At 73.7% G+C, this 115343-nt stretch carries 66 protein-coding genes and 1 pseudogene (2 of these 67 running past the window's edge); 40 read left to right on the top strand and 27 right to left on the bottom strand.

The window, feature by feature from the left end; translation table 11 throughout:
- Positions 1-579 carry the 3' portion of an ABC transporter permease subunit gene (locus AB0K14_RS06580; protein ID WP_360465047.1) on the top strand. Its footprint begins 195 nt before the window's first position, so only the last 579 of its 774 coding nucleotides appear in the window; the start codon falls outside the window, past its left edge; the stop codon is at positions 577-579.
- The gene (locus AB0K14_RS06575; protein ID WP_360465044.1) at positions 540-1070 is read left to right on the top strand and encodes a hypothetical protein; all 531 of its coding nucleotides are present in this window, start codon (positions 540-542) and stop codon (positions 1068-1070) included. Before AB0K14_RS06580 ends, AB0K14_RS06575 begins: the two co-directional genes overlap by 40 nt.
- On the opposite strand, the gene AB0K14_RS06570 is transcribed toward AB0K14_RS06575, so the two are convergent.
- From AB0K14_RS06570 to AB0K14_RS06550, 5 genes and pseudogenes are all read right to left on the bottom strand, one after another.
- Positions 1067-3892: a BTAD domain-containing putative transcriptional regulator gene (locus AB0K14_RS06570; protein ID WP_360465041.1), complete on the bottom strand. Its 2826-nt coding sequence runs from the start codon at positions 3890-3892 to the stop codon at positions 1067-1069. The two genes, AB0K14_RS06575 and AB0K14_RS06570, sit on opposite strands and share 4 nt — an antisense overlap.
- 173 nt (positions 3893-4065) lie before the next feature.
- Entirely contained in the window at positions 4066-4785 is a 720-nt protein-coding gene (locus AB0K14_RS06565; RefSeq protein WP_360465039.1) for a PQQ-binding-like beta-propeller repeat protein, read from the bottom strand.
- Positions 4786-4985: 200 nt separating this feature from the next.
- Positions 4986-5684, bottom strand: a pseudogene (locus AB0K14_RS06560) (PQQ-binding-like beta-propeller repeat protein); the annotation flags it as partial.
- Between the two features lie 208 nt (positions 5685-5892).
- Entirely contained in the window at positions 5893-6123 is a 231-nt protein-coding gene (locus AB0K14_RS06555; protein ID WP_360465036.1) for a hypothetical protein, read from the bottom strand.
- 264 nt (positions 6124-6387) lie between these two features.
- Complete coding sequence (locus AB0K14_RS06550) at positions 6388-6837, bottom strand: MarR family transcriptional regulator (protein WP_360465033.1); 450 nt, start codon at positions 6835-6837, stop codon at positions 6388-6390.
- A 55-nt stretch (positions 6838-6892) separates the two neighbouring features.
- Between AB0K14_RS06550 and AB0K14_RS06545 the strand changes: the two genes are divergently transcribed.
- The 3 genes from AB0K14_RS06545 (at position 6893) to AB0K14_RS06535 (ending at position 9127) form a co-directional block, all read left to right on the top strand.
- Positions 6893-7969 carry a bifunctional NAD(P)H-dependent oxidoreductase/GNAT family N-acetyltransferase gene (locus AB0K14_RS06545; protein ID WP_360465030.1) on the top strand — a complete coding sequence of 359 codons (1077 nt, stop codon included), beginning with the start codon at positions 6893-6895 and terminating at the stop codon, positions 7967-7969.
- Positions 7970-8069: 100 nt separating this feature from the next.
- Positions 8070-8435 carry a metalloregulator ArsR/SmtB family transcription factor gene (locus tag AB0K14_RS06540; RefSeq protein ID WP_360465027.1) on the top strand — a complete coding sequence of 122 codons (366 nt, stop codon included), beginning with the start codon at positions 8070-8072 and terminating at the stop codon, positions 8433-8435.
- Complete coding sequence (locus tag AB0K14_RS06535; RefSeq protein WP_360465024.1) at positions 8432-9127, top strand: cation transporter; 696 nt, start codon at positions 8432-8434, stop codon at positions 9125-9127. Before AB0K14_RS06540 ends, AB0K14_RS06535 begins: the two co-directional genes overlap by 4 nt.
- A 70-nt stretch (positions 9128-9197) precedes the next feature.
- Here AB0K14_RS06535 and AB0K14_RS06530 read toward each other — a convergent pair whose 3' ends face one another.
- The 4 genes from AB0K14_RS06530 to AB0K14_RS06515 all read right to left on the bottom strand — a co-directional run bounded on the left by AB0K14_RS06530 (position 9198) and on the right by AB0K14_RS06515 (position 13863).
- A complete protein-coding gene (locus AB0K14_RS06530; protein ID WP_360465022.1) occupies positions 9198-10478 on the bottom strand; it encodes an MFS transporter in 1281 nt (426 codons plus the stop codon).
- Between the two features lie 72 nt (positions 10479-10550).
- On the bottom strand, positions 10551-11729 hold the full coding sequence (locus AB0K14_RS06525) for a hypothetical protein (protein ID WP_360465019.1): 1179 nt from the start codon (positions 11727-11729) through the stop codon (positions 10551-10553).
- 76 nt (positions 11730-11805) lie between these two features.
- The gene (locus AB0K14_RS06520) at positions 11806-12426 is read right to left on the bottom strand and encodes a cysteine dioxygenase family protein (RefSeq protein ID WP_360465016.1); all 621 of its coding nucleotides are present in this window, start codon (positions 12424-12426) and stop codon (positions 11806-11808) included.
- 75 nt (positions 12427-12501) lie between these two features.
- A complete protein-coding gene (locus tag AB0K14_RS06515) occupies positions 12502-13863 on the bottom strand; it encodes an AarF/UbiB family protein (RefSeq protein WP_364337595.1) in 1362 nt (453 codons plus the stop codon).
- Positions 13864-14150: 287 nt separating this feature from the next.
- Between AB0K14_RS06515 and AB0K14_RS06510 the strand changes: the two genes are divergently transcribed.
- Complete coding sequence (locus tag AB0K14_RS06510) at positions 14151-15347, top strand: HEAT repeat domain-containing protein (RefSeq protein WP_360465010.1); 1197 nt, start codon at positions 14151-14153, stop codon at positions 15345-15347.
- Positions 15348-15413: 66 nt separating this feature from the next.
- Here AB0K14_RS06510 and AB0K14_RS06505 read toward each other — a convergent pair whose 3' ends face one another.
- Positions 15414-15857: an SRPBCC domain-containing protein gene (locus AB0K14_RS06505; protein ID WP_360448229.1), complete on the bottom strand. Its 444-nt coding sequence runs from the start codon at positions 15855-15857 to the stop codon at positions 15414-15416.
- Positions 15858-16124: 267 nt separating this feature from the next.
- Between AB0K14_RS06505 and AB0K14_RS06500 the strand changes: the two genes are divergently transcribed.
- Complete coding sequence (locus AB0K14_RS06500) at positions 16125-16775, top strand: winged helix-turn-helix transcriptional regulator (protein ID WP_360448226.1); 651 nt, start codon at positions 16125-16127, stop codon at positions 16773-16775.
- Here AB0K14_RS06500 and AB0K14_RS06495 read toward each other — a convergent pair.
- The 4 genes from AB0K14_RS06495 to AB0K14_RS06480 all read right to left on the bottom strand — a co-directional run bounded on the left by AB0K14_RS06495 (position 16772) and on the right by AB0K14_RS06480 (position 25439).
- Positions 16772-19480: an SDR family NAD(P)-dependent oxidoreductase gene (locus AB0K14_RS06495; protein ID WP_360448224.1), complete on the bottom strand. Its 2709-nt coding sequence runs from the start codon at positions 19478-19480 to the stop codon at positions 16772-16774. The two genes, AB0K14_RS06500 and AB0K14_RS06495, sit on opposite strands and share 4 nt — an antisense overlap.
- Positions 19477-20469, bottom strand: coding sequence for an enediyne biosynthesis protein UnbU (locus AB0K14_RS06490; RefSeq protein ID WP_360448221.1), 993 nt, complete (start codon positions 20467-20469; stop codon positions 19477-19479). The genes AB0K14_RS06495 and AB0K14_RS06490 overlap by 4 nt, the downstream gene beginning before the upstream one ends.
- Positions 20466-22358, bottom strand: a complete 1893-nt coding sequence (locus AB0K14_RS06485; protein WP_360448218.1) for a VCBS repeat-containing protein — start codon at positions 22356-22358, stop codon at positions 20466-20468. The genes AB0K14_RS06490 and AB0K14_RS06485 overlap by 4 nt, the downstream gene beginning before the upstream one ends.
- A 1191-nt stretch (positions 22359-23549) precedes the next feature.
- Entirely contained in the window at positions 23550-25439 is a 1890-nt protein-coding gene (locus AB0K14_RS06480) for a hypothetical protein (protein ID WP_360448215.1), read from the bottom strand.
- A gap of 207 nt (positions 25440-25646) precedes the next feature.
- On the opposite strand from AB0K14_RS06480, the gene AB0K14_RS06475 reads away from it, so the two are divergent.
- Positions 25647-27986, top strand: coding sequence for a SpoIIE family protein phosphatase (locus AB0K14_RS06475; RefSeq protein WP_360448213.1), 2340 nt, complete (start codon positions 25647-25649; stop codon positions 27984-27986).
- 77 nt (positions 27987-28063) lie between these two features.
- Here the strand turns inward: AB0K14_RS06475 and AB0K14_RS06470 are convergent, their stop codons facing one another.
- The 3 genes from AB0K14_RS06470 to AB0K14_RS06460 all read right to left on the bottom strand — a co-directional run bounded on the left by AB0K14_RS06470 (position 28064) and on the right by AB0K14_RS06460 (position 31156).
- Entirely contained in the window at positions 28064-29257 is a 1194-nt protein-coding gene (locus tag AB0K14_RS06470; protein ID WP_360448211.1) for an amidohydrolase, read from the bottom strand.
- Between the two features lie 41 nt (positions 29258-29298).
- The gene (locus tag AB0K14_RS06465) at positions 29299-29751 is read right to left on the bottom strand and encodes a VOC family protein (protein ID WP_360448209.1); all 453 of its coding nucleotides are present in this window, start codon (positions 29749-29751) and stop codon (positions 29299-29301) included.
- A gap of 61 nt (positions 29752-29812) precedes the next feature.
- A complete protein-coding gene (locus tag AB0K14_RS06460) occupies positions 29813-31156 on the bottom strand; it encodes an alpha/beta hydrolase (RefSeq protein WP_360448207.1) in 1344 nt (447 codons plus the stop codon).
- Positions 31157-31490: 334 nt separating this feature from the next.
- Here AB0K14_RS06460 and AB0K14_RS06455 point away from each other — a divergent pair, with 334 nt between their 5' ends.
- Positions 31491-32876, top strand: a complete 1386-nt coding sequence (locus AB0K14_RS06455) for a CBM35 domain-containing protein (RefSeq protein ID WP_360448204.1) — start codon at positions 31491-31493, stop codon at positions 32874-32876.
- Positions 32877-32958: 82 nt separating this feature from the next.
- On the opposite strand, the gene AB0K14_RS06450 is transcribed toward AB0K14_RS06455, so the two are convergent.
- Positions 32959-36093: a toll/interleukin-1 receptor domain-containing protein gene (locus AB0K14_RS06450; protein WP_360448201.1), complete on the bottom strand. Its 3135-nt coding sequence runs from the start codon at positions 36091-36093 to the stop codon at positions 32959-32961.
- A 483-nt stretch (positions 36094-36576) separates the two neighbouring features.
- On the opposite strand from AB0K14_RS06450, the gene AB0K14_RS06445 reads away from it, so the two are divergent.
- Both AB0K14_RS06445 and AB0K14_RS06440 read left to right on the top strand, forming a co-directional pair.
- Positions 36577-37923 carry a PHB depolymerase family esterase gene (locus tag AB0K14_RS06445; RefSeq protein WP_360448198.1) on the top strand — a complete coding sequence of 449 codons (1347 nt, stop codon included), beginning with the start codon at positions 36577-36579 and terminating at the stop codon, positions 37921-37923.
- Between the two features lie 28 nt (positions 37924-37951).
- The gene (locus tag AB0K14_RS06440) at positions 37952-39034 is read left to right on the top strand and encodes a cellulose binding domain-containing protein (protein WP_360448196.1); all 1083 of its coding nucleotides are present in this window, start codon (positions 37952-37954) and stop codon (positions 39032-39034) included.
- A 46-nt stretch (positions 39035-39080) separates the two neighbouring features.
- Here AB0K14_RS06440 and AB0K14_RS06435 read toward each other — a convergent pair whose 3' ends face one another.
- Both AB0K14_RS06435 and AB0K14_RS06430 read right to left on the bottom strand, forming a co-directional pair.
- Positions 39081-40322 (bottom strand): amidohydrolase, encoded by a 1242-nt coding sequence (locus tag AB0K14_RS06435; protein WP_360448193.1) that lies wholly within the window; start codon positions 40320-40322, stop codon positions 39081-39083.
- A 46-nt stretch (positions 40323-40368) separates the two neighbouring features.
- Positions 40369-42603 carry a glycosyl hydrolase gene (locus AB0K14_RS06430; protein WP_360448191.1) on the bottom strand — a complete coding sequence of 745 codons (2235 nt, stop codon included), beginning with the start codon at positions 42601-42603 and terminating at the stop codon, positions 40369-40371.
- Positions 42604-42937: 334 nt separating this feature from the next.
- On the opposite strand from AB0K14_RS06430, the gene AB0K14_RS06425 reads away from it, so the two are divergent.
- The gene (locus tag AB0K14_RS06425) at positions 42938-44845 is read left to right on the top strand and encodes a GAF domain-containing protein (RefSeq protein ID WP_360448188.1); all 1908 of its coding nucleotides are present in this window, start codon (positions 42938-42940) and stop codon (positions 44843-44845) included.
- A gap of 240 nt (positions 44846-45085) precedes the next feature.
- Here the strand turns inward: AB0K14_RS06425 and AB0K14_RS06420 are convergent, their stop codons facing one another.
- Positions 45086-46741: a tannase/feruloyl esterase family alpha/beta hydrolase gene (locus AB0K14_RS06420; protein ID WP_360448185.1), complete on the bottom strand. Its 1656-nt coding sequence runs from the start codon at positions 46739-46741 to the stop codon at positions 45086-45088.
- Between the two features lie 267 nt (positions 46742-47008).
- Between AB0K14_RS06420 and AB0K14_RS06415 the strand changes: the two genes are divergently transcribed.
- Entirely contained in the window at positions 47009-47842 is an 834-nt protein-coding gene (locus AB0K14_RS06415) for a hypothetical protein (protein ID WP_360448183.1), read from the top strand.
- Positions 47843-48122: 280 nt separating this feature from the next.
- Here AB0K14_RS06415 and AB0K14_RS06410 read toward each other — a convergent pair whose 3' ends face one another.
- Positions 48123-48299 carry a hypothetical protein gene (locus AB0K14_RS06410; RefSeq protein ID WP_360448180.1) on the bottom strand — a complete coding sequence of 59 codons (177 nt, stop codon included), beginning with the start codon at positions 48297-48299 and terminating at the stop codon, positions 48123-48125.
- 112 nt (positions 48300-48411) lie between these two features.
- Here AB0K14_RS06410 and AB0K14_RS06405 point away from each other — a divergent pair, with 112 nt between their 5' ends.
- Complete coding sequence (locus tag AB0K14_RS06405; protein ID WP_360448178.1) at positions 48412-49248, top strand: NYN domain-containing protein; 837 nt, start codon at positions 48412-48414, stop codon at positions 49246-49248.
- Positions 49249-49275: 27 nt separating this feature from the next.
- Here the strand turns inward: AB0K14_RS06405 and AB0K14_RS06400 are convergent, their stop codons facing one another.
- Positions 49276-50076 carry a BTAD domain-containing putative transcriptional regulator gene (locus tag AB0K14_RS06400; RefSeq protein WP_360448176.1) on the bottom strand — a complete coding sequence of 267 codons (801 nt, stop codon included), beginning with the start codon at positions 50074-50076 and terminating at the stop codon, positions 49276-49278.
- 344 nt (positions 50077-50420) lie between these two features.
- Between AB0K14_RS06400 and AB0K14_RS06395 the strand changes: the two genes are divergently transcribed.
- The 9 genes from AB0K14_RS06395 to AB0K14_RS06355 all read left to right on the top strand — a co-directional run bounded on the left by AB0K14_RS06395 (position 50421) and on the right by AB0K14_RS06355 (position 63760).
- A complete protein-coding gene (locus tag AB0K14_RS06395) occupies positions 50421-50591 on the top strand; it encodes a thiazolylpeptide-type bacteriocin (protein ID WP_360448173.1) in 171 nt (56 codons plus the stop codon).
- Positions 50592-50658: 67 nt separating this feature from the next.
- A complete protein-coding gene (locus AB0K14_RS06390) occupies positions 50659-53088 on the top strand; it encodes a lantibiotic dehydratase (RefSeq protein ID WP_360448170.1) in 2430 nt (809 codons plus the stop codon).
- Positions 53085-54161 carry a hypothetical protein gene (locus tag AB0K14_RS06385; protein WP_360448167.1) on the top strand — a complete coding sequence of 359 codons (1077 nt, stop codon included), beginning with the start codon at positions 53085-53087 and terminating at the stop codon, positions 54159-54161. The genes AB0K14_RS06390 and AB0K14_RS06385 overlap by 4 nt, the downstream gene beginning before the upstream one ends.
- Entirely contained in the window at positions 54158-55774 is a 1617-nt protein-coding gene (locus AB0K14_RS06380) for a hypothetical protein (RefSeq protein ID WP_360448165.1), read from the top strand. The genes AB0K14_RS06385 and AB0K14_RS06380 overlap by 4 nt, the downstream gene beginning before the upstream one ends.
- A complete protein-coding gene (locus AB0K14_RS06375) occupies positions 55771-57471 on the top strand; it encodes a YcaO-like family protein (protein WP_360448162.1) in 1701 nt (566 codons plus the stop codon). The genes AB0K14_RS06380 and AB0K14_RS06375 overlap by 4 nt, the downstream gene beginning before the upstream one ends.
- Complete coding sequence (locus AB0K14_RS06370; RefSeq protein ID WP_360448159.1) at positions 57468-58577, top strand: hypothetical protein; 1110 nt, start codon at positions 57468-57470, stop codon at positions 58575-58577. Before AB0K14_RS06375 ends, AB0K14_RS06370 begins: the two co-directional genes overlap by 4 nt.
- Complete coding sequence (locus AB0K14_RS06365) at positions 58574-60115, top strand: thiopeptide-type bacteriocin biosynthesis protein (protein ID WP_360448157.1); 1542 nt, start codon at positions 58574-58576, stop codon at positions 60113-60115. The genes AB0K14_RS06370 and AB0K14_RS06365 overlap by 4 nt, the downstream gene beginning before the upstream one ends.
- A gap of 142 nt (positions 60116-60257) precedes the next feature.
- Positions 60258-60644 (top strand): nuclear transport factor 2 family protein, encoded by a 387-nt coding sequence (locus AB0K14_RS06360; RefSeq protein WP_360448154.1) that lies wholly within the window; start codon positions 60258-60260, stop codon positions 60642-60644.
- 125 nt (positions 60645-60769) lie between these two features.
- Positions 60770-63760 carry a BTAD domain-containing putative transcriptional regulator gene (locus AB0K14_RS06355; protein WP_360448151.1) on the top strand — a complete coding sequence of 997 codons (2991 nt, stop codon included), beginning with the start codon at positions 60770-60772 and terminating at the stop codon, positions 63758-63760.
- Between the two features lies 1 nt (position 63761).
- On the opposite strand, the gene AB0K14_RS06350 is transcribed toward AB0K14_RS06355, so the two are convergent.
- Complete coding sequence (locus tag AB0K14_RS06350; RefSeq protein ID WP_360448148.1) at positions 63762-64088, bottom strand: hypothetical protein; 327 nt, start codon at positions 64086-64088, stop codon at positions 63762-63764.
- A gap of 268 nt (positions 64089-64356) precedes the next feature.
- Between AB0K14_RS06350 and AB0K14_RS06345 the strand changes: the two genes are divergently transcribed.
- From AB0K14_RS06345 to AB0K14_RS06275, 15 genes are all read left to right on the top strand, one after another.
- Positions 64357-65595, top strand: coding sequence for a helix-turn-helix domain-containing protein (locus AB0K14_RS06345; protein ID WP_360448145.1), 1239 nt, complete (start codon positions 64357-64359; stop codon positions 65593-65595).
- A 39-nt stretch (positions 65596-65634) separates the two neighbouring features.
- Positions 65635-66075, top strand: coding sequence for a cobalamin-dependent protein (locus AB0K14_RS06340; protein ID WP_360448142.1), 441 nt, complete (start codon positions 65635-65637; stop codon positions 66073-66075).
- Positions 66072-67376, top strand: coding sequence for a methylaspartate mutase (locus AB0K14_RS06335; protein WP_360448139.1), 1305 nt, complete (start codon positions 66072-66074; stop codon positions 67374-67376). Before AB0K14_RS06340 ends, AB0K14_RS06335 begins: the two co-directional genes overlap by 4 nt.
- Before the next feature lie 45 nt (positions 67377-67421).
- Positions 67422-68447, top strand: a complete 1026-nt coding sequence (locus AB0K14_RS06330; protein WP_360448137.1) for an asparagine synthetase A — start codon at positions 67422-67424, stop codon at positions 68445-68447.
- Positions 68444-69724, top strand: a complete 1281-nt coding sequence (locus tag AB0K14_RS06325; protein WP_360448134.1) for a glutamate synthase-related protein — start codon at positions 68444-68446, stop codon at positions 69722-69724. The genes AB0K14_RS06330 and AB0K14_RS06325 overlap by 4 nt, the downstream gene beginning before the upstream one ends.
- Before the next feature lie 322 nt (positions 69725-70046).
- Complete coding sequence (locus AB0K14_RS06320) at positions 70047-71264, top strand: MFS transporter (RefSeq protein ID WP_360448131.1); 1218 nt, start codon at positions 70047-70049, stop codon at positions 71262-71264.
- Complete coding sequence (locus tag AB0K14_RS06315) at positions 71257-72663, top strand: amidase family protein (RefSeq protein WP_360448128.1); 1407 nt, start codon at positions 71257-71259, stop codon at positions 72661-72663. Before AB0K14_RS06320 ends, AB0K14_RS06315 begins: the two co-directional genes overlap by 8 nt.
- 205 nt (positions 72664-72868) lie before the next feature.
- Positions 72869-73075 (top strand): MbtH family protein, encoded by a 207-nt coding sequence (locus AB0K14_RS06310; RefSeq protein ID WP_360448125.1) that lies wholly within the window; start codon positions 72869-72871, stop codon positions 73073-73075.
- A 39-nt stretch (positions 73076-73114) separates the two neighbouring features.
- Entirely contained in the window at positions 73115-87439 is a 14325-nt protein-coding gene (locus tag AB0K14_RS06305) for an amino acid adenylation domain-containing protein (protein ID WP_364337579.1), read from the top strand.
- Positions 87436-97659: an amino acid adenylation domain-containing protein gene (locus AB0K14_RS06300; protein WP_360448120.1), complete on the top strand. Its 10224-nt coding sequence runs from the start codon at positions 87436-87438 to the stop codon at positions 97657-97659. The genes AB0K14_RS06305 and AB0K14_RS06300 overlap by 4 nt, the downstream gene beginning before the upstream one ends.
- A gap of 50 nt (positions 97660-97709) precedes the next feature.
- Positions 97710-98078 (top strand): nuclear transport factor 2 family protein, encoded by a 369-nt coding sequence (locus tag AB0K14_RS06295; RefSeq protein ID WP_360448117.1) that lies wholly within the window; start codon positions 97710-97712, stop codon positions 98076-98078.
- A gap of 32 nt (positions 98079-98110) precedes the next feature.
- Positions 98111-99166 (top strand): branched-chain amino acid aminotransferase, encoded by a 1056-nt coding sequence (locus tag AB0K14_RS06290; protein WP_360448114.1) that lies wholly within the window; start codon positions 98111-98113, stop codon positions 99164-99166.
- A 162-nt stretch (positions 99167-99328) separates the two neighbouring features.
- Positions 99329-99853, top strand: coding sequence for a hypothetical protein (locus AB0K14_RS06285; RefSeq protein WP_360448112.1), 525 nt, complete (start codon positions 99329-99331; stop codon positions 99851-99853).
- A 109-nt stretch (positions 99854-99962) separates the two neighbouring features.
- Positions 99963-100679 carry a DUF899 domain-containing protein gene (locus AB0K14_RS06280; protein ID WP_360448109.1) on the top strand — a complete coding sequence of 239 codons (717 nt, stop codon included), beginning with the start codon at positions 99963-99965 and terminating at the stop codon, positions 100677-100679.
- Between the two features lie 302 nt (positions 100680-100981).
- Positions 100982-106360, top strand: a complete 5379-nt coding sequence (locus AB0K14_RS06275; protein ID WP_360448107.1) for a LamG-like jellyroll fold domain-containing protein — start codon at positions 100982-100984, stop codon at positions 106358-106360.
- A 57-nt stretch (positions 106361-106417) separates the two neighbouring features.
- Here AB0K14_RS06275 and AB0K14_RS06270 read toward each other — a convergent pair whose 3' ends face one another.
- Positions 106418-106849, bottom strand: a complete 432-nt coding sequence (locus AB0K14_RS06270; protein ID WP_360448105.1) for a DUF4342 domain-containing protein — start codon at positions 106847-106849, stop codon at positions 106418-106420.
- 132 nt (positions 106850-106981) lie between these two features.
- Here AB0K14_RS06270 and AB0K14_RS06265 point away from each other — a divergent pair, with 132 nt between their 5' ends.
- Positions 106982-108277, top strand: coding sequence for a substrate-binding domain-containing protein (locus AB0K14_RS06265; RefSeq protein ID WP_360448102.1), 1296 nt, complete (start codon positions 106982-106984; stop codon positions 108275-108277).
- Between the two features lie 170 nt (positions 108278-108447).
- On the opposite strand, the gene AB0K14_RS06260 is transcribed toward AB0K14_RS06265, so the two are convergent.
- Positions 108448-111942, bottom strand: coding sequence for a CHAT domain-containing protein (locus AB0K14_RS06260; protein ID WP_360448100.1), 3495 nt, complete (start codon positions 111940-111942; stop codon positions 108448-108450).
- 566 nt (positions 111943-112508) lie between these two features.
- Between AB0K14_RS06260 and asnB the strand changes: the two genes are divergently transcribed.
- Positions 112509-114344 (top strand): asparagine synthase (glutamine-hydrolyzing), encoded by a 1836-nt coding sequence (asnB, locus tag AB0K14_RS06255; RefSeq protein WP_360448098.1) that lies wholly within the window; start codon positions 112509-112511, stop codon positions 114342-114344.
- Positions 114345-114533: 189 nt separating this feature from the next.
- On the opposite strand, the gene AB0K14_RS06250 is transcribed toward asnB, so the two are convergent.
- Positions 114534-115343, bottom strand: the 3' portion of a protein-coding gene (locus AB0K14_RS06250; RefSeq protein WP_360448095.1) for a hypothetical protein. Its footprint extends 129 nt past the window's final position; only the last 810 of its 939 coding nucleotides appear in the window; the start codon falls outside the window, past its right edge; it ends in the stop codon at positions 114534-114536.

The following is a 115343-nucleotide window of genomic DNA, read 5'->3' as shown; positions in this document are numbered from 1 at the left end:
GGGACGGGTCTGGCGATCTCCGTGGTCCTCGGCGTCGGCCTGGCCGTGGTGATGGCCCAGTCGCGGTTGTTGGAGCGGGCGGTGTACCCGTACGTCGTCGTCGTGCAGACGATCCCGGTGCTGGCGCTCGTGCCGCTGTTCGGGTTCTGGTTCGGCTTCGGTTTCCCGAGCCGGGTGCTGGTGTGCGTGCTGCTGTCGTTGTTCCCGCTGGTGGCCAATACGCTGTTCGGCATCCGGTCGGTGCCCAAGGCGCAGCACCAGCTGTTCGACCTGCACCGCGCGGGACGCTGGACCCGGCTGTGGAAGTTGCAGCTGCCCGCCGCGCTGCCCGCGCTGTTCACCGGGCTGCGCATCGCCGCGGGTGGCAGCGTGATCGGGGCGGTGGTCGGCGACTTCTTCTTCCGCCAGGGCGAGCCGGGACTGGGCGTGCTGATCGACAACTACCGGTCGCAGCTGGCCTCGGCCCGGATGTTCGCCGCCGTGGTGCTGGCCAGCGGGCTGGGCATCGCGGTGTTCCTCGTGTTCGGTGCGCTGGCGCGGTGGGCGGTGGGCCGCTGGCACGAGTCCGCCGACGGCTGACCGACTTCGGCACCGCGCAGTCGCTGGACCACCCGGGGCTGACCGCCACCGGTTCGTTGATCGGCTCGCCCGCGTACATGTCGCCGGAACGGCTCTCGGGCGGGCAGGCCTCGCCGGCCTGGGACCTGTGGGCGCTGGGCGCGACGCTGTTCTTCGCCACCGAGGGCCACGGCGCGTTCGGCCGCGACAGCACGTCGGCGACCATGCTCGCGGTGATGACCGAACGCCCGCGGCCGCGGTCGACATCGGGTCCGCTGACCGAGCTCGTCGTCCGTCTGCTCGAACCCGACCCAGCACGCCGCCTGCGCGCGCCACAGGCGCAACGGCGGGTCGAGCGGGCACTGGCCGCGGCGCCGCGCCGCGTGGAAGCTGCGCGTCGAGAACGGCCACCGCGTCTCCCATCGCGGCTCCTCCTGCTTCGTCGGCCGGGCGGACGGTGCGCAGCTGACCGAGCCGATCATGACCGAGGACTGACACCCGACCGGAACTAGCGCCGCTCCACGGGTCGGGCGCGGTCGAGCTCGTCCAGTTGCCGCCGCACCCGGTCGGCGTCGTCGTCGCGGCCCTGTTGCCGGTACAGCTCCAGCGCTTCCCGCCACGCCGCCCGTGCGCGGTCGTGGTCGCCGAGGGCGACGTGGGGGTGGCCGAGGTGGTCGAGGGCGTCGGCGGCCCGGTAGGCGTAGCCGTGGTCCCGGAACAGGGCGATGGCGCGCTCGTGGCGGCGGACCGCGTCGGCGTGCCGTCCGGTGCGGTGGTCGACCCAGGCGAGCGTGTCCAGGTTGTTCGCCTCGCCCTCGGGGTCGTAGTGGCGGTCGTACAGGGCGAGGGCGGCACGGCAGTGCTCGCGCGCCGCGTCGAAGTCGCCGAGCCGCGAGGCGAACCAGGCCACGCCGCTGAGCGCGTTGGCCTCGCCCACCGGCTCGCCGAGCGCCCGGTAGAGCTCCAACGCCCGGGTCGCGTGCGCCAACGCCTGCCGGTGCTCGCCCCGCCGTTCCCACGCCCGCGCGAGCACCTGGTTGGTGTGCGTCTGGTTGGGCACGTCGTGGTGGCGTTCGGCCAGGGCGAGGGCACGGCGCAGGTGCCCGATCGCTTCCTCGTGGTCCTTCAGGTACGCGTGGGCGCGGCCGAGGAGCCGGTGGGCCAGGACCAGTTCGCCGTGCTCGGGCAGGTGCTCGGCGGCGGCCAGCGCGACCCGCCACACGGTGAGCTGGTCGTGCAGATGCCCGCGCCGGTCGAGGAAGTCGGCCATGGCCCACGCGAGCCGCCACGCGGTGCGGTGCAGCCCTCGACCGGCGGCGGTGTGCTGGGCGGCGAGCAGGTTGGCGTGCTCGCCCTCGAACCAGGCCAGCACCTCCCGGCTGTCGGACAGGTCGTGGGTGTGCACGCCGGGTGCGGGCGGGTCGAGCCGGATCGCGGGGCGGTGCGGGTGGATCACGCGGTCGGCCGCGTGGGCGGTGTGGGTGTAGAAGTCGAGCAGCCGCCGCAGTGCCGCCGCCCGCGTGCCCTCGTCCAGCTCCTCGTGGGCGCTGGTGGCGGCGTGGCGGCGGATCAGGTCGTGCGCCCGGTAGCGGCCCGCGCCGTCCTGGGTGAGCAGCGACGCCTGTTCCAACCCGCGCAGCACCGCCCTGGTCTCGTGCGGCGGCAGGCCGACCAGGCTCGCCGCGGCCGGCAGCCCGATGTCCGGGCCGGGCGCGGCGCCCAGCAGGGCGAACGCCCGCGCCTGGTCCGGCGTGAGAGCGCGCCGGGACCAGGACAGGACGGTGGGCAGGCTGGCGGCCGGGTCGTCGTCGTGCAGCGCGTCGAGGCCGAGGTCGCGCAACTCCCCGGCGAGCACGGCCAGGGGCAGGTGCGGGTCGACGTGGGCGCGGCCCGCGATGATGCTCAGCGCCAACGGGTAGCCGCCGCACAGTTCGATGAGCGCGTCCACCGCCGCGGGCTCGGCGTCGATCCGCGCCGGGCCGAGCCGGTCGGTCAGCAGGGCACGCGCCTCGGCCTCGGGCAGCACGTCCAGCGGCACGTGCCGCGCGCCGTGCCCGGTGATCAGCCCGGGCAGGCGGTTGCGGCTGGTGACCACCACGGTGCACGACCCGCCGCCCGGCAGCAGCGGCGTGACCTGGGCGGTGTCGGCGGCGTTGTCGAGCACGAGCAGCATCCGGCGGTCCGCCACCAGGCTCCGGAACAGCGCGAAGTTGGCGTGCGGGTCGACCGGCAGCCGACGCGGCTCGACGCCCAGCGCGTCGAGGAAACCGCGCACCGCGACCGCGGGCGGCATCGGGTCGCCCTCGGGACCGAAGCCGCGCAGGTCGACGAAGAGCTGCCCGTCGGGGAACCGGTCGACGTGCCGGTGCGCCCAGTGCAGCGCCAACCAGGTCTTCCCGATGCCACCCGCACCGGCGATGGCGGAGATCACCACCGTGCCCGGTGCGTCGCCCACGGCGAGGCCGAGCCGGTCCAACTCGGTGCGGCGACCGACGAACGGCGCCGGTGCGGCCGGTAGCTGGCGCGGCGCGGGTGTGGCCCGCGTCGGCGGTGGCGCCGAGTCGGTCACCGCACCCGGCGGTGGTGCCAGCAGGGCGGGGTCGGCGGCCAGGATCCGCCGGTGCAGCTCGCGGACCGGCTCACCGGGGTCGGTGCCCAGCTCCTCGACCAGCCGCTCCCGCAGCCGCTGGTAGTGCTGGAGGGCGTCCGCCGACCGGCCCGCGCGGTGCAGGGCGAGCAGGTACTGGCCCGCCACCCGTTCGTCCAACGGGTGCTCCGCGGCACTCGCGCACAGCTCCGCCACCAGCTCCTCGCCCTCGCCGACCCGCAACCGGGCGTCGACCAGGTCGTGCGCGGCGGTCAGGCGCTCCTGCCGCAGGCGGTCGCGCTCGACCTCGACCCACTCCCCGCTCAGGCCGGTCAACGGGTCGCCGCGCCACAGCGCCGACGCCTCGGCCAGCAACGCCACCGCGTGCACGTCGTCGTCGGTGGCGCGGGCACGGGCGCACAGGTCGTGGAACCGGTGCAGGTCCACCACCTGGTCCGGCCGGTCCAGCACCAGCGCGTAGCCGCCGGAGCGCAACACGATCGCGGTGTCGTCGTCCCCGGCGTCGTTCAGGGCGCGGCGCACGCGTGAGATGTGGCTGTGCAACGTGGCGGGCGCCCGCCGCGGCGTGTCCGCGCCCCAGACCCGCCACAGCAGCAGGTCCACCGGCACCACCCGACCGGCGTCCACCGCCAACGCGGCCAGCACGCACCGCTGCCGGGCCGGGCCCAGGTCCACGGACCGACCACCCAGGTGCGCGGTCACCTCGCCGAGCAGACCCAACTCCACCGCTGTCCAGTCCTCCCCGGCCGTGCCCGTCTCCCGCCGAAGGCGGGGGTGGCGGGCCGACCTGCGCAATGCAGAACTCTCGCAAGCGGTTCACACGAACGGCCGACGACCCTGTGCACGAGGCGGCCCGACTGGGGGTCGGGCCGCCTCGCCGCCGCCGAGGCGGCCGCCCGTCACAGCCCGAAGGCCAGCAGCACGCTGCCGTTCGGGTTCGGGTAGGTCGGCCAGTAACCCGCCTGCACGTACACCATCCCACCGGACACCACCGCGCCGCCGCCGCTGCCCGAGATCGCACCACCCCGGCCCGGCAGCCCGTTGACGCCGGTGAAGTCCCGCAGCGTGTCGAACGTCCACAGCACCCGGCCGTCACGGGCCGCGTACGCCCGCAGCTTGCCGTCGTTGCTGCCCTCGTAGACCAGGCCGGGGCTGCTGGTCACGCCGGGGCCGTGGGCGAGCGTGCAGATGTCCGGGTGCGCGGCCGCACCGCCGGTCGTGCAGCCGTCGGCCGGGTTGGGCGTCTCCCACAGCACGTCGCCGGTCGCCGGGTCGAGCGCGAACACCTTGCCCGGATCGGCGAAGTAGGTCGCCACGTACAGCCGCTCGCCGTCGAAGCTCGTGCCCCACTGGATGCCGCCGAAGCCCGCGCCCGGGATCGGCAGGCCGAGCGCCCGCCGCCACACGACCTCGCCCGTCCGGGCGTCGAACACGTGGTACACGCCGAGCTTCTGCCCGACGCCCACCAGGGCGCGGCCGTCGACGGTGAACAGGTTGGGCGTGGCCCCGATGTCGTAGTCCAGCGCCGTGCCGTCCGCCAGACCGGGGCAGGAGGGCGCGCCGTCCGGGGTGTTGCACAGCAGGCGCCACGTGTCGGCCTCGGTGACTGGTTGCGCCACCGCACCGCGCCGGTCCGGTGGTCCAGCGCGAGCAACGTGTCGAAGTCGCCGGTCGTGCCGGTGTAGAGCTGGCCGGTGCCCACGTACAGCGTGCCGGTGCGCCGGTCGATCACCGGTGACGACCACACCCCCGCCCCGGACGGCTCGTAGCGGGCCGCGCCGCTGGGCCACGTGCCGACCACCTCGGGCTCGGGCACGGTGTAGTGCCGCCACACCAGCTCGCCCGTGTCGGCGTCCAGCGCGTCGATGTGCCCGCGGAAGGTGCAGCACGGGTAGTTCGGGTCGTCGGAGGTGCCGTCCGGGCCGTTGAACGAGTTCTCGCCGCTGGACGTGCGGACGAACACGAGCCCGTCGTGCACCAGCGGGGAGCTGGTCACCGTGCCGGCGCCGTGGGTGTCGACGTCCTTGGCCCACACCAGGCCGCCGGTGCGCTGGTCCAGCGCGTAGACGTAACCCCGGACGTCCCCGAAGTAGACCCGCCCGCCCGACACCGACGGCCCGTCCCACGGCACCGCCGGTCGGGGCTTGGCACCCGGCGCCACGCCGCCGAGGTCGAACGTCCACCGCTCGGCCCCCGTGCGGGCGTCGCGGGCGCGGAACCTGCCGTCGGGACCGCCGAAGTACACCGTGCCGTCGACCACGGCCGGTTGGCTGCGCACCGGCAGCGGCGACTGGGCGGTGGGATGGGCGAACGCCCACTTCAGCTTGAGCCTGCCGACGGTGGACGGGGTGATCCGCCACTCGGCGGCGTTGTGCCTGCTGCCCTTGAGGTCCTTCTGCCAGGTGGGCCAGTCACCGGCGCGGGCGCCGAGCGGTGCCGCCGACGTGACGCCGGCGCCGAGCACGGTGATCACCGCGGCGACCGCGAGCAGGGCCGTGGCCCTGCGCCTGCGTGCCATGTCCTCATCCCCTCCCGACGACGGGTCGGCCCACCGTGGCACGGGTGCGTGAACGGGCACGAGGGCGCGAACCGGGCAATCGCGTCTCGATGACGTCGATCGGGTGCGGTCCGTTCGGCTGATCCGCCCTCAGGAGTTGCGCAAGCCCGATCTTGCTCCGCCGGTCCGCCGCCGGCCGGGCACCGGGCCGGCCGCCGTCGGGGCGACCTCAGCCGTCGGCGCGAGCGGTGCGCCGTCCGTCGCGCCACCTGGCGACGTGCGGCAGCGCGAACAGGTACAGGCCGCTGAACAGGAGCAGTGCCAGCGGGAACAGCGGCACGTAGGACACCCAGACGACGGGTTCCGCCTGGGCCAGCGCGACGACGGTGGCGATGACGGTCATAGTGAAGGCGATGGACACCCAGCGGTGGAATCGCCGGATCGACTTGTTCCAGCTCATCGTGGTCTCCTTCGGGAAGGGGGCGCCGGGTCGACCGGCCGGTGAGGACGAACGTTAGGAGCGGCCCACCGGCCCGCGCTTCTCGATTCCTGACCGGTCCTGCCGCGCCGCCGCGGCTGTTCCCGTTCGTCGGCCACCCGTTCGTCGGCTGCCCGGTCCTCGGCCACCCGTTCGTCGGTCACCCGGTCCTCGGCTTCGACGACGCCACCTGTCGGGGCCCCGCGGCCACCTGATCGTCACGACGCGGGGTGCTGCCCGGCCGTCCTAGTCGGGCAGGTCGGCGATGCGGTTGGCGATGACTTCCAGGGTCTTCAGCTCGTCGGCGGACAGGTGGTCGATGAACCGGTCCCGCACCGACCGCACGTGTCCGGGCGCGGCCTGTTCCAGGGCGGCGAAGCCCTCGTCGGTGAGGTGGTAGATGCTGCCGCGTCCGTCGTTGACGTCCCCGGTGCGTTCGAGCAGGCCACGGGCTTCCATCCGGGCGGCGTGGTGCGAGAGCCGGCTGCGCGACCACTGCATCTTCGCCGCGAGGTCCCGCAGCCCCCACCGCCGGTCCGGCTTCTCCGACAGCGTGCTCAGCACCTCGTAGTCGGTCGAGGACAGGCCGAGCGCGGTGAGGTCGCGACCCGTGCGCGCGGGCAGCACGGTGAGCAGGCGTCGGAACGCCCGCCACGCTCGTTCTTCCTCCGGCGTCAACCACGGGGCCTCGGTCACCACCCCATCGTGCCACCTTTGACATGTCAATGAAACCCGGCCTACGCTCATTGACATGTCAAAGAACCCTGCCGTCCGCGTCCTGCTGATCGTCGCGAGCACCCGGCCCGGCCGGCTCGGCCCCGCCGTCGGCGAGTGGTTCACCCGGGTCAACGACCAGGTCGCGGTCGACTGCGGCGCCCGGATCGACACCGCCGACCTCAGGGAGATCGCGCTGCCACTGCTGGACGAGCCCGAACACGCCTCCTCCGGCATCTACCACCACGAGCACACCCGCGCGTGGAGCCGCCTCGTCGCCGAGGCCGACGCGTTCGTGGTCGTCACCCCGGAGCACAACCACGCGATGCCGGCCGCCCTGAAGAACGCCATGGACCACCTGTCGGCGGAGTGGGCGTACAAGCCGGTGTCCTTCGTCGGGTACGGCAACACCTCGGCCGGCACCCGCGGCGTGCACATGGCCAAGCAGGTCGCCACGACCCTGCGCATGATGCCGACCGGGGCGACCGTGGCGCTGCGCATCGGCGACCACGTCGAGGACGGGCGACTGCTCGACGACCCCGCCCGCGACGAGACCGCGCGCAAGACCCTCCGCGAACTCGTCCGCCTGGCCCGCGTGCTGCGCCCGCTGTACCGACCCGACCCCGAGCCGGTCCACCCGGCTGACCCGCCGCCGTTGCCGGGTGTGCGCCTGCGACCGGTCGACGCCGATGACGCCGCCGAACTCGTGGTGCTGCAACGCTGCTGCTGGGTCGACGAGGCCATCGCCAACCACACCTGGGACCTGGGGCCGCTGCACGAGACGTGCGACGACGTCCGTGCGTGGACCAACGACTGGTCCGTGTGGTGCGCACGCCTGGACAACCGACTGGTGGCCGCCGTCCGCGCCCGCCGTGACGGCGACACGTGGGACATCGGGCGCCTGATGGTCGCCCCCGACCTCGCGGGCCGCGGACTGGGCGGTTGGCTGCTGCGCTTCGCCGAAGACCAGGCGCCGCCCGGGGTGCGGACGCTGCGACTCCACACCGGCGCCCGGAGCGATCGCAACATCGCCCGGTACGAACGCTGGGGCTACCGCCGCGGCACGGTCCACGCCGGCGCCGTCTCGTTGACCAAACCGACCACGACGCCGTAGTCCGCCCGCCGCAGCGAACTGACGCCCCCTGGGAAGTCGGCCTACCTCGAACACGGTTCAGCAGTGACTGTAGTACAGCCAGCACTGTATGGTTATCCCCATGCTGAAATGTGAGACGCGGGAGGACGCGTTGGCCCGGTTGGGCAAGGCGTTGGCCGATCCCACCCGCTGTCGCATCCTGGTGGGCCTGCTGGACGGGATCAGCTACCCGGCCCGGTTGGCCGACCACCTCGGTCTGACCCGCTCGAACGTGTCCAACCACCTGGCGTGCCTGCGGGGCTGCGGTCTGGTCGTGGCCGCCTACGAGGGTCGTCAGGTGCGTTACGCGCTGGCCGACGCGCACCTGGCCCGTGCCCTGGGCGAACTGGTCAAGGTCGTGCTGGCGGTGGACACGGCCGAACCGTGCCTCGACGACGAGCCGGCCGGGTCCGACACGCCTGCCGTGCCGGTCGAGGTGGGCAGGTGAGCGACAACCGCGTCGACCTCGGACTGACGACGGGCACCGCGCCGACCGACGGGTGCGCGGACGGCTGCTGCACCCCGACCTCCCGCGGCACCGACGACCCACAGCGGCGGGCGGTGCTCAGCCGGCGGGTGAGGTTGCTGGTCGCGGCCACGATCGCCTACAACGTGGTCGAGGCCGTCGTGGCGATCACCGCGGGCACGATCGCCTCCTCCACCGCGCTGATCGGGTTCGGCCTCGACTCGGTGATCGAGGTCGCCTCCGCACTGGCGGTGGCCTGGCAGTTCTCCGGCGCCGATCCCGAGGCGCGCGAGCGGACGGCGTTGAAGGTGATCGCCGTGTCGTTCTTCGCCTTGGCCGCCTACGTCACCGTCGAAGCCGTGCGCACCCTGTTCGGCGGGGACGCCGCGGATCACTCGACCGTGGGAATCGTGCTGGCGGCGGTGTCACTCGCCGTGATGCCGGTGCTGTCGACGGCGCAACGCCGCGCCGGGCGGGAGCTGGGATCGGCCAGCGCCGTGGCCGACTCCAAGCAGACCCTGCTGTGCACGTACCTGTCCGGCGTGCTGCTGGTGGGCCTGCTGCTCAACTCGCTGTTCGGCTGGTCGTGGGCCGACCCGGTCGTCGCCCTGGTCATCGCCGCCCTCGCGGTCAAGGAAGGCCGCGACGCCTGGCGCGGCGACCACTGCTGCTGACGACCGGACTGCGAAACCTCCCGGCGGAACGCGAAGAGCCGTTCCGCCGGGAGGTCCGGGGTGGGGCGGGTTACGCCGACTCGGGGACGGTCTGACCGCGGCCCGACGCGAGCGAGAACACCAGCAGCGAGCTCGCCACGCCGCACAGCGCGACCAGGATCATCGCCACCTGCAACGACGACAGCTCGGCCAGCCAGCCGTACAGGAACGGCGCGGCCAGCAGGGCGAAGTAGGCCGCCAGCATCACCCCGGACGCCGCGGCGCCGCTGTTCTCGCCGAGGCTGCCCGCGGCACTGATGGTGGACGGCTGGATGCCCGCCACGGCGAGGCCGAGCACGACCAGGCCGAGGCCCGCCAGGGCCAGGTTGCCCGCGGTCAGCAGCAGCACGCCCGCCACCAGGATGCCCACCCCGGAGAACCACAACGACGCGCGCACGCCCTTGCTCCGGATCAGCCAGCCGTTGCCGAAGCGGGCCAGGATCATCGCGCCGTTGAACGCCGCGAACAGCACGCCCGCCACGCCGATGCTCATGCCCTCCTCGCGGAGGTAGATCACCGACCAGACGACCGCGATGGCCTCCGCGGCGCTGCCCGCGAAGCACACCGCCACCAGGATGACGAACTGCTTGTTCTTCCACAGGCTGCTCGGGATCTGCTCCTCGTCGACCAACCCGCCGGACTTGACGAAGGGCACCACCGCGGTGAACAACCCGACCGGCACGCAGACCGCGAGCGAGACGACGATCATGACCTGCGGGTACGCCCACCCCGCGGCCAGCGCACCGCCCGCGATCAGCGCGCCGAGGACGACCGAGGCCGCCTGCACACCGTGCATGAAGCTGAGGAAGTGCTTGCCGGTGGCCTTCTCCAGGTCGATGGCCGCGGCGCTCGTCGCCGCGTCCAGGCTGGCGAAGCCCAGGCCGCACAGCAGCAACCCGAGGATCAGCCCGACCAGGTTCTGCACCAGGCCGATGGTCACCATGCCCGCGAGCAGCAGCGCGAGCGCGAGGAGGGACTGGTTCTTGGCGCCGAGCGCGGAGTAGATCTTGGCGTTGAGGGCGAGCACCACCATCCCGACCAGCGGCAGGGCGAGCTGCGCGCTGCCGAACACACCGTCGCTGAGGGCGAGCCGGATCAGGACCTCGGTCCACACCACGCCCTGCACGCCGAGGATCACGCCGAACGCGAGGCTCTGCGTGAGCAACGCGGCCTGGGTGACCTTGTGGCCACCGCCATCGCCCCCGCCACCGCCGCCGTCCTGCTGCCGTGCCGACTGGTCCGACGACGGTGGATCCGATAAGGACGTCTGCGGTGCGGAGTCGTCCGCGGCCTGGGCCGGGTCGGTGCTCATCTGGTGACGCCTTTCACTCGCTATGGCGATCAGGGCAACTCCGCAGACTACCGATCAACACCACCGCGCGGGTTACGTCAGAACGGTGACGGCCTCCAGCGAGTCGAAGCCGCGGATCATCTTGCTGGGGTTGTTCAGGTCCACGTTGTCGTGGACCTGGTGGAAGCGGACCGGGTTGCCCTCGGCGTCCAGCTCGTAGACCCTGGCCCGCAGCGTCTCGGCCACCCAGACGTGCTTGCCGTCGGAGAAGATGCCCGAGCCGATGAACCCCGGCTCCGGGTGCCAGATGCGCCGCCAGTTCTTCCCGTCCGGGTCGATCTTGACCACGAAGCACTGGTCCTGGGTGCCCTCGCTCATCGACGCGATGTACTCGCCCGAGTCCAGCCGGACGACGCCGATCAGCGACGCGTCCACGCCGGTGATGTCCGCGACCTGCGTCTTGGCACCCGAACGGGTGTCGACCCGGATCACCTGGCCGCCGCTGGCCTTGCCGTGCGGCTGGCGGGTGTTGGCCACCAGCAGGTGGTAGGGGCCGTCGAGGCTCAGCGTGGACGGCTGGTCGAGGCCGTCGGTCACCACGTCGATGGCGCCGGTCTCCAGGTCGACCGACACGACCTTGCCGTTGCCCTGCCAGTTGTTGAAGTCGCAGCCGTAGACGTAGCGGCCGTCCGGGGACACGACGATCCCGGCCAGGTCGATGAACTTGTCGTCGTACGGCATCCCGACGCCGCCGCGGAAACCGGTGATGGCCCTGGTCAGCTTCCCTGTCTCGGTGTCGATCTCCAGCACCGCGCTGGTGCCCGGCAGACCGACCTTGTCCGAGATCGGGCCGCGCATGCCGCTCATCGACACGTACACGTGCCGGTAGTCCGGCGACACGGCGGTCGACCAGACGTGGGCGTTGCACCAGCTGGACAGGTCGAGGTACGGCCGGGCCACACCGTCCCGGACGAGCTTCACGCTGAACGTGGCCTGGTCGGTCACCAGCAGGTCGCCGCGCTGCAACGTCAACGGCATGTGCGAGACGACGATGTAGTTGGTCTCGCTGGTGCGATGCAGGGTCGGCAGGTAGGCCAGGCCGCGGGTCTCCAGCGTGGAGGTCATGTACTCCTGCAGTTCGCGCAGGCCCGAGTCCGACGAGTCGAGGGTGAGCACGGAGATGGAGTAGTGCGTCTTCGTGTTGCGCGGCTTGCGCTCCTCCGGGCTGATCTCCGAGCTGGTGAGGCGGTCGTCGTCGATCTGCGATGTCATGGCAATCCTCCACGGCTGGTGCGAGCCTCCGCGGGCGGAGTCGGCTCGGTCTGTTCGATCGCTTCGGGTGGTGACCTCAGGTCGTCGGGAGCAGGTTCGCGCCCCGGCGTCGCCCCTGGAGGTCACGGGCCACGTTGATCTGGTCGAACCACAGGTCGATCGCCGTGGACCGGTAGAGCTTGTCGCTCTGCTGGGCGTAGGTGCGGTAGCTGTGGATCGCGGTCATGTAGATGTGCACGGTCGCGGCCCACTCGGAGGTCTCGTTCACCATGAGGTGGAGCTGCATGTCGTCTTCCGGGTAGATCGGTGTGGTGCAGCCGGGGACGATCAACATGTCACCGCTGGGCGCGAGGGCCACTTCAGAGCCATGTTGGTGCAGGATTTCGTACTTGATCTCCCGGGTGCGACCGAACACGGCGCTGACCATGCCCACGGTTCCGTCGTGGTCGTGCACCGGGCTGCCGCGTCCGGGCGCCCAGAGCACGAGGACGATCTGGAACGGGTCGTCCAGCGAATTCAGCAGCAGCCGGGCGTAGTTGGTGCTGGGCACCAACTTCCCCACCAGGCGCTGGTTCTCCTCGTCGCCGGCGAAGTCTCGCAGAGCCGTTGCCAGGCGGGCGAGCACGGCATCCCGTGGGATGCGGCCACTGTCGGCGTGGACCTTCGCGACTTCACCGATCAGTTCGTCGGGTGTCATCGGCTTCCCTTCCTGCCTGGTGCGGTACCACTAATGCCAGAAGGCAACTCACTGTAGGAAACAGTAGTTTCTTGGTCAAGAGGAGGTCGCGAACAGCTCGAACTTCGAGCCGACCCCACCGGCCGCCGTACCCGCTTGCGCGGCGCGGAAGACGATGGGTCGGGCGATCGCCTGGAAGTCGATGTCCGGGTCCAGCCGGCGCACGGTCTCCTCCACCATCAGCAGCGCCAGCAGCGGGAACACGAACTCCGACGCCGCGTAGATGCCGTGCCTGCGCTGGCTGGCGAACAGCTCGGTGGCGAACTCGATGAGGTCGAAGTCGCGGGCGGTGGCCCCGCCGAACCGGTCGACGAGGCGGACCATGTCCGCGGTGAACGCCTCCGTCGCGGCGCTCTTGCCCACGTGCTCCGCGCTCGCCAGCACGGCCTTCGCGCAGTTCTCGCCGTGCCGGAACCCCAGGTTGAGGAAGAACAGCGCCAGGTGGGTGCGGACCTTCTCCGACACCCGGTACACGAACCCGGCGTCGAGCACGACGATCGACCCGGCGCGGGTGAGCCGCAGGTTGCCGGGGTGCAGGTCGCAGTGGACCAGGCCGGTGCGGAACAGCATCTCGAACACCGCCCGCAGGACCTGGTCGGCGAGCACCTGGCGCCGGTCGGGCGGCAGCTCGGTCACCTCGACCCGGTCGCGCACCCCCTCGGCGAAGGTCATCACGACGCACGTCTCCCGGCACAGCGCCAGCACCGGCTCGGGCACGTGCACGAAGTCCAGCGCGGCCAGGTCGCGGCGCAGCGACCCCATGTTCGCCGACTCGTCGTCGAGGTCGAGCTGACCCAGCACGGCGGTGCCGATGGACCGGGCCATGTCCGACAGCGGCACGCCGCGCAGCGGCCGCAGGCGGCCCAGCCGGTCGAACAGGGCCTGCAGGATCGCCACGTCCTGGCGGACGGTCGCCTCCAGGTCGGGCCGGCGCACCTTCACCGCCACGATCCGGCCGTCGGCCAACCGGGCCCGGTACACGCACGCGATGCTGCCGGAACCGACCGGATCGGGGTCGAACGCGGTCAGCGTGGACCGCCAGTCGACGCCGAACGTCCTGGCCAGCGCGACCTCGACCTCCCGACGGGTCATCGGCGCCACCGCGTCGTGCAGGCGGGTCAGCGCGCGGCACACCCCGGGCGGCAGGACGTCGGCACGGGTGCTGGCGATCTGGGCGAACTTGATGAACGCCGGACCCAGCCGCTCCACGACGACCGCGAACTCGTCCGACCAGGTGCCCAGGTCCGCGCCCCGGCCGGTGACCCGCGCCGCCCCCCGGCGGACCGCGGCCCGGACGACGCCGCCGAGCACGGTCCAGCCGATCCGCCCGACCCGGCCCACCGCCTCGGTCCGCGGGATGCCCCCTGGCGCGCGATCCGTGTCGGCCATGTCCGCCATGAGTCCTCCGTGGTCCGTCACCGGCATGCCATCCAGGCGAACTACTTTACTTATCATTAGCTAAATGAACGCACGGTAACGAGCCCAGGCCGCCGCCCCGTGGCGGTCGACCGCGCTGTTCCGTGGTGCACCCCAGTAATACCAAGCTTCCACCCGCAGTCTAGGCAGGGTGGATCCGTTCGAGGTATCGGCCGAACGGACGTTGACAACGTCAAAGTGTCTTCGCTTTCATGTAGCTACTTCTCCGCAGCTGGAGGGGACGCCGCGAAACCGACAACGGAGGAACCATGACGCAGTCGATCGAAACCGGTCTGAAGACAGGCTTGGTGTCGCTGACCCCGCCCCCGGCGGCGCGGTACCACGACCCGGCCGAGTACCTCGACTTCGCCCGGCCCATCACCGAGAAGTTCCTGCCGTTCGACAGCCGGAACGACAGCGAGCTGCGCGAGGTGGCCGAGGGGCACACCAGCCCGCTGGAGCGCGAGCGCGCGATCTGGGAGCTCGCGGACCGCAAGCCCGAGGAGACCCTGTCGTTCATCGACCACTTCATCGGCACCGAGTCCGACCGCGGCGTGCGGTCGGGCGCCCTGTGGCTGGCCCTCCGCTCCGCGGGCCCGGCTGCCCTGAGCGTGCTGAAGAAGTACTCCAGCGACGCCGACCCCGAGGTCGCCGACTACGCGCGGGTGCTGGCCAGTGACATCACCGGCATCGCCCCGACCCGGATCTACAACGAGGCCGAGGTCGAGGAGACGGGCTACTTCGACCAGACCGTCCCGCTGATCATCGGCGGCAAGGTCGTCATCATGATGCCGGGTGTCGGCGCGGTGCGTGCCGTGCTGTCGCCGCTGTGGTTCGAGTCGATCCAGGGCCGCGTCCTGGCGAGCACCAACGTCAGCACCTTCCGCACCGAGCTGACGATCGAGAAGGAGCTCAAGGGCCTCAAGGAAGACGGCACCTGCCACTACGAGATCTTCCCGTTCCGCGGCCTGAGCGTGGAGTACGACGGCAACAACCTGGAGCACAACTACCTGTCCTCCACGCTGCGGCCGTTCTACCCCAGCGGTGTCACCGGCAAGGGCGAGGAGATCCAGGTCCCGGTGTCGCTGGAGCGCGTGGCGCTGACGAACCTGGCCGGCCAGGGCGACGTCGAGATCCACGGCACCGGCGCGCGGGCCGACCGCCTGCGTGCGGCTCCGATGCCGTTCGTGCAGAGCGTGCGCGGCCGTTACTACGGCTGGGCCGCGGTCAACCTGGAGGTCGCCTTCGACCAGGGCACGGTCGGCGCGGGCGAGATCCAGCTGTCCAACCCGACGGACCCGGTGGCGGGCCCGATGACCAACGCCAAGCTGTACGGCGCGTTCCGCGGCAAGTCGGGCGACTACACCGGCTCCGGCCGGCTCACGCTCAACTCGATCAAGTGCCACGGCCGTCCCGACGGGACGATCGACGTGGTCGAGAACGGCGGCGAGCTGGCCAGCGAGTGACTTCGCTGACCTGAGCTCGACGACGTCCGGCGTGCCCCACCAGCGAGCTGGTGGGGCACGCCGCCATCAGGACCTGGCGCTGTCGAAGGTCACCTTGTGCTCCAACCAGAACTTGAGCAGCGTGAGCGCCTCGCCCCAACCACCGGCGCAGTAGACGGCGCGCCGCACACCCTCCTCGCCGTCCGGTAGCCGGTCCTCCACCACGGTGACCCGGGTGCCGCCGTCCTCGGCGGCGAGGGTGAACGTCACCCGCGACGGCGGGCTGTTCCAGGTGAACGCGAAGGTCGAGGGCTCGTCGTAGGTCAGGACGGAACCGCCGTCCTCAAGGGTCAACCGCTCCGCGCCGAACTCGTGCCACACCAGGCGCAACGCACCACCCGCCCGCTGCTCCAACTCCGTCCCCGAGGTGAACCAGCCGTCCCAGCCCGCACCGGTGCCGATCGCGGGCCAGACCTCCTCCGGCGCCAGGGCGATCCACGTCGCGATCTCGATGGGCGGGGTCGAGGCCATGGGGTACCTCCAGCCAACCGGCGGGTCCGTCGAGTACCCGCCGGATACTACTATCTTTCCGTAGCGATGACATGGCGAGCACGTCGGACCGAGGTGCCGGCGCGTGCCGACGAACGGCACAATCATCCGTGCGAAATACCTACGACCTGGGACGTAGCATCCATCGCATGACGGAGGAAGCCAAACGCAGTAGACCCGATGCTACTATCTGACTTGTGAGCCACTTTCGGCTTGGCGTCAGCCACTGTGAGAAAGGTGCCACGCACCATGAGCGTCCGGCGTGACTACGGCCAGTTCTGCGGGTTGGCCAGCGGGCTGAACGTCATCGGCGAGCGCTGGACGCTGCTCATCGTGCGCGAGCTGCTGATCACCCCCACGCGCTTCAACAACCTGCTGGACAACCTGCCCGGCATCGGCCCCAACCTGCTCACCGACCGGCTCCGGATGCTGCTGGAGCACGGCGTGATCGAGCAGCTGCCGGTGGAGGGCGACTCACGTGGCCGGATGTACAAGCTCACCGCCAAGGGCGCGGAGCTGCGCGGGCCGGTCCTGGCGCTGGCCAAGTGGGGCATGGGCTTCCTCACCGAGGAGGACACCAAGAAGGCCGTGCGCGACGAGTGGGGGTTCCTCGCCCTCCAGTCGATGATCGACCACGACAGCATCCCGGACGTGGACGAGACCTACGAGTTCCGGGTCGGCGACAGCAGTTACGCCGTCGAGGTCCGCGGCGGCGAGCTCTCGTTCGTGCTGAACCCGGTCGGCACGCCCGACCTGACCATCACGTGCGCGGCGGACGTCTTCGTGCGCATCGGCGCGCGGCTGCTCACCCCGTTCGACGCCATTGTGACCGGTGACGTGAAGGTGGACGGCGCGCCGGAGTCGATCCACCGCTGCACGAGGATGCTCGGCCTGGTCTAGCACCGGTCCTCCGCGGTCACCGCGACCAACCTCGGCAGCGCACCCGGCGGCAGCGTCGCGGTCACCACCCGCCGGTCGCCCACGCGCAACAGCACCAGCCCGTCGTGGCAGACGTCGGCCACGTCGACCAGGTCGCCGCCGTCCTCCTCCGGCAGGCCCAGCGCCAGCACCGCGCACGAGACCCGGCCGGCCGCCGTGGCGATGTCCTCGCCCGTGCGGACCGCGATCTCCTGCGCCAGGCCGGTGACCGACACGGCCGCGAACCGCCGGGTCACCAGCCCGACCGCCGGGTCCGTCGCCACCAGCCGGCCGTCGTCGGAGATCAGCTCGGCGCGGCCGTGGACGCCCAGCTCCGACAGGCGCCTGCTCAGCCACGGACCGACCAGCGGCGCCGGCATGGACCGCGACCAGGCGCGGGCGCCCGCGGCGCGGATCCGCAGACCCTCCCAGCGGCTCACCGCCGTGCCGTCCGCGGCCACCACGTCGACGTCGAACCGGTATTCGTCGCCGGCGTGCCCGACCTCCACGGCGTGGACGTGCAGCACCCCTTGGGGACGGGCCCAGAAGGTGACCCGGTCGACGCCGACGGGCAGCGCTTCGCGGTGCGGCACGCAGGCGAGCGGCAGGTGCACCGCCGCGTCGTGCACGCCCGGATCGCCGAGCAGCAGGCGATCGCTGTGGAAGGCCGAGAACCAGCGGGTGTGCTCGTCGGCGGCCACCCAGGCCCGCACCTCGTACGCGGTCAGGCGGTCGAAGCGGAGCACCCGGCGGAACCGGCCGGTGTGGCGGAACAGCGGACCGTAGAACGGGTGCGGTCCCGCGGGTCCCAGCGCGCGGGGCGGGATCGCCGGGGCGGGCGGCAGGGTCACCGGCGCGGGCGGCTCGGTGATGGCGCCGCACGACCGGGCCGTCGCACGGACCGACCGGTAGTCGTCGGCGTCGTCGCGCAGCACCAGGTCGGTCCGGTCGCCGCGGTCGTCGGCCAGCGCCGCGACCCTCAGCGTCCGCGTGCCCCAGTCGCCCACCACGACGGGCGAGGCGAACCCGACCTCCTCGAACGCCCACTGCGCCCGGCCGCCGTGCAGCGACGCGGTCGCCTGCGCCATCGCCTCCAGACCGACCACGGCGGGCAGCACGGGCGTGCCGTGGACGCGGTGGTCGTCCAGGTACGGGTCGGTGGCCAGGGACAGCTCGGCGCGCAGCACCGCCTCGACGCCGGGCGTGCCGGCCAGCTCCTCCTCGCTGAACCTCAGGCCGCGCTCACCGGCGGGACGTCGGGTCACGGTCGGGGTGGCGGGCAGCCGGCCGGTCAGCATGGCCGTGACGGGGGCGGTCCGGTCGGCGAGCAGCGCCAGGAGCGCGGCGGTGCCCTGCTCCGGTGTGAGGGGCCGGACACCGAACCGCGGCTCGGGCGACATGGGGTGGACACCCGGCCGCAGCGGCTCGGGCATGATCGGCTGGACACCCGATCGCGGCGGCTCGGGCAGGACCGGCTGGACACCCGATCGCGGCGGCACGGGCACGACCGGCTGGACACCCGACCGCGGCGGCACGGGCCGGCCGCCCGCCCCCGACGGCTCGCCCGTGCCCACCCACTCCCCCGTGCCCACCCACTCGCCCGTGCCGAGCCCGGACCACCGCGTCCACTCCAGCACGTGCGTGCGGCAGCGGGGGTGGCGCGCCGCCCACCGCTCGACCTCGACGCGCATCCAGTCGTCGGCGATGCACCGGGTGGCCCAACCCGCCATGCCGGTGCGGCCGACGGTCGAGCCGAGGGCCAGCACCAGGGTCGCCTGGTCGCCGACGGCGTCCAGCAGCAGCCGCAGACCGGTGACCTTCGGCCGGACGGTCGCGCACAGCGCGGCGTCGGAGACCGCGCCGAGCGGCCGGGGCGCCTCGACCTCCGCGCCGTGGACCACGCCGCGGACGGGCCCGCAGGTGGCGGCCGCCGCCACGGCGGTGTGCACGTCGGCGGGCTCGGTGACGTCGCACTGGATGTAACGCGCCCGCGAGCGCCTCGGTAAGCGGCCGAGGCCCGCCCGGACCGCCGGCGAGTCGGCGGGAGACCGCCCGAGGAAGACGAGCGTCACGCCGAACCGCTCGGCCAGCGCCGCGGCGCAGTGCGCGGCGATGCCGTTCGCGCCGCCCGTCACCAGGACCACGTCGCCCGGTGCGAGCGCCGGCTCGGCCTGCGCGCCGGGGCGGTGCGCCTGGGTGACGAGCCGCTGGTAGCGGCCGTCGCGGCCCAGGCGCAGCTCCAGGTAACCGCGCCGGGCGGCGAGCCGCGGGTCGAAGTCGTGGTGGGCGGGCCGGTCGACCGCGGTGACGGCGCACTCGGGCCGCTCCGCCGCGACGCTGCGCGCCACCGCCGCCGCGGCCGGGTGCCCGTCGTGCAGCACGACCAGCAGGTCCGGGCGGTCGGCCTCGATCCGCTCGATCGCAGCGGTGATCCCCCCGACTGTGCGCACGGTCGCGGACGCGTCGCGGAGCTCGACCACCAAGCCCCTGCGCGCACCCGCCCGCGGCGCCGCCGGTGGCCGGTAGGCGTCCGTGTGGGGCGCGTAACGGGCCCAGTCCACGCTGTCGGAGGTGTCGGGCCGACCGTGGTGGTCGACCCACCGGTGCACGAACGCGCGCACCCAGGGCCCCACGCCGGTCACGACCTCCGAGCCGTCGTGCCTCGTGCGTGCCGCGACCTCGGTCATCCGGGCGACCTCTCCGATCGACGGGCCGGAGCCGCGGAGCCCGCGACGCGTGCCGGCGCGAACTTCGCGCCCACGAGCACCAGGCCCCTCAGCACGCACGTGATCACCAGGGCGAAGAACAGGCCGAACACGATCTCGTTGGCCACGAGCAGGCCGTACACCGCCGCGGCGGTGACCCCGAACGCCACCTGGTTGCGCCTGCCGACCGGGGTGGTGCCCGGGTCGGTGATCATGTAGTTGGTGAACAGGACGAACGCGACGCCGGTCATCGGCAGCAGCGCGCCGACCAGGTGGTGGTCCAGCAGCAGCCAGCGCACCACGGCCTGGGCGGCGAACCCGACGACCCACCCGAGGATCAGCGGCACCTTCCCGGTGAGCTTCGCGTTGATCATCGTGCCGAGCACCAGGATGGCGAGCGGCACGAGCCAGTCGATGGCACCACCGGTGTTCGCGGTGAACTGGTACGGCGGTGCGATGCCGACCCACGGGAACAGCAGCAGGGTGACGACGATGCCGCTGTTGGAGGGGTTGAGCACGTGCCGCCGCTTGCCACGCACGGTCAGCCGCACCAGGTACTTGCTCGCGTTGGCCACCGTGACCGCGAACAGGTAGGGCCACAGCGCCGCGTTGCCCCACAGCAGCATCGCGCACGCCAGGGCGGCGATGTGGGACGGCAGCAGGAACAGCACCAACGCGCGCGGCCCACCGCGGTACTGCGGCGTGCGGCCGGTCGCCCACGCGTCGAGCGCCTCGAACAACAACGCGGTCGCGTACCCGACCAGCACGGTCGCGATCGGGGTGATGGGTGACTGCTCGAACCCCAGCAGCACGTGGCCGACCACGGTGAACACCGTGATCGACGCCGCGAACCGGCGCAACGCGCGCTCACGCCGGAGCTCGGGCGTCAGCGGGACCGGTGCCGGCTTGGCGGGTCTGCCCGCGCCACCGGTGACCCCGGTCTGGAGCTCGGCCGATGCTGTCGTGGTCATCGCACTACCGCCGTTCCGTCGCCGTTGAGGACCACCGTCCAGCGGCCGGGCGCCACCTCTACCCGGGCCTCGTGCGTCCCGGAGGCGTCGCGCCAGCGCACCGTCGCCCGCGCGGGTTCGCCGTCGGGCAGGAACAGGGGCACCTCGGCCGCGGACACCCCCGCGTGCCCGTTCGCCGGGTAGAGCTGCGCCCGCTGGGTGCGGTCGGGGTGGTGCAGCTCGACGTGCACGCCCAGCGCCTGCACCTCGGTCGCGCCCGACCCGGTGACGCGCACGAACCGCAGGTTCGCCGTGCGGTCGACCGGCGCCCGGTTGCGCAGCAGCACGGAGTCCTCCCACTGGTTGGCGACCAGCACGTCGAGCGAGCCGTTGCCGTCCACGTCGCCCAGCGCCAGGCCGCGGCTGTTGTCCGGCGTGGCGATGCCGACGGCCGGTGCGAGGTCGGCGTACACGCCCTCGGCGCCCCGGACCCACAGCGGGTTCGACTCGTGGCCCGAGAGGTCGTCGCCGGGGCCGAACGCGGGCCACGCCCACGGGTGGCGGACCAACTCGTCGTTGCCCATCGCGAGCTCCTGGAGCAGCGGCCACCGGTCCACCTCCCCCTTGAGGAAACCGTTGGCCTGCATGATCTCGTCCACGCCGTCGCCGTTGAGGTCACCGGCCTTGACGTCCCAGCACCACCCCGCCCGGGCGAGCCCCAGGCGTTCGCTGCTCTCCCGGTAGGGGAACTCGCCGTCCCTCAGCTCCGCGCCCTCGCCCCGGGGCGTGAACGCGAAGTTGCTCTCGTGCAGTGCGTAAGGGGTGGTGATGTTGCTGACCACGATCGTCGGCAGCGTGGCGCCCGGGTCGTAGGTGAACGCCACGCCCATGCCCTTGAACGAGTCGTGGCCGAGCACCTCCGACTTCGGCGTGACGAGGTCGCGCTCGCCCTCGACCTCGGTCAGCACCACCCGGCCGGGGGACGACTCGTTGACCATCAGCTGGTCCGGTCCGAAGTCGTTGGCCTGGTAGACCTCCGGCAAACCGTCGCCGTCGAGGTCCTGCAGGCCGATCGACAGCGTCCAGGAGCCGGAGGCCGTCGGGGACAGCGCGTCACTGGCGTCCACCAGCTCGGGGGCCTGGTCGGCGCCGCGCGGCTTGGTGAGCAGGATGCGGTTCCTCCCGCCGTTTCGCGCGCGGGACATGGAGTCCTGCACCGCCATGCGCATGTCGTCGGTGGCGCCGGGGTCGAGCACCCGCGCCCCGTCCGGGAAGTAGTTGCCCACCAGGAGGTCGAGGTGGCCGTCGCCGTCGACGTCGCCGACGTTGAGGGCGGTGGAGTTCCACACCTCGACCGGGTTGAGCAGCTCCCGCGCGCGGAAGGTGCCCGGGCCGGGCACACCCCCGGTGAGACCGGTGTTGACGAACAGCAGCGGCGTGCGGCCCCAGTAGTAGACCAGCAGGTCCAGGTCGCCGTCCTCGTCGAGATCCGCGGGGACGCACCCCATCGGGGCCATCGTGGGGCCGTAGGCGACGCCCGTCGGCGTCAGGCGCACCGGCTCGTACCGGTCCTCGTCGCCCGGCACCGCGCGCACGGTGACCGAGTCGTCCCTCGGGTCGACCAGGCACACGTCGCCCGGCCTCCCGGCGCCGCGCAGGTCGACCGAGGCGACCGCGGCGCCGACCGCGGAGATCCAGCTGCGGATGCCGTGCAGGGTGGGTGCGACGGGCCGTTCCGCCCTCGCGTCGGGTGGCGGTGCGTTCAGCTGCTCGGTGTCGAAGCGGAACGTCGCGGCCAGGCTCGACTCCTCGGCGGAGCCGAGGGTGGGCCGGATCGCCGGCACCGCGAACGCGGCGCAGACCAGCAACGTGCCGGCGGCGGCGATTGCCGTGCGAACGGCTTTGGTCATGGGACCACGGCCTCTTCCCGGGTTGGCGGGTGGGTGGTGACGGACTGGTCTTCGGACCGGGTGCGCTGCCGCCGCCGGTCCGCGCCGGCCCCGGTCCGGGCCGGGCGCCGGTCGGCGCGGACACCGTCGATCCGCGCGCGGGTCACGGGTGTGCGCCCCGGTGTCGGCACCGCGCGGGGCGCCTCGACCGAGGTGCGTCCGGTCTCGCCCGTCGCGCCGTCGCCGGCGCCGGTCGGCCTCGCACCGCCGCACGGGGCGGGTCGGGCCCCGGCGAGCAGGCGGTGCGGGAGGTGGGGCGAAGGCCGGGCGGCCCGTTCCGGGAGCGGACCCGGAACGCGGGCGGTCGGCGGTGGTCGGCAACCGGGAGGCCCTGGGCGCGGTGCCCGGGACGGTTGCCCACGGTAACGCGCCCGATTCCCCCACAGCTCCCCCACGCCGAGATCACGATTGCTATACGCGTAATGATCTATTTGAACGATCGCTCGCATTAAGTGTCTAGCACCGCAGGCCTGTGACCAGCAAGGAGGGCACATCCCGCTTCACCCGATCAGAGCAGGTTGGCTCGTTTTCACAGAATTAACCTCGGACCATCATCCACACAGGACCGATACGTGTAGTTGCCACGACGCCACCCACCGTAGAGGCGAAACAGGATACTTGACATATAGTTAGCGAGTCGTCGCCACTGCGGTTGTCCACCTGGGGGTGCGGAGTCCCGTACCGGAACGGTCAAGCCACCGCGTTCGGGCGAAGTTCCCGGTACGTCCGAATGGCGTCGCGGCGAAAATCCCACCGAAGGTCGTCCACAGGGTTCGCGGGCACGACGACCTCCGCGACCGCGGAGCCGCACACCCGGCGCCACGTCCGATGAGGACGGTCCGCCGGCGGTGCACCGGTGACCGCGCAAGAGGGCCTGATCGGTTGCCTGCCGGACCTCGCCCAGGTCGCCGGATCCGGGCCGCCCGGTCGGCGTCGAACCGCCTCGTCCGGCCGAACCGCACCACCCGGCCGAACCGCACCACTCGGCCGAACTGCACCACCCGGCTGAACTGCACCGCCCGGCCGAACCGGTCCACACGGTCGAACCACCCTATACGGTCAAACCGCCCCATGCGACCATCGGCGCCCGCGGCGGCGCCGGTCAGGGCGGTGCGCAACGCGCCCCGCACCTCCGCCGTCCCGGCGATCGTCTCAGTCATCGTCGACCACCCGGACCAGGCAGGGCACCAGGGCCCGCACGTCATCGTCCACCAGCAGCGCGACCGCGGCCGGTGCGCGTCCCGCCCGGCGCAGCGCCGCGAACAGGGCCTGACAACGCGGGTCGTCCGCGGGCGCCGGTGGCGGGTGGTCGCCCTCCGCCGCCCACCGCGTCACCGCGGCGTCCTCCGGCAGGCCGCACTGCCAGTGCAGCACCGCGCGTTCCAACCCGTCGCGCAACGCCTCGGCGACCGTGGTCGCGCAGGAGGTGATCGCGGTGCCGCCGACCAGCAACCGGAACGCGGGCACGCCCAGCACGCCGCCCAGGTCGGTCGCCCCCACCTCCACGCCCGCGGTCTCGAAGAACCGCAGCAGCCGCAGCGCCCGCTCGTCGCCCACCTCCCGCACGGCCGTGGCGAGCTCGCAGCGCCGCGCGGTCTCCGCGCGTTCGGCGACCAGCACCTCGCAGTGCGCCCGGAGCCCGGCCGCGACCGCGTCACCCCACGACCGACCGGCGGCCACCCCGACCGGCGCCCGGTACGGGACCCGGCCCTCGACCGCACTGATCTCGCACGCGCCGATCTCGCACGCGCCGCCGGTGAGCAGGTCGACGCGCTCACCGCCCGGGTCGACCAGGCTCCCGTAGGTCGCCAACCCCGCCAGCGCGGCACGCCACCGCGCCTCGTCCCGGTCACCGCCCCACCCCGTCACCACCGGCGCGGGCGCCCGGGCGGGCAGCACCGACTCCGGGTCGGACACCGACGCGCGGCAGACCGCCAGCGGCACCTGCGGCAGGTCGTCCTCGTCCAGTCGGCGGAGCACGCCGACCCGGTCGTCGACGAACCGCCGGATCCGCTCGGGGAACCCGGCCACGTCCGCCACCGCGTCCGGCCGCACGTCCCCCGTCACCAGGTAGGGCCGGGGTCGGTGCACGCGGGTGGTCAGGTCGCGCAGGTCGACGCGGGTCAACACCGGCTCCGCGACCTCGGGGGCCGAGCCCGTGAGGTACGAGAAGCACGACAGCACCAGGTGCGACGCGACCACGCCCGGCCAGGGGTCGGTCAGCACCCCCTGGCCCGCTTCCCCACCCCGCCACTCGCCCAGCCGATGCCGGCACGACTCGCCCGCTTCCCCGCCGCGCCCCGCGCCCAGCCGACGCCAGCACGACTCGGCCGCGACCCGTTCCGGTGGACCGACCGCCGTCACCCACGCCTCGTCGCCGCCCAGCAGCACCTGCCCGACCGCCACCCCGGCCCGGCCGCACGCGTGCGCCGCCGCCACCAGGTCGTCCGGGCGGTCGGACACGCACAGCAGGAGGTCGGTGTCGTCCAGCGGCAGCCCGCGCGCCACGTCGACCGCCACGTGCTGGGCGCTGTCACGGACGGCGTCGCGCGCCACCGCGGTCAAGCCGTCCACGTCGCCCTCGTCCGTCCGGACCGACACCCGCCGCCACCCCGAGCGCAACCCGGCCGCCAGCAGCGCGGGCAGCACCGGCCCACCGCCGAGGACGGTGACGCGCGCCGACCGCAACCGCTCGAACCGGTGCTCGGCGGAGTCCGCCCCGGACCGGATGGACGCGATCTCCGGCTGGTAGACCCGCAGTTCCTCGTCACTGAGCGTGTGCGGCGGGTCGTCGGCCGCGTCCACCAGCAACCGCTGCTCGAACAGCGCCCGGACGAGGTGCTCCACCACGGCCCGTTGGTCGCTCGGCAGCGGCTCCACCAGGTCGCTCAACGCGTGCTCGCCGGTGAGGAACGGGGCCAGCCGGTCCAGCCACTCGTAGCCGGTGTCGCCGGTCAGCGTGCACGCACCCGCCGAGCCGCGCACGTGCACCCCGTCGGGGGTCTTCGCGTACCGGACGTCGGCACGAAGTCGTGGACGCACTCCCGCACCTCCGGCTCCGTTGCGGCGACCGACCGATCCCCGAACCTAGTCGAGGCCGGTGCCCGCGGGCGGGCGTCGAAGCGTGACAAGCGACCACGGTTGAGTGGTGACGCCCAGTCACCACCGGTCGTGGACCGACGCGGCCGCGGTCCTCTTTGTCGTCCCATCGCGTGGCGCTCGGTGGGTTCGCGGGTGATGCTGGACGCGATGGCAGTCCAGCGGGATCCCACCGGTTCGGCGCTGGCCGATCTCGTCGCCCGCCAGCGCGACGAGATCGACCGGCTGAGAACCGCTGCGCGCAGGCAGGCCGTGGTCGAGCAGGCCAAGGGTGTGCTCGCCGAGCGGCTGTCGTGCCGACCCGACGAGGCGTTCGAGGACATGCTGCGGCTCTCCCACGCGACGGGCAGCGACCTGACCGTCATCGCGGCGGGGGTGCTCGGCGTGCCGGCGCCGCCACCCGGCCCGCGCCCCGCGTCCGGCGACGGTTCCTTCGACCCGACCCGCTACGAGGGGCGGGTCGACATCCCGAAGCCCTCGCCGGCGCCGATGGGCGAACGCACGCCGCAGCCGGTGGCCCTCGCCGCGATCGGCACCGCGGCCGACACCGAGGAGCTGGCCGAACTCGTCCGCGAGCACGTCGGCTGCGACGGCGTACTGGTCTACGTGCTGGAACCCGACGGTGGGATGCGGTTGGAGGCCGCCGCGGACGTGCCGGCCAAGGTGCGGCTGGAGTGGGAGCGGGTGCCGCTGCGGCTCAACACCGGCGTCCTCGCGTCGGTGCGCAGCGGACTGCCGCAGTGGCTGCCGGACCTGGACGACGCGCGTCGGCGGTACCACCTGATCGGGGATCCCGAGACGGTGTGGAGGTCGCGTGCCTGGCTGCCGTTCCGGGACCAGACGCGCACGGCGGGCGTCATGGGTCTGCTGTGGACGGAGGGCCACGACTTCTCGTCCGACGAGCAGTGGGAGCTGGAGGTGCTGATCCGGGCGGCGGGATCCACGCTGCTGTCGCTGATGAGCACGGACGGCGCCGCGCACAGTCGCAACTGGACGCTCTGGGCCCAGCACCTGCTGGACGTGCTGCCCGGCTCGGTGGCGTTGCTCGGCGCGGTCCACGACGAGGACGGGGAGGTGGTCGACTTCCGGTTCGAGGCGGCCAGTCCCGACGCGGTCGACCTCGCCGGCCGCCGCTACCGGCAGCTGGTCGGGCGGAGCATGCTCACCAGCTACCCGACCATCGCCGAGAGCGAGCTGTGGGCGGCGTTCTACCGCGTGCTGCGCACCGGGGTCCGCGAGGTCGTCAGCACGTTCGACTACGAGGAGAACACGCCCGGGCTGCCGCAGCACGGCCGGTACACGTTGACCGTCGGCAAGTTCGGCGACGGGCTGATCCTGGCCTGGCGCGAGCACGAGGACCCGTTGCAGCTGGAGCGGTTGCGCAGCGTCCAGCGCCTGGGCAACATCGGCTGGGGCGAGTGGAACCTGGTGACCAACGAGATCGACTGGTCCGACCAGCTCTACGTCATCTTCGACCGCGACCCGGCGCTGGGCCCGATGTCGCTGGACGAGATCCGGGCGTCCGTGGTCGGCGAGGACCTGCCGATCCTCCAGAACGCCGTGCGGCGGATGGTGGAGCTGGGCGAGCGCACCGACTCCGAGCTGCACCTGAAGGCCGGCGAGCAGATCCGGTGCGGTCGGTTCATCGGCGAGCCCGTGCTGGACGTCCAGGGCAGGCCGATCCGGCTGGACGTGGTGCTGCAGGACGTGACCGCGACGCGGCGCGCGGAGCAGCGGATGTTCGACCTCAGCGAGCAGTTCGCGCAGGAGCACCAGGTCGCGAACCACCTGCGCTCCGCCGTGCTGCCGCTGCCGAGCCGGCCGCTGGAGCTGCCGGGGATGCGGGTCGCGGTGCGCTACCTGGCGGCCGAGCAGTGGGCGGAGGTCGGCGGCGACTGGTACCACGCGTTCCCGATCGACGACGGCAGCACGCTGCTGGCCATCGGGGACGTGGCGGGCCACGGCCTGGCGACCGCGGCCGCGATGGCGAAGTTGCGGTTCGCGCTCACCGGCGCCGCGCTCACCAACCCCGACCCGGCCGGTGTCCTGGACGTGCTGAACCGCATGCTGACCGGCGGTGGCGACATCACGCTCGCCTCGGCGGTCGTCGGCCGGTTCGAGCCGACCACCCGCAGGCTGTCGTGGGCGCAAGCCGGGCACCCGACGCCGCTGCTGCTGCGGTCGCGCGAGGTGCGCCGGCTGGACCGGCCGGCGGGCCCGATCCTGGGTGCCGTGCCGGGAGCGGTGTACGCGACGGCCCGCACGCTCCTGGCGCCCGGCGACACGGTGCTGATGTTCACCGACGGGCTCATCGAGCGCCGCCCCTCGTCGGGCGCCCGCGGTGACGACCTGGAGCACCTGATGGAGGAGATCCTCGGGTTCGTCGCGGAGCTGGACCCCGCGCGGATGCCGGAGGCGCTGACCTCACGCCTGGTCCCCGCCACGCCGTTGGACGACACGTGCATCGTGGCGGCCACCATCACCGCGTGAGACGACGGTCCCGCGACGCCGTCGCCCGGGCGCGGGTCGTGTCAGCCGACGCCCGGCAGCGGTCGACGCGGGTCGCGTCAGGCCGTCGCGACGACCGCGCCCGCTTTCAGCACGAGCGACGGGGTCGGGTGCGTCACGACGGCCTCGGCGGGCGTCCGGGCGTCCAGCACCACGAGGTCGGCCCGGCAACCGACGCCCACGCCGTGGTCCTCCAGCCGCAGCACCCGCGCCGCGCCGTACGTCGCCGTCTCCAGCGCCAGCTCGATGTCCGGGTCACGGCGGAACGTGCTGCGGTACGCCAGATGCATCGCGCGCTCCAGCATCTCGCCCGACCCGTAGGGCCCCCACAGGTCGCGGATCCCGTCGTGACCCGACGCGACCGCCACGCCGGCGGCCCGCAACTTCTTCAGCGGTGGCACCGGGAAGCCGTAGGCGGCGGCGGTGACCAGCGCGACGCCCGCCTCCGCGAGGCCCGCCACGAGCTGGTCCTGACGCGACTCCCCCGCCTGCCCGAGGGCGTAGCAGTGGCTGACGGCGACCATGCCGCCCATGCCGAGCGCCCTGGTCCGCTCGGTGATCAGCTCCAGCTCCCACTCGCCCAGCGAACCGCCGTCGTGCAGGTGGATGTCCACGTTCGCGCCGTGCCTCTCGGCCAGGTCGAACACGACGTCCAGGTGCCGCACGGGATCGCGGTCCAACCCGGCGGGATCGATGCCGCCGATCGCCGTCGCGCCGAGCCGCAACGCCTCGTCCAGCAGGGCGGCGGTGCCGGGGTCGGCCAGGATGCCCTGCTGGGGGAAGGCGACCTGCTCGATCGTCACGCGGTCCGCGAACCGCTCGGCCAGCGCCCGCACGGCCTCGATCCCGGCGAGACCGACGTCGGAGTAGACGTCGGTGTGGGTCCGGACGTGCGTGGTGCCCGCCGCGCTCATCCGCTCCACCAGGGCGGCCATGTTGTCGACGCTCGGCAGCCCGAGTTCGCCGCGCCGACGGCGCTCGTTCGCGATCCGCTCGGCGAGGGGGTCACCGGCGGAGTGCGGCACCCACTCGCCGCCGAACAACGTCTTGTCGAGGTGGCAGTGCGCGTCGACGAGGCCGGGGACGATCAGGCCACCGGCCACGTCGACGACCTCGGCGTCGCCCGGCCCGGCGGCCACCCCGGCGATGACGCCGCCCCGGATCAGCAGGTCGACGGGTTCGGGGTCGACGCCGGCGCCCCACCACCGGCGACCGCCTCGGAGCACCAGGTCGCGCACACCGCGTTCGGACACGTGCGGTCACCTCCGGGTCTGGTCCGAGGCCACCGCCGGACCTAGGACGCGCAGAACTCGTTGCCCTCGGGGTCCAGCATGACCCACCAGTGCCCGGCCGGCCCCCGGTCGAACTCGCGGACCCGCGTCGCGCCCAGCTCCTCCAGCCTGGCCACCAGCTCCTCCAGCCCACCGGGTCCGCCGTGGACGTCGATGTGCAGGCGGTTCTTGACCGTCTTGCCCTCGGGCACGTCCTGGAACAGCAGCCGCCTGCCGCGGCCGATGCCGCTGGTCTCGTCGAACGGGTCCTCGGGGTGGCGGATCGCCGCGTACCCGCGGAAGTTCTTGCGGCCGCGGTGCTCGGTCACCGCCTCCTCGCCGAGGTGACCGGCGGCCAGCAGTTGCTCGATGAGCGCGCTGGGGTCCTCCACTTCGTACTCCAGCGCCGCGGCCCAGAAGTCCGCGAGGACGGGCGCGTTCCCGCTGTCGATGACCAGTTTCCAGCTCAATGCCATGTAACCGACAATAGTGGTTACAGCAGCCCGTCACAACCGGGCGAACGCGGGCGTGGCCAGGTCAGCAGGTCGTGTCGCGTCCGGGTGCCGTGCCGAGCAGGTGCGTGTCCGCGGCCGTCCTCGTGCAGTCGTTGGCGTGGTAGACGCCGTGGCCGGGCCCGTCGAAGGTGACCAGGTGCGAGCCCTTCGCCTGCCGGTGCACGTTGCGCGCCCACTGGTAGGGAGTGGCCACGTCGTAGCGGCTCGTCAGCAGGAGGAGCGGCGGCGCGGCGGCGACGTCGAGGCGGTGCGGCGGGTTGGTGGGGCGTCCGGTGAAGCCGACGCAGGCGGCGGCTTCGTCGTGGCCGAGGAAGGTGCCGCGCATCGTGGGCGCCGCGCGCAGCTCGGCCCGCCGCAACGCCCGGTACTCGCCGAAGTCCTCGAACCGCAGCGCGAAGTCCTGGCACACCACGGCGTAGCGCAGCGAGTCGTAGTTCGGCTCGAACGACGTCCGCGCGCCGCCGACCTCCGCGATGAGCGCCGCCAGGCCCTCCCAAGCCCCGCCGCGCATCTCGGCGAACGCCCACGCGATCAGGTAGCGCCGTCCCATCCCGTTCTCGTCCGCCGCACGCAGTGCCCGCTCCCAGGCCGCGCGGACGTCCTGCCCGTGCAAGGCGCACGTGGCGTTCTCCGCGCACCACGCGACGAACACGTCGAACGCCTCCTCCACGGCCCGCGCCCGGTCCAGCACGAAGTGGCGCAGGTCGACGCTGTGGTCGATCACGCCGTCCAGCACCATCGACCGGACCCGCGCGCCGAACAGCTCCGCGTACTGCTGGCCGAGCAGCGTGCCGTAGGAGATGCCGTAGAAGCTGACCCGCCGCTCGCCCAAGGCCTTGCGCACCGCATCCATGTCCCGCGCCGAACGGGCCGTGTCGACGTGGTCGAACACCGGGTGGCGGGCACGGCAGTCGTCGCGGACCGCGCGGTTGTGCCGGGCCAGCGCGGCGAACGCGGCTTCGTCCGCCGGGTCGTCACCCGGGTTGCGCGCCATCAGCTCCGACGAGCAGCGGATCGCCGAACTGCCGTTCGTACCCAGCTGGTCGAAGCCGACGACGTCGAACCGCGCCCGCACCTCGGCGCTCAGGTACGGGGCGCGGGCGAACTCCGCGGCGGACCCGCCGGGACCGCCCGCGTCGACGAACACCACGCCGATCCGGCGTGACGGATCGGTGGCGCGGACCCGTGACACGGCCAGGTCGACCTTCGCACCGCGCGGGTCCGCCCAGTCCAGCGGGACGGACACCGTGCCGCACTCGGCCGCGGGCTGCTCCGGGCACGGCCGCCAGGCGATCGTCGCCGCCTCGGCCCGGGGCGCGACCACCAGCAGACTCGCGGCCAACGCGGTGACGAGCAACGTCCGCATGGTGTCCCCCTACCGTCAGCGGAAGCGTGCAGTGTCGCGAGGCACACGCCTCGGACGCAAGCCCCGAAACCGTTCCCACGGGCCGCGGCGGACGCAATTCGGAATCCACGGGACGGCCGTTCGCGCGCTCGTGTTCACGAGTATGACCAGCCGCCGGCGCTTTTGTTCACAGGTATGACCGATCATTGACCGCACGTTGCGGACCTCATAGCATCCGAAGGGAAAGCGATTTCCTCCGACGGCGACGCAAAGATCTGTTCCTCGGCGTCGCGATTCACTTCGCATTCATTCGATTTCGCCACCCCTGCTCGCGGCTCCCCCACGGAGACTCATCATGCGTTCGAGATCATTGATTGCCTGTGTCGGCCTGTTAGCCGGAGCGCTGGCCGTCGTGGCGTCCGCCGCCGCACAGGCCGCGCCCACGCGTTACGAGGCGGAGGGTTCGCCCTCGGTGTGCGCCGGCACGATCGACGCCAACTGGTCCGGGTATTCCGGCAGCGGTTTCTGCAACGGCACCAACTCCACGAGCGGCTACGCCCAGTTCACCGTGACCGCCGCGGCGGCGGGCACCGCGACGCTGGGCGTCCGGTTCGCCAACGGGACGACCGCGGCCCGGCCGGCGAACCTGGTCGTGAACGGGTCCACCGTCCAGGCACCCTCGTTCGAGGGCACCGGCGCCTGGTCGACCTGGGTGACCAAGACGCTGACCGTGTCGGTCGCCGCGGGCGCCAACACCATCCGGTTGAACCCCACCACCTCCGCCGGCCTGCCCAACGTCGACTTCCTCGACTTCGAGGCCGGTGGCACGCAGCCGCAACCGCCGGGCGGGATCATCGGCTGGGCCACGCAGGCCGGCGGCACCACCGGTGGCGCGGGCGGCACCACGGTCACCGTGAGCACCTTCGCCGACTTCCGCACGCAGGCGCAGGCATCGGGCGCCCGGACCATCCTGGTCAACGGCATGATCAGCGGCTCGGGCACCGTGGAGATCAGCGCCGACAAGACCATCCGGGGTGTCGGCGCCAACTCCGGGATTTCCGGGACCACCCTCAACATCGAGGACATGACCCCGGCGAACGTGATCATCCAGAACATGAACATCCGCGGGGTGCCCGGCAACGACGCGATCCAGATCGAGAGCGCCACGCACGTCTGGATCGACCACAACACCATGTCCAGCACCATCGAGGACAACCCCGACTTCTACGACGGGATGCTGGACATCACCCACGCCGCCGACTACATCACGGTGTCGTGGAACGTCATCCGCAACCACTGGAAGACCTCGCTCGTCGGCCACTCCGACGGCAACGGCGGTGAGGACCGCGGGCACCTGCGGGTCACCTACCACCACAACTGGTTCGACCGGACCTTCGAGCGCAGCCCGCGGGTGCGCTTCGGCGAGACGGTGCACGTGTTCAACAACTACTACTCCAACGTGAACAACAATTCCTCCTCCTACGCCATCGCTTCGCTCATGGACGCCGGGCTGCTCGTGGAGGGCAACGTCTTCGAGAACGTGCAGCAGGCGTGCTGGTCGGCGAGCGGGTACGCGGACTCCGACCCGGGGCGGTTGGTGGCGCGCGACAACTCGCTCACCAACTCCGGACCGTGCGAGGTGAACGGCACGGTGGCGGCCATCCCGTACGGCTACACCGCCGACGGCGTCGGCACGGTCAAGTCGTCGGTCACGGCGGGCGCGGGCGCGGGCAAGCTCTGACCCCGTCACGACGAATCCGTCGCGGAGGGTCCGCAGATCCGGCGGACGACGGGTGGCGGCGACCGGCACCGGCCGGTCGCCGTCACCTGGCGCCCAACTCCTTCGGGTCGCCCGGTTCCTCCCCGAGGGTGCGGTGCAGCCAGGGGTCGTTGGCCGGTGGCTCGTACACCATCGCCGACTCGGCGAACCGGCGCAGCACGCCCTCGTGGCGCTCCGGTCGCCGCAGCGCGTCCGCGACCGAGGCCAACCGCCGTGCCCGGTCCGGGTCGTCGGCGGGCACGGCGGGCAGGTGCGCAGCGGGCGGAGGTAAGCCGTCGGCCAGGTAGGACAGCACGGTGGCGCGCAGGGCGACCTCGGCCGCCACACCGGGGTGCCGGGCCCTCGCCGGCCGGTCGAGCAGCGCGGTCAGCAGGTCCCGGGCGTGGGCGTGTCGACCGATGCCGGCGTGCATGGCCGCGAGTTCCACCGTCGCCCACACCGCCCGGTTGTCGTCGCCTGCCCTGCGGTGCAGGTCGGCGGCGGCCAGGAACAGCTCGGTCGCCTCGGCGTGGGACGCCTGCGCGCGTGCCGCGCGGGCGCCGAAGAACGCGGCGAGGCCCGCGTTGCCGGGGTTCCCGTGCCGGCGGTAGAGGTCTGAGGCGGTGCGCCAGAGGGACGGCACGGAACGACCGGTCGCCGCCCTGGCTTCCTCGTAGGCCGCGTCGGCGCGCAGCCCGAGCGGCGTCCGGGCGTCGACCAGGGTGCGGGTCACCGCGACCCAGCGCCGGGCGGTCCGGTAGTCGTTCAGGCGCAGGGCGAGCCGGGTGTTGTTGATCGCCACGGGCAGCGCGGTGGCGTTCTTCCGCACGGCCGTGAACGCTTCGACCGAGCGTTTCCCCGCGTCCAGCGCGCCGGCTGCGTCCGACTTATCCTCGCGGTGCACGGCCAGCTCGAACGCGATGCGCCCGACCAGCTCGTGCAGCCCGGCGGCGGCGGCGATGCGCTCGGCGGCGGCGAACGCGTCGTCGGCGGCCTGGCCGTCGAGGGTGCGGGCCAGCTCCAGGTACTCGCGCGCGGCCGCCTCGTCATGTCCGCCGTAGTGCCGCAGCCGGGCCGCGTGCGCGCGGTCCTCGCGGACGGACTCCTCGTCGGCCTCCGCCTCGTGCACGCCGCGCAGCTCGTCGGTGAGGTCTCCCGCCAGGTCGAACCACTCCTCGCGCTCGGCGAGGTCACGTGCGGCGACCAGCGGCGTCGGGTCGAGCCGGAGCGCGAGGCCGGGTTCGGGGCTCGTGCGCAGGTCGTCGCGCAGCCGGGTCAGCAGCAGCAGGCGGAAGCGGGCCACCGCGGCCGGCGACTCCTCTTCCTCCAGCCGCTCCAAGGCGTACAGGCGGACGAGTTCGAACAGCCGGAACACCGGCTCGGGCGGGTCGGTCGGTTCCTCGTACCCGGCCACGCTGCGGTCCACCAGGCGGTAGAGGGTGAGCCGGGTGGCGTCCGGGTCGCGCGCCAAGCCGCGGCCGAGGTCCTCGGCGGTCGCGGCCGAGCCCGGCGCGGCGGGCAGGTACCGGAACGCCGTGCGCCCGTCGTCGTCCAGGTGCCGGTAGCTGAGCTCGATGGCCAGCCGCATCGGCAGCACGTCGTCGTCCAGGAACGCGAGCCTGGTCCGCTCGCGCGCCACCAGCCGGGCGACGCCCTCGGCGCCGGTCTCCGGGTGGTTGGTCATCCAGGCCGCGATGAGCCGCAACGCCATCGGCAGGTCGGCGCACGCCGCCGCGATGCGGTCCAGCGCCTGGGCGGGCGCACCGGCCCGGACGCCGGCCAGCAGCTCCACCGACGCGGCGCGGTCCAGCGGCGGCACGTGCACGACCACGTCGGCGTAGCCCTGGGTGCGGCTGCGCGAGGTGACGATGATCGCGCAGGTGGGCGGCGCGGGCACCAGGGCGGCGACGTGCTTGGCGTCCAACGCGTTGTCCAGCACCAGGAGCACGCCGAGCCCGTCCAGCGCGGCCCGCAGGTGCGCCGCCTCCGCGCCGGGCTCGGGCGTCACGCCGACGCTGTGGCACACCAGCTTGGCGACGTCCGCCGCCTCCCGGCGCGCGTCGAGGCCGAGCAGGTCCACGTACCGGACGCCGCCGGGGAACCGGTCGGCCAGCACGTGGGCCGCCTCGACGGCCACGGCCGAGACGCCCGCGCCGAGCTGACCGGTGCACAGCGCCGTGGCACGGCCCCGGCGGGCGAGCGCCGCCGTGATCCGCTCGACGAAGTCGGCGACCAGCCGGTCGCGGCCGACCAACCCGGGATCGCGCGGCGGCAGGGCCGTCATGCCCAGCGCCGTGCGGTGCAGCGGCGACAGCGCGACAGGCAGGTCGGTCGGCTCGCCCCGGCGCACCAGCACCGCCTCGGTGGAGGCCGAGCGGACCGGCGGCAGGGCGGCGGCGAGGGTGGCCGCGAGGCGTCGCGCGTCCGGGGACAGCGCCCGGCCGGACAGCACCTCGCGGCGCAGCTCGACCGACGCGGCCGCGAGGTCGGTGCGCCCGTCCAGCCGGCGCACCAGCTGCCGACGCACCGCGGCCGCCAGTTCACGAGCACCGGGCACGGCTTCGGCGCCGAGCGCCCAGCGGGCCGCCGCCTCCTCGTGGCCGGGCAGCGCGGGCAGCAGCACCCGCGGGTCCAGACCGCGCCGCCCCAGGTGCCGCCACAGGGCGGCGGACCCGCCGACCTCGTCCACCGCGTCCGCGAGCAGCTCCGACCGGACGCCGCGCAGGGCGTCCAGGTCGAGCCGCGCCAGCAGCGGCCCGAGCTGTGCGGCGACCACGTGCGGGCCCTCGCTGCGCGGCAGGCGCGAGTCGTGCAACGACTCCAGCAGCTTGCCCGCCGCACCCGCCAGGTCCAGGCCGTCGGCCAGCCGCACGGGCGTCCGCAGCTCCAGCCCGTACGGCAGCGCGTCGACGTCCTCCAGCACCAGCGGGACGACGCGTCGCCGGGCGTCCGCGCGGGCCAACCCGATCGCGCGGGCGATCTCCTCACGCAGGTAGACAGCGTTCTCGGTGCGTCGCGACACCAGCACCACGGTGATCACCGATGCCCGCAGGTGCCGGTCGAGGACCAGGTCCCACTCCTCGCCCGCGCGCAACATCGAGTCGTCGAAGACGGTCGCGTGCGGTTCGAGCAGGGACCGCAGCCGTTCCGCGGTGGGGCTGTCCGCGCCGGCGTGCGCCAGGAAGAAGTCCCACTCCACCCGTTCGTCCTCCCCGTCGACCGGCAACTCCCGCAGCCACTGTGTCGCGGGAACGGGGCCGAGCGCTACCGCGCCGGGGCCGAACGTGGACCGTCGACACGCCGATCGGGCTTGCGACCGACAGGGCCGGCAACGGTGCGGCCGATCGCGTCCGTGATATCGGCCATTGAGCGGAAATCCCCGAAACGAGACGTCGATTTTCCGGCCCCGGGGGCTGTACCTCCCGGTTGGACCGATCGGCTCATCCGTCGTTTCCCCGGTACTCGGCCACCTGCGGGCGGAGCCGGGCGGCCGGCCGTGCGGCACCGGCGAACGGCCGCACGCGAAAGGTGGTCGACGGCTTTTCCGCGCGTCTCGATTGCCTTGCCAAGGAAATCGTTCCGACAGACACTCGTGAACGTTTCGGAGCCGGACACCGATGTCGGGCGCAGGGCAGCTCTCGCACGCTCCCCGCCCTTGCCCTGCCGTGGAGGAAGCTGCCCGATGAGACTCAAGAACGCGATGCTGTGCGCCACCTTGGCGGTCGTCGGGTTGGTGGGCGCGGTGCTGACGACCGTCGCACCGCCCACCGCGTCGGCGGCGAGCCTGACCGAGGTGACGAACTTCGGCACGAACCCCACCAGCCTGCGCATGCACCTGTACGTGCCGGACCGCGTCGCGCCGAAGCCCGCGATCCTGGTGGCGCTGCACTACTGCACCGGTTCGGGACCGGCTTTCCACTCCGGCACCCAGTACGCGTCCCTGGCCGACCGGCACGGCTACATCGTGATCTACCCGTCGGTGACCCGCAGCAGCAAGTGCTGGGACGTGTCGTCCGCGGCGGCCCTGCGGCGCGGCGGTGGCAGCGACCCGGTCGGGATCATGGCCATGGTCGACTACGTCAAGCAGCGGCACAACGCCGACGCGGGCCGGATCTTCGCCACCGGCACCTCGTCCGGGGCGATGATGACCAACGTCCTGCTCGGCGTCTACCCGGACGTGTTCAAGGCCGGCGCCTCGTTCGCGGGCGTCCCGTTCGCCTGCTTCGCCACCACCAACGGGTCGGAGTGGAACAGCCAGTGCTCCGGCGGCCAGCTGATCAGGTCCGCCCAGCAGTGGGGCGACCTGGTCCGCGGCGCCTACCCCGGCTACACCGGGCCGCGGCCGAGGATGCAGATCTGGCACGGCACCAACGACGAGACCCTGCGCTACCCGAACTTCGGCGAGCAGGTCAAGCAGTGGACCAACGTGCACGGCCTGAGCCAGACGCCGACGTTCACCGACACCCCTCAGTCCGGCTACACCCGCACCCGCTACGGCGGCACCGGGGGGATGGCGCCGGTCGAGGCGATCAGCATGCAGGGCGTCACGCACAACCTGCCGGTCGACGCCGCCCAGGTGATCCGCTTCTTCGGCCTCGACGGCACCTCGCCCACCAGCACCAGCACCACCACGACCACCACCACCGACACCACGACCAGCACCACCACGACCACGACGACCACGACGACCACGACGACGCCGCAGCCCGGCAACGGCTGCCGGGTCGCGTACACCGTGAGCGCCTGGAACACCGGCCTGACCACGGCCGTCACCATCACCAACACCGGCAGCACGGCGGTCAACGGCTGGACGCTCGCCTTCACCCTCCCCGGCGGGCAGACCATCACCAATGGCTGGAACGCCACCTACTCCCCGACCAGCGGCGCGGTGACCGCGCGCAACGCGACCCACAACGCCACCATCGCGCCCGCCGCCTCGGTCGGCATCGGCTTCCAGGCCAACCACACCGGCAACACGGGCGAACCGCCGTCCTTCACCCTCAACGGGGCAGCCTGCACCGTCGTCTGACGCCCACCCGTCCCCGGAGGTCCCGTCCATGAAACGAACGCACACGCTCGCCGGCGCGTTCGCCGCGCTGACCCTGGTCGCCGCCGCGGTGTTCGCCGTCGGCACGGCGCAGGCCGACAGCGGCGTGAAGGTCATGCCGCTCGGCGACTCGATCACCGACGGCTTCAACGTGCCCGGCGGCTACCGCGTCGAGCTGTGGCGCAAGCTCGTCGCCGGCGGTCGCACGGTCGACTTCGTCGGCTCCATGACCAACGGCCCGAGCAGCCTGGGCGACCGCAACCACGAGGGCCACTCCGGCTGGACCATCGCCCAGGTCAACAACAACGTCACCAACTGGCTGAACACCTACACACCGCGCACCATCCTGCTGCACATCGGCACCAACGACATGAACGGCGGCGACCCGGCCGGCGCGCCCCAACGCCTCTCCACCCTGGTCGACCGCATCACCACCCTGGCGCCGAACGCGGACCTGTTCGTCGCGACGATCGTCCCGTTCTCCGGCCGCGACGCGGCCGTCCGGGCGTTCAACGCCACGATCCCCCCGATGGTGCAGAGCAAGCGGAACGCGGGCAAGAAGGTGCACCTGGTCGACATGTACCGCGCGCTGACCACGGCCGACCTGGCCGACGGCGTGCACCCCAACGCCGGCGGCTACGCCAAGATGGCCACCGCTTGGCACGACGCCCTGCTGTCCGTCCCCGGCAGCATCGGCGATCCGGGTACGACCACCACCACGACCACTACTACGACGACCACGACCACCACAACAACAACGACGACGACGAGCACCAACCAGCCCGGTGGCCCGTCGTGCACCGCGACCTACCGGGTGGTGAACTCGTGGGGTGGCGGCTACCAGGCCGAGGTGAAGGTGGACAACGCCGGCACCGCGTCGCTCAACGGCTGGACGGTCCGCATGACCCTCGCGTCGGGCCACACCGTGAACAACCTGTGGGGCGGCGTCAACACCGGGACGAGCGGACCCGTGTCGGTGAAGAACGCCCCGTACAACGGTTCGCTGGGCGTCGGCACGTCGACGACCTTCGGCTTCGTGGCCAACGGCGCCGGCTCCACCGGACCGGCTGACCTGAGCTGCACGAGCCCTTGATGGCGAACGCGGGACCCGCCGGTCACCACGACCGGCGGGTCCCGCGTCACAGGACGTCGAGCCGGTGCAGCAGCAGGCCGGCCATGGCGCGGACGCCCACGCCGATGGCCCGTTCGTCGGCACCGAAGTCCGGCGCGTGCGGCACGCCGTTGAACCCGCGCTCCGGATCGGCCACGCCGAGGTAGAGCATCGCTCCGGGAACCCGGTGCAGGAACAGGGCGAAGTCCTCGCCGTTGAACGGGAACGGGGCGTGCAGCACCTCGACGCCGCTCACCCCGGGGAGGTTGCGCAGGTGCGCCGCGGCCGCGTGGCTGAGCTCCGGCGAGCACACCATCGCGGGGAACGGCGGCCCGGCGAACTCCACCCGCCCTCCCGCCGGGTCGGCCAGGCGGCGCACGTCGTCGCGGAGCGCGGGGTAACGGTCGTCGGGCCAGGCCCGCACGGCGAACCGGACCCGCACCGCGCCGTCGTCGCCGGCCCCGACCTGCGCCCCGGCGGAGACGAACCGCGCCGCCGGACCGTCCGGGGTCCGCATCTCGTCGAGCATCCGGGCGAACTCCTCGGGCGTGCCCGGCCTGCGGACGGTGGACAGCCCCTCGATCGCGGCGCGCAGGCGCTCACCGGTGGCGACGGCGTCCGGTCCGGTCACGTCGACGTGACCGAGGTCGAGACCGGGCAACCCGTTGCCGGGCATGATCGCGAACGAGCCGACCGGGAACGGCGCGCAGTGCAGGGCGTACACCTCGTCTGGCGTCACCTGGTCGAGGGCGCCCGCGTCGAGCATCGCGCGGGCGCCCCGCAACGTCTCCTCGGCCGGTTGGAACACGAACACGACCCGCCCCCCGACCCGCTCCCGCGACCGCGCGAGCAGTCGGGCCACGCCCACGCCGATCGCGGTGTGCAGGTCGTGGCCGCACAGGTGCGCCGCACCGGGTACCCGTGAGGCGAACTCCCAGCCGGGACGCTCGTCGGCGGCGACCGCGTCCATGTCGGCGCGGTAGGCGACGGTGGGACCCGGACGGGCGCCGTGCAACACCGCCACCACCCCGTGGCCGCCGACACCGGTCGACACCTCCAACCCCGCCGCGCGCAGCCGACGCGCGACCAGGGCGGCGGTGCGGCTCTCGGCACCGGCCAACTCCGGCCACCGGTGCAGGTCCCGCCGCAACGCGATCAGGTCGGCGTCGAACCGGTCGGCGTCGAACCGGTCGGCGTGGAACTGGTCGGCGTGGAACTGGCCGGCGTGGAACTGGCCGGCGTGGAACTGGTCGGGCCCTGGCACGGTCATGCGCTGCACGGTACAAAACCGGCCCGCGCCGCGGCGGCCGATCCGGTCAGGGCACGGTCGTCTCGTAGATCCCCCGACCGAAGGTCGCCGCGACGAGCCGGTGGTGACGGCCGTCGTACTCGATGTCGTCCACCGCGACCCGGGGCAGGCCGTGGCCCAGCCGCAGCCAGTGCCCGGGCACGAGCGCGTTGCCGGTGAACACGCCTTGGTCCGTGGCCACGTACAGCTGTCCCGCACGCCCGAGCACGACGTCGTTGACCGGGGCCGACGGCAGGTTGCCCGAGATGTCGGCCCACCGGGCGCCCGCCGAGCGGGTGGTCAGCACGTGGGGCTGCGCCGACCCGGACCGGTAGCCCGACAACGTCACGTACGCCGTCGCGGGGTCGCGCTCGGACACCGCGATCCGGGTCACCCACGGTTGGCCGTCGAGCACCTTCGCCCACGTGGCGCCCAGGTCGCGGGTGAGCCACACCCGGCCGTCGTCGGTGCCGACCCAGATCGTGCGCGGGTCCGACGGCGCGGCGGCGACCGTGGTGATCGTGCCGAACGGGTAGGTGTCCTGGCCGGGTCCGCCGGTCAGGTCGGGGCTGATCGGCGTCCAGGTCGCACCGCCGTCGACCGACCGGTTGAGCCGGTTGCCGCCGTAGTACAGCACCCGCGGGTCCGACGGGTCGAACTGCACGGGGGTGAACCAGTTGCGCCGGTCCGCGGTGGTGGCCGGGGTGAAGTACTCCATCGTCGTGCCGCCGTCGGTGGACCGGAAGCAGTTGCCGTACTGGTAGCAGGCGAGGACGTTCTCCTTGTCCCGCGGGTTGATGATGTTCTCCTCGCCGTCGCCGCCGAGGTACTCGTTGAAGGCCGGTCCGCCCCACGACCGCAGCGACCCGTTGTCCTGGGTGCCGCCGGAGACCCTGGTGACGTCCTGCGGGCTGATCGCCACGCTGTAGAACTGCGTCCACGGCTCGTGCTCGGCCTTGACCCAGCCGCCGTCCCCGTCGGCGTCCGACCGGTACACGCCGCCGTCGTTGCCCAGGTAGACCCGGGCCGGGTAGCGGGGGTCCCAGACCATGGCGTGGTGGTCGACGTGGATCGAGGCGGCGTCCGCCGTCCAGGTCGCGCCGCCGTCCTTCGAGGTCAGCAGCGGGACACCGGCGACGTGCACGTGCCGCGCGTCGTCCGGGTCGACCCACACCTTGCCGAACCACCAGCCGAACGTCGACTGCGACGACTTCAGCACGTCCGGCTCGGGCAGCCGGGTCCAGGTGTCGCCGGCGTCGGCCGAGGTGTAGAAGCCGGCGAACGGGCCGGCGGTGCTGTTGACGATCGCGTACAGCCTGCCCGGTTCGGCGGCCGAGACACCGATGCCGATCCGGCCGACGTCGGGCCCGGCGGGCGGCAGCCCACCGGCGAGCCGCTGCCAGGTCAGGCCGCCGTCGACCGACCGGTACACGCCGGAGCCCTCGCCGCCGTAGGTCCGCTTGACCGGGGTCCGCCGGTGGTCCCACAGCACGGCGTACACCCGCTGGGGGTCGGTCGGGTCGATCTGCACGTCGACCGCGCCGGTGAACTCGTTCGGCACGTCGAGCACGCGCCGCCAGCCGCCGCCGTCGTCGGACAGGTACACGCCCCGGTCGCCGCCGGGGCTGTACAGCGACCCGTTGGCGGCGACGAACACCCGGTCCGGGTCGGCCGGGTCGATCGCGATGCCGCCGATGGCGCCGGAGTCGCGCAGGCCGGTGTTGCGCCAGGTCGCCCCGCCGTCGGTGGAGCGGTACACGCCGGTGCCCTCGTAGGTCACGCTGCCGCCGCCCGGGTTGGGCTCGCCGGTGCCGACGTACAGCGTGCCGTCGGCGGCGGTCGCCACCGCGCCCATGGCCTGGGTCGCGTTGTCCGGCCACGCCGGGGCGAAGGTGCGGCCCGCGTCGGTGGAGCGCCAGAGCCCGCCGCTCGCGGCGGCGGCGTAGACGGTGTCGGGCCGGCGGGGGTCCAGCGCCAGGCTCACGATCCGGCCGCCGATGTTCGTCGGGCCGATCGAGCGCCACCGCGCGCCGGCGGCGGGGAGTCGGTCGGCCTGCGCGGCGGCGAGGTCGTGCGCGTGCCGCGGGATGGTCTCGCCGCGGAGGGCCTTCTGGAGGAACCGGTGCTCGGCGGGCGCCGAAGGTCCGCGGACCGGTCGGTACTCGCCGGGCTGCCCGGTGCCCGGCGGATCGGCGGCGAACGCGGGCAGCGGTGAGACCAGCACCAGGCAACCGGCGGCGATCAGCAGACGGCGAACTCGCATCGGGAACCCCCAGACGATGAGCATCGGCACAGCCCGCGACCGACGCTAGGGAACCCGGTCCCCGGACGACACCCGGTGATCGTCGGGAGTTGTTCACAGTGTTGATCCCGCGGTTGATCCAGCGCCGTTCATCCCGCGCCACTGATCTCGCGCCGTTGATCCAGCGCGGCGCGGGAGTGGCGTCGGCGCCCGGTGCTGTTCGTGGCACCCGCTCTTCCGCGGATCCTGTGTGGGCCGCCCACATGTACCCGGGTGGGGCGTTCTCTAGCTTGTGGGGACCACAAGCTCGGCCGCACCCGGCGACGACGTCGGGCGGGGAGGGGATCTGACCGTCGTGGGTGACTCCTCGTTCCTCCAGCTGCTGCTCGACGCCGCCGACGTGGGCGACTTCGACGCGCCGCTCGCGGCGGCGCGGTCGCGCGGCGAGGAACCCGGACGCCTGGCGGAGCTGGAACGGGAACGCACGCGGGCGTTGCGGCTGCGGGAGGTCCTGATCGGGCACCGCCGCAACGAGGCCGAGCTCCAGCTGCTCAACGACACCGCGAACGACCTGGCCGCGCTGCACGAGCCGGACGCCGTGCTGCAGGCGATCTCCGACCGGGCGCGCAGGTTGCTGGACTGCGACCTGGCCTACATCGGCCTGGGTGACGAGGATCGCGGCGACAGCTACGTCAAGGCCGCGTCCGGGAACGTCTCGGGGCTGCTGCGCGGGTTGCGCCTGCCGCGCGGGACCGGCGTGGGCGGGATGGTCGCGCGCACGGGTGAGCCGTACGGCGTGCTGTGCTACGCCGAGACCCCGACGATCGTGCACACGCCGGAGATCGACGGGACGGTCGCCGCCGAGGGGATGCGGTCGCTGCTGGGCGTGCCGGTGAAGCTGCGGCAGCGGGTCATCGGCGTGCTGATGGCCGCGCACCGCAGCACCCGCACGTTCGGCGCCCGGGACGTCAGCGTCCTGGCGATGCTCGCCGCGCACGCCGCGGTGGCCATCGAGAACGCGCGGCTGCTGGCCGAGGCGCAGGCGGCGGTGGCGGACCTGCGGGTCGCCAACGACACCAACCGCACCCACGCGGACGACCTGGAACGCACCGCCGAGGTCCACGGCCGGCTCACCCGGCTGGTGCTGCACGGCAAGGGTGTCGACCACGTGGTGGAGGCGGTGGCCGACTCCCTCGAACGCGGCGTGGCGCTGCTGGACGAGGACGGCGCGCTGGTCACCGCCTCGGGTGACGCGCGGGTGTCGCACGCGGAAGACCTCGCGGCGGCGGGCAGGCAGGCGCGGGAGTCCGGCCGCACGGTCGTCCGGGACGACCTGTGCGCGGTGCCGATGATCACCGAGTCGGAGTTCCTCGGCACGGTGGTGTCGACCGGTGCCGCCGACCTCGGCGACACGGGCAGGCGCACCCTGGAGGGCGCCGCGCTGGTGGCCTCGCTGGTGCTGGTGTCGCGCAGGCGGATGGCCGAGGTCGAGGCGCGGACGCGGGGCGAGCTGCTCGAAGACCTGCTCACCACCGCGCCGAGGGAGCACGACCTGCTGCGCCACCGGGCGTCGCTGCTCGGCGTGGACCTCGACGTCCCGCACGTCGTGGTGGCCGCCCGGATCGACGAGGACCGGCGCAGCCGGGTGCACAGCGCCGCGACGGCGCTCGCGCGGCGGTCGGGCGGCCTGGCGACCTGCCGCAAGGACGAGGTCGTGCTCCTGGTCCCCGGCTCGGACGCGGGCCGGACGGCGGCCGACGTGGTGCGCGAGCTGACCCGCGCGGGCTCGCGACCGGTGACCGCGGGCGGGGCCGGGGCGTCGGACAGCTCCTCGATCCCGGACGCCTACGGGGAAGCGGCCACGTGCCTGCGGGCGTTGCTGGCGCTGGGCCGGGTCGGCGAGGCCACCGACGCGACCGCGTTGGGCTCCGTGGGCATCCTCTTCGCGGCCAAGGCGGACATCGGCTCGTTCATCCACTCGGTGCTCGGCACGCTGATCGACTACGACGAGATTCGCGGCACCGACCTGGTGCGCACCCTCGACGCGTTCTGCGCGACCGGCCAGAGCGTCACCAACACCGCCCAGGCGCTGCTCCTGCACGTGAACACGGTGGCCCAGCGACTGGCGCGGATCGGCCAACTGCTCGGCGAGTCGTGGCGCGAACCGGAGCGGCTGCTGGAGATCCAGATCGCGCTGCGTCTCCTGCGGGTCGGCGAGCGGCAGGAGCGCCACCCCGATCCCACCGGGGTCCACGCCCGGTGAAACCCGACCCACACCGGCACGCCGCCGGGGCGCGGTCGCCGGACCCGATGTGGTCCGGCGACCGCGCCACCGCGTGCGACTACGCCGCCCGGCGGCTCACGAGCGGGGTCCGCGGCCCGGACCCCGCCGACTTCGGCGTCGTCTGGGCGAACATGCGCCGCGGGCACCGCGTCGGCGAGCTGCGCGCGCTGCCCGAGCTCGCCGAGGCCTTCGACGACTGGCTGGCGGAGGTGCGCCTGGTCAACGCCCAGCCTTGGTGCAGGCGAACTGACGCGCGGAGTCCGGGTCGCCGACACCGGTGTACCGCGGCCAGGCCGGCCACTCGCACAACGGGCGGGTCCGACCGGACGTGGCGGCGTTCTTGTCGGTGACCACCTGGTGCCGCGGCGCGCGGTGGCGCTCCACCCAGTCCTCCAGTGCGGTCAACGAGTCCCAGCCGGCCGCGAACGCGGGCGTCACGTTCGCGTGGTTGGCCCCCGGTACCAGGTAGAACCTGGCGAACCCCCGCACCGCGCCCTTGCCCACGGTCCCCTCCACCCGGCCGAAGTAGTCCACTGTGGAGCGGTGGCTGACCAGCTCGTCCGCCGTGCCGTGCACGAGGAGCAGCTTCCCGCCGGCCCGGGCGAACGGCCGCAGGTCGGGATCGTTGACGTCCTGCGAGGCCGACAGGTCACTGATGCGCCGCTGCCACCGGCCGGGGCGCAGGGGGTCGACGGCGAGGGGGTCGTGCCCGGGATCGCGGGTCACGAAGTACTTCACCCACTGGTCCCAGAACTGCACGCCGTACCCGCTGGTCTTGGGCATCGGGTCGGCGGGCGCGTCGGCGCCCAGGCCCAGCAGCGCCGTGGCCATGCTCGCGCCGGACAGGAACGGGAAACCCGGGCACCCGGTCTCCCCGCTGGCGAGGTCGTGATCCCACCGCAGCGGCGACGACAACGCCTCGACGGCCCGGACCTGCGCGTCGGACAGGCAGGTGTCGCCGAGGTCGACGCCGTCGGGGCAGCGCAGCGAGCGCGGGTCGAAGGCGCAGCCCGCCTCGTGGGACACCACGCCGTCGCGCAGCCCGTCGTCGCCGACGCAGGCCCGCACCACGGCGCGGTGCAGCAGCGCCTGCTTCGCCGGTCCCGGGAAGGCCCCGGGTCGGGACAGCACCCGCGCCTCGTGGCCGAAGAACAGGTCGAGGCTCGCCGCGTTCCACGCCGGGTAGGCCGAGATCACGCCGTCGAAGTCGGTCGGCCGGCGCTGGGCGACGGCCAGCGCCTCGCGTCCCCCGCTCGAACCGCCGACGACGTAGGCGTGCACCGGGCTCGCACCGGAGTAGTGCCGGGCGATGACGAACACCGCCGCGTCGCGGGTCTTCTTCAGCGCGTCACCGGCGAAGTTGCGCAGCGCCTCGTCGTTGACGACGAAGGAGCCGTCCAGCGACCTGGCGGGCACGAAGGCCGGGTCGGCCTGGTGGCCGGAGTCGCTCGCGAACGTGGTGTACCCGCGGGCCGGCGGCACCGGCCGGTCGGCGGGGCCGAACGGGACGTTGCCCGCGACGTCGGGGATGGTGCCGTCGTACCCGCCGCCGCCGAACATCACCACCTTGCGGTTCCACCGGGTCGGCAGGGCGACGCGGAGCAGGATGTCGGGCGCGGCCGGGTCGACGGGGTGGACGGCGGCCTCGACCCGGCAGTGCTCGCCGATCGCGGTGGCGCCCTGCCCCGACGGCGGGACCGTCCGCGCCGCGGTGATCGTGCCGCCCCTGGTCGGCAGACCGATCGCCGACGCCGGGATCGACGCACCGGACAGCCGCGCGCAGTCCGCCACCGCCGATCCCGCGTGCGCGGACGGCGTGACCGGCGCGACAACGATCGCCGCCACCAGTGCCGACACGGTGAAAGCTCTGCTCATGGCCACCCTCCACCACCCCGGTGCGGGAAGACGAACGGTAGGCAGGTGTGCCGTGCGTCACCATGTGTCGGGCGCACAGACCGCGTGGTGAGGCTGTGCTCGTGCCACGGCCGACCGGCGTGCGGGTGGCCCCGTGGACCGGGAGCGGCGTGCTGATCGGCTCGTGCCGTGCCGTCCCGCCGGGCAGCGACCGCCGGTCGCCCACGGTCACCGGGCTGCCACTTGTCGTCGCGGCACGTGGACGCCGTTGCGACCTACTCTGGTCCGGTGGGGATCGCGATCCTGTGCGCGCTGCTGGGAGCGGTGTTGAGCGCCGTGGGTGCCTCCCTGCAGTACGCCGGCGTCCGGGACGTCGGCGACCTCACGGTGCGGCGGTTCACCCGGTTGGCCGGTAACCGGCGGTGGCTGCTCGGCTTCTCGGTGCTGTTCGTCGCCGCCGTGCTGCAGGTCCTGGCCCTGGCGTTGGCGCCCGTGACGGTCGTGGCGCCGCTCGCCGTGCTGTCCCTGCCGATCATCGCGGCCATCGGCGTCCGGCACGTCACCAGGGGGTTCGCGGTCGCCGTGATGGCGGCGACGGGCGGGGTGGCCACGTTCGTCGCGATCGCCGCGCGTTCCGCGGTGACCGCGGACGTGCCGCCCGCGGTGGCGTTGCGGGCCGGTCAGGTGGTGGCCGCCGTGGTGTGCGTGTTCGTCCTCGTCGGCGCGCTCCGGAAGGGGACGGCGCGTGCCCTCGCGCTCGCCGCCGGCGCGGGCGCCGCGTACGGGCTGGTCGCGGTGCTGGTGCGGGACGTGGCGACCGCGCTGCCGCGGTTGCCGTGGGTATCGTTCACCGGGCTGGCGCTGGCGTTCCTGGTCGGCGCCTCGCTGATCCAACTGGGGTATGCCAGCGGGCCCGCGGACCTCGTGGTGGCGGGTCAGACGGTGATGAACCCGATCGTCGCGGCGTGGATCGGGATGGTGCTGCTCGACGAGACGCCCGGCGTCGGGCGCGGCACGCTGATCGCCCTGGTGACCAGCGCCGTCGTGTCGCTGAGCGGCATCGTCTTCATCGCGCGGTTCCACCGCCGTCGCCTGGCGGAGCAGGCCGCGGTCAGTCGGTGAGCACGACGTCCCGGTGGTAGCTCCCGTGGCGGGATCCCCACTCGTACTCGACGTACCGCGTCGGCGGGCGGTCGCCGACGGTCGGGTGCCGCGGACCGAAGGCCCGATCCGCCCGACCGCCACGCCTACCGGGCCCGCCGGCCCCTCGTCGGCGGGCCCGGCCAGGCCCACCCGACCCCGCCCGCCAAGCCTGCCCGCCGAACCCGCCCGCCAAGCCCGCCTGCCGAACCCGTCCGCGGACCGGGCCCGGCCAGGTCCGTCCGGCGAAGTCCGCGTCCGGTCAGCCCGGGTCCATCCCGCCGTCGCCCGCCCGGCCCTCGGGTGTCGACTCGTCCGGTGTCGTGGCGGAGGAACCCTGCTGCTCGTCGGCGAACGTCGGCCGCGAGTGCTCGTCGGCGAAGTCCGGCTCCTCCTCCATGGCGGCCGCGGTGACGGGGTCGGGTTCCGGAGTGCTCACGTGTGCCGTCCTTCCCCGGAGCGCCCCGGGTCCACCGGACCAGGCCCTCCGAACGGGTGATGCCAGCCATGGTGTATCCCTTCGGGGGCAGCCCAAACCAGCAGGGGAGATCGTGCGCATCGGTGTGTTCTACGACGGAACGTGGTTCGCGTACCTGAGCGATTTCTACGCGACCGCGCACCCGCGGGCGGCCCGGATCGCGCTCGACGGCTTCCACGACGCCCTGCGCTGGCACCTCCACACCGTGACCGGGCGCGCGTTGGACGAGTGCGTGGTGCACGAGGCGCACTACGTGCGCGGCCGCATCGACACCCCGGCCAGGTCCTTCGACGCCGCCCTGGCCGGCGCCGGGGTCGTCCGGCACGACCTCCCGCTGCACGGCGGCAAGGAGAAGGGCGCCGACGTCCACTTCGCGCTCGAAGTGTGGGAGCGCGCCACCACCGCGCCGCTGGACTGGGTCGTACTGGTCACCGGCGACGCCGACTTCACCCCGCTCGCCACCCGCCTGAGGGCTCGTGACGTGGGCGTGGTCGTGCCGGTGGTCGACATCCGGGCGGCTCCGGGCGCACCGCCGCCCTCGTGGACACCGCGCACCGCCGCGCCGCTGCGGGCCGCAGCGACCCTGACGCCCGGGTTCGACGACCTGTTCGCGCCCGCCGACCGCCCGGACTACCCGCTCGCGCGTCCCTTCGTGCGGTCGAGCGAGGCCGTGGCCTCCCCCGTCGGCTCGCCGCGCGGCCGCCGTCGTGGCACCGTGACCGGGTGGCGGTCCGGGCAGGCGCACGGGTTCATCACCGACACGCGCGGCGGCTCGTGGTTCGCCTCCCGGGACGACCTGCCCGACGGGTGGACCACGCTGCCCACCGGGACGCCGGTGTCGTTCACCGGATCGCCCATGCCGGCACCGGGCCACAAGTACCCGCGCGCGCAGGCCATCCAGCCCGAGTGACCGGATCGCCACGCCCGGCGGGCGCCGCTAGGCGTTGCCGCACAGCCCTTCGAACACCTCCCGCGCCTCACCACCGGGCCTGATGCCGAGGTCGGCGTCGAGCACCCGCCACAGCCGGCGGTAGACGCCGATCGCGCCCACCCGGTCGCCCAGGTGCGCCAACGCGCGCATCAGCAGCACCTGCAACGACTCGCGGGTGGGGTGGGCGGACGCGTGCGGCGCCAGCAGGTCGGCCGCCTCCTCCCACGCCCCGAGCGCGACCTTCGCGGTCGCCAGGTGCTCCACGGCGGCCAGTCGGCGTTCGCGCCACAACGCCGCGACCGCCGTCGCCGGTCCGGACGGCACCAGCCCCATTAGGCCGTCGACCGGCCACCCGGCCAGCGCGGCGGTCAACGCGGGGACCGCGCCCCTCGGGTCGCCCTGCCGCAGGGAGGTCGTGCCGCACCGGAGGAACTCCCCCGCGCACAGCACGTCCACCGCCTCCACGGGCACGTCCAGGCGGTAGCCGTGGCCGACGTGGACGAGCAGGCGCGACAGGCCGGCGTTCGCGGTGTCGAGGCAACGGCGCAGCCGGGACGCGTACAGCTGGAGGTTCTTGAGCGCGCTGCGCGGTGGTTCCCGCTCCCACAGGTAGTCCATCAGGCGTTCGGTGGACACGGCCGAGCCGGCGTCCAACGCGAGCGCGGCCAACAACGTCCGGGTCTTCACACCGCCCGGCACCACGTGCGGGCCGTCCGGTCCGCTCACCGCCGGACCGCCCCACAGCCGGATGCGGATCGCCTGCCGCGCACGCGACGCCGAACAGATCGACACCCCGGATCTCGCCACGTCCCAACCCCCATCAGTCACCACACACGGTAGGTCGTACCCCGAGGTACGCGGCGGGAGGCCGAATGCCGGGGACCGCTGGGCGCGGCAACGCATACCGGACGTATACCGCCAGGTGGGAGCGTGCGCCTCGACACCCGCCCCGTGGGGAGGAACCCGATGGCACCGCCGCTTTTGATTCGGAGACCCGCAACGCCACCGGCGCCGCGGTCCGGTCACCGCGGCGGGTCCGGGGACGATCCCGGGACGGGCACGTCGGCACCAACCCCGACGCGGCGGACGGCACGGGGCGCGCACCGCCCGTTCCGCGCCGCCGCACCACTCCCCGAAAGGACGTGAAACCGATGGACCTGACCTTCGACGACTCGGAGCTCGACCTCGGCGATCTGGCCGTCACCGCGATGCGTGACGCCGTCGCGCTGCCGGAGACCGGCGCCTCGACGGCGGCGTGCTCGTGCAGCAGCACCTCGTGCTGTTGCTGCCAGCAGCCGCACCTGCCGACGGTGCCCAACTAGGTCCGAGCCGAGCCGGGAGCGTCCGCGCGCGGGCGCTCCCGGCCCACACCACCCACGGGAGCACCGGATGGCCAGTGACCGCACCACGACCGAGCTCGCGCCGTACGCGCTGGTCCGGGTCGCCGCGCTGCCGCACCCCCGGCCCGTCTCCTCGGACTTCCGCGCCCACCTGGACGCGGTCGTCGCGGCCGAGTCCCGGATCGCGGCACGGGCGCCGGAGCTGGCCGACGCCCTGCACGACAGCGCCGCCGGTCATCCGGCCGAGTTCCACCGGCGGGTCGTGCTGCCGCTGCGCCGTGACGTGCACAACGGCCGCGCGCCACGACCGGCGGTGGTGGCGGAACTGGGCACGCTGCCGGAGCGGGTGCCGCTGCTGGCGCGCTGGCTGACCGCGCACGAAGAGCTGGCGCGGTCGGCGGAGGCGGCCCTGGCGGCGTGGCCGGACGCCCTGGCCCGGTCCCGCGCGTGGCTGGCCGAGGTCTGCGCGACCGACGAGCTGCGCCGCGCGAGCGTGCTGACCGGCCCCGACCTGCTGCACGGACTGGACCGCACCGCGCGGGGTGGCGGGGCGCCCGACCGCAAGGCGCGCAAGGCCGAACCGACGGTGCTGCGGTACGCGTTGCGCGCGACGTCCAAGACCAGTCCCCTGTCCTGGTACACGCACGTCGGGTGGGGCACGTGGGGCGAAGGACCGTGGCCCGCGGTCGAGCCGGTGTCGCGCCCGGCGGTGCACCGCGTGCTGGTGAGCAGGCTGGTCGACGCCTTGGGCGCCGAGCTGCCGCACCGGCTCGCACCGGGTCTGCGCGAACGTGACGGGCGCCTGCTGTTCCGCCGGGACACCCCGGTCGACGGCACCGGTCGCGCCGTCGTGGTCCGGGAGGAGGAGGTGGACGTCGCGGCGACGCGCCCCCTGCGGTTCGTGGTCGAGCTCGTCCGGTCGGCCGGCGCCGGAGGGCTGCCACCGGACCGGATCGCCGCGGCGCTGGCGGCGAAGCTGGCCACCGCCGACGCGGACCGGGCGGCCCTCGGGTTCGTGGCCAGGACCCGCGAGCTGGGGCTGCTCGTGCCGGTGTCCCCGATCCACCCGCAGGACCCGGACGCGGTGGGTTCGCTGGCCTCCTGGCTGGCGCCGACCGACGCCGACACCGCCCGCCGGCTGACCGCGCTCGCCACGACCACCGCCGCGTTCGCCACCACCGACCCGCCGGCCCGCGTGGCCGTGCTCGCCGAGCTCGCGGAGGGCTGGCGGGAACTCGGCGAGCGGGTCGGCGCGGACCTGACCGGCGTCACGCCGGTGGTGGAGGACGTGGTGCTGCCCGAACCGGTGCCCGTGCCGCCCGGCGCGGTGCCCGCGTTGACCCGCCTCACCCCGCTGCTGGTGGCGTTCGACCAGCACGTGCTGCTGCGCCGGCTGATCCGGACCCGGTTCGTGGAGCGGTTCGGCGAGGGCGGTGTCGCCGCGCCGGCCGACTGCGCCGAGCCGCTGTCGCGGGCGTGGCAGGAGTCCATGGACCCCTACGGCGTGGACGACCCCGGTGTCCGTGCCGTCCTCGACGCCCGGGACAAGCTCGCCGGGCAGGTGCACGACGGCGCGGTCACCGACGAGGTGCTGGAGTCCGCGGCCGACCTGCTGCCCGGGTGGGCGACCCGCCGCACCGGCTCGTACGGCTTCTTCGCCCAGCCGACCCACGACGGGCGGCTCGTGGTCAACCACGTCTACGCCGGGTTCGGCAAGTTCACCAGCCGCTTCCTCGACCTGCTGCCGGGCGCGCGCGAGGCGGTGACCCGGCAGGTGCGCCGGCACACGACCAACCCGGTGCAGTTCCGCCCGGTGCACGGGTTCAACGCCAACCTCCACCCCCTGCTCGGTGCGCGCGAGGTCGGCGAGGACGCCCGCTGGGCCGACCTGGCCGCCGACGAGCTGGACGTGCGGCACGACCCGGTCACCGACGAGATCCGGGTGACGCACCTCGGCGTCCCGCTCGACGTGCTGTACCTGGGTTTCCTGATCCCGGTGGCGTTGCCGGACCGGCAGGTGCCGCTGTACTCCGACCTCGCCTGCGGGTGGGTGGACCTGGACCGGTTGCGCACCGCGACGACGCACGGCGACGTGACCGCCCGGGGGCGCCTGACCTACGGGGACGTCGTGCTGGCACGCCGGTCCTGGGACTTCACCGTGCCGCCACCGGTCGGCGCGGAGCAGGACGCCGCGCTCGACGTGGCGCGGTTGCGCGCCCGGCTCGGGTTGCCCGAGCACGTCTTCGTCGGGCCCGACCGGGGACCGGAGACCGTCGACGCCTACCGGCGCGCGCTCACCGCGGGCAAGCCGCAGTACGCGGACCTGGGCGACCCGCTGCACCTGCGGTCGCTGCCACGCCTGCTGGCCCGGTTCCCGGACGGCGTGCGGCTCACCGAGGCGCTGCCCGTGCCCGGCGCCGGGTCGCCGGGTGACCGGGTGGTCGAACTGATCGCGGAAACGTACTGGAGGGCCTCGTGACCGACGTCGTCTGCTACTACCACAACCCGGTGAAGGCGCCCCTGCTCCGCGATGCCGTGCTGCCGGCGCTCGCCGAGGCGGAGAGCGCCGGCGCGACCGGGCACGTGGAGCGGCACTGGTTGCACGGGCCGCACGTGCGGGTGCGGCTCGACGGCCCGGCCGAGGCCGCCGAGCTCGTCGCGTCCCGGCTGCGCGCCCACCTCGACACCCGCCCGTCCACTGTGGACTTCACGCCGGCGGACCTGCTGGCACAGGCGCGGCGCAACGGGATCGCCGAGCTCGTGCCGCCGCCGTACGAGCCGATCCACCCGGACAACACCGTGGTCGTCGAGCCGACGGACGTCACGGCGCTGCGGCAGCTGCTGGGTTCCGACGAGCTGGTGGACCTGCGCTCGCGGTGCCTGCGGCTCGGCGTGCCCGCGATCGGCGACGCCGTGGCCGTGGACGGCACGAGCCAGTCGCGGGTCCGGCTCGCCATGGTGGCGATGACGGCGCACGCGAGCCGGTTCCCGGCGGGTCTGGTCAACGGCTACCACTCGTTCCTGTCGCACCTGGAGGGCTTCCTGCTGCACAGCGATCCGGACGGCGTGCTGCGCGGCCGGTTCGACGGCGTGTGGGAGCGCAACGCCGACCAGGCCGTGGACACCGTCCGGGGTGTCGCCGAGGGCTCGGAGACCACGTCGTGGGTGACGTGGACCGACGGCGTCCGGGCGCTGGTGGAGGAGGCGTTCGACCGCGGCGAGCTGTCCACCACCTACTCGGCGCAACTCGGCGAGCGCGCCCTGGCGATGGGCGAGGAGGAGGCGATCCGGCGCTGGCACCGCGACCACACCGACCGCGTCAGCGACTACCACGCCCGGTTGCGGGAGGTCGACTTCGACCACCCGCGCTACCAGCGCCCGGTCACCGTGTACCGCTTCGGCACCAACCTGCTCTACCAGTTGCTGGCGGTGTGCGACGTGACGCCCGTGGAGCGCTACCTCGCCGCGAGCCTCGTGGTGCGGGCGGTGCAGCGGATCACCGGTGTCGAGTGGCCGGAGCACGTCGCGCAGATGGTGCAGGTGTCCCGATGAGCGGGGTGCTGCTGCGGCTGCGCCCGATCGTGCACGCGACTCCCACCGCGACCGGCCTGCACGTGCGGGGGTGGCGTTCCAGCTTCACGCTGGACGGCGGCAAGGGCCTGTGGACGATCTGGGAGCGCTTGGCCGGACCGCTGGCCGCGGGCGTGCCGCCCGAGCAGTTGGCGGTGCCGGAGAACGCGCCCGCCGCGGTGGCCCGGGCGCTGGAGCTGCTGATCGGCCAGTTGCGCGAGCACGACATGCTGGTGGAGTCACCGGCCGACTGGGGTGGCGCACCGCCGCCCGCGGACATCGCGAGCTGGCTGGACTCCGTTGCGGCGTCGCCGTTGGAGGCTTGGCGGCGGCTGCGGTCGGTGACCGTCTCGGTGGTCGGTGAGGGCGCGTTGGCCGCCGCGGCCCACCGCGCCCTCGCCGCGGCCGGCCTGGAGGTCGGGCCGGTTCGACCGGGTGCGGGGCTGCTCCTCACCGCCGGGGCGCACGCGGTCGCGGCCGGGTGCGCGGCCGACGTCGGTTTCGCGGTCGCGCCGGGTGCGGTCGCCGACGTGGAGGCCGACGCGGGCGCGGTGGCGGACCGGTTGGCCGGTGCGCCGGGCGAGCCGCCGGAGGTGTTGGCCGCGCTGGTCGGGTCGGCCGCGGCGCACCGGCTCGTGTGCGCGTTGGGCGGGCTGCCCGACCCGTCCACGGAGGTGGTCGACATGTGGAGCGACGTGCCGCCTACCGGACCGCCGCACCAGGCCGTCCTGGTGGCCCGCGTCGACCCGCTGCACGCCGAGTACCACCCGTGGCTGTCGGAGGTCCGCCCGCGGGAGCCGAGCGGTTCGCTGCTGGAGGTGTTGGGCGACCGGGAGTTGGGGCCGGTGGCCACGCCGTTGCCGGGTGGGCTGCCGCAGCTGCCGGTGAAGCTGGCCGCGTCCGGTGACGTGGTCGGCTTCGGCACCACCGAGCACGCCGCCCGGTTGGACGCGCTGCTCCGCGCCGCGCGTGGCCTTGCACCGGATGGCGTGGTGGTCGGCGCGGACCGGGTGCACGCGCTCGGCCTGGCCCTGCGCACGGCGGTCCGGCGGCTCGGCGGCACGGCGGTCGCCGAGCAGGAGTGGTCCGCCGACCCCACCGCCCGCCGCTGGTGGAAGGCCGTGACGCTGCGGTTCGCCCTGCCGGCCGCGGTGGAGGTGACCAGGCTCGGCCCGCACGTGGTGCGCGCGGTGGTGCGCGCGGCCGGCGAGGAACTGTCCTGGGCGGTCGAGGCGGACCCGGCCGACGCGGTCGCCTTCGCCGCCCTGGCCGCCGCCGGACTGGCACAGGCCGGGCTCGCGGCCGGACGGCCCACGGCCGAACCTCCCGTTCGCCCAGCGCCGAGCGGGCAGACGCCGGCACGGGTCGTCGAACCCGTCGTACTCTCCGGCGCGGCGCCGTTCGCGGAGCCCGACGGCGCCGCCGCGCCGTGGACCAACCGGGACTGGCACTGGCCGTACGGGTTGCGCGATCGCGAGGACGCGTTCCAGGACGAGCTGCGGGCACTCGCGGTCGAGGTGAAGCCGGTGCACCTCGGGCCGGTGCTGGAGGCCGCCGGGCTGGTGGCGTTCGCGGTGCCGGAGGACGGGCGATGACCGTGCGGGTGGTGGAACTGGCCGACTACGCGATCGGCGACCTGGCCGGGATCGGCGCGGACGGTCCCGTGCTGCCGGTGCGGTTCGACGGCGCGCTGGTGCTGATCGGCCCGGTGTCGGGCGGGGTGTGCGTGGGCTGCGCCGAGGACGCCCGCCTCGCCACGCTCGGCGCGTCGGTGCCGCGCGGTGATCAGCGGATGCGGGTGGGAGGGCTGGCCTCCCCGGCGCTGCGCCCGTTGATCTCCGCGCTGGTCGACCGCGTGCTGGCCGACCCGGAGTCCCACCGCGACGTGGTCCTGGCGGTGCGCACCGACCTGGCGACGGTCGGCGAGCACCGGGTCCGGACCCGGTCCGGTGGTTGCGCGACGTGCGGCCCGATCCCCGACGACTCCGCGCGGGCGGCGACGGTGGTCCGCGAGCCCGTGCCCGTGGTGCCCGGCACGCTGCGCGGCCCGAACCCGCTCACCGCCGGCGACGCCCTGCACCGCGAGCTGTTCGACCTGCGGCACGGCCCGGTCGGCGGGATGCACCGCATCGGCGACCTCACCGTGGCCGCCGTCAGTGCCGAGCTGGTATCCGGGCATGAACTGGTCGGCGGCCAGGCCGGGTTCGGTCGCACCGCCGACTACGCCGAGGCCGAACGCGTCGCGCTGTACGAAGCGGTGGAACGCCACGCGGGCCTGCGACCCCGGCGCGTGACCACGGTCCTGGAAGCGTCCTACGCCGAACTCGGCGACCGTGCGCTGGACCCCACCCGCCTCGGCCTGCCCGACCACGAGTCGCCGCACGTCGTCCCGTTCCACCCCGACGTGCGGACCAGGTGGGTGCACGGCTGGTCCTACACGCGCGCCCGACCGGTCACGGTGCCCGAGCACGTGGCCTACTGGGGCACCTCGGCGGGGCCGCGGTTCGTCGACGAGACGTCCAACGGCTGCGGCACCGGCAACAGCCTCACCGAAGCGGTGCTCTACGGGTTGTTCGAGGTCGCCGAGCGGGACGCGTTCCTGATGGCCTGGTACGGCCGCGCCCGGCTGCCCCGGCTGCGCGCGCGCGACGAGGTCACCGCGCACATCGCGGACCGGCTGGAACAACTCGGCTTCCGCCTGGAGCTCTACGACGCCACCAACGACCTGGGCGTGCCGTCCGTGCTCTCACTGGCCCGCGCCGCGGATCCGGGTCTGCCGCAGGCTTTCTTCGCCGCCGGTGCCGGGCTCGACCCGGACGCGGCGATGCGCTCGGCGGCGGCCGAGGTCGCGATGGACGTGGAGGCGGGCGCCAAGCGCTACCGCACCGAACCCGGCGACTTCGACCCGGACCGGCTGCGGCGGCTGCTGCACGACCCGCGGCTGATCCGGAGCATGGACGACCACGTGAACGTCAACGGCCTGCCGGAAGCCGCCGAGCGGTACGACTTCCTGGACGCCGGCCCCGAGGTGGACCCGGTGGTCCCGGACGTGCCGCGCGACGACCTGGACGCGTTGCTGGAGCACTACGTGCGGCGGTGGGAGGAGTTGGACCTGGAGGTGATCGCGGTCGACCAGAGCGATCCGGCGGTGCGCGACCGGCTGGGCCTGCACTCGGCGAAGGTGATCGTCCCGGGCACCGTGCCGATGACGTTCGGAGAGCTGAACCGGCGCACGCACGGCCTGCCGCGGCTGCGCCTGGCCGGTCCACCGCTGCCCCACCCGTTCCCGTGAACGCGGAGTCCGCGGCCCTGGTCGCCGCCTACGCCCACGGACCCGGCCGGGTGGTCGAGCCCGGGACGTCGCCGCGCACGCCCGCGGCGGAGGGACCACGCGTGCCGCTGACGGCGTTGCGGGGCCGTTTCGGCACGGCGCTGGCACGGCTGCTGACCGACGTGGCGACACCGCTGCGGTGGGAACCGTGGAACCAGTACAACGACCACCGGGCGTACCCGTCGGCGCGGGCCGCCGCCACCGTCGACCTGGTGGTGGCCGTGGACGGGGAGCGCTGGCCCCTCGACCCCGTGCGGCGGGCGCTGGTCGGCGACCGGGCGCCGGTGGTCGACGGGCCGGTGCGGGTCGAGCTGGTCCGCCGCCGCGACCGGCTCTCCGCCGGGTACCGCGACTTCGGTGACGTGCTCACGGAACTGGAGGTGGGGCACGTCGCGGCGGCGTTGGTCGAGCACGCGGCACGGCTCGGTCTGGGCGCGCACGTCTCCGGGTTGACGGTCACCGTGACGTTCGGCGAGGTCGCCGACCCGCCTCCCGTGCCGCCGCGCGGTTCCGGGGTGGGTCCGCGCGGCATCGCCGCCGACCCCCGACCGATGCCCGCCGGTGTGCTGCACGCGGTCGTGGACGCCCTCGACCACCCGCCGGCGGGGTCGCCGGTGCGCGACGACCTGAGGCACCGACTGGCCGTGCGCAACGTCGAGAGCTTCGCCGACGGCTGGTACGCCGTGGCGGGCGGGTTGCGGCTGATCCGGCCGGGACCGGCTGTGCCCGACCTCCAGCCGGTGTTCGGGCACCCGCCCGGGACCATCCACGTCGCCTCGATGAACCTCGCGCTGGTAACGACCGGCGACCCGGCGGCGGCGGTGGCGTCCGACGGTCCGGACGGCTACCGGGCCCTGCTGCGCGCGGCCGGAGCGACCGCCCAGCACGTGTGCACGGCCGCCGCGGGCACCGGCGCGTTCTGCCGGCCGGCCCGCAGCGTCGACGACGGTCCGCTGGAGGCGCTGGTCGGCGCGCCCGCGTCGCACGCGCTGCTCTACCTGCTCGTGATCGGCCGCCCGCGCGGCACGGGCTTCACCTACGACCTCACGCCACTGGAGACGCGATGACGTGGACCAGCCTGCACGTCCGGCTGTCGTGGGCGGTCGAGGACGTCGACTCGTTCATCGCCGACGTCCTCGCGCCGGAACTGGCCGGCCGCCGGGCGGACGGGCAGTTCGCCGACTGGTTCTACGTGCGGTACTGGGAGGACGGCCCGCACCTGCGCATCCGGCTGCGGGACGCCACCGCGGACCTGACCGGCCCGCTGCGCGACCTGGTGGCGCGGGCGGACCACCCGGTGGTCGTGTCGTCGGACTCCTGGTTGCCGCACGGCGACGTCCGGGAGACGCCCTACGAGCCGGAGGTCGAGCGGTACGGCGGCGCCGCGGCGCTGCCGGTCGCCGAGGAGGTGTTCTGCCGCAGCACCGACGTCGCGGTCGCCGTGCTGCGGTCCGCCCGCGCGCCCGGCGCGAAGTTCACCGCCGCCGTGGAACTCGTGATGGCGACGACCATCGCGTTGAAGGTGGACCGGGTGGAGGCGGCGTCGTGGCTGCGGTCGCTGGCGACGGGGTGGCGGCAGGTGCGCGAGGCGGTCACCCCGCCCGGGCTCGCCTCGCACGACGCGGCACGGAGGCTGCACGAGGCCCGTGCGGCCCACCTCGCCGCCCGGTGGGACCGGCTCGAATCGCACGCCACGGGCGCGGTGGCGTACTGGGCCGACCAGGTGCGGACGGACCTGCCGCGGTACGTGTGGGCCTCGCAGCTGCACATGCTGTTCAACCGCCTCGGCCTCGACCCGGAGCAGGAGCGCACCGCGTGCCGGCTGGTAGCGATGACGGCCGAGGCCCCGGACGGGCGCACCCCGTTCCACGAGGACGGCGCGGCGGCGCCCGACCGGCGGTACCTGGCGGCCAGCAGGTTCCACCGGGGAGTCCTGGACCAGGGACCGCGCGACGCCGCCGTGACACCGACCGCGACGGCTCCGTGGTGGCAGGACGTGCCGCTGCCCGAGGGCGCGCCCGTGTCCGGTTCGCTGGCCGACGCCCTGCTGACCCGGCACACCGCGCGCGGCGCCGAGGTGTCCGGCCCGCTCGACGCCGGGCGGCTGGCGACCCTGCTGTGGACCGCGCAGGGCGCGCTCGCCGACGGGCGCAGGCCGTACCCGAGCGCGGGCGCGCGGCACAGCGCACGGCTGCGAGTGGTGGCGTGGCGGGTGACCGGCCTGGAGCCGGGGGTGTACGAGGTGGACGAGGTCCGGCGGACGCTGGTCCACGTCGCCGCCGCACCGCCGGCGGAGGACGTGCGCGGCACCTCGATGTACTTCGGTGCCGGGCCGGACCTGGTCGACCCGGCCGCGATGCCCGCGATGCTGGCGCTCTACACGCGGGTGGGAGCGCTGCGCGAGGCGTACGGCCTGCGGGCGCTGCGGTTGGCCTTCACCGAGGCGGGCCACCTGGCCCAGAACCTCGCGCTGGTCGCCGCGTCCTCGGGGCTGGCGCTGGGCCTGATCGGCGGGTTCTACGACGACGCGGCGCACGACGTGCTCTGCCTGGACGGCGTGCAGGACACGCTGGTCTACCTGATGCCGCTGTCCTCGGCAGGCTGACCGACCGTCCCACCAGGCGGGACCGCGCGGGAGACCGGACGCCGCGACCCGCACGGGGGTTCGTGATACCGCAGCGATAACGATCTTTGATCACCGTGGGAAATGGTGGGAGGCACACGGAGGTCTACGGAGGGACAGGGACATGGGGGCGAACGGGCCGCGGGGTGGCGGACGACCCGGCGACGTGGTCACGACGGTGGGGGTCGAGCACGTCCGGTTGAGCTACGAGTACCTCGACCGGCGGGACATGGACGGGTACGGCTCGTTGTTCGACGCCGACGCGGAGCTGCGCGCGCCGGGCGCCGGGGTGGTGCGCGGGCGGGCCCGGATCGAGTCCTACCAGGCCGAACGCGCGGTCGACGGTGACCGGCACGTGGTCGAGGAGGTGTTCTCCGCGCCGGGCCGGGTGGTCGTGGTCGGGCGGGTGACGGGCGCCGGGCGGGAGCTGGAGTTCGTCGACCTGTTCACGCTCACCGAGCACGGCCTGCTCCGGTCGCAGAAGTCGTTCTTCTTCGCGGCACCCGCCTGACGGCCCGGTGTCCCTCCGATCGACGTGCGCCGAATGACCGGTGCGAACCCGGCTTACGGGTGTGTGCGGCCGTGGTGACCACCGGTTATCTTCGTTTCGGGGATCGATGCAAGTGGGAGCAGCCCGTGGATTTCGGACCAGTCGGGTCGCAGCCCGTCCCGGTGTACCGGATCCTGGGGCCGCTGCACGTGGCAGCCGGACCCGACCGGGTCAGCCGGGTGCCGCCCGGTCGGCAGCAGATGGTGCTCGGCGCCCTGCTGCTCGACGCCAACCGGGTCGTGGGCATCGACCACCTCATCGACGCCGTGTGGGACGAGGCACCGCCCGCCACCGCACGCAGGCAGATCCAGATCTGCGTGTCCGCGCTGCGGGCGAACCTCGCGTCGATCGGGCGTGCCGAGGCGATCGTCACCCGCCCTCCCGGTTACCTGCTGCGGGTCGCGGACGGCGAGCTGGACGTGCAGGTGTTCGCGGCGCTGACCGCCGAGGGCGAGTCGCTGGCGCGGTCGGGCGATCCCAAGGCCGGGCTCGTGCTGCTGCGCCAGGCGCTCGCGCTGTGGCGCGGACCGGCGTTGGGCGGCACGGCGGGCAGCCGGTTGAGGGCGAAGGCCGCGAAGCTGGACGAGGACCGGCTCGCGGTGCTGGAGACGACGTTCGACCTGGAGCTCAACGCGGGCAGGCACCGCCGGCTCGTCGGCGAGATCAGCGCGCTGGTGGCGCAGCACCCGTTGCGGGAACGCTTACGGGGCCAGCTGATGCTCGCGCTGTACCGGTCGGGGCGGCAGGCGGAGGCGTTGGAGGCCTACCGGGCGACGCGGGAACTGCTGATCGACGAGTTGGGGCTGGAGCCGGGAGAGGACCTCCGCCGGCTGGAGACGGCGATCCTCGCGGGCGACCCGTCGCTGACCGTCGCCGCGGACGCGGGCGTGCCGCACCACGTGCAGCCGCGCCCACCGTCGGCTCCCCCGGCGGCCGCGACCGTCGTGCCGCTCCAGCTGCCCGCCGACATCGGCGAGTTCACCGGCCGGGCGCAACTGGTGGCGCAGGCCCGGGAGCTGCTGGCGCAGGGCGGCCTGGCGACCAGCGTGGTGGCGCTGGTCGGCAAGCCGGGCATCGGCAAGAGCGCGATCGCCGTGCACGTCGCCCACCTGCTGGTGGAGGACCACTTCCCGGACGGCCAGCTCTACTGCGACCTGGGCGGCACCCGTGAGCACCCGGCGAGCGCCGTCGACGTGCTGGGCCGGTTCCTGCGCGCGATGGGCATCCCCGGCACGTCCATCCCCGACGCCGAGGACGAGCGGGCCGAGATGTACCGGCAGCTGGTGGCGCGCAAGCGGATGCTCGTGGTGCTGGACGACGCGGCGACCGAGCGCCAGGTGCGGGCGCTGCTGCCGGGGAGCAGCTCGTGCTCGGTGGTCGTGACGAGCCGGACGCGCCTCACCGGCCTGCCGGGCGTGCGCGTGCTGGAGATCGACGTGCTCGACCACGACGACGCCCTGGGCATGCTCGCCACGGTCGTCGGCCGCGACCGGGTGGACGCCGAACCCGCGGCCGCCACGGCGCTCATCCGACTCGTCGGCTCCCTGCCGCTGGCGCTGCGCATCGTGGCCGCCCGCCTGGCCGCGCGGCCCAACTGGTCGCTGGCGTGGATGCTGGAACGGCTGTCCGACGAGCGCAGGCGGCTCGACGAGCTGGCGCACGGCGAGATGATGGTGCGCGCGAGCCTCGCCCTCACCTACGACGGCCTCCAGGTCGAGGCGCGCCGGTTGCTGCGGCTGCTCGGTTCGCTGGACGGGCTGAGCTTCCCGACCTGGGTCGCGGCGGCGCTGCTCGACGCGGACGTGTTCCTGGCCGCCGACCTGCTGGAGGGTCTGGTCGACGCGCAGATGCTGGAGGTCGTCGCGGTCGACGCGACCGGCAGCCCGCGCTACAAGTTCCACGAGCTCATCCGCCTGTTCGCGCGGGAGCAGCTGGAGCTCAACGAGGGCGACGAGGCGCGGCTGGTGGCGTTGCGGCGGGTCGTCGGCGGGTGGCTGGCGCTGGCGGGCGAGGCGCACGCGCGCGTCTACGGCGGCGACTTCACCTCGCTGCACGGCGACGCCGCGCGCTGGCTGCCGTCGCGGTCCCATGTGGACAGACTGCTCGCCGACCCGCTGCTGTGGCTGGAGACCGAGCACCCGAACCTGTGCTCGGCGGTCGAGGTGAGCGCCGCGGAAGGGCTGCACGAGGCGTCCTGGGACCTGGCCGTGACGCTGGTGACGTTGTTCGAGGCGCGGTGCTACTTCGCCGACTGGGAGCGCACGCACCAGCGGGCGCTGGTGGCGGCGCGCGCGGCGGGCAACACCCGCGGTGAGGCGGCGTTGCTGTGCTCGATGGCGTCGTTGCAGCTGTCGTGGTCGAGAGCCCGTGCGGCGCGGGAGCTGGTGGAGCCCGCGCTGCGCACGTTCGAGTCGCTGGGTGACGACCGGGGTGTGGCGCTGGCGCGGCGCAACCTGGCGCTGGTGCACCACCGGCTCGGCGACCTGGACAACGCCACGCCGCTGTACCTGGCCGCGCTGGACGGGTTCCGCGAGTCCGGCGACCCGGTCGGGCAGGCGTGGGTGCTGGCGCAGGTCGCGCAGATCGACCTGGAGAACGGCGACCAGGAGCGGGCCGCCGACCGGCTGTACGAGGCGCTGGACATCTGCCGTCGCTTCGGCAACCAGCGGGTGGAGGTGCAGGTCCGCTACCGGTTGAGCGACCTGATGGTCCGGCAGGGACGGCACGGTGAGGCGGAGGAGGCGTTGACCGAGCTGCTCGCGGCGGTCCGCGCGTCCGGTGACACCGTCGGCGAGGCGCGGGTGCTGCACAAGCTGGCGGTGGTGAAGGGGGCGCTGGCGGACCCGGAGGCCGCGGAGGGCCTGTTGCGGGAGGCGCTGGAGGTGCGGGAGCGGGCCATGGACCACGGTGGCGCCGCGGAGACGCGGGCCGAACTGGCGGTCGTGCTGGCCGACCGGGGTGACCGGGCCGCGGCGGTGAGCCTGCTGGGCCGGGCGATCTCGACGTTCGCGGAGCGCAACATGGGCGCCGCGAGGCTGCGTGCGCAGCAGGTCCTGGAGCGGATCCGGACCGGCTGACTCAGCTCGCGGTCGGGCCCCAGGGCGTGTCGTCACCGGTCGGACCCCACGGGGTGTCGTCGCCGGTCGGGCCCCACGGGGTGTCGTCACCAGTCGGGCCCCAGGGCGTGTCGTCCGATGTGGTGCTCGCCGACGTGCCGTCGGACGTCGGGCCCCAGGGGGTGTCGTCGCCGGTCGGGCCCCAGGGGGTGTCGTCGGCGGCGGTCACCGCGGCGGTGGCGGTGGTGACGTCGGCGGTCGCGGCGTGGGCGGCGGTCGCGGCGACCACGGGCGCCAAGAGGATCGCGGCGGTGACGGCGGTGGCGGCGAGGACGCGGTCGATGCGCATTGTCGTGCTCCCTTTTCCTGGCGGTCGGTGTGGTGGTCCGTGGTGCTGGAACCGACATTAGGAATGCGGGGCATTGCCGAATTATCGCGCGACGAACGCCCGCGAAACCTCGGTTTCGCGGCACGCGCACTCCCGCGATAACGGCGCGATACCGGCGTGACGATGCTGGACAAGGAACCACCGGGAGCACCCCTCTTCGCAGGTCGAAGCGGGTTTACCGGGACAACGCCTGTCAGCGCAGCACGACCTCATCGCCACCGGAGTGGGCATGGACGGGAATTTGATGTACGGGCAATTCGGCGATCTGCTCAAAAAACACCGGATGAAGCGTGGAGCGACTCAGCGACAACTGGCCGACCTGTCCACCATCAGCGTCCGGGCCATTCGCGACCTGGAGGCCGGGCGGGCGAGCCGGCCGCGCCGCGACACCGTGCGGCTCATCGCCGAGGGGTTGCGGCTCAGCGGGCGCGAGCTGACCACGTTCGAGGCCGCGGCCATGCGGTCGCGCGGCGGCGTGGAGATCGACCTGGCACCCGACCTGACGGCCGTGCCGCCGCCCGCCGCGCTGGACGTGCTCGTCGGCCGGGACACCGAGGTCGCCTCGCTGCTCGCGCTGCTCGGTGAGGGTGGCGCTCGGCTGGTCGCGGTGACCGGTCTGCCCGGCGTCGGCAAGACCCGGCTGGTCGTGGAGGTCGCGGGGCGGCTGCACGAGTCCCGCTCGGCCCGCGTGCTGTGGGACGCGGCGACCGCACCCGCGCCCGGCGGCGACGCGGCACGGCTGCGGCTGCTGGTGCACTCGGCGTTGGCCGTCGCGGAGGACGGCGAGGGCTGGGAGGCGTTGGCGACGCTCATCGGCGACCGGGAGGCCGTGCTCGTGCTCGACGGCCACGACCCGGCGTGGCCCGACCCGGACCGGGCGCTGGCGCTGCTGCACCACTGCCGCCGGTTGCGGCTGCTGCGCACCACGCGCGGTTCCCGCCCGATACCCGGCGAACGCGTCGTCCCGCTGCACCCCCTGACCCCGGAGCACGCCACACGCCTGCTCGGCCGGCTCGCGGGCCACGTGCCACCCGGCTCGCCCGCGCCCGCCCTGGTCGAGGTGGCCACCCGCCTCGACGGCCTGCCCGGCGCGCTGGAGGCGGCAGCGTCCTGGCTGGTGGTGCACCGCCCCGACGAGCTGCTGGAGCTCGTGCGCGCCGACCCGTTGGGCGTGGTCGCCGACCGGCTGCCCGACCTGCGGGACGCCCTCCGGCACGCGCTGTCTGAAGTGGACGACGCGGCGCTGGACGCGCTCGCGGCGGTCGACGGCGACTGGTCGGTGGCGGACGCGGCGCGGCTGACCCGGGTCGCGCCGGTGGCCTGCGCGCGGCTCGTCCGGCACCTGCTGCTGCTCGGCCTGGTGCGCCCGGTCGGCGACGACCGGTTCCGCGTGCTGGCCCTGGCCCGCGCCCTAACTGCCTCCCGGCTGCCGCTCGGGCTGCCGCTCGACGCGACGCGCGACTCCTAGTTTCGGCGTCAACGACCACCCTGCGACCGAGGGAGTGCCATGGACCTGGTGGAGAACGACGCCGGACTCGACATCGTGGTGACGAGCCTCGCGTCCGACGCGCACACGTGGAACCTGGTGTTCCTCCAACTCGTGCTGGAGGAGCTGGGCCACCGGGTGGTCAACCTCGGCGCGTGCGTCCCGGACGAACTGCTGGTGTCGGAGTGCGCCCGGCACGCGCCGGACCTGGTCGTCGTCAGCAGCGTCAACGGGCACGGCTTCCACGAGGCCAAGCGCGTGATCGGGCGGCTGCGCGCCGTGCCGGGCCTGGCCGCGACCACCGTGGTCGTCGGCGGCAAGCTCGGCATCGACGGGCCCGGCGGGCGCGAACGTGCCGCCACGCTCACCGCCGCCGGGTACGACGCGGTGTTCGAGGACGCCGGGAGCGTGGCCGCGTTCCGCGCGTTCCTCGACCGCTTGCCCGTGGGCGTGCGGTCATGAGCGACGGGTCGTTCGGCGGGTTCGTGGCGCGGGCCGCGGCCGACGGCGAGCTGGTCGTGCAGCCCCGCATGGGCGTCGGCGACCCGGCGGCCATGCGCGCCGGGCTCGCGGCGGTCCGCGCGGCCGGCGTGCGGGCGGTCGGCACGATCACGCTCGACAGCTTCACCCGCGTCGGCGACCACGACGCGGTGCGCGCCGCGCTCGCGGCCGGCGACGCCCTCAACGGCTACCCGATCGTGGCCTACCCGCCGCGGACCACGCGGGACGTGCTGCGCGGCGTGGCCGGTGACGCGTTCCCGGTGCAGGTGCGGCACGGCTCGGCCCGGCCGCAGGACATCGTGGTGGCGCTGCTCGACGCCGGGCTGCACGCCACCGAGGGCGGTCCGCTGTCGTACTGCCTGCCCTACAGCCGGGTACCGGTGGCCGAGGCGGTGCGCGCGTGGGCCGAGTCGTGCCTGCTGCTCGCCGAGCTGCGGGACCGGGGCGGCCGGCCGCACCTGGAGTCGTTCGGCGGCTGCATGATGGGCCAGCTGTGCCCGCCGGGCCTCCTGGTGGCGATCAGCGTGCTGGAGGCGTTGTTCTTCCGCCGGCACGGCCTCGACAGCGTGTCGTTGAGCTACGCGCAGCAGACCCACGCCGGGCAGGACGCCGAGGCGGTGCTGGCGTTGCGCACGCTGGCCGCCGAGCACCTGTCCGATGTGGACTGGCACGTGGTGCTCTACACCTACATGGGCGTCTTCCCCCGCACCCGGCGGGGCGCGTCGGCGCTGCTCGAACAGGCCGCCGAGCTGGCCGTGCGCACCGGGGCCGAACGCCTGATCGTCAAGACCACGGCCGAGGCGCACCGCATCCCCACGGTCGAGGAGAACGTGACGGCGTTGCGCACCGCGAGCCGTGCGGCGGCGCGGGCGGCACGCGGCGGGACCAACGCCGTGCCGCCGGAGGACAGCGGCGTGCTCGCGGAGGCCCGCGCGATCGTCGAGGCGGTGCTCGACCTCGCCCCGGACCTCGGTGTCGCGCTGGTCCGCGCGGTCGAACGCGGCTACCTGGACGTGCCGTACTGCCTGCACCCCGACAACGCGGGCCGCACCAGGGCGGTGGTCGACCGGACCGGGCGCCTGCGCTGGTCGCGCACCGGTTCGCTGCCGCTGGCCGGCGTCGTGGGTGCCACCGCCGGCCCGGGGGCGACCGGCGCCGAGATCACCTCGACGGAACTGCTGCGTTCGCTGTCGCACGTCGAGCGGACGTTCGACGACGCCGCCCTGGACCGGGTCGGCGCACACCCGATCGGCTCCGGCTGAGCACACCGCACCACCCGCCACACCCACCGAAGGAGCGAGAGCGACATGGACACCACGAGCGCCGCCGACGCGGCCACCCCGCGGCCGGCGACCCCGCTGCCCGGGAGCCCGCGCGAGCACCTGTCGTCACCCACGACGCGTGCGGTCCTGCGGCTCCAGCACACCGTGCTGGACGCGGCCCGGGAACACCTGGGCGCCGCGGGCTTCACCGAGCTGCTGCCGCCGATCATCGGTCCCGTCACCGACCCCGGCGCCCGCGGCGCGAAACAGGTCGACGTGGACTACTACGGCCACCGGTACAAGCTGATGACCAGCGCGATCCTCTACAAGCAGGCGTCGCTGACGGCGTTCGACCGCATCTTCTGCATCGCGCCCAACGTGCGGTTGGAACCGCTGGAGACCAGCTCCACGAGCCGCCACCTCGCCGAGTTCCACCAGATCGACGTGGAGGTCGCGGGCGCCTCGCGCGACGACGCGATGGCGGTGGCCGAGGGCCTGGTCGCGCACGTCGTGCGGCGCGTCGTGGAGCGGTCGGCCGGGGAACTGGAGGTCCTCGGGCGCGACCCCGACGCGTTCGCCGACCTGCTGTCCGGTGAGCCGTTCGAGCGGCGCTCCCACACCACCGCCGTCGCCGACCTGCACGGCCTGGGTCACGAGCAGAACCCCCACGCCGAGATCGACTGGGCGGGTGAGGCGATGCTGTCGGCGAAGTCCAGCAGGCCGTTCTTCCTCACCGACTACCCGAAGGGCTCGCGCGGCTTCTACGACAAGGAGAACCCGGCGCGACCGGGGCACCTGCTGAACTTCGACCTGCTCGCCCCCGAGGGGTACGGCGAGCTGTGCAGCGGCAGCGAGCGCGAGCACGAGTACGGCGCGATCATCGCGCGGATGCGGGAGACCGGCGAGAACCCCGCCAAGTACGGCTGGTACCTGAAGATGGTGCGCGAGGGGGTGCCCGGCAGCGCGGGCTTCGGCATCGGTTTGGAGCGGTTGACCCGGTACATCGCGGGCCTGGAGTCGGTGTGGCAGGCCAGCGCCTTCCCGAAGGTGCCCGGGGTGGTGTCGCCGTGAGCGGGTTGAGCGCGGGTGCGTTCCCCGAGGCGGCGGTGCGCGAACGGGCCAGGGTCGGCGCGGGCGCGGCGTTCCCGGCGCTGGAGGACTACGGGCGGGCGCTGTTCGGCGCGCCCGAGGCCGGACCGCAGGGGGACGAGCTGGACGCGGCACGGCTGGTGCCGCCGGTGTTCGTGCCCGAGCGGTTGGAGAAGCTGATCGACCTGGCCCGCGAGCCGTTGCACGGCGACGTGGACCTGGGCGCGGTGATCGGCGGCTTCCGCTCGCCGCTGCCGCTGTACCTGTCGGCGTTCGGGTCGACCCAGGTGGCCAGCGCCGACCTGGGGCGGGCGGCGAGCGCGCAGGCCGGTGCGCTGGGCGTGCCGATGGTGATCGGCGAGAACGTCGTGCCGGTCAACGGGTACGGCCGGTTGACCGGCGGTGGTGGGCGCTCGTTGCTGGGTCGGATCGAGGCGTACGCGCAGGCCGTGCCGGACGGGTCGGGCGGTGTGGTCGTGCAGCAGAGCACGGAGGACGCCGACGCGGAGGTGTGGAACCTCGTCTACAGCGACCCGTCGGCGCGTCCGCTGCTGGACTCCGGGAGGCTCGGGTTCGAGCTGAAGGTGGGTCAGGGCGCGAAACCGGGGCTGGGCGGGTTGACCGTGGTCGACTCGGCGGACGCCGACCGGTTGTCGGACCAGTTCGTGCTGGAGCCGGTGTTCGGCGCAGGGTCCGGGCGGGTGTTGCGGTGCGCGAGCCCGGGGACGTTCACCGAGGAGATCCTGCGCCAGCAGATCCGGTTGATGCGCAACAACTTCCCGCGTGCGCGGGTGTGGGTGAAGCTGCCGCCCGGCCGTGACGTCTCGGTGGCGGCGGCGGTGGCGTGGGAGGCCGGTGCCGACGCGGTGACCGTGGACGGCGCGGAGGGTGGCAGCGGGTGGGCGCCCACGTCGTTCCTGTCGGGTGTGGGGCTGCCGTTGGCCGAGTGCTTGCGCCGGATCGGCGGGCCGGCCGGGTGCCTGCTCGTGTCGGGCCGGGTGTGGGAGGGGTTGCGCGCGGCGAAGTGCCTGGCGGCGGGCGCCCGGGCGGTGGGGCTGGGGCGGGCGGCGTTGATCGCGGTGGACGAGGACCCCGAGGCCGGGCTCAGGCGGCTGGTCGAGTGCCTGGCACTGGAGCTGCGGCTGCTTATCAGCGCACTGGGCAAGTACCGCGTTGCGGCGCTGGCACCGGAGGACCTGTGGTCACCGACCGGCTGGACGGTGCCCGCGCGCACCCCGGCAGGGGCGGTGACCCGGTGACCGCCACCCGGCATGGGGTCGGGGCAACCCGCGGCACGGCCCCAGCAACGGACAGGGGCGGTGACCAGGTAACCGGGCGCGGGACTGCGGCGAGCCGCCACGCGGCTGCGGCCGCCACCCACAGGGGCAGTGCCCCGGAGACCGCCACCGGGCACGGGGTCGCGGTGATTCGCTGGGCGGCTGCGGCAACGGACAGGGGCGGTGATGCGGTGACCGCCGGCCGGCATGGGGTCGGGGCGACCCGCGGCGCGGCCCCGGCCACCGGCAGCTTGATCGGCGGCGCCCGGCGCGCGAGCCTCGCACCCTTGACGGCGGTGGCGTTATGACCGCGCCCGCCCGGACCCGGCGCGGCCCGCTGTCGGTTTCCTACCTGACCTTCGTGTCCGCCACCGGCCTGTCCTCGCTCGGTGACGCGGCGTGGATGTTGGCCCTCACCACCACCCTCATCGGCGTGTCCAGCGCCACCACCGCCGGGCTCCTGGTCGCGTTGGCCGGTGTGCCGCGGGTGATCGCGCTGCTCGGCGGCGGGGTCGCGGCGGACCGGTACGGGCCGGTGCGGGTGATGGTGTGGGCGGACCTGTTGCGCTGCGCGGTGATGGTGGTGGCGGCGGGCGTGGTGTTGGCGGTCGAGCCGACCGCCGCCGTGCTGGCCGTCGTGGCGGCGGCGTTGACCGTGCTCGGCGCGTTCTTCGTCCCCGCCTCGGGCGCGCTGCGGCCGTTGCTGTTGCCGCAGGAGCACCTCGTGCGCGGCAACGCGCTCTACCTGATCGGGCTGCGCGCCGGTCAGGCCGCGGGTGGTCCGGTCGGCGCGGCGCTGCTGGGCTTGGGCGGGGTGGCGGCGGTGGCGGCGGCCAACGCCGCGAGTTTCCTGGTGTCCGCGGCGGCGGTGGCGCGCAGTCGACCGGAAGGCCACGTGCCCCAGGTCGACCGCGTCGCCGTGCGCACGCGGATCGCCGAAGGGCTGCGGCACGTCGCCGGCGACCCGACGTTGCGGACCCTCGTGCTGGTGGTGGGACTGGTGGAGCTGGCGGCGGCGGGGCCGGTGAACATCGGGCTCGTGCTGCTGGCCCACTCGATCGGCGCGGGCAACGCGGGCGCGGGCCTCCTGCTCACCGCGTTCACGGTGGGCGCGACGCTGGCGTTCCTGCTCACCCTGGTGCGCCCGGTCGGCCGTCGCGCGGGGACCGTGCTGGTGCTGGGCGTGTGCGCGCAGGCCGTGGTGCTGGGTGCGTTGGGCGTGCTGGGCACGCTGCCGGCGTTGCTCGGCGGCTACGGCGTGCTCGGCCTGCTCACCGCGCTCTCCGGGGTCGTGCTGACCTCCCTGATCCAACGCCGCACACCCGCGGCGGTGCGCGGTCGGGTCATGTCGATCATGTCGCTGGTGGTGTTCGGCGCGCCCCTGCTGGGCAACGCCGTCATCGGCGCGTCCATCGACCTGTTGGGCCTGACCGCAACGATGGCGCTGCACGGCCTGTCGGCCGTCGTGGCGGTGTGCGTGTACGCGTCCTCACCTGCCCTGAGGGGAGCCCGCCTTGACTGAGACGACCGCGGCGCGGTGGCCGTCGCTGACCGACCTGCGCTCACGCCTGACCGGCGGTGCGCTGACCGCCGGCGACCTGCTGTCGGTCTGCCTGCACCGGATCGGGGAGGTCGACCCGCTCGTGCGCGCGGTCCTGGCGCTCGACCCGACGGCACACGACCAGGCCCGCGAGAGCGACTCGCGGATCGCCGCCGGCCGGGCCCGCCCGTTGGAGGGCGTGCCCGTGCTGGTCAAGGACAACATCGACACGGCCGGGCTGGCGACCACCGCCGGGTCACGGCTGCTGGCCGGCACGCCGCCGCGCCGGGATGCCGACGTGGTGGTCCGGTTGCGCCGGACCGGTGCGGTGGTGGTGGGCAAGGCGAACCTCTCGGAGTGGGGCAACTTCCGCTCCACCGGCGGCGTCGAGGGCTGGTCGGCGGTCGGCGGGCAGACCCGCAACCCGCACGTGCTCGACCACAGCCCCGGCGGGTCGTCGTCCGGGTCGGCGGTCGCGGTGGCGGCGGGCATGGTCCCGCTGGCGCTGGGCACGGAGACCGACGGCTCGATCGTCGTTCCCGCCGCGCTCAACGGGGTGGTGGGCGTGAAACCGGCCCTCGGCCTGCTTCCAGGGCGGGGGATCGTGCCCGTGTCACGCGTGCAGGACGCGGTGGGCGTGCTGGCGCCGAGCGTCGCCGACGCGGCCACCTCCCTCGCGGCGTTGACCGGCGGACCGGCGGTGCGGGCCATCCCGGCGCACGGGCTGAGGCTCGGCCTGTGGCACGGGCGGCGGATGAACGACGCCGTGCTGTCCGAAGTGGACCGGGTGGCCGAGCGGCTGCGCGCCGCCGGGGTCGTCGTGGTGCCGGTCGAACTGCCCTGGGACGCCCCGCCGCTGATCGCCGGGATGGACGCGCTGCTCGCCGAGTTCCGGATCGGGCTGGAGGGTTACCTCACCGCGCGCGGCGGACCGGTGACGTCGCTCGCCGACGTGCTGGAGGGCAACCGGAACGACCCCGTCGAGCTCAGCCTGTTCGGCCAGGACGTGCTGGAACGCGCCGCCGAGGTCACCGACGAGCAGCTCGCCGAGGCGGCGGCCAAGCGGGCGCGGGCGCGGTGGTGGGCGCGGGACGCGATCGGCGCGGTGCTGGCCGACCACGCGCTGGCCGGGATCGTCGCGCCGACGACCGAACCGGCGTGGCGGCTGTCACCGGAAGGCGACCCGTTGACGCGCAACACGTCCACGATCCCGGCGATGGCGGGCGTGCCGAACGTGACGGTGCCGACCGGGTTCCTCGGCCGCCTGCCGTTCGGGGTGTCGGTGTTCGGGCCGCGGGACACGTTCGAGGCGCTGACGCTCGCCGCGACGGTGGAGGCGGTCTGCGGGGAGCGGCGGGAGCCCCGCTTCCTGGAGGGCTGAAGGCGCACGACCGCGACGGGGTCGGCACGACGGGAGCTTCCCGGCCGTGCCGACCCCGTCGCCGTCTTCGGGGCGGGTCCGGGATCTGCCGCCTAGCTGCCGCCCGCACTGCCGGAACCGCCCCCGTGCCGCCCCTAGCGTTCCCCTTGCAGCGAAACCGTTGTCCCGCAAGGACGAGTTGTCCCGCAACGACGAGGAGCCCACGATGACGAACCCCTTCGACAACCAGGACGGCGAGTTTCTCGTCCTCGTCAACGACGAGGGCCAGCACTCGCTGTGGCCCGGCGACATCGCCGTGCCCGCCGGGTGGGACGTCACCCACGGCCCGGACACCCGCGCCGCGTGCCTGGAGCACATCGAGACCACCTGGACCGACCTGCGCCCGGCGAGCCTCGCCGCCCTGCGCGGCTGACGACACCACGACACGCGACGACTGGGGAGCTGGTTTGCGGTGACCACGACACACCCGATCGACACGGCCCTCCAGGCCGTGCACGCCCTGTTCGCCCGCCAAGCCGGGCGGACCCCCGACGCCACGGCACTGGTGAGCGGGCGGACCCGGGTGACCTACGGCGAGCTCGACGCCCGCGCCAACCGGCTGGCGCACCACCTCGTGGGCCTGGCCGTGCGGCCGGGTGACGTCGTCGGCGTGCGCCTGCCGCGCGGCGTGGAGCTGGTCGTCGCGGTGCTCGCCGTGCTGAAGGCGGGCGCGGCCTACACGGTCCTCGACCCGCGCTTCCCCGCCGCCCGGCTGGCCTCGGTGTGCGAGCGGGCCGACGTCACCGCGGTCATCGCCGCCGACGACGTGCTCGCCGGCGACCTCGCGGTCGTGGACCCCGCCGCGCCCGGGATCGCCGGACGGCCGTCCACCGCACCGGACGTCACCGTGGCTGCGGACGACGTCGCGTGCGTCATGTTCACCTCCGGCTCGACCGGCGAACCGAAGGGCGTCGTGGCGCCGCACCGGGCCCTGGTCGGCACCCTCACCGGCCAGGACTACGCCCGCTTCACCGCCGACGAGGTCTGGCTCCAGTGCTCCCCCGTCTCCTGGGACGCGTTCGCCCTGGAGCTGTTCGGCCCGCTGCTGCACGGCGCGACGTGCGTGTTGCAGGAGGGCGGGGCGCCCGACCCGGCGCTGATCGCCGACCTCGTCGCCGAGCACGGCGTCACGACCGCGCACTTCTCGGCCAGCCTGCTGAACTTCCTGCTCGACGAGCACCCCGGTGCGTTCGCGGGCCTGCGGGTGCTGATGACGGGCGGCGAGGCCGCGTCGACCCGGCACCTGGCGACGCTGCTGGACCTGCGCCCGGACCTCAGGGTCGTCAACGGCTACTCGCCGGTCGAAAACATGATCTTCACGCTGTGCCACGACGTCACCAGGGACGACGCGCGCGGCACGTCCATCCCGGTCGGCAGGCCGTTGGCGGGCAAGACCGCCGTGCTGCTCGGGCCGGACCTGCGCCCCGTCGCGGCCGGTGGGACCGGCGAGATCTACATGAGCGGCGGTCTGGCGCACGGCTACCTCAAGCAGCCGGGGCTCACCGCGCAGCGGTTCGTGGCCGACCCGGCGCGACCGGGTGGGCGCATGTACCGCACGGGCGACCTGGGCCGCCTGCGCGCGGACGGCGCGGTGGAGTTCCTGGGCCGTGCCGACGAGCAGGTCAAGATCCGGGGTTTCCGGGTGGAGCCGGGCGAGGTGCGGTCCGCGCTGACCGGGCACCCGGCGGTGCGGCAGGCGGCGGTCGTGGTCCGGGAGGACCGCCCCGGCGACAAGCGCCTGGTCGCCTACGCCGTCGCCGACGGCACCGCCACACCGCGGGAGCTGCGCGCCCACGTCGCCGGTCTGCTGCCCGAGCACCTGGTCCCCTCCGCCGTCGTGCTGCTCGACGTGCTGCCCCGCACGGCGACCGGCAAGCTCGACCGGGCCGCGCTCCCGGCACCCGCCGCCACCACGTCGGACGCGGCACCACGCACCGCGCACGAGGAGGTCCTGTGCGGCCTGTTCGCCGACGTGCTGGGCCTGCCCGCGGTCGGCGCCCTGGACGACTTCCTCGACCTCGGCGGGCACTCGCTGCTGGTCGCGACCCTGGTGAGCCGGGTGCGCGCCGCGCTGGGCGTGGAGCTGCGCATCGCCGACGTGTTCTCCGCGCGCACGCCCCGCGCGTTGGCCGCGGCGCTGCCGTCGGCCGCCGCGGCACGTCCCCCGTTGACCGCCACCGCCCGGCCCGACGTGCAGCCGCTGTCGTTCGCGCAGTCGCGGTTGTGGTTCCTCGACCAGGTCGAGGGCGGCGCGACCTACACCATCCCGGTGACCGTGCGGCTGCGCGGCGAGCTCCGCCCCGACGCCCTGCGCGCCGCCGTCGGCGACGTGGTGGCGCGGCACGAGTCGCTGCGCACCGTGTTCCCGGTCGTGGACGGCTCGCCGGTCCAGCGGATCCTCGACACCGCCGCGCCCACGTGGTCCGAGCACGCGTGCGCCGACCCGGACGAGCTGGTGCGGGTGCTGGCGGCCGAGCCGTTCGACCTCGCCGCCGAACCGCCGCTGCGCACCCACCTGCTGCGCCTGGCCGACGACGACCACGTGCTCCTGCTGGTGCTGCACCACATCGCGGGCGACGGCTGGTCGACCGCGCCGCTGCTGCGCGACCTGGCCGCCGCCTACCGCGCGCGCTCGGCCGGCACGACGCCCGACTGGCCCGCGCTGCCCGTGCAGTACGCGGACTACGCGCTGTGGGAGCAGGACTCCTGGAGCGAGTTCTGGCGCACCGCCCTGGCGGGCCTGCCGGAGGAGTCCAGCCCGCCGGCGGACCGTCCTCGACCGGCGATCCGGAGCACGCACGGCGACACCGTCCCGCTGGCGCTGGCCAGCGGGCCGCACGCCGCGCTGAAAGCCCTCGCCGGGCGGACCGGCAGCACCGTGTTCATGGTGCTGCACGCCGCCGTGGCCGCCCTGCTCACGCGCTTCGGCGCGGGCACCGACCTGGCCATCGGCACGCCGGTGGCGGGCCGCACCGACGAAGCCCTGGACGACCTTGTCGGGTTCTTCGTCAACACCCTCGTGCTGCGCACCGACACCTCCGGCGACCCCACCTTCACCGAACTCCTCACCCGAGTCCGCGACACCGACCTCGCCGCCTACGACCACCAGGACGTCCCCTTCGACCGACTCGTCGAGGAGCTCAACCCGACCCGATCGCTGTCCCGACACCCCCTCTTCCAGGTCATGCTGGTGCTGCAGAACACGCCACCGGTGACGGCCGACTTCGCCGGGTTGCGGGCCGAGCACCGGGTCGTGGACCTGGACGTGGCGAAGTTCGACCTCACCCTCGACCTCACCGAAACCGGCGACGGCATCGCCGGCACCCTCAAGTACGCGACCGACCTGTTCGACCGCGCCACCGCCGAGCGCTTCGCCACCGCGCTCACCCGCCTGCTGACGGCGGTCGCCGCCGCGCCCGACACCCCGATCACCGCGGTCGACCTGCTGGACGCCGACGAACGCGAACGGCTGTTGTCCACGTGGAACGGCGCACCGGCGCGGGGTGACGACCGGCCCGCGCACGTCGTGTTCGCCGAACGGGCGCGGCGCACGCCCGACGCGGTGGCCCTGGTCGCGGACGGCACGCTCACCTACGCCGGGCTGGACGCGGCGGCGAACCGCCTGGCCCACCACCTGATCGACTCCGGCGTCACGCCGGGTGACGTGGTCGGTGTGCTGCTGGACCGGGACGCGACGCTGGTCACGGCGGTGCTGGCGGTGCTCAAGGCCGGCGCCGCGTACACCGTGCTGGACCCGAGGTTCCCGCTCGGCAGGCTCACCGCCGTCGCGGACCGGGCAGGTCTGCGCCACGTGGTGTCCACCGCGGACTTCCCCGGCGTGACGACCGTGAGCCCCACGGGGCACGACGCGCTGCCCGCCACCGCGCCGGACGTGGCCGTCCACCCGGACGACCTCGCGTGCGTCATGTTCACCTCCGGTTCCACCGGCGAGCCGAAGGGCGTCCTGTCGACCCACCGCGCGTTGGTGGGCACCCTCACCGGACAGGACTACGTCGAGTTCACCGCCGACGACGTGTGGCTCCAGTGCTCGCCGGTGTCGTGGGACGCGTTCGCGCTGGAGCTGTTCGGCCCGCTGCTGCACGGCGCGACGTGCGTCCTGCAACCCGGGCACGTCACCGACCCCGCCGTCATCGCGTGCCTGCTCACCGAGCACGCCGTGACCACCGCGCACTTCTCCGCGAGCCTGCTCAACCACCTCGTCGACGAGCACCCCGACGCCCTGCGCGGCGTCCGGCAGCTGATGACCGGCGGCGAACCCGCGTCCGTGGCCCACGTCGGCAGGCTGCTCGACACCCGCCCCGACCTGCGCCTGGTCAACGGTTACTCCCCCGTGGAGAACATGATCTTCACCCTGTGCCACGCGATCACCGCCGACGACACCGCCCTGGCGACGATCCCGGTCGGCTCGCCGATCGCGGGCAAACGCGTGTACGTGCTCGACCACCGGCTCAACCCTGTGCCCGTCGGCGTGCCCGGCGAGGCGTACATGACCGGCGGGCTCGCCCACGGCTACCTCGGCGCACCCGGACTCACCGCCGAACGGTTCATCGCCGACCCGTTCGGGTCCGGTGGACGCATGTACCGCACCGGCGACCTCGTCGCCTGGCGCGCCGACGGCACCCTGGACTTCCTCGGCCGCGCCGACGACCAGGTCAAGATCCGCGGCTTCCGGGTCGAGCCCGCCGAGGTCCGCACGGCCGTCGAGCGGCACCCCGGCGTGCGGCAGAGCGCGGTGGTGGTGCGGGAGGACCGGCCCGGCGACAAGCAGCTCGTGGCGTACGTGGTGCCCGAGCCCGGCGCCGCACCCGACCCGGTGGCCCTGCGCGCCCACGTCACCGACCTCCTGCCCGAGCACCTCAGGCCCGCGGCGTACGTGCTGGTGGAGTTACTCCCCCTGACGCCGAACGGAAAGTTGGACCGGGCGGCGCTGCCCGCGCCGGACCAGGTGGTCGTGAGCCGGCGTGCCGCCCGCGGTGCCCGCGAGGAGATCCTGTGCGGTCTGTACGCCGACGTGCTCGGCGTCGAGGCGGGTCCGGAGGACGACTTCTTCGCGCTCGGTGGCCACTCGCTGCTGGCGGCGAAGCTCACCGCCCGGGTGCGTGCGGCGTTCGGCGTGGAGATCGGGGTGCGGGACGTGTTCGCCGCGCCCGTGGTCGCCGACCTGGCGCTCCGCCTGGACGGCGCGTCCACCGCCCGGCCCGCGCTGGTCGCCGGTGAGCGATCCGAACACCCGCCGCTGTCGCCGGCACAGGCCCGCCTGTGGTTCCTGGACCAGGTCGACGGCGGCACGACGTACAACGTGCAGTTCGCCGCCCGCGTCACCGGACCGGTGGACGTCGACGCGCTGGACCGCGCCGTCACCGACGTGGTCCGGCGGCACGAGCCGTTGCGCACGGTGTACCCGGTCCTCGACGGCGAGCCGTACCAGCACGTGCTGCCCGAGGACGCCGTCACGTCCGTGCTGACCGTGCACGAGGTCGAGGAGGTGGACCCGGTGGTGCGGGCCGGGTCCGGCCACCGGTTCGACCTCGCGGCACGCCCGCCGATCCGAGTGCACCTGCTGAGCACCGGCGCGCAGGACCACGTGCTGCTGGTGACGCTGCACCACATCGCGGGCGACGGCTGGTCGTTGCGCCCGATGCTGGACGACCTCGCCACCGCCTACACCGCACGCCTCACCGGCGCGGCACCCGACTGGACGCCCCTGCCGGTGGCCTACGTGGACTACGCGCGGTGGCAGCGCGACCTGCTCGGTGACGCCGACGACCCGAGGTCCCGCCTGGCGCGCGACCTCGCGCACTGGCGCAGCGCGCTCGCCGACCTGCCGGAAGGGCTCGACCTGCGCACCGACCACCCCCGACCGGCCGTGCCGAGCCACCGGGGCGAGTCCCTGCCGCTGCACGTGCCCGCCCGCGTCCACCACGAGCTGGCCGACCTGGCCCGCGCGCACGGCGTGACGCTGTTCATGGTGCTGCAAGCGGCGTTCGCCGCCCTGCTGACCAGGATGGGCGCGGGCACGGACATCCCGATCGGCACGCCCGTCGCGGGACGCCAGGACGAGGCCCTGGACGACCTGGTCGGTTTCTTCGTCAACACCCTCGTGCTGCGCACCGACACCTCCGGCGACCCCACGTTCCGCGAACTGCTGGCCCGAGTCCGGGAAACCGACCTCGCCGCCTACGACCACCAGGACGTGCCGTTCGACCGGCTGGTCGAGGAGCTGAACCCGGTGCGCAGCCCCGCCCGGCACCCGCTGTTCCAGGTCATGGTGGTGCTGCAGAACAACGCGGACGCGGCCGTGGACCTGGCCGGCGCGACGTGCGTGCCGGAGCCGGTGCCGAACACGGCCGCGAAGTTCGACCTGACGCTGGCCGCGACCGAGACGGCGGACGGGATCGGCGGGTACTTGGAGTACGCCGTCGACCTGTTCGACCGCGACTCCGCCGAACGCCTCCTCGACCGCTTCACGTGGCTGCTGGCCGACGTCGCGGCCGACCCGGACCGCGCGATCGGCTCGATCGACCTGCTGACCTCGGCGGAGCGGCACGACGTGCTGGTGGCGTGGAACGACGGCGGACCCGCCTCACCCGCCACGACGGCCCACGCGCTGGTCGCCGACCGGGCACGGCTCACCCCGGACGCCACGGCCCTGGTCTGCGGCGCGGAGCGGGTCACCTACGCCGAGCTGGTCGACCGGGCCAACCGGTTGGCGCACCACCTGGTCGCCTCCGGGGTCCGGCCCGGCCAGGTGGTCGGCGTCCTGCTCGAACGCGGCCCCGACCTGGTCGTCGCGGTGCTGGCCGCACTGGGCGCGGGTGCGGGCTGCACGATGCTCGACCCGAGGTTCCCGGCCGACCGGCTCCGGGCCGTGGTGGCGCGCACCGTCGCGCCGGTCGTCGTGACGAGCACCGACCTGGCCGGGGTGGTGGACGCCCCGACGCTCCTGGTCGACGCCGAGGCCGACGTGATCGCGACCCGTCCCGGCTCGGCACCGGTCATCGCGGTCGCACCCGCCGACGTGGCGTTCGTGATGTTCACGTCCGGTTCGACCGGCGAGCCGAAGGGCGTCCTGGCCACGCACGAGGCGTTGGTGGGCACCCTCACCGGCCAGCGCTACGTCGACTTCACCGCCGACGAGGTGTGGTTGCAGTGCTCACCGGTGTCGTGGGACGCATTCGCGCTGGAGCTGTTCGGCCCGCTGCTGCACGGCGCGACGTGCGTCCTGCAACCCGGCCACGTGACCGACCCGGCGGTCGTCGCGGACCTGCTCACCGCGCATGACGTGACCACCGCGCACCTGTCCGCGAGCCTGCTCAACCACCTGCTCGACGAGCACCCCGACGCCCTGCGCGGCGTCCGGCAGCTGATGACCGGCGGCGAACCCGCGTCCGTGGCCCACGTTCGGGCGCTGCTGGCCGACCGCCCCGACCTGCGCCTGGTCAACGGCTACTCCCCCGTCGAGAACATGATCTTCACGCTGTGCCACGAGATCCGGCCCGAGGACACCCACCGCGCCGTCATCCCGGTCGGCTCGCCGATCGCGGGCAAGCGCGTGTACGTGCTGGACCACCGGCTCGCTCCTGTGCCCGTCGGCGTGCCCGGCGAGGTCTACATGACCGGCGGCCTCGCCCACGGCTACCTCGGCGCACCCGGACTCACCGCGGAACGCTTCGTCGCCGACCCGTTCGGGTCCGGTGGACGCATGTACCGCACCGGCGACCTCGTCGCCTGGCGCGCCGACGGCACCCTGGACTTCCTCGGCCGCGCCGACGACCAGGTCAAGATCCGCGGCTTCCGGGTCGAGCCCGCCGAGGTCCGCGCCGTGCTCACCGCGCACCCCGGTGTGGTGGACGCCGTCGTGGTCGTCCGCGAGGACCGGCCCGGCGACAAGCGGCTCGTCGCGTACGTGGTGGCGCCCGGCACGCCGGTGGCGGACGTGCGGGCGCACACGGCGGCGGCGCTGCCGGACCACCTGCGCCCGTCCGCGTACGTGCCGCTGGACGCGCTGCCGCTGACACCGAACGGCAAGCTCGACCGGGCCGCGCTGCCCGTGCCCGCGGCGGCTCCGTCCGCACGCCGACGGCCCCGCACCGCGCGCGAGCAGATCGTCGTCGCCCTGTTCGCCGACGTGCTGGGCCTTGCCGAGGACCGGGTGGGCCTGGACGACGGGTTCTTCGACCTCGGCGGGCACTCCCTGCTGGCGGCGAAGCTGGTGAGCCGCGTCCGCGGCGCGCTCGACGCGGAGCTGGGCATCCGCGACCTGTTCGACGCGCCGACGCCGGCCGCCCTGGCCGACCGGCTGGGCTCGGCCCGCGCCGCACGCACCCCGCTGCGGCCGATGGACCGTCCCGAGTGGATCCCGCTGTCCCCGGCGCAGGCACGGCTGTGGTTCGTGGACCAGTTGCGCGGCCCGAACCCCGCCTACAACGTCGCGCACACCGTAGGCCTGCGCGGTGACCTCGACGTGGACGCCCTGCGTACCGCGCTGACCGACGTGGTCGGCAGGCACGAGGCGTTGCGGACCGTGTTCCCGTCGGTCGACGGCGAGCCGCGGCAGGTGGTACTGCCCGCGGGCGAGGTCGAGCTGCCGGTGCACGAGCCGTCCACCGTGGACGGGGCATGGGCGCGGGAGGCGTTCGACCTCACCGCCGAACCGCCGATGCGTGCGTCGTTGCTCCGCCTCGCCGCCGACCACCACGTGCTCCTGCTGGTGCTGCACCACATCGCGGGCGACGGCTGGTCGATGGGACCGCTGCTGCGCGACCTCACCGACGCCTACACCGCCCGCCGAGCCGGAACCGCACCCGACTGGACGCCACTGCCCGTCCACTACGCCGACTACACGCTCTGGCAACGCGAACTGCTCGGCGAGGCAGGCGACGCGCAGCTGGAGTTCTGGCGGCAGGCGCTCCGGGACCTGCCGCACCAGGTGCCGCTGCCGCTGGACCACCCGCGCACGGCCGAGGGCGGCGCCGGCGGGCTGGTGGACGTGCGGTGGGACGCGGACCTGCACCGGGCGCTGCTGGACCTCGCGCGACGCCACGGCGCGACCTTGTTCATGGTGCTGCAAGCCGCGTTCGCGGTCGTGTTGACGCGGATGGGCGCGGGCACCGACGTGCCGTTGGGCGCTCCGGTCGCCGGTCGCACCGACGAAGCACTGGACGACCTGGTCGGCTTCTTCGTCAACACCCTCGTGCTGCGCACCGACACCTCCGGCGACCCCACCTTCACCGAACTCCTCACCCGAGTCCGCGACACCGACCTCGCCGCGTTCGACCACCAGGACATCCCGTTCGACCGGCTGGTCGAGGAGCTGAACCCGGTGCGCACGCCGGGCACGCACCCGCTGTTCCAGGTCGCGTTCGCGGTGCAGAACAACGCGGGCGCCCGGCCCGGGCTGCCCGGTCTGGACGTGGAGGTCACGCCGGTCGACACCGGGGCGGCCAAGTTCGACCTCACGCTGAGCCTCGGCGAGGAGTACGAGAACGGCACGCCGGCGGGCGTGGTGGGCGGCCTGGAGTACGCCGCCGACCTGTTCGAGCGCCGCACCGCGACCACGCTCGTGGACCGGCTGGCGGCCGTGCTCCGGGCCGCGGCCGCCGACCCGGGCGTCCGGATCGGGCAACTCGACGTCCTCACCCCGGCCGAACGGGAGTTCCTGGCCGCCGGCTCGCCGAGCGGGCCGGCGCGGGTCGTGGACCACCGCACGGCGCACGAAGTGGTGGCCGCGCACGCGAAAGCCACGCCGGACGCCACCGCCCTCGTCTTCGACGGCACCCGCACCACCTACCGCGAGCTGGACGCGGCGGCCAACCGGCTCGCCCACCACCTGCTCGACTCCGGGGTCCGCCCCGGCGACCTCGTCGGCGTGCTGCTCGACCGGGGGACCGAGCTGGTCGTCACGGTCCTCGCGGTGCTCAAGTCCGGGGCCGCGTTCACCCTGCTCGACCCCGGTGTCCCGGACCAGCGGGTGGCCGCGGTCCTGCGCGCCGCCGACGCGGTCGCGGTCGTGACCGACGCGGCCGGCCTGACCCGCCTGGACGGCGCGTACCGGATGCTGGACATCGCGACGGACGTGGGCGCACGACCCGACCACGCGCCGGCGGTCGACGTCGACCCCGCCGCGGCGGCCTGCGTCATCTTCACCTCGGGCTCCACCGGCAAGCCCAAGGGCGTGCTCGCGCCGCACGGCGCGGTGGTGCGCACGCTCGTGGGGCAGGGCTTCTTCGACGGCTCGCCGGGGCACGTGTGGTTGCAGAGCGCCCCGCTGCCGTGGGACGGCTTCGTGCTGGAGCTGTTCGGCGCGCTGCTGTCCGGCGCCACGTGCGTGCTGCAACCCGGCCAGGTGCCCGAGCCCGCGCGGATCGCCGACCTGGTCGCCGAGCACGGCGTGACCACGGCGTTCCTGTCCGCCAGCCTGCTCAACTACATGCTGGACGAGCACCCCGGCGTGTTCGACGTGCTGCGGGTCGTCATGACCGGCGGCGAGGCCGCGTCCGCGCCGCACCTGACCAGGCTGCTGCGCGACCACCCCGGCGTCCGCGTGGTCAACGGCTACGGGCCGGCCGAGCACATGGTCTACACGAGCTTCCACGACGTGCGACCGGAGGACGCCGACGGGCCGGTGCCGATCGGCACCGCGTTGGCCGACAAGCGGTCCTACGTGCTGGACGACCGCCTCCGCCTCGTCCCGCCCGGCGTCCCCGGCGAGCTGTACGTCACCGGGGCCGGTTCCGCCCACGGCTACGCGGGCGAACCGGGCCTGACCGCCGAGCGGTTCGTCGCCTGCCCCTTCGAACCGGGTCGGCGCATGTACCGCACCGGTGACCTGGTGAAGTGGCAGGCCGTCGACGGGGCCGACGACCGGACGTGGTCGGGGGTCCTGCACTTCGTGGGCCGCGCCGACGACCAGGTCAAGATCCGCGGCTTCCGGATCGAGCCCGGCGAGGTGCGGGCCGCCCTGGACGGCCACCCCGGCGTGCGGCGCAGCGCGGTCGTGGTCCGCGAGGACCGGCCCGGCGACAAGCGGCTCGTCGCCTACGTCGTGCCCGAGGCCGGCGCCGCGGTCGACCCGGCCGAGCTGGCGGCCCACGCGGCGGCGGTGCTGCCGAGCCACCTGCGGCCCGCCGCGTACGTGTTGCTCGACCGCATCCCGCTCAACGCCAACGGCAAGCTCGACCGGGCCGCGCTGCCGGTGCCCGCGGTGACCTCCGGCGTCGGCGGGCGCGCGCCGCGCACACCCCGCGAGACGATCATGGTCGGGCTGTTCGCCGACGTGCTCGGCCTGACGGCGGACCAGGTGGGCGTCGACGACGACTTCTTCGCGCTCGGCGGGCACTCGTTGCTGGCCGCGAAGCTGGTGGGCCGCGTGCGGACCGCGCTCGACGCGGAACTCGCGATCCGCGACCTGTTCGACGCGCCGACACCGGCGGGGCTGTGCGGCCGGCTGGACCGGGTCGCCGACCGCCTGGCGCTGACGCCCGCGCCGAGGCCGGACGAGGTCCCGCTGTCGTACGCGCAGGCCCGGCTGTGGTTCATCGACCAGCTGGAGGGCTCGGGCGCGTCGTACAACGTGCCGCACACCGTGCGACTGCGCGGGTCGCTCGACGTCACGGCGCTGCACGCGGCGCTGACCGACGTGGTGCGGCGGCACGAATCGCTGCGCACGGTGTTCCCGTCGATCGACGGCGTGCCGCAGCAGGTCGTGCGGCCCGCGTCGGACGTGGCCCTGCCGCTGCCGGTGCTCGTCGTCGCCGAGTCCGAGGTGGACGTCGCGGTGCCCGCGGCGGCGCGGGAGGCGTTCGACCTGACCGCGGAGCTGCCGGTGCGGGCGCTGCTGCTGCGGATCGCCGAGGACGACCACGTGCTCCTGCTGGTGCTGCACCACATCGCGGGCGACGGCTGGTCGATGGGGCCGCTGCTGGGCGACCTGACCGACGCCTACACGGCCCGGTTGGACGGCCGTGCCCCCGACTGGGCTCCCCTGCCCGTGCAGTACGCCGACTACACGCTGTGGCAGCGGGAGCTGCTCGGCGACCCGGACGACCCGACCAGCCCGCTGGCCCGGCAGCTGCGGTTCTGGCGGCAGGCGCTGGCCGGCGTGCCCGACGAGCTGCCGCTGCCCGTCGACCGGGCCCGCCCGGCGACCGCGTCGGGCCGGGGCGAGTCGGTGCCGGTGGAGTTGGACGCGCGCCTGCACCGGGCCCTGCTCGACCTGGCCCGCACCACCGGCACCACGCCGTTCATGGTGCTCCAGGCCGGGTTCGCGGCCCTGCTGACCCGCCTGGGCGCGGGCACCGACGTGCCCGCGGGCTCACCGGTGGCGGGCCGCACGGACGAGGCCCTGGACGAGCTGGTCGGGTTTTTCGTCAACACCCTGGTGCTGCGCACCGACACCTCCGGCGACCCCACGTTCCGCGAACTGCTGGCCCGGGTCCGCGAAGCCGACCTCGCCGCCTACGACCACCAGGACATCCCCTTCGACCGACTCGTCGAAGAGCTCAACCCGACCCGATCGCTGTCCCGACACCCCCTGTTCCAGGTCATGCTGGTGCTGCAGAACAACAGCGCGGCACTGGTCGAGATGCCCGGCCTGACCGCCGAGGTCGCGCCGGTGGACACGGCGAGCGCGAAGTTCGACCTGACCCTCGGGCTGCGCGAGGAGCACGACGGCGCGGGCGCGCCCGCGGGCATCACCGGCAGCCTGGAGTTCGCCACCGACCTGTTCGACCGCAGCACGGCCGTCGCCCTCGCCACACGTCTGACCAGGATGTTCGCCGCGGTCATCGCGGACCCGGACACCCGGATCAGCCAACCGGACCTGCTGGACCGCCAGGAGCGGCGTGGTCTGCTGACCGCCTGGACGGACACCTACGCCGACGCGCCCGTGGACCGCTGCGCCCACGAGCTGGTCGCGGCGCAGGCCGAGCGGACGCCGGACGCGGTGGCGCTGGTCCACGGCGACCACCGGGTCACCTACCGGGAGCTGGTGGACCGGGCCAACCGGCTGGCCCACGAGTTGACCGCACGGGGCGTGCGGGCCGGGCAGGTCGTCGGCGTGCTGCTGGACCGGGACGTGGACCTGGTGGTCGCCGTGCTCGGCGTGCTCACCGCGGGCGCCGGGTACACGGCGCTCGACCTGAGGTTCCCGCGCAAGCGGCTGGCCGAGCTCGTCGGCCGCACCGGCACGCCGCTGGTCGTCACCTCGACGTCGCTGGCCGACCGGCTGCCGGAGGTGCCCGCGCTCGTCGTGGACGACCCCGGCACCGCCGCCCGCGTCGCCGGTCACCCGGCGGCCTCGCCGGGCGTCGCGGTGTCACCCGAGGACGTCGCGTGCGTCATGTTCACCTCGGGCTCGACCGGCGTGCCCAAGGGCGTCGTGGCGCCGCACCGCGCGCTCGTCGGCACCCTGCTCAGCCAGGAGTACGTCGACTTCTCCCCCGACCACGTGTGGTTGCAGTGCTCCCCGGTGTCGTGGGACGCGTTCGCCCTGGAGCTGTTCGGCCCGCTGCTCGCGGGCGCGACGTGCGTGCTGCAACCCGGCCCGACACCGGAGCCCGCGGTGATCGGCGTGCTGGTGGCGCGGCACCGGATCACCACCGTGCACCTGTCGGCGAGCCTGCTCAACCACCTGCTCGACGAGTACCCGACCGCGTTGGCCGGGGTGCGGCAGATCATGACCGGCGGCGAGCCGGCGTCCGTGGCGCACCTGCGCAAGCTGCTGGACCGCCACCCCGGCGTGCGGTTGGTCAACGGCTACTCGCCGGTGGAGAACATGATCTTCACGGTGTGCCACCAAGTGCGCCTGGAGGACACCGACCTGCCGTCGATCCCGGTGGGCCGGCCGATCGTGAACAAGGGCTTCTACGTGCTGGACGCCCACCTGAACCTGCTGCCGCCCGGTGTGGTCGGCGAGCTCTACATGACCGGTGTCGGCCTGGCCCGGGGCTACCTGGGCGCGCCGGGGCAGACCGCCGAGCGGTTCGTCGCCTGCCCGCACGGCGAGCCCGGCGAGCGCATGTACCGCACGGGCGACCTGGTGCGGTGGCTGGCCGTCGGCGGGGCCGACGACCCGTCGGGTCCGGGGGTCCTGCACTTCCTCGGCCGGGCCGACGACCAGATCAAGATCCGCGGGTTCCGGGTGGAGCCGGGCGAGGTGTCCAACGCGCTGACCCACCACCCGACCGTGCGGCAGGCGGCCGTCGTGGTCCGCGAGGACCGGCCCGGCGACAAGCGCCTGGTGGCGTACGTGGTGGCCGAACCGGGTGCGGAGCCGGACCCGGCGTCGCTGCGGGCGCACGCCGAAGAGCACCTGCCCGAGCACATGCGGCCCAGCGCGTACGTGCGGATGGACGTCCTGCCGCGCAACGCCAACGGCAAGCTCGACCGCGCCGCCCTGCCACCGCCCGACTACCTCGACCGGCCCGCCGGGCGCACCCCGGCGACACCGCGTGAAGAGGTCATGTGCGCGCTGTTCGCCGAGGTGCTCGGCCTGGACGGCGAGGTGGGCGCGGATGACGACTTCTTCGCCCTGGGCGGGCACTCGCTGCTGGTGACCCGGCTGATCAGCCGGGTGCGGACGGCCTTCGGCGCCGAGCTGTCCATCAAGTCCGTGTTCGAGCACCGCACGGTGGCCGCGCTCGCCGAGCGCCTGGGCCACGCGGAACAGGCCCGCCCCGCGCTGCGGCGCCGGGTCCGCCCGGAGGAGGTCAAGTGAGCGCGCCGAGCATCCCCCTGTCGTTCACCCAGCGGCGACTGTGGTTCCTCAGCCGGGCCGAGCCCGGCGCCACCTACAACATCCCGGTGGCCCTGCGGCTGCGCGGTGACGTGGACGTCGCCGCCCTGCGTGCCGCGGTGGAAGACGTGGTGGCACGGCACGAGGTGCTGCGCACGGCGTACCCGGAGGTGGACGGGCAGCCGTGCCAGGACATCCGGCCCGCCTCGTCGGGGCGGACGACGGGCACCGCGCCTGCGCGATCGACGGGCACGGCGCCATCGACGGGCACGGCGCCGGTGGAGCTGCCGGTGACCGTCGTGCCGGCGGACGGGCTGACCTCCGCGCTGGAGGACGCGGCGCGGCACGTGTTCGACCTGACCGCCGCACCACCGGTGCTCGTCCGGCTGTTCCGGGTGGACGGTGCCGCCGAACACGTGCTGCTGGTGCTGCTGCACCACATCGCGGGTGACGGCGGGTCGACCGGGCCGCTCACGCGCGACCTGGAGACCGCCTACGCGGCCCGCCTCGACGGGCGCGCGCCGGAGTTCCCCGAGCTGCCGGTGCAGTACGCGGACTACACCTACTGGCAGCGGGACGTGCTGGGCGACCCCGACGACCCGGACAGCCGGTTCGCCCGGCAGGTGGAGCACTGGGCCCGGGCGTTGGCGGACCTGCCGGTGGAGGTGGGCTTCCCGGCCGACCGGGCACGTCCGGCGACGGCCGGGCACCGGGGCGACTCGGTGCCCCTGGAGGTGCCCGCGTCCGTGCACCGCGCCCTCACCGAACTGGCCGCCGACACCGGGGCCACGCTGTTCATGGTGGCGCAGGCGGCGGTGGCCGCGTTGATCACGCGGCACGGCGGCGGCGTGGACGTCCCCCTCGGCACGGCGGTCGCGGGCCGCACCGACGAGGCACTGGACGACCTGGTCGGCTTCTTCGTCAACACCCTGGTGCTGCGCACCGACACCTCCGGCGACCCCACGTTCGCCGAACTCGTCGCCAGGGTCCGCGACACGGGCCTGACCGCGTACTCGAACCAGGACGTGCCGTTCGAGCGGGTGGTGGAGGAGCTGAACCCGCCGCGCTCGCTGTCCCGGCACCCGCTGTTCCAGGTGATGCTGGTCCACGGCACCGAGAACGCCTCCGGTCCGACCGGGACGTTCGAACCGGTGTCCCTGGGCACCGGCGCGGTGAAGTTCGACATGACCATCGGGTTCCGCGAGCGGCCCGACGCGGGCGGCCTGCGGATCGACTGGGACTACTCGGTCGACCTGTTCGACCGGCCCACCGTGGCCGCGTTCGGCCGGCGGCTCGTCCGGCTGCTGGAGGCCGCGGCCGCCGACCCCGGCGCCCGGATCGGCACGCTGCCCCTGCTGCACGACGACGAACGCGCCGCGCTGACCGACCCCGGTCGTGGGCACCTCGACGCCACCGTGCACGAGCTGGTCGCCGCACGGGCCGCCGCGACACCGGAGAAGACGGCGCTCGTCCACGACGGCGGGCGCGTCACGTACGCCGAACTGGACCGGTGGGCCAACCGGATCGCGCACCGGGTGCCTGCCGGCGCGGTGGTCGGCGTGCACCTCGACCGGGGGCCGGCGCTGGTCGCCGCGCTGCTCGGCGTGCTCAAGGCCGGGAGCTGCTACACCCTGCTGGACACCGCGTTCCCGACCGACCGGCTGCGCGAGGTCGTCCGACGAGCCGGTGCCACCGTGGTCGTCGGCACGCCGCTCGACGGTGTCGAAGCCCGGTTCGTGGATCCCTGTGCGATCGGCCCCGACCACGCGCCCGCCGTGGAGGTCTCGCCCGGGTCGCCCGCCGCCGTCATGTTCACCTCGGGCTCCACCGGCGAGCCGAAGGGCGTGCTGGCGCCGCACCGCGCGCTGGTCGCGACGCTCACCGGGCAGCACTACGCGGAGTTCGACGCCGACCAGGTGTGGTTGCAGGCCGCGCCGGTGTCGTGGGACGCGTTCGCCACCGAACTGCTGGGGGCGCTCCTGCACGGCGGCACGTGCGTGCTGCACCCGGCCGGACCGCCCGATCCGGCCGACATCGCGCGGCTGGTGGTCGAGCACGGCGTCACCGTGTTCAAGGCCTCCGCCAGCCTGTTCAACCACGTGCTGGACGAGCACCCCGAGGTGTTCGCCACCGTGCGCCGAGCAATGACCGGTGGCGAGGCCGCGTCGCGGTCGCACGCGGCGAAGGCCCTGGCCGACCACCCGCACGTGCGGCTGACCAACGGTTACGGCCCCGCCGAGAGCATGGGCTACAGCACGGCGCACGAGATCACCGACGCCGACCTGTCCGCGCGGTCCGTGCCGATCGGGCGGCCGGTCGGCGGCAAGCACGGCTACGTGCTGGACGGGCGGCTGGAGCTGGTGCCGCCCGGCGGTGTCGGCGAGCTGCACCTGGCCGGCGCGGGCCTCGCGCACGGCTACCTGGGCGCGCCGGCCGCGACCGCCGAGCGGTTCGTCGCGGACCCGTTCCGGGTGGGACGGCGGATGTACCGCACGGGCGACCTGGTGCGGCTGCGGCACGACGGCGTGCTGGAGTACGTGGGCCGGGCCGACGACCAGGTGAAGCTGCGCGGGTTCCGGGTGGAGCCTGCCGAGGTGCGGGCCGCCGTCGACCGGCACCCCGGCGTGCGGCAGAGCGCCGTGGTGGTGCGCGAGGACCGGCTGGTCGCCTACGTGGTCGGCGACGTGACTCCCGCCGAGGTGCGCGATCACGTGATGGCGCTGCTGCCCGAGCACCTGGTGCCGTCGGCCGTGGTCGTGCTGGACGAGCTGCCGCGCACGCCGAACGGCAAGCTGGACCGCCGCGCGCTGCCCGCACCCTCGCCCGCGGCGGGTGACGGTGAGCCGCGCACACCGCAGGAAGAGATCCTGTGCGGGTTGTTCGCGCAGGTGCTCGCCCTGCCGGCGGTGGGCGCGGAGGACGACTTCTTCGCGCTGGGCGGGCACTCGCTGCTCGCCACCCGGCTGGTGAGCCGGGTGCGCGGCGCGTTGGGCGCGGAGCTCGGCATCCGGGACCTGTTCACCGCGCCGACGCCGCGTGGCCTCGCCTCCCGCCTCACGACCGGTTCCACCCGGCCTCCGCTGCGTCCCGCCGACCGCCCCGACCCGCTGCCGCTGTCGTTCGCGCAGCAACGCCTGTGGGTGCTGCACCAGCTGGGTTCGGCGGCCTACAACTCGCCGTGGGCGCTGCGGCTGCGCGGCGACCTGGACGTGACCGCGCTGCGCGCCGCCCTCGCCGACGTGGTGGCACGGCACGAATCGCTGCGCACGGTGTTCCCGCAGGTGGACGGCGAACCGGTGCAGCGGGTCCTGGACACGGCGGCGGAGTTGACCGTGGTGTCCGGACCGGCCGCCGACGGTGTGGAAGCGACCGTGGCGGAGCTGTCGTCGCACGCGTTCGACCTCGCCGCGGAACCCCCGCTGCGCGCGCACCTGCTCGTGGTCTCGCCGATGGAGCACGTGCTCGTGCTGGTGCTGCACCACATCGCCAGCGACGGCTGGTCCAAGGCGCCGCTGCTGCGCGACCTCGCCACCGCCTACGGCGCCCGGGTCGGCGGTGACGCGCCCGACTGGGCGCCGCTGCCGGTGCAGTACGCGGACTACGCGCTGTGGCAACGGGAACTGCTCGGCGACCAGGACGACCCGGACAGCCTCGTCTCCACCCAGCTCGCGTTCTGGCGCGACGCGCTCGCCGGCCTGCCCGAGCAGCTCGACCTGCCCGCGGACCGGCCCCGGCCGGCGGTGCCGTCCGGGCGTGGCGGCCTGGTGGCGGCCGAGTTCGGGACCGCCACCCGGGACGCGGTGCGGGCGCTGGCCGACGCGACCGGCAGCACGACGTCCATGGTGCTGCACGCCGCCCTCGCCGCCCTGCTGACCCGGTTGGGCGCGGGCACCGACATCCCGATCGGCTCGCCCGTGGCGGGCCGCACGGACGAGGCGCTGGACGACGCGGTCGGCTTCTTCGTCAACACCCTCGTGCTGCGCGCCGACACCTCCGGCGACCCCGCGTTCGGCGAGCTGCTGGCCCGGGTGCGTGCCGCCGACCTGGCCGCCTACGACCACCAGGACGTGCCGTTCGAGCGGGTCGTGGAGGAGCTGAACCCGACGCGCTCGCTGTCGCGGCACCCGCTGTTCCAGGTGACCCTGGTCGTGCAGAACAACGCGGGTGGCGGTGGGTCGTCCCTGCCCGGGCTGGCCGTCGAACCCGTGTCGGCGTGGACCCCCACGGCCAAGTTCGACCTGGTGCTGGCGGTCACCGAGCACGACGGCGGGCTGACCGCGAACTTGGAGTACGCCGTCGACCTGTTCGACGACGACACCGCCCGCGCGCTGGTGGCGCGGCTGGAGCGGCTGCTCGCCACCGCCGACCCCGCCACCCGGCTGAGCGACCTCGACGTCCTCGTGCCCGGTGAGCGGGACCGGGTGCTCACGGACTGGAACGACACCGCGGTCCCGGTGGACGGGTGGTCGTCGGTGCCGGCGCAGGTGTCGCGGTGGGTGCGGGAGACGCCGAACGCCCCGGCGGTCGGGGCCATGACGTTCGCCGAGCTCGACGTGGCGGCGAACCGGGTGGCGCACCGGCTGCTCGCGCTGGGCGTGCGGCACGGCTCGGTGGTCGGTGTGTGCCTGCGCCGCTCCCCCGCCGGGATCGCCGCGCTGCTGGGCGTCCTGCGGACCGGCGCCGCCTACCTGCCGCTGGACCCCGACTACCCGGCCGAGCGGCTGGCGCACATGCTCGCCGACTCCGCCGCGCCCGTGGTGGTGACCGAGCGGGCGTTGCGGGGCCGCGTGACGGGGCCTGCCGCGGTGTGCCTGGAGGACCTGCCGGACGCGCCGGCCGTGGACGTGCCCGTGCGGGCGGACGACGCCGCCTACGTGATCTACACGTCCGGCTCGACCGGTCGACCCAAGGGCGTCGTGGTGGACCACGGCGGGTTGGCCGACCTGTGCGCGTGGCACGTCCGCGAGTACGACGTCACCCCGGCCGACCGGACCGGGCAGGTCGCCGCGCAGGGCTTCGACGCGGCGGTCTGGGAGGTCTGGCCGCAGCTGACGGCGGGCGCGTCCGTGCACCTGCCGGACGACCACGTGCTGGCCGACGGCGACGCGCTGGTGGCCTGGATCGCCGAGACCGGTCTCACCACGTGCTTCCTGCCCACGCCCCGCCTGGAACTGGTGCTGGACGACCTGGCGGCGCGGCCGACCGCGCTGCGCGTCGTGCTCACCGGCGGTGACGCGCTGCGCCGCCGTCCACCGGCGCACACGCCGTTCCGGCTGGTCAACCACTACGGTCCGACGGAGTTCTCGGTCGTGGCGACGGCCGGTGACGTGCCGCCCGACGCGCGGACCGACGCCGGGCGCACCGATGCCGCACCGGCCGATGCCGCGTCGGCCGCGGTTGCAGCGGGCGCGGCCTCATCGGGCACGGTCGGGCGAGCGGAAGTCGGGCGGGCCGAGGGGGCACGAGCCGAGGTAGGCCGGGCAGAGGTCGCGCCGCCCATCGGCCGGCCGGTGGCCAACACCCGCGCCCTCGTGCTGGACGCCCGGTTGGCGCCGGTGCCCGTCGGCGTCGTGGGCGAGCTGTACCTGGCGGGCACGGGGCTGGCGCGCGGTTACCACGACCGCCCCGGCCTGACCGCCGAGCGGTTCACCGCGTGCCCGTTCGGCGCGCCGGGCGAGCGCATGTACCGGACCGGTGACCTGGTGCGGTGGAACGCGCGCGGTGAGCTGGAGTTCGCGGGCCGCGCCGACCACCAGGTGAAGCTGCGCGGGTTCCGCATCGAGCTGGGCGAGGTCGAGTCCGTGCTGGCCGGCCACCCGTCCGTGGCGCACGCGGCGGTCGTGGTCCGGGAGGACCGGCCGGGGTTGAAGACCCTCGTCGGGTACGTCGTGCCGCGCGGACCGCTGGACACCGGTCTCCTCCGCACGCACCTCGCGACCGTGCTGCCCGAACACATGGTGCCGACCGCGTTGGTGGTGCTCGACGCGCTCCCGTTGACGCCCAACGGCAAGCTCGACCGCCGCGCCCTGCCCGCACCGGAACTCGTCACCGGCCACCGCGCCCCGCGCACGCCGCGCGAGGAGATCCTGTGCGGGCTGTTCGCGGAGCTGCTGGGCGTGCCCGCGGTGGGGCCGGACGACGACTTCTTCGACCTGGGCGGACACTCGCTGCTGGCCACCCGACTCGTCAGCCGGGTGCGCACCGCCCTGAACGCGGAGCTGGCGGTCGCCGACCTGTTCACGCACCCCACGCCCGCTGGGCTGGACACGTGCCTGGACCGCGGCACGCCCGCCCGTCCCGCCCTCCGCCCGACCGAGCGGCCCGAGCTGGTGCCGCTGTCGTTCGCGCAGCGCCGCCTGTGGTTCGTCAACCGGCTGGACGAGCGGAACCCCAGCTACGCGGTGCCGGTCGCGCTGCGCCTGCGGGGGAACCTGGACGTAGCCGCCCTGCGGGCCGCGCTGGCCGACGTGGTCGACCGGCACGAGGCGTTGCGGACGGTGTTCCCGGAGGTCGGGGGCACGCCCCACCAGCAGGTCCGCCACGACGTCACGGCGCCGTTCACGCTGCTCGACCGCACCCCCGACGACCTGGACGCGGCGCTGCGCCGGATCGTCTCGACGCCGTTCGACCTGACCGCTGACCTGCCGCTGCGCACCGCCGTGGTGCGCCTGGCCGACGACGAGCACGTCCTCCTGCTGGTGCTGCACCACATCGCGGGCGACGGCTGGTCGATGGGACCGCTGCTGCGCGACCTGGCCGACGCCTACACCGCCCGCCGAGCCGGGGCCGCTCCCACCTGGACGCCGCTGCCCGTCCAGTACGCCGACTACGCGCTCTGGCAACGCGAACTGCTCGGCGACGAGGACGACCCGGACGAGCCGGACGGCGCGGGCAGGATCGGGTTCTGGGTCGACGCGTTGGCGGGCGTCCCCGACGAGCTGGAGCTGCCGGTCGACCGACCCCGGCCGGCGACGTCCGCGCAGAACGGCGGCCGGGTGCCGCTGGTGCTGGACGCCGACCTGCACCGCGCCGTGCTCGACCTGGCCCGGACCACCCGCACCACGCCGTTCATGGTGTTCCAGGCCGCGCTGGCGACGCTGTTGACGCGGGTCGGCGCGGGCGTCGACGTCCCGATCGGCACGCCGATCGCGGGCCGCACCGACGAAGCCCTGGACGACCTGGTCGGGTTCTTCGTCAACACCCTCGTACTGCGCACCGACACCTCCGGCGACCCCACCTTCACCGAACTCCTCACCCGGGTCCGCGACACCGACCTCGCCGCCTACGACCACCAGGACGTGCCGTTCGAACGGCTCGTGGAACGGCTCAACCCGCCCCGGTCGCTCACCCGGCACCCGCTGTGCCAGGTGCTGCTGACCCTGCAGAACACCGGTGAGGCGGCCCTGCGCCTGCCGGACCTGACCGTCGAACCGGTGGGCGTCACGTCCGGCACCACCGCGTTCGACCTGAGCGTCGGCCTGCGCGAGACCCGCGACGGCGACGGCGCGCCCGCCGGCGTCGAGGGCGTCCTCCTCTACCGGGAGGACCTGTTCGACGCCGGCACCGCGCGGTCGCTGGCCGACCGGCTGGTCCGCGTCCTGACCGCCGTCACCGAGGAGCCCGACCGCCGGCTGGGCGACGTGGACCTCCTCGACGACGACGAGCGCGAACGGGTCCTGGTGGCGTGGAACGACACCGCGCGGACCGTGCCGGACACGACGCTGCCCGCGTTGTTCACCGCCCAAGCCCGCCGAACGCCGGACGCCGTCGCCGTGATCGCCGAAGGACCGGGCGGCGTGCGGCAGGCGATCACCTACGCCGAGCTGGACGCCCGGGTCGAACGGCTCGCGGCGGCGCTGCACGCCAGGGGCGCGGCCCGCGAACGGGTGGTGGCCGTGGTGCTGCCCCGGTCGGTCGACCTGGTCGTCGCGCTGCACGCGGTGCACCGGGCGGGCGCGGCCTACCTGCCCGTGGACCCGGGCTACCCCGCCGACCGGGTGGCGTTCATGCTCGCCGACGCCGATCCCGTGCTGGTGCTCGACGCGGAGGCGTTGCGCGGCTTGGAGGACGAGCCCGTGCCCGGGGTGGCGCTGCCGGACGTGCGCGGCGGCGACCCGGCGTACGTCATCTACACCTCCGGCTCCACCGGCCGACCCAAGGGCGTGGTGGTCGAGCACACCGCGATCGTCAACCGGCTGCTGTGGATGCAGGACGAGTACCGGCTCACCCCGCGCGACCGCGTGCTGCAGAAGACGCCGTCGAGCTTCGACGTGTCGGTGTGGGAGTTCTTCTGGCCGTTCCAGGTGGGCGCGGCGCTGGTCGTGGCCCGCCCGGACGGGCACCGCGACCCCGCGTACCTGGCCGACCTGATCCGCCGCGAAGGCGTCACCACGGCGCACTTCGTGCCGTCGATGCTGGACGCCTTCGTCGCGCACCTGGAAGGGTCCGGCGAGCAGTGCGCCGACCTCGTGCGGGTGGTGTGCAGCGGCGAGGCGTTGCCGACGGCGCTGGCCCGCCGGTTCGCCGCGGTGTCCGACGCGGGGCTGCACAACCTGTACGGGCCGACGGAAGCCGCGGTGGACGTGACCGCGCACGCCGTGCACGGCAACGAGACCACCGCCACCGTCCCGATCGGACGTCCGGTGTGGAACACCGGCGTGCACGTGCTGGACGGGCGGTTGCGGCCCGTGCCGCCGGGGGTGCCCGGCGAGCTGTACCTGGCCGGCGTGCAGCTGGCCCGCGGCTACCACGCGCGGCCGGGGCTGACGGCGCAGCGGTTCGTCGCGTCGCCGTTCACGCCGGGCGCGCGGCTGTACCGGACCGGCGACGTCGTGCGGTGGTGCGGCGAGGGCGTGCTGGAGTACCTGTCGCGCGCCGACGACCAGGTGAAGATCCGCGGCCTGCGGATCGAACCGGACGAGATCGCCGCAGTCCTCCAGGACCACCCCGACGTCGTGCGCGCCGCCGTGGTGGCCCGTGAGCACGCACCCGGCGACCTGCGGCTCGTCGCCTACGTCGTGGCGGGCGACCGGGTGCCGGAGCAGTCCGAGCTGCGGGCGCACACCGCGTCGCGACTGCCCGAGCACATGGTGCCGTGGGCCGTGGTCGTCCTGGACGACATCCCGGTCGGCCCGAGCGGCAAGCTGGACCGCAAGGCGCTGCCCGCACCGGTCGCCCAGGTCGTCGGACGCGCGCCGTCCACACCCGTCGAGGAGGCGCTGGCGGCGTTGTTCGCCGAGGTGCTCGGCGTGCCCGCGGTGGGCGTGGACGACGGGTTCTTCGAGCTGGGCGGGCACTCCCTGCTGGCGACGCGGCTCGTGGCGCGGATCGGCGCCGAGTTCGGCGTGCGGCTGGGCGTGCGGGCGGTGTTCGAGGCGACCACGGTCGCCGCGATGGCACGACGGCTGCACGACGGGTCCGCCGAGGACGCGCCACCGGCCGTGCTGCTCCCGTTGCGCGCCAACGGTTCGGCCGCGCCGCTGTTCTGCGTGCACCCGGCGGCCGGTGTGGGCTGGGTGTACGCGGGCCTGCTGCCGCACCTGCCCGACCGGCCCGTGTACGCGTTGCAGGCCCGCGGCCTGTCCCAGCCCGAGGCACGGCCGACGAGCCTTCCCGAGATGGTCAAGGACTACCTGGACCAGGTGCGTGCCGTGCAGCCGACCGGGCCGTACCACCTGCTCGGCTGGTCGTTCGGCGCGGGCGTGGCGCACGCGATGGCCGCCGCCCTGCGCGAGGAGGGCGAACAGGTCGCCACGCTGGCGCTGCTGGACGGCTACCCGACCGCGCCCACCGGCGAGGTCCACTCCGCCCGCGACCCGCGGGTGCTGGCCGCCCTGCTGCGCTCCCTCGGCTACCCGGACGAGCCCGCCCCCGTGTCCGTGGCCGACTTCGCGGCACGTGTCGCGGACGGGCCGCTGGCCGACGTGGTGCCGGCACGGCTCGCCGACCTGGCCGAGGTGTTCGCCGACAACCTGACCCTGATGGGCGAGGGCACCACCGCCCGCTTCGACGGCGACGTGCTGTTCTTCGCCGCCACCGCAGACAAGACCGACCTGTCCCCCGTGCCTGCCGACTGGCGCGCGCACGTCACCGGCGACGTCGACGTGCACGCCGTCGGCTGCCGGCACGGCGACCTGACCCGACCCGGCCCGCTGGCCGCCGTCGGCGCGGTGCTCGCCGCCCACCTGGAAACCCGCCGCTGAAACCGATCCGCAACCCGGCCCGAGGACATCGAAACCCCGAGGAGATCGCCATGACCGCAGCCCTGACCCGTGAAGCCGCCCTCGTCCACGACTTCTACCGGTTCGTCGACACCGGCGACGTGCCCGCGCTGGTCGCCATGTTCACCGAGGACACCACCTACCACCGCCCCGGCTACCCGCCGGTGGCCGGCCACGACGGCGTCGCCCACTTCTACACCCACGTGCGGGTGATCAAGGAGGGCGAGCACCGCGTCGAGTCCGTCGTCCTGGAGGACGACCAGGTCGCGGTGCGCGGGTCGTTCGAGGGCGTGCTGCGCGACGGCACGCGGACCAGCCTGCGCTACGCCGACTTCTTCACCCTCGCCGCCGACGGCCGCTTCAGCAAGCGCGAGACGTTCTTCTTCGCCCCCCTCGTCTGATCCCGCCTCCCTCCCCCGATCGGAGCCCCGTCATGACCTCTCTGCTGAACAAGCCCGCCGCCACGTCCCCCGGCCACGGCGCCGCGTTCACCCCGCACCTGTACAGCCTCAAGTACTCCCCCGACCTCGGCTGGCACGACGGCGACCTGCTGCCGATGGAGAACCTGTCGCTGCACCCGGCGACCCTCGGCCTGCACTACGGCCAGGTGATCTTCGAGGGCATGAAGGCGTTCCGGCAGCAGGACGGCTCGGTGGCGGTGTTCCGGCCGTGGGAGAACGCGCGCCGCTTCAACCGGTCCGCCGCCCGGCTCGCGATGCCCGAGCTGCCCGAGCAGCTGTACGTCGACGGCGTGGACCGGCTCGTCGCCGCCGACCACGGCGAGCTGTCCGACCACCCCGACCACAGCCTCTACCTGCGCCCGCTGATGTTCGGCACGGACGCGAACCTGATGCTGCGGCCGTCGGAGGAGTACCTGTTCCTGGTGATGGCGTTCGTCGCGGGCGGGTTCTTCGGCGACGTGGTGCGCCCGGTGTCGGTGCTGGTGTCGCGCGACCAGGCGCGGGCCATGCCCGGTGGCACGGGCGACGTGAAGTGCGCGGCGAACTACGGGCCGTCGTTCGTGGCGCAGCGCAAGGCGCAGGAGGCGGGCTGCCAGCAGGTGGTGTGGCTGGACCAGGCGGAGCGCCGCTGGGTCGAGGAGATGGGTGGCATGAACCTGTTCTTCGTGCGCGGCTCGGGGCCCGGCGCGGAGGTCTTCACCACGCCGCTGACCGGGACCCTGCTGCCCGGTGTGACCCGGGATTCGTTGTTGCGCATGGCTTCGCGGCTGGGCTACCGGGTCGGCGAGCGGCCGGTGTCGGTGGACCAGTGGCGGGCCGAGTGCGAGGCGGGCGAGATCACCGAGGTGTTCGCCTGCGGCACGGCGGCGGTCGTCACCCCGGTGGGTCGGGTGCGTGACGTGGACGGCGACTTCACCGTGGGCGACGGCGGGATGGGTCCCGTCACCGGTGCCCTGCGCACCGCCCTGGTCGACCTGCAGCACGGCCGCGTGCCGGACGTGGACGGGTGGCTGCACCGCGTGTGCTGACCGACGGGCGCCGCGGGCCGGGTCCACCACGACCCGGCCCGCCCCTCGCCGTTCGGGTGACGCTCGGCGATCGTGCCGTAACGCACCGCCGCACGGGGCGATATGACCGGTGGCACGCCATCGAGGCCCGGCTCGGCCGGTCCCCCAGCAGGAGGTTCGCGGATGAACCGGAACAAGGTCGTCTCCAGTGCCGCCGCCTGCCTGGTCGCGGCGGCGGCGATGTCCGGCGTCGCGCCGACGGCGCACGCGGCCGTCGTGCAGGTGTGCGCCGTCAACGAGGTGGTGGCCTTCAGCGAACCGGTGACCAACACGCCGAAGACGGTCTCGGTCACCGTCCAGGGCCAGCTCTTCAACTGCACCAGCGGTTCCGCCGCCACCGGCACCTACACCGAGACCGCCACCCTGCCGGACTACACCTGCACGTCGCTGTTCTACCAGGGCGCCGGCACGCGGGTCTTCACGTGGACCGATCCGGCCGTCCCGGCGAGCACGTACTCCTACAACAGGACGTCCAGCCGGGTCGGCGCGAACATCGTCATCGTGCTGCTGGGTTCGATCGCCTCCGGCACGTTCGCCGCTGAACCGGCGAAGATGCAGCTGACCGCGCTGAACCCGGACCCGATCAGCTGCGCCACCACGGGGGTCTCCCGGCTGACGCTGCTCGGCGCCCTCACCGTGGGGGTCTGACCGCCCGCCGAGCGCAGCCCAGCACACCTCTCTTTGACGCAACTATTCGGTTGCGATAGCGTCGCAACCGAATAGTTGCTACTCGCGAGAGGTCAGGTGGACACCCGTGATGCAGACTCCTCGAATCGTTTCCCCGCCGGAGTGGGCGCAGGCGCGCGAACAGCTGCTGGTCAAGGAGAAGGAGCTGACCCGGGCGCGGGACGCCATGGCGGCGGCACGGCGGCGGATGCCCTGGTCGGAGGTGGAGCAGGAGTACGCCTTCGACGGGCCGCGCGGCCGGGCGAGCCTGCTCGACCTGTTCGAGGGCCGCCGCCAGCTGATCGTCTACCGCGCGTTCTACGAGCCCGGTGTGTCCGGTTGGCCGGACCACGCCTGCCGGGGCTGCTCGCTGGTGACGGCCGACCAGGTCGGTCACCTCGCCCACCTCAACGCCCGCGATACCACCCTCGCCTTCGCCTCACGCGCCCCGCAGCCGGACATCGTCCGGCTGAAGGACCGGATGGGCTGGACGATGCCCTGGTACACCGTGCTCGACGACTTCGACGCCGATTTCGGCGTGGACGAGTGGCACGACACGAACGCGTTCATCCGCGACGGCGACCGGGTCTTCCGCACGTACTTCATCAACGGCCGCGGCGACGAGGCGTTGGGCAGCACGTTCAGCTACCTCGACATGACCGCGCTCGGCCGGCAGGAGGAGTGGGAGGACTCGCCCGAGGGCTACCCGCAGACCCCGCCGTACGAGTGGTGGAACTGGCACGACGAGTACCGCCCCGCCGAGGAGGGCCCAGCCGGACAGGCCGCGCACGACGACTGCTGCCACTGACGACAAGGCGCTCGACGGCGGCGGAACCGCTCCCTCGCCAGGCGGGAGGGTAGATCACCGCCGGCCGTTGCGGAACGCCCTCGACGAGGGGGCGTTCCAGCGCTGTCCCGCCGCGGGACAGCCACACCCGAGCCCACGGCTCCGGTCACGTCGCGGACCCTTCCACAGGTGAGCGCCGCCGGTTATGGTCCGGCGCGCTGATTCCGCGCTCGACATCGAAACGTCCGGGGGGACAAGTGCGCCGCAGTTCACCCAATTCCGCCCTGCGCCGGAGAACCCGGGGGCACGGTCTGCTGACGACCGTGCTCGCCGGCGCGGTGGTGCTCGGTGGCGCCACCCCGATCACCGCGGCGGCCGAACCCGCTCCGGCCGCGGCCGAGGCACCGCCGGCGGCGGCCGAGGAGACCGCCGCCGCCGAGGCCCGCCGCACCGGCAAGCAGGTCCCCGTGGCCGACGAGCTCACCGAGACCACCGCCGTGCTGGCCAACCCGGACGGCACGTTCACCCTGCGGACGCACTCGCGGCCCGTGCGGGCGCGCAAGGACGGGCAGTGGCGCGACGTCGACACGTCCCTCACCCAGGCCGCCGACGGCACGCTCGAACCCGCGGCCACCAGCACGGGCCTGTCGTTCTCCGGCGGCGGCGACGAACCGCTGGTCACCATGCGCGAGGGCGACAAGCTGTTCACGCTGAGCTGGCCGAAGCCGCTGCCCGAGCCCGTCGTGGACGGTTCGAGCGCGACCTACCCCGACGTGATGCCGGGCGTGGACCTGAAGCTCACCGCCAACGCCACCGGGTACTCCGAGGTGCTCGTGGTCCGCGACGCGAAGGCCGCGGCCAACCCGGAGCTGGCCGCGGTGAAGCTGCGCGCCAACACCACCAACCTCACCATGCGCACCGACGAGCACGACGTGCTCAGCGCCGTGGACGGCGCCGGCCAGGTCGTCTTCCAGGGCTCGACGCCGGTCATGTGGGACTCCACCAAGGACGCCAAGCGCGGGCCCGATCCCACACCGACCGACCCGGGCAGCGGCAAGGTGTCCACTTTGGACGTCACGACCGCGGTCGTCTCCCCGGACCGCGCGGCGCCCACCGAGGTCGAGCTGACCGTCAAGCCGGACGCGAAGGCGTTGACCGGCAAGGACGTGAAGTACCCCGTCTACATCGACCCCGTGATGTCGCGGTACAAGGAGGCGTGGGCCGAGGTCACCGACAACGGCTGGTACTACTGGAACGCCGCCATGGACGCCCAGGTCGGCCTGTGCGGCAACTGGAACGGTTGCGGCGGCAGCTGGGTCGCGCGGTCGTTCTTCAAGTTCAACACCGCCGAGCTCCAGGCGCGCAACGGGGGCGTCAAGCCGGTCGTGCACAGCGCGACGTTCAACGCCACGCAGACGCACGGCACGTCCTGCACCGCGGAGCCGGTCGACGTCTACGTCACCGACCCCATCAGCTCCGCGACCCGCTGGCCGGGACCGGGCGGCTGGCGCACGACCACGAGGGAGTCCAACGCGGGCGACCAGTGCGGCGGCGCGGCGAACGTCCCGTTCGACGTCATCGGCGGTATCAACGCCGTGGTCAACGGCAACTGGCCGGACCTGCACCTCGGGCTGATCTCGTCGGACGAGGGCGACCGGTTGAACTGGAAGAAGTTCGCCAACAACCCGCACCTGGACGTGGTCTTCTCGTTCCCGCCCAACGTGGCGAACGGCCTCTGGATCGCCGACGCGGTGACCTGCCGCAACCAGGTGATCGTGCCGACCGCGCGCCCGACCCTGCACGCCACGGCCACCGACAACAACAACCCGCCGCTCAACGTCGGCTTGTACTTCCAGGCCTACAACATCGACGGCACCGTGATGGAGGCGGACACCGCCGACAGCCCGGTCGTCGTCGCCTCCGGCACCCAGGGCAGGTGGACCACCGACAAGGCGCTGCCCCCCGGTGTCCACAACTACCGGGTCGCGGTGAAGAACCAGTTCCCCGGCGACGCGGAGAAGAACCTGTGGGCGGGTCCGTGGTCGGACTGGCTGCGGTTCACCACGCGCAGCGCACCGATCAGCCAGAAACCCGTGATCACCAGTGACGACTACCCCGCCAACTACTGGGGGCCCGCGCCGGACCAGGCGGGGAAGTTCACCTTCAACGCCAACGGCGCGTCCAACGTCGTCGGGTTCACCTACACGTTCGACGGCTCGGGCACCGAACGCGCGCCCAAGCCCGACGACTGCAACCACAACCAGACCTTCGGCAACTCCGGTGGCTGGATCCCCGCCGGACCGGGCCCGGCGACCATCACCGTGCCCAGCACGCTGAGCCCCGGCTACCACACGCTGCACGTGCGCAGCTTCGACGACGCGCACCGGCTCTCACCGGGGTCCAGTGCCTACACGTTCTACCTCGCGCCGACCCTGGTCCCGGCGCCGCCGCAGGCGACCTACGAGGCGGAAAGGCTCCAGTTCTCCGCCCCGAGCAGCGTGTACCAGGCCAATTACGACAACCAGCTGTTCTCGGGCGGCGTCTACAAGCTCCTGACCACCACCACGGACAACACGCGGTTCCACACCTCCGTCACCGCTCCGGGAGACGGCGACTACGAGGTGGTGGTCGGCACCGCCGACGCGGGGTCCACCATGAGCCCCCTGGGCAAGCTCTCATTCACCCTCGACGGCAGGCCGCTGCTCCAGGTCTCCCAGGACGGCACGCCGACGGGTCCCGACCGGACGCCGAAGCGGGTGCGCCTGGCCGGCCTCCGGCTGACCGGCGGCACGCACGTGCTGGAGGTGCAGATGACCAGGAACCCCGCCTCCACCGATGCCATGATCCGGGCCCTGGTGGACTACGTCCAGCTCGTGCCGACCAACCGGCTCGACGCCGAGTTCCTCCAGCCGCAGAGCAACTACTACCACGTCGGTGTCCCCGACTGCTGCGGCAACACCCTGCACGGCGGTCACCTCGAAATGGGCGGCACCGGGACGATCCACTCGACCACCCTGCAGGTCCTGGCGCCGGTCGAGGCGGACTACGCGCTGGCCGCCGGGCTGATCAAGGCGCCGCACCACGGCAAGTACACGATCCTGCTGGACGACGTGCCGATCGCGAACACCGACACCACGCCGATCGACGGCTACTCGGCCACCAGGACCGCCCACTTCCAGCCGTTGAGCGGCATCCACATGACGTCCGGTTGGCACCGGCTCACGTTCACGGCGGTCGGCACGAACCCGGCCTCCACCGGCAACCGCTACGCGTTCGGCCTGGACTACCTCACCATCCAGCCGATCAACAACGTGACGTGGGCGAGCTTCACCCACGCCATGAACAACAAGGCGATCGGCAGCGACGGCACGGCGGCGGCGGCCGCGGACTTCGCCCGCGGTTCCCTCTCGGCGCAGACGCTGGCCGCAGCGGGCCTGGCACCCGGCACGACCGCGGTGATCGGCGGCGCGGCGTTCGCCATGCCGGCCGCGACGGCGGGCAACGACAACGTGGTGGCCATGGGCCAGACCATCCCGTTCCCGACCGCGCAGCAGGTCAAGGCGAGCGCCGTCGGCCTGCTGGCGTTCAGCACCTGCGGCACCGCGCCGTCCCGGTCGGGCACCATCACCTACACCGACGGCACCACGTCCAACCCGGCGGTGCCCGAACTCGGCGACTGGGTGAACCTGCGGTGGGAGCCGACCGGCATCACCCTGCCGTACCGGCTCGTCGGCACCACGACCCAGGCGCAGTACCAGCCGGTGCTCACGCCGATCTTCCTGCCCGCGGACCCGAGCAAGACGATCAAGTCGATCACGCTGCCCGACTACGGCACGTCGTTCCTCTGCGACAAGCCCGCGTTGCACGTGATGTCGATGGCTCCGCGCCCGGTCGAGGCCGGCTGGGTGGGTGCCTGGGCCGCGCCGGCCAACGCGGCCGTCGTGCCACCGGGTGGCCACGGGTTCGCCGACAAGACGTTGCGCACGGTGCTGCGGCCGACCGTCACGGGCGGTCAGGTGCGGCTGAAGCTGTCCAACTCGATGAGCAACAACCCGGTCACCATCGACGCCGCCGCGGTGGCGGCCCAGATCGGCGCCGGCTCCGCCACCGGCGCGCCCACGGCGCTCAAGTTCCGCGGCACCGCGTCGGTCACGCTGCCCGCCGGGGCCGAGGTGCACAGCGACCCGGTGCCGCTGCCCGCCGGCGGCAACGGCAACCTGGTGGTGAGCATCCACCTGCCCGGTGCGGTGGCCACCGCACCGGTGCACGGCAACGCCACCGCGCCGGTCCACCTCGCCTCGGGCAACGCGGTGAACGACACCACCGGTGCGCCGTTCACCACCGCGTTGAACGGCAGCTACTACGTGGCCGGGCTGGACGTGTCGACCGCGGACCTCAACCACGGGACGGTGGCCGTGCTCGGCGACCAGCTGTCGGCGACCGCCCCGGCGGGCAGCGGGCAGCGCAACACCTGGGTCGACGAGTTGCCCGCCAAGCTCGCCGGTGTCGGCGCGACCCTGCCGGGCGGCCTGGTCAACGCCGGCCGCTCGGGCGTGCCCGACACCGGTCGGTGGCGGATGACCGAGGGCACCGGCACCACCGCCCGTGACCACGCGGGCAGCGCCAACGCCACCGCCGCGGGCGGCATGACCTGGGTCGCCGACCCGCAGAAGGGGACGGTGCCGCAGTTCAACGGCACCAGCGGCCACTTCAAGACCGCGGGCCGGGTGCTGCACACCGATCGCAGCTTCAGCGTCTCGGCCTGGGCCAAGCTCCGCTCCCTGGACGTCTACCAGACCGTGGTCAGCCAGGACGGCGGTACCTACAACACCTTCTTCCTGCAGTACTCGGCGGCGCAGCGGCGGTGGATGTTCGGGGTCTACAGCGCCGACGCGGCGCAGCACACCACCTGGCTGGCGCACTCGGACAACGAGCCCGCGGTGAACACCTGGTACCACCTGACGGCGACCTACGACCAGCAGAGCCGGATGATGCGGCTCTACGTCGACGGCACGCTCCAGGACTCGATCAGCGGCGTCACCACGTTCGCGACGAACGGTCCGCTGACCATCGGCCGGGCCCGCGACGCGAACCAGGAGGTCAACTTCTTCAACGGGTCGATCATGGACGTGCGGGTGCACCAGCGGGTGCTGAGCCCGAACGACGTCACGTTCACCCACGCCCAGCGGGACTTCGGCAGCTACCCGGAGACGGGCGCGATCGGCGCGGGCAGCGTCCGGACGGACCTGTACCGCACGGCGTTCGACGCGCCGAACGTGCGGACCGTGCTGGTGGCCAGTGGTGTCAACAGCCTGCTGCGCGGTGTGCCGGCGGCCGAGGTCCGAGGCGGCCTGACGGCGTTGATCAGCGCTTCCCACCCGGAGGGGTTGAAGCGCCACAAGCGTCCCGACGGCACGCCGGTCCACGTCATCCTCACGACCATCCCGCCGCTGGGACTGGCCGCGAGCGACCCGCGAGAGGTGCAGCGCCGCCAGCTCAACCAGGAGATGCTGACCCACTTCGCCGACTTCGGCGCGGACTACGTCGTCGACTTCGACGACGCGGTGCGGGACTCGGCGGACCCGGGGCGGGTCGCGGCGCAGTACCTGACCGACGGCCTGGCCAACGGGGCGTACCACAGCCGGCTCGCCCAGTACCTCGCGGACGCGGTCAACGACTTCCCGCCGCGTGCCGAGCTGTGACGACAGGTGGGTGAGAGAGGGGGTGGGCGCCATCGGGTGCCCACCCCCTCTTCGCTGTCAGCCGCCCGTGCCCGGCTTGTCGGCCTGCGGCGGGTCGGGCCGATCTCCGCCGGCCTGCGGCACACCTTCCGTCGGCGCACCTTCAGTCGGAACACCCTCCGTCGGCGCGTCCTCGGCCGGCACCTCGTCGGTCGGTACGTCTTCCGCCGGCGCGTCCTCGGTCGGCACGTCCGCCGGGCGCTCGACGTTCAGCGACCACGGACCCGCGAGTGCGGCGAACGCGGCCACCGCCGTCACCACCGGCGCCGCTACGGCGGCCACCACCCCCGCCGTCACCGGGATGTCCAGCACCGGCTTGCCCTCACCGTTGCGCACCACCACCCGGCGCGTGTTCCCCTCGTGCACGAGCTGCCTGATCTTGTCGGTCAGCGCCTCGATCCCCGGCGCTCCACGACCGTCCTGCTCCGTCATGTCGACTACCCCCTTCACCGACCATCCTCCCGCCTGCCCGCCGGTCTGATCCAGTCGCGCCGTCGGACCACGCCGGACCGGACACGGCGACCGACTCCCGTGGAGCTATCCGGACATCGTGTGGAGCTATGTTTTCGGTACTGTGGCTCCATGGGTGTTCCTGGGGCGCGGCGGCAGACGCGCGGTGAGGTCGAGCGGCTGCCGAGCGGGTCGTTGCGCGTGCGGGTGTACGCCGGTCTCGATCCGGACACCGGGAAGCGGCGCTACCTGACCGAGACGGTGCCGGCCGGGCCCGGGGCGGAGCGGAAGGCGGAGGAGGTCCGCGCCCGCCTGCTCGGCGAGGTGGACGCGATCCGCCACCCGCGGGCCGACGAACGCCCGGTCGTCGTCCCACCGGCGGCGACCAGGCTGGACGGCGTGCGTCAGCGCGGGCCGCGCCGGGGTGAGCTGACCGTGGCGGCGGTGGCGCGGTTGGCGGGAGTGTCCGCGCCCACGGTGTCGAAGGTGCTCAACGGGCGGCCGGACGTGGCGTCGGCGACGCGGCGCCGGGTGGAGGAGGCGTTGCGCGAGCACGGGTACCGGCGGCCGGAGGCGGTGGTGCGGGCGCCGAACGTCGAGGTGGTCTTCTACGGGATGCAGAGCTACCTGGCGGTCGAGATCATGCGCGGCGTGGAGCGGGTCGCCGGAGGGCACCGACTGGCCGTCGGGTTCACCGACGCCGCGCACCAGGCGTCTGCCGGCCGGTCCTGGGCGCGCGACCTGCTGTCCCGCCAGCCGTACGGGGTGATCGCCGTGCACCTCGGCCTCAGCTCCGAGCAGCACGGGCTGCTCGCCACCGGTGGGATCCCGCTGGTCGCCCTGGACCCGACCGGGGAGCCGGAGCACCCTGTGCCGTCGGTGGGCGCGACCAACTGGAGCGGCGGGATCGCCGCCGCGCGGCACCTGCTCGACCTCGGCCACCGGCGCATCGCGGTCATCGCGGGACCGGCCGAACGGTTGTGCGCGCGGGCCAGGCTCGGCGGTGTCCGGGCGGCGATGGAGGACCAGGGCGCGCCCCTGGACGAGCGACTGGTGCGCGTCGGGCAGTGGTTCGCCTTCGAGGACGGCCTCAACCACGCCCGCGAACTCCTGCGCCAACCCGATCCGCCGACGGCCGTGGTGTGCGGCAACGACCTCCAGGCGCTGGGCGTCTACGAGGCCGCCCGACAGGCGGGCCTGCGCATCCCCGAGGACCTCAGCGTGGTGGGCTTCGACGACATACCGGCCGTCCGCTGGTGCGGGCCGCCGTTGACCACCGTGCGCCAACCCATGGTCGAGATGGGCGCCGCCGCGGCCGAACTCGTCCTCGCCCTGGCCGCCGGGCAGCAGCCCTCCCGCACCCGGGTAGAACTGGCCACCACGCTCATCGTCCGCGACAGCACCGCACCACCGCGCCCGGTGCGCTGAGGCCACGTGCCCGCCGGGTCAGGCCGCCGCGGTGTCCCGGTGTTGGCCTCCTTGAACAGGTCCCGGTAGGACAGCTGGTACGGACCGAAGGTCGGCCGGGGCGGCGGGCGGGCCGAGGATTCGCTGTGGATGGCCATGACGGACTTCCTTCCCGCACAACCGGTCCGCGGTCAGCGGTCGGCTTTCCCGTAGGTGAAGGTCGCACACGGGTTGCCGTACACGACGTACGCGGCCCAGGTCGCGTCACCGGCGGCACGTGCGGTGGCGCGGGCCTTGGAGGTGGCGTCGGCCAGGGTGTTGCCCGCCAGGAGCTCCCGGTACAGCGCGGTCGCGAATTCCTCCGCCGGGCGGTCGCCCACCTGCCACAGGCTGCCGACGAACGCCGCCGCGCCGCGGTCGAGGAAGGCCGACGCGAAGCCGCCCAGGCTGGCCAGCTGACGGCCCTGACGGCCGACCTGGCACGCGTTGAGCACGACCAGCGGCCGGTTCTTCGCACCGTCGCCGAGCACCGCCCGCTGCCGGACGGTGGTCGCGGTCAGGTACTCGTGGATGTACTCGCCATCCTCGACGCGGCCCGTCAGCAGGATCTTCGCGTCGGCGATCCGGTCCTGCTCCGCCGTGCCGTGACCGGCGAAGTGCAGCACGTCGAACGCCCCCGCCTGGCCGAGGAGGTCGACCACTGTCCGGTGCGTCGCCTCGACCGGCCTGGCGTCGAGCGCCTTGCCGAGGAAGGCCGCCTCGACCGCCGTCGCGGGCAGGGCGAGACCCGACCCCGGCGGGTAGTCGGGCACGAGGTACCTCGCCTTGTTCCGCCGGCAGTGCAGTCGCTCGGGCGCCCAACGGCCGTAGAGCCAGCGCACCAGGCCGAGTTCACCGAGGAACCACGACCGCCCTTCGGGCAGCGTCGGGCCGTCCTTGAGGTGCACCAGCTCCCACGGGATGTACGGCTCGGTCGACAACACCATGAGGTTGCGGAGCTCCTTCCGGTGCATCCACAGCGCTTCCCGCAGCTCCACCGGGAACAGCTGGTCGAACAGGTCGCCGCCGAGGTCGCACAGGTCGCTGCCGAACGCCACCACGTCGTCCCGGTTGGACAGCCACCGCTGCTCGATCCGCTCGTACAGGTCCCGGACGTAGGTCTCCGGACCGCCGGTCAGGGGCGGCGACGTGTACTTCCTGAACACGTCGAGGTCTTCGGCTTCCAGCTCGTACTCGTAGTGGGTGTACGGCCCGTGCTGCACGTCCCTTATCCGCAGGACCTGCCGCACGCACGTGCTCGGGACGTCGGTGGCGACCACCGCCTCGGCCGACGTGGGGCGCGGCGTGGCCGGTGGGCCTTCGGTGAAGGTCGGGTTGAGTCGCAACGTCACCAGCGTCACCGGTCCCTGCCTGGCCTCCACCCAGATCTCGCCCTGGCCCGCGTGCGTGGGCCGGACGGTGAACCCCACCTCCAGCTCACGACCGCGCTCGGGGAGCACCACCTCCAGCCGTTGCGGGTCCAGCACCTCGGCGTGCGCCTTGCCGATCGCGGTGAGGACGATCGGCCGGTCCGGCTCCACGGCGCTGCTGTCGGTGTCGCTCACGCGGCGCCGGGGCGTGGGCGCGGTGCGGGAGACGGTGCAGCGGACGACGGCCTCCGACCCGACCTCGACCTCGTCGGGCATGTCGGCGCCGAAGTGCGCGGTCGCCTTGTCCGGCCGGCGTGTGCGCGGCTTGGTCCTCGGCTCGGGCGGCACGCCGGCGAGGAGCTCTTCCAGCGACTTCGGCACCGCGGGCCCCGGCACGATGGCGACCGGTCCCCCGGCCCGCAGCACCACCGGACCGGGCGCCACGTCCGCGATGACCCGGTAGGGCGCGCCGTCGGGCAGGCTGCGGGTGCGGTTGGCGGCACGCGTGCGCAGCTGGGCACCCACCGACCGCTGCCCGCCGGACAGCCGGGCCATGAACTCCTCCCGGGCGAACGCGTACACGTCCCCGCCCTTGCCGACGAGGACGTAGTCCGGCTCCACCGCGGCGATCCGCTCCTGCGCGGTGACCGCCCGTTCGGCGGCGTCCACCACCACGATGTGCTCGTTGGCCGCGATCGGCAGCGTCGGGCCGACCACGGCGCCGCGCTCCGAGACGACCGGCTCGGCCAGGCCGAACCAGGTGGACAGGGCCGCGCACACCTCGGGCCGGGTGAAGTAGATCGTGTGGTAGACGATGCCGTTGCGGCCGAAGTGGTACCCGTCCTTGACGAAACCGCCCACCTCCGCGTCGATGGCCGACATCGACGCGGTGTCCACGACGAGGTCGTTGGCCTTGCCCATCAGCCGGTCCGCCACGCCGTCCGCGAGCACGGCGAGCAACCGCCGCGGCAGCTCCTTGGCACCGCCGTCGAGCGTGGGCTCGAAGTCGGTGGTGACCACGTACCAGGGGGTGTCCGACGGCGCGGGCTGACCGGGTTGCGTGCCGTTGAGCGTGCGGACGAACGAGCCCGTCGGCCGCATCGCGGCCAGGCCCGGCACGCCGCCGTCCTCGTCGTCGGCCGCGTAGGACGCCAGGTACTTGACGAACGCGCCGAGCCCGCGCACGAGTCCGCCCAGCACCGCGGCGACCACCTGCGTCGACGGCACCAACGCCGCCGCCGCGCCCGCCGCCATCGCCAGGTTCGTGTACAGGTCGACCAGGGCGTGCCAGTTCGCGGGTTCGGCCATCGCGGTGCCGCCGTTGGCGCCGCCGACGAACGCGATCCGGTGCACCGAGCAGGCGTGGCCGGGGTGCATCCTGGCCTGCGGCAGCACGTCCTCGACGAGGCTGCGGGCGACCAGCGCGCCCCGGCTGTGGCACACGACGTCCACCTCGACCGGCTGGTCGCGGTCGGCCGAGCGCAGGTCGCGCAGCAGGTCGCTCGCGTTCGCGCCGGGGTCGACGCTCAACGTCGGGTGGTCGTAGCCGAGCACGGCGTCGTAGCGGGCCAGGGCCTTGGTCAGGAACTCACGCCCCCACGGGAACGCGCCCAGCGAGCCGAAGCAGCCGACGGTGCTGGAGAACGTGCCGTGCACCAGCAGCAGGACCCGCGCGGCGCGGTCCGGTGGCAGCCCGGCGCGCTCGATGCCGTCCACGTGCCGCCACGACCGCGGGTCCGGTGAGGTGATCAGCACCAGGCCGGGGGTGATGTCGCGTTCGAGGTGGTCGACGACCCGGCCGGCGACCTTGCGCGCGACGAACTGGAACACGTAGGCCTTGACCGGGCCGAGGACCCAGTCGCCGATCACGCCGCGTCGCCGGTCCGGTGGGGCCGCGGTGCGGAAGTCCAGCTCGAAGGTGACGACCCGCTCCCCCGGCGCCGCCGCCGACCTGGTGCGCTCGGCCGGCACGCGTTCGGGCAGCTGCCAGGTGTAGACGCCGTCCTGTTCGACGAGCGTGACCGCGTCCTCGTCCGACGCCACCGCGACCGAGATCGTCGCGCGCCCGGACGGTGACCGCTTGCCGGCGGGTGTCACCGACACCGGCGGGTGGACCAGCGCGAGGCCCTGCCCGGTGAGCGCCTCGACCAGGTGGTCGGGCAGGGCGGCGGCCTGGCGGGCCCGGCCCCGGCGCGCGGGGCGGGCCGCCGTCGAGACCGCGACCGCGGCCGGGTGCCTGACCCTGAGCCTGTTGTCGTCCGAAGACCACTCGGCCATCACGACCACCTCCCCGTCGGGCGATCCGACCTGTGTCCGCGATATCGCGCCGGCTCCACGCCCCGTGACGAAGGACGCACCGGTTTCGCCCGTTCGGGCTAATCGGCGTGTCACCGAACGGCGTCCGATCGCCCACCGGAACCGGCGGCAACCGTTCATCCGCCGCGCCCGTCGATGTTCGTACACCGAAACGGTGAATTCCCATTGATGCGATGTCGCGTCGAATTCGACCCCGATAACCACCCACCTTTTGCGGGTCGCCGCACCCATCCGAGCGGATGACGCTTTCCAGGGGCACGATCGCTATGCATTCGCCTGGAAGAATGTACTGTTGCGGTGTGGCTCGCACGGGGGATGCACGGTCGCAGCGATGGGGAATAGCTGCGCGCGCGGGTCACGAGCACGTCAGCGAGGCACCTCCCGGTGTCGTCACCTGCGCCGCGTTCGGGGATCAGGTGGCCGGGACGTTGCGGAATTCGTCGTAAGTCGGTCCCCCGCAAGCCGTGGCCATTCGGGCGAACGACGGGAAGACCGACGTCAATCCGCACACCACAGGAGGCTGACAGATGTGTGGAATCACCGGCTGGGTTTCGTTCGACCGCGATCTGACCCGTGAACGGGAGATCCTCGACGCGATGACCCGGACGATGGCGTGTCGGGGGCCGGACGCGTCCGGCACGTGGGTCGAGCGGCACGCCGCGCTCGGCCACCGGCGGCTCGCCGTGATCGACCTGCCAGGGGGTAGGCAGCCGATGTCGGTGCGCACGCCGAACGGCGACGTGACGCTGGTCTACAGCGGCGAGGCGTACAACTACGTCGAACTGCGCGACGAACTCGTCCGAGCGGGCGAGCGGTTCACGACCGCCAGCGACACCGAGGTGGTGCTGCGCGGCTACCTGCGCTGGGGCGCGGCCCTGGCCGACCGGCTCAACGGCATGTACGCGTTCGCGATCTGGGACGCGAGGGAGCGCGAGCTGGTCATGATCCGCGACCGGCTCGGGATCAAGCCGCTGTTCTACCACCGGACCGCCGACGGGATCCTGTTCGGCTCGGAGCCCAAGGCGATCCTGGCCAACCCGCTGGCCAAGCGGGTGGTCGACGCGGACGGCTTGCGCGAGGCGCTGTCGTTCGCCTTCACGCCCGGCCACTCGATCTGGTCGGACATGCGGCAGGTCGAGCCGGGCACGGTGGTCACGGTCGACGTCGACGGCGTGCGTGAGCGCACCTACTGGCGGCTGGAGACCCGCGGGCACGAGGACGACCTGGAGACCACCGTCGGACGGGTCCGCGAGCTGCTCGACGACGCCGTGCGCAGGCAGCTCGTCGCGGACGTGCCGCTCGGCCTGCTGCTGTCCGGCGGGCTGGACTCCGGCACGCTCACCGCGTTGGCCGCGGGGCACCTGGGCGAGCAGCGGGTGCGGACCTTCGCGGTCGACTTCATGGGCCAGACCGAGAACTTCAAGCCCGACGAGCTCCGCGACACCCCGGACACGCCGTTCGTGCACGACGTGGTGACCCACGTGGGGTCCGAGCACACCGACATCGTGCTCGACCCGAAGACGCTCGCCGACCCGGAGGTCCGCAAGGCCGCGCTCACCGCGCGCGACGTGCCGATCAGCCTGGGCGACATGGACTTCTCGCTGTACCTGCTGTTCCAGGAGATCCGGAAGCGGTCGACGGTGGCCCTGTCCGGCGAGTCGGCGGACGAGATCTTCGGCGGCTACCGGCACATGCACGACCCCGCGATCCAGCGCGCCCGCGCGTTCCCGTGGATCGCGGTCAGCGTCGGCCCGCTCGACAAGGACGGCACCGGGTTGCACCAGGGGTTGCTGGACGACCTCAAGCTGGAGGAGTACCGGCGCGACCGGTACGACACCGCCGTCGGTGGCGTCGAGCGGCACGACGCCGAGGACGACCACGAGTACCGCATGCGGGTCATGATCCACCTGCACCTCACCCGGTTCCTGCGCTTCCTGCTCGACCGCAAGGACCGGTTGAGCATGGCGGTCGGGTTGGAGGTGCGGGTGCCGTTCTGCGACCACCGGCTCGTCGACTACGTCTACAACGCGCCGTGGTCGTTCAAGCACTACGACGGCCGGGAGAAGAGCCTCCTGCGCGGCGCGGTCAAGGACGTGCTGCCGGAGTCGGTGGCCTGGCGGCCGAAGAGCGTGTACCCGTCCACTCAGGACCCGTACTACGCGCGCCAGTTGCAGGTGCAGGCCAAGGAGCTGCTCACGCGCCGGGATCACGACGTGTTCGGGTTGGTGAGCCGGGACTGGCTCGAACGGGCGAGTGCCCAGGACTCGACCGGGATGGCGCGGCTGACGCGGCTCGGCCTGGAGCGAGCACTCGACTTCGCCGTGTGGCTCGACGTCTACCGCCCGGAGCTCGCGCTCCCGTAGCGCTGCCACGCCGGGGATCGGCGGGTCGGGGTTCGGCGGTGGGCCGGGAGACGGCGGGGTCAGGGTTCAGCGGTGGGCCGAGGATCGGCGGGTCGGGGTTCGGCGGTGGGCCGGGCTGACCCCGGCCGCCGCCGATGCTGGTGGACGCCGACGACGTGTCGTCGGTGCGCCCCGACCCGGCGGACACGGCTAGCGGGTGTGGGTTTCCTCGCCCAGGACCTTCTGGAGGTACCCGGCCGGCCGCGTCTGCCGGTAGCCGCCGTCCAGCAGGCCGACCTCGCGCGCCTCGGCCTCGTCGATCATCCGCAGCGGCCCGTCGGCGGTTTCCGCGGCGCCGAACTCCCCGGTGTCGATGCCCGGCCACGCACCGGGCTTGTGGTAGACCTCCGGATCGGCCGGGAACAGGTCGAGCAGGCCCTCGTCGTGGTCCACGACCTTCCACGTGCCGTTCTTGGCCAGGCTCTCCTCGGTGTACACCGGGTGCTTGCGGGGCGACCGCAGGAGGTCCGCGCCGGGCCGCCCGTCCCGGGACACGCCCTCGAACAGCCCGATCGCGGTGCCGAACCGGTTGCGGGTGATCACCACGGCCAGCCGGTAGCCGTCCGGGACGGGTATCGCGAGCACGTCGCCCGGCGTGAGCTTGACCGCGCGCTTCCCGACCCCTTCGGCGACCAGCTTGCGCACCTCGTCACCGCCGACGTCGGCCAGCCCGACCCGCCCGGTCCGCAGCACCTGGAGCACGGCGGACGCGAACTGCGCCGGTGTGACCGGTGCGCCGCTCGCGGCGTTGATCCGCTCCGCCACGACGCCGACGTGGTCGCGTGCGTCCTCGAAGACGCCGTCGTTCAGCTCGGGCACGCGGGACGGCCGTTCGCCGCGGTAGCGCTTGTTGCCGCGCACGGTCGCGGCCAGCTTCAGCGGCTGCGTGAACGTGCCGTCGACGGCATCGCTGTTCGTCGGGATCGCCCACCCGAGGACTTCCAGGAACTCCGCCAGCGT

The sequence above is a fragment of the Actinosynnema sp. NPDC050801 genome, from assembly GCF_040673975.1.
In the GTDB taxonomy this organism is placed as follows: Bacteria; Actinomycetota; Actinomycetes; order Mycobacteriales; family Pseudonocardiaceae; genus Actinosynnema.
This window is presented reverse-complemented; position numbering and strand designations above follow the sequence as displayed.

Coding starts and splice junctions, on each gene's coding strand:
- AB0K14_RS06395 (WP_360448173.1), top strand. CDS start 50,421: ATGGACCTGACCTTCGACGACTCGGAGCTCGACCTCGGCGATCTGGCC.
- AB0K14_RS06530 (WP_360465022.1), bottom strand. CDS start 10,478: ATGAGCACCGACCCGGCCCAGGCCGCGGACGACTCCGCACCGCAGACG.
- AB0K14_RS06285 (WP_360448112.1), top strand. CDS start 99,329: ATGAACCGGAACAAGGTCGTCTCCAGTGCCGCCGCCTGCCTGGTCGCG.
- AB0K14_RS06310 (WP_360448125.1), top strand. CDS start 72,869: ATGACGAACCCCTTCGACAACCAGGACGGCGAGTTTCTCGTCCTCGTC.
- AB0K14_RS06365 (WP_360448157.1), top strand. CDS start 58,574: ATGACGTGGACCAGCCTGCACGTCCGGCTGTCGTGGGCGGTCGAGGAC.
- AB0K14_RS06510 (WP_360465010.1), top strand. CDS start 14,151: ATGACGCAGTCGATCGAAACCGGTCTGAAGACAGGCTTGGTGTCGCTG.
- AB0K14_RS06295 (WP_360448117.1), top strand. CDS start 97,710: ATGACCGCAGCCCTGACCCGTGAAGCCGCCCTCGTCCACGACTTCTAC.
- AB0K14_RS06280 (WP_360448109.1), top strand. CDS start 99,963: ATGCAGACTCCTCGAATCGTTTCCCCGCCGGAGTGGGCGCAGGCGCGC.
- AB0K14_RS06380 (WP_360448165.1), top strand. CDS start 54,158: ATGAGCGGGGTGCTGCTGCGGCTGCGCCCGATCGTGCACGCGACTCCC.
- AB0K14_RS06430 (WP_360448191.1), bottom strand. CDS start 42,603: ATGCGAGTTCGCCGTCTGCTGATCGCCGCCGGTTGCCTGGTGCTGGTC.
- AB0K14_RS06330 (WP_360448137.1), top strand. CDS start 67,422: ATGGACACCACGAGCGCCGCCGACGCGGCCACCCCGCGGCCGGCGACC.
- AB0K14_RS06475 (WP_360448213.1), top strand. CDS start 25,647: ATGGCAGTCCAGCGGGATCCCACCGGTTCGGCGCTGGCCGATCTCGTC.
- AB0K14_RS06320 (WP_360448131.1), top strand. CDS start 70,047: ATGACCGCGCCCGCCCGGACCCGGCGCGGCCCGCTGTCGGTTTCCTAC.
- AB0K14_RS06505 (WP_360448229.1), bottom strand. CDS start 15,857: ATGGCCTCGACCCCGCCCATCGAGATCGCGACGTGGATCGCCCTGGCG.
- AB0K14_RS06495 (WP_360448224.1), bottom strand. CDS start 19,480: ATGACCGAGGTCGCGGCACGCACGAGGCACGACGGCTCGGAGGTCGTG.
- AB0K14_RS06520 (WP_360465016.1), bottom strand. CDS start 12,426: ATGACACCCGACGAACTGATCGGTGAAGTCGCGAAGGTCCACGCCGAC.
- AB0K14_RS06390 (WP_360448170.1), top strand. CDS start 50,659: ATGGCCAGTGACCGCACCACGACCGAGCTCGCGCCGTACGCGCTGGTC.
- AB0K14_RS06350 (WP_360448148.1), bottom strand. CDS start 64,088: ATGCGCATCGACCGCGTCCTCGCCGCCACCGCCGTCACCGCCGCGATC.
- AB0K14_RS06435 (WP_360448193.1), bottom strand. CDS start 40,322: ATGACCGTGCCAGGGCCCGACCAGTTCCACGCCGGCCAGTTCCACGCC.
- AB0K14_RS06360 (WP_360448154.1), top strand. CDS start 60,258: ATGGGGGCGAACGGGCCGCGGGGTGGCGGACGACCCGGCGACGTGGTC.
- AB0K14_RS06290 (WP_360448114.1), top strand. CDS start 98,111: ATGACCTCTCTGCTGAACAAGCCCGCCGCCACGTCCCCCGGCCACGGC.
- AB0K14_RS06545 (WP_360465030.1), top strand. CDS start 6,893: ATGTCAAAGAACCCTGCCGTCCGCGTCCTGCTGATCGTCGCGAGCACC.
- AB0K14_RS06490 (WP_360448221.1), bottom strand. CDS start 20,469: ATGACCACGACAGCATCGGCCGAGCTCCAGACCGGGGTCACCGGTGGC.
- AB0K14_RS06485 (WP_360448218.1), bottom strand. CDS start 22,358: ATGACCAAAGCCGTTCGCACGGCAATCGCCGCCGCCGGCACGTTGCTG.
- AB0K14_RS06420 (WP_360448185.1), bottom strand. CDS start 46,741: ATGAGCAGAGCTTTCACCGTGTCGGCACTGGTGGCGGCGATCGTTGTC.
- AB0K14_RS06265 (WP_360448102.1), top strand. CDS start 106,982: ATGGGTGTTCCTGGGGCGCGGCGGCAGACGCGCGGTGAGGTCGAGCGG.
- AB0K14_RS06440 (WP_360448196.1), top strand. CDS start 37,952: ATGAAACGAACGCACACGCTCGCCGGCGCGTTCGCCGCGCTGACCCTG.
- AB0K14_RS06515 (WP_364337595.1), bottom strand. CDS start 13,863: ATGGCGGACATGGCCGACACGGATCGCGCGCCAGGGGGCATCCCGCGG.
- AB0K14_RS06335 (WP_360448139.1), top strand. CDS start 66,072: ATGAGCGACGGGTCGTTCGGCGGGTTCGTGGCGCGGGCCGCGGCCGAC.
- asnB (WP_360448098.1), top strand. CDS start 112,509: ATGTGTGGAATCACCGGCTGGGTTTCGTTCGACCGCGATCTGACCCGT.
- AB0K14_RS06455 (WP_360448204.1), top strand. CDS start 31,491: ATGCGTTCGAGATCATTGATTGCCTGTGTCGGCCTGTTAGCCGGAGCG.
- AB0K14_RS06525 (WP_360465019.1), bottom strand. CDS start 11,729: ATGACATCGCAGATCGACGACGACCGCCTCACCAGCTCGGAGATCAGC.
- AB0K14_RS06465 (WP_360448209.1), bottom strand. CDS start 29,751: ATGGCATTGAGCTGGAAACTGGTCATCGACAGCGGGAACGCGCCCGTC.
- AB0K14_RS06540 (WP_360465027.1), top strand. CDS start 8,070: ATGCTGAAATGTGAGACGCGGGAGGACGCGTTGGCCCGGTTGGGCAAG.
- AB0K14_RS06460 (WP_360448207.1), bottom strand. CDS start 31,156: ATGCGGACGTTGCTCGTCACCGCGTTGGCCGCGAGTCTGCTGGTGGTC.
- AB0K14_RS06555 (WP_360465036.1), bottom strand. CDS start 6,123: ATGAGCTGGAACAAGTCGATCCGGCGATTCCACCGCTGGGTGTCCATC.
- AB0K14_RS06340 (WP_360448142.1), top strand. CDS start 65,635: ATGGACCTGGTGGAGAACGACGCCGGACTCGACATCGTGGTGACGAGC.
- AB0K14_RS06445 (WP_360448198.1), top strand. CDS start 36,577: ATGAGACTCAAGAACGCGATGCTGTGCGCCACCTTGGCGGTCGTCGGG.
- AB0K14_RS06260 (WP_360448100.1), bottom strand. CDS start 111,942: ATGGCCGAGTGGTCTTCGGACGACAACAGGCTCAGGGTCAGGCACCCG.
- AB0K14_RS06375 (WP_360448162.1), top strand. CDS start 55,771: ATGACCGTGCGGGTGGTGGAACTGGCCGACTACGCGATCGGCGACCTG.
- AB0K14_RS06500 (WP_360448226.1), top strand. CDS start 16,125: ATGAGCGTCCGGCGTGACTACGGCCAGTTCTGCGGGTTGGCCAGCGGG.
- AB0K14_RS06345 (WP_360448145.1), top strand. CDS start 64,357: ATGGACGGGAATTTGATGTACGGGCAATTCGGCGATCTGCTCAAAAAA.